Below are 112218 nucleotides of genomic sequence, written 5' to 3' on the forward strand. Positions count from 1 at the left end.
TGCTCGCCGTCGCCCACCTCGTCCCGGAGCACAGGCGCCTGGCGACCACCAGCGCCGCCGCAGCACTCCTGTTCGTCGTCGCCGACCTGCGGGCAACCACTCACGTCATGCCCAGGGTCCACGTCGTGGGAACGCCTCCGCGTCCGCGGGACCTGGCCCGATGGGCGGCCGCGACGAACCGCCAGCAACCGACCTGAGGAGAGATCGTGACAGACAACGTGACCCGTCGACACCGAAGCCACCTGGTGCGGCCCCGCTGGGTCTGGGGCGGTCTCGTCATCGCCCTCCTCGGCGTCTGCCTGCTCGGATGGGGCATCGCCATCTTGTCGGGGGCGCAGTCCATTGCCGGCGCTGTGCTGCTGCTGGTGGGCGCGGCCGCCAGCGTCGGCGGCGGCATCAGGTTCGACGGCCGCACCCACCTCGCCGTCGGAGAGGAGATGCGCGAGGTTCGCGAGGGCGACGTCCACGAGGGCATCGGGCCCGGCGACACGTTGAGCTGAGCCGGCTGTCTCAGCCCACGCGGTAGGCGGCCACGTCACTGCTACGCAGGGTCAGCCCGTTCCCCGGGGCGTCGGGGTCCGGTCGGATCGAGCCGCCAGTGGGGTCGAGGGTGCCGTCGAAGAACATCGACTCGATGCGGACGTGGTCGTGGAACCATTCCAGGTGCCGCAGGTTGGGAACGGCTGCGGCGGCGTGGACGTGAAGGTGCGGCGCGCAGTGGCCGGAGACCTCCAGCCCGAACGACGCCGCGACCGCGGCGACCCGGAGCCACTCGCTGACGCCGCCGCAGCGGGACGCGTCGGCCTGGAGGCAGTCCACCGCACCAGATGCGCACATGCGACGGAAGTAGTACAGGTCCTGTCCGTACTCACCTGCGGTGACGTCGGGTGAGACGGCGTCGCGGATCTCCCGGAGCCCGGCCAGGTCGTCGGAGGAGACCGGTTCCTCGAACCACGCGACTCCGTGTTCGGCGGCGGCTGCCATCACGCGGATCGCCTGTTTGCGGCCGTAGCCGCCGTTGGCGTCGACGAACAACTCGGCCGTCTCGCCGATGACTCCGCGGGCTTGACCGATCCTGTCGAGGTCCCGGGCGGTGTCGGCCCCCCACGACTCGCCGATCTTGATCTTGACCCGCGGAATCTGCTGCTCCACCGCCCAGTGGGTCAACTGGTCTCTCAGCTGTGCCTCGTCGTAGCTGGTGAAGCCACCACTGCCGTAGACGGGGACCTGGTCGCGCACGGCTCCCAGGAGCCGGTGCAGGGGCTGTTCGAGCAGGCGGGCCTTGAGGTCCCACAGCGCCACGTCGACCGCGGAGATGGCATAGCCGACCACACCGACGCGACCGGCGTTGCGCACGGCCTTCACCATGGCGTCGAGGCAGCCGCCGACGTCCATGGCCTCGCGACCGACCACGAGGGGTGCCAGCTGGTCGCTCACCACGGTCGCACAGGCCCGGGGGCCGTAGGTCCAGCCGATGCCGGTCGTCTCTCCGGACCTCACGGTCACCAGAACCATCGTGGTGGCATCCCAGCCGAGGGTCCCGTCGGCCTCTGGTGCGTCGGTGGGCACCTCGTAGGCCGAGACGTCGAGCGAGGTGATCGGTGCGTCGGTCACGGTCAGTCGCTCGAGTGCGGGAGGAACTCTTGGGCCTTGGTCTTCAGGCCCTCCTTGATGATCCCCCAGCGGTTCTCGTCGCCCTTGAGCATGGCCTCGGCGGCATCCTTCATCTGCTCGAAGGTGGCGTGGGGTGGGATCGGGGGCACGTCGGGGTCGGTGTGGAAGTCGATGACCGTCGGCCGGTCGGCGGCCAGGGCCCGCTCCCACGCCGGCGCGACGTCGTCGGGGCTGGTGACCGTGATCGCCTGGAGGCCCAGGCTGGAAGCGAAAGCCGCGAAGTCGACGTCCGGCAGGATCTGGGACTCGGCGAACTTCGGGGAGCCCTCCATCGCCCGCATCTCCCAGGTGACCTGGTTGAGGTCGTTGTTGTGCAGGACCGCGATCACCAGTCGTGGGTCCTCCCATTGATGCCAGTAGTGCTTGACCGTGATCAGCTCGGCCATGCCGTTCATCTGCATCGCGCCGTCCCCTGCGAACACGATCACCGGCCGCTCGGGGCAGCCGAACTTGGCCCCGATGCCGTAGGGGACGCCCGGGCCCATGGTGGCGAGGTTTCCCGACAGCGATCCGCGCATGTCGCCGCGGAACTTCAGCTGTCGGGCGTACCAGTTGGCCGACGACCCGGAGTCCGCGGTGACGATGGCATTGTCGGGCAGCCGCGAGGAGAGCTCGTAGAACAACCGCATGGGGTTGACCGGATCGGCCGTGACCATGGCCTCGGCATCCATCACCTCCCACCAGCGCCTCACCTTGGACTCGATGACCTCGCGCCAGGATCGGTCGTCCTTGCGGGTCAGGTGCGGGATCAGGGCGCGGAGCGTCGCTGCGGCGTCGCCGACGAGGTTGATCTCGTAGGGGTACCGCATCCCGATGTACTTGGCATCGACGTCGATCTGGACCGCCCGCGCCTGGTCGAGCTCCGGCATGAACTGGGTATAGGGGAAGCTGGAACCGACGGTGAGCAGGGTGTCGCAGCCCATCATCATCTCGTAGCTCGGCCGGGTCCCCAGCAGGCCGATCGAGCCGGTCACGTAGGGGAGATCGTCGGCGAGCACGTCCTTGCCGAGCAGGGCCTTCGCGACGCCGGCGCCGAGGAGCTCGGCGACCTCGGCGAGCTCCGCCCGGGCGCCTCGGGCTCCGGAACCGGCGAGGATGGCGACCTTGCTGCCGGCGTTGAGCAGGTCCGCGGCCCGGACGATGGCGGCGTCGTCCGGAAGCGGGGTGGGCCATTCGACACCCATGCTGGAGGGCACCATCTTGAACGCGTGGCCGGGGGCTGAGTACTCCAGCTCCTGCACGTCGGAAGGGATGATGATGGCGGTGGGGGCCCGCTCGGCCACCGCGATCCGGATGGCGCGGTCCAGCACGTTGGGCAGCTGTTCGGGCACGGTGACCATCTGCACGTACTCACTGGCCACGTCCTTGAACAGCGAGAGCAGGTCGACCTCCTGCTGGTAGGACCCGCCCATCGCCGACCGGCTGGTCTGCCCGACGATCGCGACGACCGGGACGTGGTCCAGCTTGGCGTCGTAGAGGCCGTTGAGCAGGTGGATGGCTCCGGGACCGGAGGTGGCCATGCACACGCCGACGCGGCCGGTGAACTTCGCGTACCCGACCGCCTCGAACGCGCTCATCTCCTCGTGGCGGGACTGGACGAACATCGGGTCGTCGCCGGCGCGGGCCCACGCGGCCAGGATGCCGTTGATGCCGTCGCCGGGGAAGGCGAACACCTTGTCCACGCCCCAGTCGCGCAGACGCTCGAGCAGGTAGTCCGCCACGTTCTTCGAGGACATGGGTCTTCTCCTTGGGGTTGTCCGAGCACCGGTCGGGTGGCCGCTGCGGGTCTGTTGGGAGCGCTGAGGCGGCTAGTCCGGATGGGAACGGCGCGAGGCGAGTCGTTCGGCGGCACGCGCCGCGACGGCCATGATCGTGAGGGCGGGGTTGGCGCTGCCCTGGGTGGGCAGGACGCTGCCGTCGGTGATGAGCAGGTTGGGGACCGCGAAGGTCCGGCAGTCGGAGTCGACCACACCGTGCTGCTCGTCGGCGGCCATCCGGGCGCCGCCGACGAGGTGGGCGAACCGGTCGATGGTGATGACCTCGTCGGCCCCGGCCGCGTGCAGGAGGTCCTCCATCGCCGCCTGGGCGGCCCGCATCAGGGCGGCGTCGTTGTCGCACTGGGTGTAGGAGAACCGCGCCACCGGGAGGCCGTGCCGGTCCTTCTCCTCGGCCAGGGTCACCCGGTTGTCCGGCTGGGGAAGGAACTCGCACAGCGCTCCCAGGCAGGACCAGTGCACGTAGTCGCTCATGTACTCACGCAGCGACCGGCCCCAGTGGCCCTGGGCGGCGACGTGCTCGGCCCAGGTGTTCGGGAGCGGTGAGACGGTCTGGATCGAGAAGCCGCGCTGGTAGGGCTTGCTCGGGTCCGTCTCGTAGAACTCCTCGCTGCTGACCTCGGGCGGAGGGGACTTGTACATGCGCACCTCGGCGTCGAACCGGCCCGCGGTCTGGGGGGCGCCCTGGACCATCAGGTAGCGCCCGACCTGGTCGAAGTCGTTGCACAGCCCGTCCGGGAACCGGGCCGAGGCGGAGTTCAGCAGCAGCCGTGGTGTCTCGATGGAGTAGCCGGCGATGGCCACCATCGCGGCCCTCTGGAAGTGGGCGACCCCGCCGCGGACGTAGTGCACCCCGGTGGCGCGGCCGGTCCGTTGGTCGACCTCGACACGCGTCACCATCGCGTCGGCACGGACCTCGGCACCGTGGGCGAGCGCGTCGGGGATGTGGGTGATCAGGGGTGAGGCCTTGGCGTTGACCTTGCAGCCCTGCAGGCAGAAGCCGCGGTAGATGCAGTGCGGCCGGTTGCCGAAGCGACCATTGGTGATGGCCACGGGCCCCACCTTGGCCGTGATCCCCATCGCGAGAGCGCCGCGCAGGAAGATCTCGCCGTTGCCGCCGACCGGGTGCGGCCGGTGCGGGTAGGAATGGGGGTCGCCCCAGGGCCACTTCTCCCCGGCGACGGGGAGCTCCTCCTCGATCGCCCGGTAGTAGCCCTTCAGGTCGGTGTAGTCCAGGGGCCAGTCGGCGCCGACGCCGTCACGGGTGAACGTCTCGAAGTCACTGGGGTGGAAGCGTGGGGTGTACCCGGCGTAGTGGACCATCGACCCGCCGACCCCGCGTCCGGAGTTGTTCGACCCGAGCGGGACGGGGTTCGCCCCGGCAATCACCCGCGGCTCGGTCCAGTACAGGTGATGAGAGCCTGCCTCGTCGCTGACCCAGTCGCTGTCCGGGTCCCAGAACGGCCCGGCGTCGAGGACGACGACCCGCCATCCGGAACGGGCCAACCGTTGGGTCATGACCGAGCCACCGGCGCCGCAACCGACCACCACGAGGTCGACCTCCTCGGTGTCGGCGAACCGCCGCATGTCCTCGCGGAGCCGGTGGTTGGTCCGCGTGCCGTCGGTGGGAAGCAACCAGGCCGACTCGTTGCGAGCCCTGACGTTGGTCATCGGCTGCTCCGGACCGGGTCGTCGTCGGGGAACGCGTCGGGGACCTCGAACGGCTCGCGCGAGTCGACGCCGGGGTTCTTGTAGCCGCGAGGGTAGGCCGGCCCCGGGAAGCCGATCTCGTTCCAGGCCGAGGGGTGGGAGTAGAACGCGGTGCAGGCGTAGCGGCTCCACAGGCTCCACACGTGCTGGGCCACGAGCCCGTGCCAGTCCGCGGAGCCGAGATCCTGGACGGCCTGGATCACCATCGCCTGCTGGGCACGGGACCCAGCCGCGAATCCGACGCCGAAACGATTGGTGGCTTCGCGGTCGAGTGCCGCCAGCGTGTCTCGCCAGGCCTGGGCATCCTCGGGCATGTCCTGGTAGCGCCAGCCGTCGGTCTGCTGCTCGGCCAGCCTGGAGTCGATGAGGTTCACCACGGGAACTCGCGTCGGGTCCTCGGGGTCCCCGTGCTGATCGAGCAGCTGGTCGCACAATGCCGCGGCGACAGCCTGCTCGTCGGGGGTGAAGAACCGGATGTCGGGGGGCATCTCGATCCGGGAGAGCACCACCCCGGTCGTGACCGAGTCCCAGTGCCGGGACTGGTCGAGGACGTCGAACCCGGGGAACCGGTCCGGTCGCGGGCCGGGCGCGGTGTCGCTCACTTCTCGCGCCGCAGCACCGCAGCGAGCAGGCCCATCCCGCCGACCAGAGTGACCAGCAACGGCGCGAGCAGCGGCGGTCCCATCTCCATGTTGTAACGGGCGTTGCGCCAACCGCCCGGCTTCTGTGCGATCCCCCGCGCGTGCAGGTAGGTCCCCTGGAACCCGTTGGCGACGATGGCAGCCGAGGCCACCGGCAGCGCTGTCTTGGCCATCCGTTGGCTGAAGAAGCCCGCCACTCCTGCGGCGGCGCCGACCGGGCCCAGCACGACCGGCAGCCACATCAGCTTGTTGCCGAAGCTGGCCGAGTCGTGCTCGAAGTAGATCTCGACCGCAGTCACCAGGGCACCAGCTGCGGTCAACGCGGACAGGCTGCGCTCGAATCGTCCGGTCTCGACGTTGCGGACCATCCGGTCGATGCCGTGCCTGGCGGGCTCGACGAGCGAGGGGGCTTGAGCGAGAGCTGCCATTGCTCGGGTCCTTTCCGTTCCTGCTCACTGACGAGCAGGAAATGATCCGGGATTTTCATTGCGTATGCGCAACTATAAACGCAATGATTGCGGCCTGGCAACTATCCGGTCACACTTCGGCCATGACGCCGAGAGATCAAAAGGGTGGGCGCGTGACGGACAACGAGGAGGAGATCGACGCGATCATGCTCGCGGTCCAGGCACTGGTGGGGGTGGCGGCCCAGTCGGTCACGGAGGTCGAGGACCGGGTGACCGTGCCGCAGCTTCGAGCGCTCGTGCTGATAGCGAGCCGCGGCCCCATGAACCTCAGCGCGTTAGCAGAGACGATGAGCGTCCACCCCTCCAACGCCAGCCGGGCCTGTGACCGGTTGGTGGCGGGGGGTCTGTTGCGCCGCAGGGAGTCGTCTTTGGACCGGCGCAACCTCGTGCTGGACCTGACAGACGACGGACGACAGCTGATCGAGGTCCTCGTCGAGCATCGTCGTGCGGCCATTGCGCAGGTGCTCGAACGGGTGCCTGCGGGTCGCCGGCGCGCGGTGGCCCGTGCGCTGGGCACCTTCGGGTCGGCGGCCGGGGAAGAATCCGCCAGCCAGGCATGGAAACTCGGCTGGCACAGCTGAGCCGAGCGAGACGCGGACCCGACCCTTGCCGTGCGGTGTGCTCGGGTGGGCCCCAGACGGGGTGAGGTGGGCTAGATCCCCGCCGCCCTGGCGTAGTACTGCTGGTCCTCGCGCCAGCCGCCCATTCCCATCCCGATGTCCTCCACCCCGGCGACGAACTCGATCGCGGCGATCCACTTCACCATCTTGAAGCCGAGCTGGGTCTCGACCCGCAGTCGGACAGGGGCGCCGTGCTCGATCGGCAAGGGTGCTCCGTTCATGTCCAGGGCCAAGATGGTCTGCGGGGCGGTTGCCAGGTGGATCGGGATGGTCTCGTAGAAGAAGCCGTAGCGTCCCTCGCCCTCGGTCAGACCCTTGTCGTCCAGGGCGTAGAACACGAGATACCGCGCCGCCTCCTGCGGGCCGGCCTCCGCGACCAGCCGCGCCAGCGGGACTCCTGCCCACTCGGCGACCGCCGTCCATCCCTGGATGCAGTTGTGCTTGGTGACCTGGTGCTGGTCGCCGAGGGCCCGTAGGTCCTGCAGCGACAGGCTCAGCGGGCGACCCACCAAGCCGCCCACCATGAGCCGGTAGTCACGGAAGTCGTCGACGGCCATGGCCGCGTACTCCTGGCCGGGCGGCGGGTATCCGTTGACACGGTGGTACGGCGAGATGTCCTGCTGGCGGTAGGCCTGGTGCGAGGAGGCAGTGCGCGAGAGGACCTTCTCCATGGGATCGACCATCCGGCCCAGCAGCCGTTGGGTACGTCGTCGGTAGCGCAACGAGAACCAGGTGATTACCACGTGGAAGACCACGATGGCCAGCAACCCCGACAGACCGACGCCGAGCGCCAGGCGACGGTCGGCGCCCGCGTCGCCCAGCACGATCGCGGCCAGCTCCTCGGGGAGCCCGTGCACCACCACCAGGAACACGTGCACCACGATGAACGAGGCGAACGCGCACATGCCCAGGAAGTGCAGGCTGCGCGCCCCCTGCTTGCCGCCGAAGAGCGTTCCGTACCAGGGGAGTCGCGCCAGCAGCGACGGGGACATCGCGGCTCCGGTCGCGATCTGGAACGGGGCGAGCAGGAAGATCACGACGAAGTACGCCAGCTTCTGGGCCGGCTCGAACGGCTGCCCGGGAATCTTGGGTGGGATCTCGAACCGCAGGTAGGTGCCGATGGAGTTGATCGAGTCCGGAACCAGCCCCCATCGGGTCGGGACCAGGTAGTGCCAGTAGCCGGTCGCGACGACGAGCCCGACGTACACGGCCCCGGTGAGGATCCAGAACTGGACGGTCATGAAGTGCCAGTGCCGCCCCAGACCGAGGTTCTTCCTGCCCGGCAGAGCCACGACCGGCGACCATGACTCCTCCTCGTCCAGGGAGGTCCATGGCCGGCGCGAGTCGGCGCCGTACATCTTCTTCGAGAGCCGGAGCCACTCCCGGCCCGGCGGGCAGTCGTCGTGCCAGTACAGCTTCGGGAATGCCGACAACACCTCCAGGCCGGACCGGAACAGCAAGAACATCAAGAAGATGTTGAGGAAGTGGAGGACGACCACCCAGTACGGGAAGAACGCAGGCACGGACCCGACTCCTCTGGATGTGGGCGCCGCCACAACGGCTGCGCGGCGGCACGACGTGACAACGCCGCTCATGGGAGCGTAATCGCAATGATTGCGCATGCGCAATCAGATGTGCCACGCTTGCGTTTCCTCCCCGGCAGGAACGGAGAACGATGACCCTCGGACCCCAGGCTCGGATCGCCGAGCTGCGCGAGCGCTTGCTGGCGGGGCGGGGCCCGGGGGCGTCCGAGAAGGAGATCGCCGACAACACGCGCAACCGGCCGCTGCTCACCGCGCGGCCGGCCTCGCCCGAGGAGGCCCGGAGGCGTGCTGCGGGCGGGCACGGCTGGGCCAGCGCGCTCTTCGGTGCAGCCGTCGCGCTGCTCACCCACGCGGTGGTGGGGCGAGCCCTCGGCAGCCGGAACCCCGTCCGGGACCCGTCCGCCGGCCGACGCCACCCATGACCACCCAGAACCACCCAGAACCGACCAGAGAGGCCGAGCAGTGTTCGCACCATCGGGACGTCAGTTCCAGATCACCCGCGGTGACCAGCGCGCGACGATCGTCGAGGTCGGCGGTGGTGTTCGCGAGTACCGCGTCGGCGAGCGTGACGTCCTCCAGCCGTACGGCCTGGACCGGATGCGCGACGGCGCTCACGGTGCGCCCCTGATTCCCTGGCCGAACCGCCTCGCCGACGGGCGCTACTCCTTCGACGGGACCGAGCACCAGGTCGCGCTCACCGAGCCTGACAAGCACAACGCCATCCACGGGTTCCTGCTGTGGCGCCAGTGGGAGCCCACGGACGAGCACGTGGACGGCATCACGATGAAGGCCACCTTGCTCCCCCTCCAGGGGTTCCCGTTCGCCCTCCAGGTCGAGGTCGCCTACCAGCTCGGCAGCGACGGTCTCAGCGTCACCACGACGGCAACCAACATCGGCGACGTCCCCGCCCCCTTCGGCAGCGGACACCATCCCTACCTCTCCCCCGGTGCCGGGCTGATCGACGACTGTGAGCTCCACCTCGAAGCGGAGACGCGCATCGTGACCGACTCGAAGCGCCAGCTGCCCGTGGGGCGCGAACCCGTCACGGGCACGGACTACGACTTCCGCAAGGGCAAGGCCGTGGGGGACCTCCTCATCGACTACCCCTTCACCGACCTGCACCGCGATGCCGAGGACCGAGCACGGGTGCGTCTGACCGGCACCGACGGTCGCACCGTCCACCTCTGGGTCGACACCTCGTACCCGATCGTCGAGGTCTACACCGGAGACACATTGTCCCCTGGGCGGCGACGCCGAGGGCTCGGGACCGAACCCATGACCTGCCCCCCGAACGCGTTCCACACAGGTGAGGACCTCATCCGACTCGACCCGGGAGCCGTGACGAGCTCTCGCTGGGGAGTTTCGCTGGCACCGTGAATCCCGGCGTCCACGGCTGGTTCCTCGCGTGCTCGAGACCCTGCTCCCCCCGGCGAGCCCGCGTCGCCGGCGTCAGCAAACTTCGCCGTCGTCTACCTCAAACGACCCGCTTGGAGAAGGCGGAGGGTCCCCACACCAATGCTCGTGCCCACCGAGGGGGAGGTGGACACCGCCCCAAGTGCGCACCTCTTGGCGGTATCGGGCCCGGGCATGCCGCTGAGCCCCTGCACGCGAAGGCCTCTAAGGCAGCGAACGAGGTCACGGCGCCGGTGAGTCGACCACAGCGCTCCGCCAGTGCTGGCCCATGCGCCTGGGTGCTTCAGGCTGGCTGTCCACAAACGCCAGCATGTAGCCATATAGGCAGGGTTCCACGTTGGATGCGACGCGGCCCATGGATCCCAGCAGGCCGGCGTCGCGGAGTCGGTGTCCGAAGACCCAGCTGGTGTACTGCGATCCGCGGTCCGCGTGCACGACCGTGCCGACTGGCCGCCGGCGCCAGGTAGCCATCTGTAGGGCGTCGATGCCGAGGTCTGAGCGCCTGTGGTCGGCGATCGACCAGCCCACCACGCGTCGGCTGAAGACGTCCTCGACGGCGCAGCGCCTTCCCGGCTGGCTGGTTTGGTGTGCCCGCTGATGCAGTAGGGACACTGCGTGACGTGGGCAACCGCAACGGCGATGAGCTGCTTGGTCTTGCGATCGAGCGCGCGTCTGCGAATACCGCGCGACCAAACTCCTCAAACGCCCTCTGTGTCGCCGGCGCGAGTTCCCTGCGGCGCGCCGCCAGGGCGGGTGTGTTTCGTGATGCACGGTCTCAGTCATTGAGGCCCTCCGGCGGGCACGCGCCGCGTGGCCGCTGGGGTCGAGTCCACGGTCGTGGTGGATGAAAGGGCCACCGCGTGATCCGGTGGTTGCACTCTAGGCAGTGAGTGCGGCCGGTGTCAGGTCCTCCTTCTCGTCGGTGTCCCGGTCGGTGTTGATCAGGGCCATGCGGGAACGGGCTAGGACGTCGAGTCCGAGGTATCGGCGGCCTTCGGCCCAGTCGTCGTGTTGCTCGGCCAGGACGGCGCCGATGAGTCGAATCGCTGAGTTTCGGTCGGGGAAGATCCCGACCACGTCGGTGCGGCGACGGATCTCGCGGTTGAGGCGTTCGTTGGGGTTGTTGGACCAGATCTGTCGCCAGATCTCCTTGGGGAACGCGGTGAAGGCGAGGATGTCGGGGCGGGCTTCCTCAAGGTGCTCGGCCACCGCGGGCAGCTTCTCGGCCAAGGTGTCGATAACACGGTCGAACTGGGCGTGCACCGACTTGGCGTCGGGCTGGTCATAGATCGAGTGCAGCATCGCCTTGACCCACCCCCACGACGACTTCGGCGTCGCCGACATCAGGTTCGCCGCGTAGTGAGTCCTGCATCGTTGCCAGCTGGCGCCGTCCAGGGTTGCCGCCACGGCCGCGACCAGGCCACTGTGCGCATCGGCGGTGACCAGCTTGACCCCGGACAGGCCGCGAGCGTTCAGGCCGCGGAACAGGGTCAACCAGCCGGCCTCGGACTCGGCCGAGCAGATATCGATGCCGAGGATCTCGCGGTGTCCATCGGCGTTGACGCCGGTGGCGACCAGGACGTGGGTGTTGACCACACGGCCGCCCTCGCGGACCTTCATCGTCAGGGCGTCCGCGGCCAGGAACGTGTACGGGCCGGCGTCCAGGGGCCGGGTACGGAAGTCCTCGACGTGGGCGTCGAGCTCTTTGGCCATCACCGAGACCTGCGACTTGGACAGCCGGGTGATCCCGAGGGTGTCGACGAGCTTCTCCATCCGCCGGGTCGAGACCCCCAGCAGGTAGCAGGTCGCCACCACCGTGGTCAGCGCCCGCTCGGCCCGCCGACGCCGCTCCAACAGCCAGTCGGGAAAGTAGGAACCCTCGCGCAGCTTGGGAATCGCGACCTGCATCGTCCCGGTCCGGGTGTCGAAGTCCCGGGCCCGGTACCCGTTGCAAGAGTTGACCCGCTCCGCCGAGCGCTCCCCGTAGCCGGCGCCACAGATCGCGTCGGCCTCCGCCGACATCAACGCCTGCACGAACGTGGACAACATGCTCCGCAGCAGGTCGGGCTCGGCACGCTCCAAGTGCTCGGCCATGAAGGCAGGCAGGTCAATAGAGTTGGGGTCGACGGTCATCGTGGTGATCTCCTTCAGTCGTGCTTTCGCAGGTCTTCTGAAGGATCACGCGGTGGCCGTCGCTATCTCAGGACGCCACGCTCACGTCGGGCCCGCCGTACACCACGCCCGTGGACTCAACTGCCGCTGGTTCGAAAGCGGATTACGCATATCCGAACCTGCTCTTGACCGACGAAGGTGGCCCATTGGCGCTATTCGCGCTGTGGGCGGTGTTGGCCCCGGGCCGCCCCACCCCCCTGCGACCGCTGGAGGCTGCCAAAGCGACGCCCAGGTCTGGGTCCTTCACGGACGCTTTACGCTCGTGGCGGGCGAGAACTGACGCGCGGTCGCTGCGCTGCCTCCTTGTCACGCCGGTGCCGCGGGCGTGACCCAACGAGGGACTCATGCCTGCACCTGTTCGTCACGAAGGGATTCCGAAGTCACGGCTGTAGTGCCTCGCAATTGCCCGAGCCATCACCGGGTCGATGAGCCGTTGGCGCGCGAGGCGCTCGACTGCTCGCAGCGCGATGGACGGTGCGTCGACGCCGAAGTGGCGGCGGAGCGCGGCTCGCGTGTCGGAGAGGCCGAACCCATCGGTGCCCAATGAGGACCAGTCCCCCGGGACGAACGGCGCGATCTGGTCGGGGACCGCCCGCATCCAGTCCGAGACAGCGACCACCGGCCCGCGCTGTCCCAGGAGTCGGGCGGTGACGTAGGGGGTTCGTTGCGGTTCATCGGGATGCTGGTGGTTCCACTCGTCGGTGGCGAGAGCCTCGCGACGCAGCCGCGTCCAGGACGTGACCGACCAGACGTCGACGTTCACTCCCCAGTAGCGCAGCATCTCTTGTGCCTCGAGCGCCCAGGGCACAGCGATCCCAGAGGCGAGGATCTGCGCCCCAGGGTCCCGGTCGGTTGCCGCCGGGGAGTACAAGTGCATGCCGGCGAGGATCCCTTCGACATCAACGTCATCGGGCTGGGCGGGCTGGACGATAGGCTCGTTGTAGAGGGTGAGGTAGTAGAAGACGTTGGGGTCCTCCCCCTCTGCCGGTTGCCCGTACATCGTGCGTAGTGCGTCGCGGACGATGTGGCCGAGCTCGAAGCCGAACGCCGGGTCGTAGGCGATGCAGGCGGGGTTGGTCGAGGCCAGGAGCAGTGAATGGCCATCCTGGTGCTGCAGCCCCTCGCCGTTGAGCGTGGTGCGGCCTGCGGTGGCGCCGAGCAGAAATCCTCGGGTCAGCTGATCCGCGGCGGCCCACAGCTGGTCACCGGTGCGTTGGAACCCGAACATGGAGTAGAAGATGTAGATCGGGATCATCGGCTCGCCGTGGGTGGCGTATGAGGTACCGGCGGCGGTCCAGGACGCGGCGCAGCCGGCTTCGGTGATCCCTTCGTGCAGCAGCACTCCACGGATGTCTTCCTGGTAGCTGAGCATCAGGTCTCGGTCCACCGAGAGGTACTGCTGCCCGCGTGGTGAGTAGATCTTCTTGCTTGGGAAGAAGGCATCCAAACCGAACGTGCGTGCCTCGTCGGGGATGATGGGGACGAACCTGTGCCCGATCTCGGGGTCCTTCATCAGGCTCTTGAGCAGGCGGACGAAGGCCATGGTGGTGGCCACGGGTTGACGCCCGGTCCCGCGTGCAGTGACCTCGTACGAGGCTTCGCCGGGTAGTTTTGCCATCGTGCGCGCGGGCTGAACGGTCCTGCGGGGCAGGTAGCCGCCGAGGCGCCGGCGGCGCTCGTGCAGGTACTCCAGCTCGCGGGAGCCCGAGGGCAGCGGGAGGTAAGGGGGGAGGTCCGCGTCGAGGAACCTGTCGTCGAGTGGCAGCTCCAGACGGTCGCGGAAGGCCCGTAGGTCCTCCAGGGTGAGCTTCTTCATCTGGTGGGTGGAGTTGCGACTCTCGAAGTGGGAGCCGAGCGTCCACCCCTTGATGGTCTGGGCTAACACGACGGTCGGCTGGCCACGATGCCGAACGGCCGCGTCGTAGGCGGCGTACACCTTCCGACTGTCGTGGCCGCCGCGTTTGAGGCCCCAGATCTCCGCGTCGGTCATGGTCGCGACCATGGCCGCGGTGCGACGGTCCCGGGCGAAGAAGTGTTCGCGGACGAAGCCGCCGGACTCGGACTTGTAGGTCTGGAAGTCACCGTCGGGAGACGAGTTGAGCAGATCGACCAGGGCCCCGTCATGGTCGGCGGCCAGGAGAGGATCCCATTCACGTCCCCACACGACCTTGATGACGTTCCAGCCTGCACCGCGGAAGTAGGCTTCCAGCTCCTGGATGATCTTCCCGTTGCCACGGACCGGTCCGTCGAGCCGCTGCAGGTTGCAGTTGATGACGAAGGTCAGGTTGTCCAGCCCTTCGCGGGCGGCGACCCCGAGCGCTCCGAGTGCTTCGGGCTCGTCCATCTCGCCGTCGCCGACGAAGGCCCAGACGTGTTGGCGGCTGGTGTCCTTGATGCCGCGGTTGTGGAGGTATCGGTTGAACCGGGCCTGGTAGATGGCGCTGATCGGGCCGAGCCCCATCGAGACGGTGGTGAACTCCCAGAAGTCGGGCATCAGCCGGGGGTGGGGGTAGGACGGGAGTCCCCCGCCCCTGCCGGCGTGCGAGATCTCCTGACGGAAGCCGTCCAGGTGTCGTGCGGTCAGGCGTCCCTCGAGGAAGGCGCGGGAGTAGACGCCCGGTGATGCGTGACCCTGGAAGTAGACCTGGTCCGCTCCGCCGTCGGCGTCGTGGCCACGGAAGAAGTGGTTGAACCCGACCTCGTACAACGTGGCAGTGGAGGCGTAGGTCGAGATGTGTCCGCCGACCCCCAGGCCCGGCCGTTGTGCACGGTGCACCATCATGGCTGCGTTCCAGCGAACGTAGGAACGGATTCGGCGCTCGATCTCCTCATCGCCGGGGAACTCCGGCTCGACAGTGGTGGGGATGGTGTTCACGTAGTCGGTCACACCATGGCCGGCGGGGATCACGTGCCGTTGCTGAGCCCGCCGCAGGACGTTCAGCATCAGTTCACGGGCGCGGAGGCGGCCGGCGTGGTCGATGACCGCGTCCACCGAGTCCAGCCATTCCTGGGTCTCAGACGGATCCGGATCTCCCGAGATGGTGACAGGATCCGTGCTGTCGAAGAGGTCACGCTCCAGTTCAGTCGTCATGAGAGGCGCCCTCTTCTCGAGGATGTCGCGATGGGGTGTCCGCCGCAGTTCGGCGCTTCGGCGCGGCGGCCGCTGCGTTGGCCGCTGCACGCTGGCACCGTTCACAGTGGGATGTCATCGGCACCGCACGCAGCCGCTCCACGGACAACGCGTCGCCGCACGTGGGGCAGCGTCCGTAGTTGCCGCGCCGGATCCTCCGCAGCGCCGCGTCGATGTCGCGGAGAGCCGAGCGGGCGGCTGCTTGCAACGCCATGTGGATCTCGCTCCGTGCGGCGTCGGGCTCGGCTTCCGGGGGATCCTCGCCTAGTTGCTGCAGCTGTTGCGCCCGGAAGCTTCGCTGGGCCAACAGGGCCGCGGTCGCGGTAGCGAGGAGCTCCGCATTCGCGCTCTCCGGGCGCCGGCCTACTGCCCGCGGGTTCCTCCGACCCGGGTAGTCGGAGGAACCCGCGCCGGACCCTCCGCGACTGCGTAAGCGCGGAAGGGGCTCGGGGGGCCACATAGTGGCGGTCGGTGAGGCTGTCATGAGATCACTTCATCCGGTGGAAGAGGCTGCGGCGTCGGCGCTTCGTTCTCCACCCTGTCGCGGGCAATGAGCACGATCCAGGCGTGGGCTCGGTCAGGACCCGGATCCGCGGTTGCCGACGATCGGCAAACTGTCGTCCCAGTGCGACGGCTCTCTGCGGGGCCACGCGTCAGGTGTAGAGCCGAGCGGCGATAACGGCGCGCGGAAACGTTTCCGGACTGGGGTGGGCCACGACGATCCGGATGCCATCGGGGTCATGGGCGGTCAGGAAGGAAACTCCGCCACTCGTGGAGACATCAGGGTGTCCGCCACGATCGGTGAGGACTGCCGCCAGGTCTCGCAGCTCGGAGTCGCTGCCGACGGCCCAGATGAGGAACTGGTGTCCGATCCCGCCCGAGGGATGCTCAGCCCTCGTCCCCCGATCTACCAGGTACAGCTGGAAACCGTCCGTGGCAAGCAGCAGAACGGCCCCCGGCTCCCGAACGCTCACGGTGCAGGAGAAGACGTCCCGGTAGAACTCGATAGAACGGTCCAGACGCGATACCGACAGGACCGCCGAGGTCACTCCCGGCCCAACACGTCGTCCTATCTCATCTGTCATCGTCGGTCTTGCTTTCCTGGTTGAGGTCGGGGCCGTGACCTCGAAACAGGTCCTCGCGAATCTCCGAGTTGGATGCCTCGACGACCCGTCCCTTGCGGGTGGCCTGGTTGTGGGCCAGCTCGTTCGCGGCGACCTGCGGATGGTGAAGGTCGAACGCCGGGGACTCCGACCGAACCCGTGGAATGAAGACGAAGTTGTGCCGCGGCGGTGGGCTGCTGGTGGCCCACTCCAAGGACCGACCCCAGCCCCACGGGTCATCACGCTCGACCAGGGGGGCACGACGGCTGACCCAGACGTTGTAGAGGAACGGCAGAGTGGAGGCCGCAAGAACGAACGCCCCGATGGTGGACACCTGGTTCAGAAGGGTGAAGCCGTCGTCCGGCAAATAGTCCGCCACGCGACGCGGCATGCCCTCCACGCCCAGCCAGTGCTGGACGAGGAAGGTGGTGTGAAAGCCGACGAACAACAACCAGAAGTGCAGCTTGCCCAGCCGCTCGTCGAGCATCCGGCCGGTCATCTTGGGCCACCAGAAGTAGAAGCCGGCGAACATCGCGAACACCACGGTGCCGAACACGACGTAGTGGAAGTGCGCGACCACGAAGTAGGAGTCGGTGACATGGAAGTCCAGCGGGGGTGAGGCAAGGATCACCCCGGTGAGACCGCCGAAGAGGAACGTGGTCAAGAAGCCCATGGACCACAACATGGGGGTATCGAAGGTGATCGACCCGCCCCACATCGTGCCGGTCCAGTTGAAGAACTTGATCCCGGTGGGCACCGCGATCAGGAAGCTCATGCCGGAGAAGAACGCCAGGTCGACCGCGCCGGTGACGAACATGTGGTGAGCCCACACCGACACTGACAGGACCGCGATCGCGATCGTGGCTCCGACCAGCCCGACGTAGCCGAAGACCGGCTTGCGACTGAAAACGGGCAGGACCTCCGAGATGATCCCGAAGAAGGGCAATGCGATGATGTAGACCTCAGGGTGTCCGAAGAACCAGAACAGGTGTTGCCACAAGATCGCCCCGCCGTGCGCGGCGTCGAACACCTGCGCGCCGAGTTGGCGGTCGGCCTCCAACATGAGCAGTGCACCGCCAAGCACCGGGAACGCGATCAGCACCAGCAGTGAGGTGACGAAGGTGTTCCACACGAAGATCGGCATCCGGAACATGGTCATCCCCGGTGCGCGCATGCAGATGATCGTCGTGATGAAGTTGACCGCGGCCAGGATGGTGCCCAGCCCAGCCATCCACAGCCCCATGATCCACAGGTCCCCACCGACGCCCGGGCTTCGCACGGCATCATTCAACGGCGCGTAGGCGAACCAGCCGAAGTCGGCCGCACCTTGGGGGGTCAGGAACCCCGATGCGGCGATCAGGCCACCGAAAAGGAACAGCCAGTAGGACAGCATGTTCAGGCGAGGGAACGCCACGTCCGGTGCGCCGATCTGCAGCGGCATGATCATGTTGCCGAACCCGAAGAACAGCGGCGTCGCGAACAGCAGCAACATGATGGTGCCGTGCATCGTGAACAACTGGTTGTACAACTCGTCGTTGACGACCTGTTGGCCGGGATAGGCCAGCTCGGAGCGCATGACCATCGCCATCACGCCGCCGATCAGGAACCAGCCGAACGACGTGACCAGGTAGAGCTTGCCGATCACCTTGTGGTCGGTCGTCGTCATGACGCGAACAATGGAACGACCCAATGAGGAGGCTGGCGGCGCGGCGGCGGCCCGGCCGCGTGAGATAGCAGTCGTCACGCCACGCCCCCGGTTCCGGCGCGTGTTCGTGGTTCGCAGCGGTCCGCGAGAGTGGCAGCCATCACGGGGTCACCAGTTCGAGGGAGGATCGCTGGCCGGGAACGACTGCAGACCCCATTCGTCGACCATGTCCCAGGCCTCTCCCACAGCGGGGTCCGTCTCCGTCGACAACAACGTGCTTATGGGTAACGAGCTGATCGGCGACCAGTATGGTGAAGGCGCAACAAGTACTTCCGGGAAGCTGGGAATGTCCGAATCCGCGCCGGGGTCTGGGAGGTCAGCAGCCTCCGGAGACGCCGGTTCGGGGCGGTGCCGTGCGCGCGTGAGCGTCATTGAGGGGTCCTTCGTGTGGGGGCAGTCGCTCACGACGTCGACGAGGTCGCGGGACGGGTTCACTCCCACTGTGGGTGGACCGTCCTGAGCTGGGCTTCCATGCTGCCGTGAGACGCCGTGGCCCCGTGATGGCTGCGCCCGGCGAAGTCCGGTTACCGGCCGTTGCCCACGATCGGCAACATGAGCGGCCGGCGACTCGCTGCCGTACCGCGTCTGGCAACGCCATCCCGCACACGCCGGCAGGGTTGCGTGCTTGCCACCGTCACGAACTGGCCGCCGAGTCGGGGATACGTCGCTCTGGCCAGTCAAGCAGCTTCGCGCCGAGGACGGCGGTTTGCAGGGTGTAGCGATGCGCGGGGTCCAGCGGGTCGAAGCCGGTGAGCGACCTGACCCGGTCGAGCCGGTAGGTCACGGCCCGCACCGAGAGATGAAGCCGGGCCGCGGCTGCCGTCGCCACGCAACCACAGTCGAAGTAGGCAGCCAGGGTCTCCACCAGTGGACCCGCGCCGCCGCGCGCCTGGCGGAGAGGGTGAAGCACGGAGTAGACCAGGTCGTTCAGCGCGGGTTGGTCCCGGGCGAGCACCCGGTAGGTCAGCAGGTCCCGTGTCTCGACGATCGGGCTGTCCAGGTGCATCCGGGCCGCCATGGTCAGTCCTTCGCGGGCCTCCTCGTAGGACCGGGCGATCCCGTAGGCACCCGGGTGCGCACGACCGATCGCAACCCGCCAGGGGGACCCACGCCGCAGGCGGCTGAGCTCGCTGTGCACGGTCTTGCCGAGGCTGCCGGTCGTCGCCAGACCCATCGACGTGTCTGGCGCTCCGGTCGCCTCTGCGAGGGCAATCACCACGACCAACCCATCCTTGGTGGCCACCAGCACGTCCCGGTCGCCGAAGCGATCCAGGACGACTCGTTCGAGGGCGCTGGTGGCGGCCGCGATCGAGGGGAGTCGCTGCCCCGGTTGGGCGAGGGCGACCTGATGGGCACGGGTCAGGTCGAGGCCGAATGGCTCCGCTCGCTCCACCAGCTCGCTCAGGTGGGCGTCGCCGCGCAGCAGGTCGTCGACGAGATCTCGTCGAACAGACTCTTCCTTGCGGATGAGCTCGCGGCCCGCCTCGGCATGGCCGTCAGCGAAGGCCGCCACCGCCTCGTCCAAGACTTGCAGCACCGCCTCAGCAGCTGCCCGTACGGCGTTCCGGTCGCGCTGGCGGACGATCGCCGGAAGCTCAGCCCAGACGCGGCGCGCCGCCGAGAGGTAGAGGTCGACGCCCCGCCCCACGGGCACACCTGATTCCGCGGCCCTACGGCCTTGCAGTCGGACCGCGTCGATCTCTGCTCGCTTCGGAGCCCGGCCGATCGTTGCGGCGTCGACCAGCATCGGCAAGTAACCGGCGAGGAACTCGGGCGACACCCCACCGGAGTCCTTGCTGGCGCCTTCGGGGACCCCGGCCAGCCAGGCCTCGTCGATGGCCGAGGAGTCAGTGACTGAGGACTGACTCGTCGCAGCGGCGCGGTTCCTGCTGGATCCACCTGGGCTCACGTGCTCGTCCGTTCATCGACGCTGTTCCCCCATTAGACACCGAGGGCTCGCAGCAGAGCTCGAGGGGCACCGAAGCGCAGACGGCTCAGCCGCACTGCCCCGGCATGAAACCGCGCGAAGCTCGCGCTGGCCGCGGCAGAGCCTCCTCGGGCACACGCACCGCGTCCGCCACCGGAGGCGGCACCGCGGCGGGGCCACCCACGGGAGCGGTCGGTGGGTCGATGCTCAGTGACGGGAGGCTCTGTGTCGGCTGGGAGGTAGTGACTCTCTCCAGGAAGCGAAGCAGCTCGACCGGGAAGGGGAGAACGAGCGTGGAGTTCCTCTCGGCGGCAACCTCGACGACCGTCTGCAGCAGCCGCAGCTGCAGCGCCGCCGGATGCTCGGCCATCACCTCGGCGGCCTGAGCCAACTTCTGGGAGGCCTGCAACTCACCGTCGGCGGTGATGATGCGAGCGCGTCGCTCACGTTCGGCCTCGGCTTGGCGCGACATCGACCGCTTCATGGTCTCGGGGAGGGAGACGTCCTTGATCTCTACCCGGTCGATGTGGATGCCCCAGCCGGCGGCTGGGCTGTCGATCATCAGCTCCATGCCTTGGTTCAGCTTCTCGCGGTCACCTAGGAGGTCGTCGAGGTCGCTCTTGCCGATGATGGACCGCAGCGATGTCTGCGCGACCTGCCCAATGGCCGCGAAGTAGTCCTGCACGTCAACGGCCGCTCTGAGCGGGTCCATCACCTGGAAGTAGACGACCGCGTCGACCCGCACCGTGATGTTGTCATGGGTGATTCCGTCCTGGGCCGGGACCGGCAGGGTGATGATTTGCATGTTGACCTTCTGGAGCCGGTCCACGACCGGGATCAGCAGGGTCAGGCCGGCACGCAAGGGTTTCGGACGCACCCGACCGAATCGGTAGACGACCCCACGCTCATACTCCTTGACCACGCGGAAGCTCCCGGCTGCGATGGCGATCGCCAGTGCTCCGAGGAGTGCCAGAAGCCCAAGCAGGAAGGTCATGACTCTCTCCGTTCATTGACCGCTGATGTCGTGCGACCGCTGGAACCCCAGAAGAAGCACCTATCGCCTCGGACGAGGCTCGACGTCGCCGCGCGGGTCTGGTCGGCACGTTTCCGCGTGACGAGCGTCGGCGGATTGCTCGCGACCGGATCGGTTGCTCCCCTGCGCCTGCCGATCTCCGGCAAGCGACGACTCAGCGAGAGACGGCGCGCAGCAAGTCGGCAAGTACCGCTGCCTGGCTCAGTTCGAGGTGTTTCGTGGCGGTGAGCAGGGTCACCCGATCGTGGGAAGCCATCAGCCGAAGATGTCGCAGCGCGGAGGCCCGCTCGGGCTCGCGGAGCTCCGTGCGGTAACGAGAGCCGAACTCCTCGAACTTCTCGGGGTCGTGGCCGTACCACTTCCGCAGCGCGTCCGACGGGGCAACCTGGGTGCACCATTCGTCGAGCTCGGCACGCACCTTGCTCACTCCCCTTGGCCATCGTCTATCAACGAGGACGCGGATGCCGTCGTCATCGGCGGGGTCGTCGTAGACCCTTCGCAAGCGCACATCTGGCTTCTTTGTCACCGCTGACCTCCTTGACCGCCTTCTGATGTCTGTGCAGGGCACGCCAAGAGCGCCGTCGCTGCAGCAGCATGTCGCGCTATCGTCCGCGATTCACCAGTCGCCGCTGGACGACAACTGGTCTTCCCGCTGCCGAGCGCCAGCAACCCGCATCATGCCGCTCCAACCTGACGTGCATCCCGAGCCCGCGAGGCTGGACGTCAGGCCCGGTGCTTGATCGGAGTCGCGCCGCTCTGCTCTTGGCCCGCGATTGCCGATTACCGGCAAGTCACGCAGCGCGTTGTCGGCCGATGTCCGGCGGTGACGAGGCGTTGTCGCCGCGTCATGGTGGAACGACTCATCTCGATCGCTCTCACCCCGACACGTGGGAGGCGCCGCTCGGGTGATCGTGGGTATGTCGTCACTGAAGGAGGCGGATGCGATGGGGACCTATCGGATCCTGTGGCTGAGCATCTGCGTACCCCTGGGCGTGATCGGCACCCTGGTGGCTCTCGCGGACTCACCGGGTGCCGTGCTGCTCGTGTTCGTTGCCTTCGGAGCCGTGGGCAGCCTGCTGTCGATGTTGCTTGTGGGCGTGTTCTGGGAGCGCGGCACGGGGGGTCGAGCGCGGCTCATGGCCGGCGGGGCACTGTTGGCCGGGACCGGCATCAGTGCGCTCATCGGGTACGCGTCCCTCCTGGGCGGCGGCGTTCTCCTGCTCGCAGCCGTGGTCCTGGCCTCATCCCCGCACGCGGTGAGATTCTCCGCGCGCTGGCTCCGATCGGCCCGCACGCCGTCGACGGCCCAGCTGGACGCCGTGGCGCGTGCCTTTGCCTACGCCAGCCCCGAGTTCGCGCAATTCCGGGCGCCGGAGCTGCGCGACCTCACCGATGAGCAGCTCTGCAAACGGTGGCGGATCAGCTACCGGGCCGCCCAGCGACAGCAGTCGTTAGCGGTGAAGCTGATCGCGGCCGTCGCGGAGCGGCAGATGTACCTCGACGAGCTCGAACGCCGCAACAGCAGTGGGTTCGCCACCTGGCTCGCCGCAGGCCCCGAGGCCGCGGAGGACCCCCTGACGTACCTCAACGGGCACGCGGTCGAGGCCCCTGCCCTCGACTGGGACGAGCTGACTCGCGGACAGGGGTAGGCCGTGATCGACCGCCCGATCTCTAACGGACACATCCATTGACGAAGAGGCGCATCCGGTCTAACGTTCACAGTATCCTCTTTTAGAAAGGTCGAGATCCATGACCGTCACCCGCTACTTCTCGGCACCTGCCGCCCACGGCGAGGCAAGCCCGACCGGCGCCCGACAGGCGTACCTAATGCTGCGTACCGTCTTCACGATTGCGCCCATCGCGTTCGGGCTGGACAAGTTCTTCGACATCCTCACCAACTGGGAGAAGTACCTGGCTCCCTGGATCAACGACATCGTCCCCGGATCGGCGCACCAGGCCATGCTGGCCGTGGGCGTGGTCGAGATCCTGGCGGGCGTCCTGGTGGCGGTACGCCCCGCCATCGGTGCCTACGTCGTCGCGGCGTGGCTGCTCGGCATCATCGTCAACCTGGTGAGCATCGGGGACTACTACGACGTCGCGCTGCGCGACTTCGGCCTCCTGGTCGGCGCCCTCGCCCTGGCGCGTCTGGCCGCCCCTGGTCCCTCCACAGCCGGCCGTCCCGCGCCGGTCACCGACGGCGGCCAGCACATGGACGACCGGTGACCGAGCAGCGCACGCTGGACGCACCGGCACCGAGCGTCACGGCCACCGTGCTCCCGTGGCGCTCGCCGGTGACGCCGGCGGCCGCCCCCATCGACCTGGTCGCCGCCGAGAAGGCGGCCGCCGATCTGCTCCGGGCTCTCGGTCAGCCCATCGGGTCCGACGGCATGGCCGAGACGCCGCGCCGGATGGCCCACGCGTATGCCGAGATGCTGACGTCGGACAGCTTCGACTTCACCACCTTCCCGAACGCCGAGCGGTACGACGAGCTGGTCGTGGTGGAGGACATCCCGGTCCGATCGGTCTGCGAGCACCACATGCTGCCCTTCACGGGCGTGGCCCACCTGGGGTACCTGCCCGCGGACCGAATCCTCGGTCTGTCGAAGCTCGCCCGACTCGTCGAGCTCTACGCGCATCGCGCCCAGACCCAGGAACGGCTGACCCAGCAGATCGCCGAGCACCTGGACCGCCACCTCACTCCCCGTGGAGTCGGCGTGGTGATCGAGGCCGAGCACACCTGCATGAGCCTGCGGGGGGTCCGCGCAGCAGGTACGCGCACGGTCACCTCCGCCCTGCTCGGCACGCTGCGCACCGACCCGTCCTCCCGAGCAGAGTTCCTATCCCTGACCCGCGGGTCCGGCCGGGGGGGCCGACGATGACCGCCACGCAGGCCTTCGTCATCGTCGGCGCGGGGCTGGCTGCCGGCAAGGCCGTGCAGGAGCTGCGGGAGAGCGGCTTCGACGGGCACCTGGTGCTCTACGGCGCCGAATCCCATCTGCCCTACGAGCGGCCGCCGCTGTCCAAGGGGTACCTGACGGGCGACGACAGCTTCGAGTCCGCCCTCGTCCAGCCGCCCGACTGGTACGACGGGCACGACGTCGACCTGCGGCTGGGCACCCGGGTCACCGCCGTCGACCCCGTCGCCCGCACGGTGACCGCCGCCGGCGCCACCCAGCGCTACGACAAGCTGCTGCTCGCCCCCGGTGCCCGACCGCGCCACCTGGCGATGGCCGACGACAGCGGCGCACCCGTCGCCTACCTGCGCACCGTCGAGGACTCCGACCTGATCCGATCGCGGCTGCATGTCGGTCGGCGACTCGTGATCGTCGGGGGCGGATGGATCGGCCTGGAGGTAGCCGCTGCCGCCCGCCGCGCCGGCGCCCACGTCACCATCCTGGAGGCCCTGGACCTGCCCCTGGTCCGCGTCCTGGGACCGGAGGTGGCCCGCTTCTTCGCCGCCCTCCACCAGGCACACGGCGTCGACGTACGCGTGAACACCGAGGTCTCAGACATTGCTGCCAACGCCGGAGTCGCGAGCGTGACACTGACAGACGGTTCGTCGGTCGAAGCCGACCTGCTCGTCGTCGGGATCGGCGTGTCACCCGACACCACCCTCGCCGAGGCCGCCGGCCTACGCACCGAGAACGGCGTCCTCGTCGACGACCAGCTGCGCAGCTCCGAGCCCGACATCTACGCGGCCGGCGACATCGCTAACGCCTACCACCCGCTGCTCGGTCGCCACGTGCGGGTCGAGCACTGGGACAACGCCATCGGTCAGGGCGTCGTCGCCGCGCAGAACATGTTGGGCAAGGAGGTCTCCTACGACCGGCTGCCCTACTTCTTCTCCGACCAGTACGACCTCGGCATGGAGTACCTGGGCAACGTCGGACCGGACGGCTACGACCAGGTCGTCCTGCGCGGGACGCCCGACGAGGGCACGTTCACGGCGTTCTGGCTGCGCCAGGGACGGGTCCTGGCCGGCATGCACGCGAACGACTGGGACGCCATGGACTCCATCCGGCACATCGTCCGGGGACAACGGATGGTTCCGGACCTGGACGACGAGTCCGTGTCCCTGACACAGATCGCAGAAGGCCTCGACTGAGGCCAGCGGAGTCCGCTGGGCTGCGCCCGGCACCACGAGCACGTGAAGGAACAGGAGCACACACCCATGCCGCGTCTGGTCAGACTCTACGAGGAACAAGGTCAGAGCCCCTGGCTGGACAACCTCACCCGGTCCTCCCTGTGGGACGGCACGATGGCGGACCTTATCGCCCGCGGTGTGCGGGGGGTGACCGCCAACCCGACGATCGTCGCCAAGGCGATCGAGTCCTCGGACGCCTACGATCCGCAGTTCCACGCGCTCCTCGGCGCCGGACACAGCCTGGAGGACGCCTACTGGCACCTCGTCGTCGCCGACGTCTGCGACGCGCTGGGGATGCTGCGGCCGACCCACGACGCGGCCGAGGGCGCCGACGGGTTCGTCTCGATCGAGGTCGCACCCGGGTTGGCGCACGACACACGGGCGACGATGAAGGCCGCTCGCGAGCTGCACCAACGCATCGGGGAGCCCAACCTGCTGGTCAAGATCCCCGCCACGTCCGCGGGCGTTCCCGCCATCGAGGCCATGGTCGCCGAGGGCCGCAGCATCAACGTGACCCTGATCTTCTCCCTGCCCCGCTACCGCCAGGTCCTGGAGGCCTACCTGTCCGGCCTGGAGGCCCTGGCCGGTCACAGCTCCGACCTGTCCACGGTCCACGGCGTCGCCTCGTTCTTCGTCAGCCGGGTGGACACCGAGGTCGACCGCCGTCTGGAGGCGATCGGCACGGACGAGGCCCTCGGCCTGCGTGGCCGGGCCGCCGTCGCCCAGGCCAAGCTCGCCTACCGGCTCTTCCGCGAGATCCACACCGGAGCTCGGTGGGAACGGCTGGCCGACCGCGGCGCACGGGTGCAGCGTCCCCTCTGGGCATCCACGTCGACCAAGAACCCCCGCTACCCCGACACCTTGTACGTCGACAGCCTGATCGGGCCCGACACCGTCAACACCCTGCCGGAGAGCACCATGGCGGCGTTCGAGGACCACGGCACCCTGGCCCGCACGATCGACGTCGACCTCGCTGCGTCCGAGCACCACATGGGCGCGCTGGCAACCGCCGGGGTCGACATGGACGACGTCGGCCGCACCCTGGAGCGCGAGGGCATCGCCGCGTTCCGGGCGTCGTTCGCCCACGTTCTCGGCACGCTGAGCGAGAAGGCGAAGGCCGCGCCCCGGGCTCCCGTGCGCGCCTCCTCGCCCGGCTGAGGTGACGCCCCGGTGGACTGGGCGGGCTGGGCACTGTTCGGGCTGCTGGCCACTGCGGTGCTCACCGGGCTGATGATCGCCGCCCAGCTGGGCGGGCTGAGCCGGCTCGACCTGCCCCTCATCCTCGGCACCGTCGTCACCCCGGACCCCGACCGTGCGCGCGCGGCCGGCGGGGTCATGCACTTGGCCGTGGGCCAGGTCTTCGCTCTCGGCTACACCGCCGCCTTCGCGCTCCTGGGCCAGGCCACCTGGTGGCTCGGTGGGCTGCTGGGCCTCCTCCATGGCGCCGTCGCCCTGACGGTCCTGGTCCCCATGCTGGTGGGCGTCCATCCTCGGATGGCCTCGGAGCGTGCCGGCCCCGCATCGACCTCGGTGCTGGAACCTCCGGGCCTGCTCGCCCTCAACTACGGAACGCAGACACCCCTGGTGACCCTCGCCGCCCACCTGGCCTACGGCATGTCCCTGGGTCTCCTCCTCGGCGTGCGATGAGGCCGCCGCCACGATGAGACCCCCGATCGAGGACTACGGACTGCTCGGCGACACCCGCACCGCCGCGCTGGTCGACTCCGACGGCTCCGTCGACTGGCTGTGCATCCCACACTTCGACGGTCTGCCTGTCTTCGGCCGGCTGGTCGGCGGAGCGGCGGCCGGCAGCTTCAGACTTGGCCCACGACACCCCGCCGAGGTGGTGGCTCGCGGGTACCGCACCGACACCGCCACCCTCGAGACGACCTGGCGGACCGACACCGGCCGGTTGACCCTCACCGAGGGCATGGTGGCCGAGGTCGCCGGACAGCTGCTCCCAGCCACCATGCTGGTACGCCGGCTCACCGCCCCCGACGGCCCGGTCGAGGCCGTCATCGCCTTCGACCCCCGATTCGGAGAACGACGCCGAGCCCCGCGGACCGAGCACCGCAGCCAGCTCCTGGTCTGCGTCTGGGGGACCGTGGCCGTGGCACTGCGCACCACCCCCACCGCAGCCGTGCAGCCGGGACGACCCACGACGGTCACCGTCACCCCGGACCGGCCGTTCACCTGTGTGATGTCCGTGGCCCATCGCGAACCGCTGGTGTGCCTCGACACCGACACGGCGTGGGATGCCCTCCAGGGCGACGAGGCACGGTGGCAGGCCTGGTGTCGCGACATCGACGACGCGCTCCCCTACCGCCAGGCCGTCGTCCGCAGCCTGCTCACTCTCCGCTTGCTGACCTACTCGCCGTCCGGAGCACCGGTCGCCGCGCCGACGACCTCGCTGCCAGAGGTGCTCGGGGGCGTCCGCAACTGGGACTACCGCTTCGCCTGGCCCCGCGACGCGAGCATCGGCATCGACGCCTTCCTCGGCGCGGGGAAGCACGACGAGGCCCGCGCGTTCATGGCCTGGCTGGTCAGCGCCACCCGGCTCGACCGTCCCCGGATCCCCGTCCTGCTCACCTTGCACGGGAAGCACCCCCGACCCGAGCGTGAGCTCGCCGGGTGGCCCGGCTATGCCGACAGCACGCCGGTCCGGTCCGGCAACGCCGCGGCCGGCCAGCACCAGCTCGACGGCTACGGCTGGGTTCTCGACGCGGCCTGGCGGATGGGCGAAGCGGGCTACCCCCTGTACGCCGAGACGTGGCGCACCATGGCCGGCTTCGCCGACCGGGTGGCGGACCGGTGGCGCGAGCCCGATGCCGGCATCTGGGAGGTGCGCTCCGACACCGTGCACCACGTGCATTCCAAGCTGATGGCCTGGCTGGCCCTGGACCGCGCCCTGAGCATCGCCACCCACCACCGGACGTCCGCTCGGCGTACCAGCCGATGGCGCGCCGAACGGGCCGCGCTGCGCGAGGACATCGAGCGGCGCGGCTTCGACGAAGCGCGGGGCACCTACACGCGCAGCTACGGCTCGTCCGAGACCGACGCCGCCCTGTTGGTCCTGCCGCAGCTGGGGTTCCACCCGGCCGACTCCCCCCGCGTGCGCGGAACCATCGCGGCCGTCGTCAGCGAACTCGGGGCCGGATCCCCGTTGCTCTACCGCTATCCGTCGGGGCGCGACGGCCTTCCCGGTGTCGAGGGAGCCTTTCTCCCGTGCTCGTTCTGGCTCGTCCAGGCCCTGGCGCGCGGCGGACGCGCGGGCGAGGCGGACACGCTGTTCCGGGACCTCCTCGCGCTGGCCGGACCCCTCGGCCTGTACGCCGAGGAGATGGACCCGGCGACGCGGGAGTACCTGGGCAACTACCCCCAGGCTCTGACGCACGCCGCCCTCGTCCAGGCGGCCGTCGCCCTCCGTGCGGAGGGTGCCGGTCACGTCACCGACCCCCGTGGCGCGGTGCCCGTCGCGGAGGACGCACCGTGACCTCACCCTCGGGCGGGAGCCGTACCTCTCCGCGGTCGCCGGCCCTGGGCGCTCGAGGGCTCGTCCTGCATCCCCTCCGGGCGGTGGTGGTGGAGCGAGAGGAAGCGTTCCGGGGCGGGCAGGTCGATGTCGCCGGAGCTGATCCACTCGAGACTGGTCTGCCGAGCGCGAGCGATGAGTTCGGCGGCGTGCCGGAAGTCCGAGGCCGACACGGCCAGCGGACACAGCGGCGGCAGGACCTTGATCTCCGCAGCCCCTTGCAGGCCAGCGATCTCGTTGATCAGGCGTTGGGCGATCAGCAAGGTCAAGGAGTGCAGCGCCACACCCACGGCCGACTGCGGTGGCTCCGGCAGCGCGCAGGGCGCTCCCGTGGGCAGGACGTAGACGAGCGTCGCGCCCAGGTCGACCGCCTGGGAGACGCCCGCGTGGAGGGCCACCGACCCGTCGACGAGGTGACGTCCGGCGCTCGCGACCGGGGGCAGGATGCCCGGGATCGCCGCGCTGGCCAGGACGCCGTCGACCACGTCGCCGCTCGAGATCAGCACCTGCCGGCCGCTGAGCAGGTCGGCGGCCACCAGGTGGGTCGGCACTCGCGCCTGCGTCAGGTCGTCGATGGTGGCGTGCGCCCTGACGAGCCGTCGCAGTGCGGCATCCGAGGCCACGCCCGCGCTTCGGCCGACCAGCCCGCGCAGGACTTGGCGCGGATCGACCGGGAAGACGTCGCGACGACGCAGGCCGGTCCACACGTCGGCGAGCTCGGCCAGCGAGTCGGGGGACATGCCGTGCCCGGCGATCCATGCCACGTTCACGGCTCCGGCCGAGGTGCCGACCAACAGGTCGGGTCGGACATCGTGCGTGGCCAGTGCCTGGAGCATGCCCACCTGGACGGCCCCCAGGCTGCCCCCTCCGGACAAGACGAACGCCGTGGTCACCATGTCGTCTCCTCGATCACGCCGGTGCGCGGGGCAGGGTCTCCACGGGTGCTTGGGGACCCGGCCGACGCGCAGGGCATCCCCTCAGCGGGAGTGGAACCGCTGCGGGAAGGTGCGGATGATGCCGTCACTGAGGACGTCGGCCATCTCCAGGATGTGGTGGTGGATCTCGTCGTAGTCGGCGACGCTGGCGGCGTACTGGCCGTTCAGCTCGTGCGCGGCCTCGGCGAGCGTCTGGTCGAGATGTGCCGTCATGGCGGTCCGCATCACGTCCTGGGGCCAGTACTTCGGGTTGGCGGCGGCGAGGAAGTCGGCGATCTCGTCGGAGTTGGCGTACCACCTGACACGCGCCACCTCGAACGCCGCGCTGTCGCCGGCCTTGGCGGCCTGCAGCAGCTCGACGGCGATGCCGATGTGACCGTTCAGGAGGGTGGTGAGCTGATCGCCGGCGGCCTCGCCGTAGAACGGCTTGATCGCGTCACCGATGTCCACCTGGTTGGTCAGCAGGCGTGCGGCCGTCGCGTCGAACCCTCCGGACCCGTCGGCGAACGTGACGATCGCGAGCCGGGTCCAGGTGACGTGGTCCTCCCAGAGCTTGCGCATCTGGTCGTGGAACGCCGACCGGGCTGCGGTGCTAGCGGCCGTGGTCGACGTCGAGATTGCGTGGGCGCTCGTGTGGTGCCCGGTGGTCGCACCGTGGGTGTGGCCGGGCTCGGTCGCCGAAGCGTCGTGGTCGGGACCGACCGAGACGGTGGCCAGGGCGGCAGCCAGGGCAACCGTGCACAACAACGAGAGGAACCAGCCGCGCCGGGCGGCCAGGAGGTGGTGGGTCATGAACGACTCCGTCGGGTCGCGGGCCGCACCAGCGCCCAGGCGGCCATGAGCTCCACGCAGGAGACCACGGTGCCGAAAGCGTCGAGCGGCTCCGGATGAACAGTCAGACCGGGGATACCGGTGGTGCGCGAGAGCGCGTAGGCGACGGCGACCCCGACCAGGAGCAGGGCGATCATCGTCGTGACATTCGGGCCGGCGTCCAGCGCCAGCGCGACCGCGGACATCGCCATAGCGGCAGCCGAGGCTGCGAACGCGACAGCCAGGCCGACCGACTCGTGAGAGTGCGGCACCACGAGCACCGCGTGGACTCCGGCCGAGGCCGCGCAGACGGACGAGCCGACGACTGTGCCGGAGCCGGACCCGAGGGCGACAGTCTGGACCGGCGTTCCGGAGCTCGAGGGCGTGGAAAGGGTCACGGCGATGTTGGTGTCACGGTGCGACGCGTTCTTACCCAGTGCCCTCGAACCGGTAAGACCTCCTGCTCCGGTCGACACCAACAAGACGTGACTGTCCACCATCCCCCAGGGCTCGGGCGCCGCTGCGTCGATGACGGGCCGCCGCTCGACGTACAGACCTGGCGTCGGTGCCGTCTGCTCGAAGCCGGTTTCGCCGCTGAGACCGCGGCGAGACTGGCCGCGGATCGTCGGTACGACCTGCACGCCCTTCTCGAGCTCGTGGACCATGGCTGCCCACCGTCGCTCGCGGTCCGCATCGTCAGCCCTCTCGAGACAGACCCCGCCCCATGACCCTCGACACCCACGTGTTCGTTATTGCCACCCCGACCTACGAGAACGAGGAATGGGTGGCGGACCTTGCTGTCGAAGGACCGGCTCGGGAGGTGGCGCAGCGGCGACTCCACAGGCTCTTGGTGGGGGCGGCCCGCCGACAGGTCTGGCGACTGCGCGACCTCCTGCCCGGAGCCGGTCCCAGGGAGCTGGAGGACGTCGCCCAGCAGGCCGCGGACGAGGCCCTGGTCGCCGTGCTGCGCAAGCTGGGCGACTTCGAGGGACGCAGCCGCTTCACCACCTGGGCCTTCAAGTTCGGCGTCTACCAGGCCGGCGTCGAGGTCCGCCGCCAGGCGTGGCGCAGCCGCGAGGTCACGCTTCCCGATCACCTCGCCCCCCTCGCCCGAGGCCCTTCCCCGGCCGACGTGGCGGAGGCCTCCGACCTCGCCCGCGCGCTGGAAGACGCCATCGCCACCGCCCTCAGCCCGCACCAACGCAGGGTCGTGCTGGCACTACTGGTCGACGACGTGCCGATCGACGTGCTCGCCGAGAGGCTCGGCTCGACCCGCAACGCCCTGTACAAGACCCTGCACGACGCCCGCGCACGCTTGCGGCGGTCGTTGGTGACCCGGGGCTATCTCGACCCTCCCGACGAAGGGTTCACGTCGTCATGACCAGCAGCACGCGTCCGCTGACCGACGACGCGGTGGTCCGCCTCCTCCTCGACACCGACCCGTACCTGTCCTGCGACGACTGCTTCGCCCAGCTGGACCAGTACGTCGAACGACGGGTACGCGAGCCGGGGTACGACGAACCGCGGATGCGAACCCATCTCGAAGGATGCGGGGCCTGCGCCGAGGAAGCCGAGACCTTGCTCAGCCTGGTCCTCGAGCCACCGCGCTAGTCGGGCAGGTCGTCCTCACTGCCACTGCGCTCGTTCACGACCGCCAACAGCTGCTCGTCCGCCGAGGTGAAGCGGTCCATCTCCTCGCCCGCGTCACAGGTGAACAGCCCGATCGTCACCTGTTCCCCGTCACCGCCCAGCACTCGCCACACGCCTCCCTGCAGCTCCCACCGGAGCAGCATCGCGACCGACTCGGTGAGATGGGACGGGTCGGTCGTGCGTCGAGGCCTCACGTCTGCCATGAACACTGCTCCCTTCCCTCTAGCAGGGTACTCTGTCGACGTTAGAAAACACTGGGCAGCTGGGCGTCGAGCTCGAGGATGGAGCAGCGATGGAGGACCTGCAGGCACAGGTGGCCAGCATCGGCGCGCTCGCCGAGCCGAGTCGGCTGGCCCTCTATCGCTATGTCGCCGGCGCCGCCGAACCGGTGAGCCGCGAGCAGGCGGCGGCCGCGATGGACCTGCCGTTGCACTCGGTCAAGTTCCACCTGGACCGGCTCGTGGCGGAGGGCCTGCTCGAGGTCGAGTACCGCCGGCTCACCGGCCGCACCGGTCCAGGTGCGGGCCGCCCGTCGAAGCTCTACCGCCGCACGTCCCGCCACGTCTCGGTCTCGCTCCCCGATCGTCGCTACGACCTCGCGGGGGAGGTTCTCGCTGCAGCCGTCGAGCGCTCGACGCGCGAAGGGACACGGATCGACGAGGCTGTGCAGCAGGTGGCACACGCCACCGGTTCGCGACTCGGCAGCGAGCCTCCCGCTCCTCGCCGTCCACGCCGCGCAGAATCCACCGCCCGTCTCGTCGGAGTGCTCGGCAACCACGGTTACGAGCCCCGACTGGTCGACGACGACGTGTGCCTGACGAACTGTCCGTTCGACCGGCTGGCCGCCGAACACACCGACCTGGTCTGTGGCATGAACCTCGCCCTCGTGGGTGGTGTGATCGACGGTCTGAACATCGAAACGATGTCGGCGCGCCTCGAACCCCAACCCGGGTTCTGCTGCGTGAAGATCGCCACGAAGCCGGATCGGCTCGACCGACGCTGAAGCCGGCACCCGCTAGGCCCTGACGTCCTCAGGGGACCCCCGCTGAGCTTAGGTGCGCCAGGCACAGGTCGGGTTCGAAGAACGGCTCGAGGCGCTCGACCGCGACCGGGGGAGTGCCACGCCTCCATCGCGCCCTGCATCAGCCCTAGGTGGACCGGACAGATGATCTCGGACCGGGCTTCGGCGAGCACGAGGAACGGGCAGCGTCGCAGCGCGATCTGTCGCTGCCCCTCGTCCATCCGTGGTTCAGGGGCGAAGCCGATCTCGTCCAGCAGCTCCACCAGACGATCCACAGAGTCTCTCCGGTCATCGGCGTCACCCGCCTCGCCCGTGCGCGACGTGCCTTGCGCACGACCCCATGCCTGGCCGGCAGCGACCGCCTTGGCGCGCGAGTGTGTCCCGGTCGCCATGCTGCCCAGTTCGCCCTTGTTGTACTCGTTCCCGCGGCGAGCTGCCTGGCCGGAGCCGCGCTGCCCTGGCACGGTGCACACCCATGACGTGCAGACCACCCTGCACGCCCTGCTCGGACAGGCCGCCCGGTAGTGCGACGTGCGCCTGTCCAACCTCGAGGCCCGCAACGCGGCGCTGGAGTTGGTCTTCCTGGTCACCGCCTCGGGCGCCAACGATCTAGATCAATCCGCTGGCCCATGGAAAGGAGCAACCAGATGACGTTCGTCGACATCTCGCCGCAACGCATCGCAGGGCCTGGCCCGCGCCAACACCACCCTGTTGGCCCGTAAACGGCCGACGTTCATCTACGTCGTCGTCCTGCCCTTGATGCCACTCGGGCTCCTCCTGGCCGGCGACAAAGGACCATCGAGACCCAATGGGCCACCGACGAAGCCGCATTCGCCGCCCTCACTCCTCACGGCGAGGTTGTCGCCCGAGGCTCCGGGCACGAGGTCTACCTCGACGCTCAACCGGCGGCCGCGGCGGCCATCCTGCGAGTCACCACCGCCACAGCCGTTCGATAGCACCGGCGCCCCATGCAGCTGGCACAAGCCGTCCCGTCCGAGGACAACCCCCGGGCCGATCCCGTGTCACCGAATGTCCCCAAGTCTTCTGGGTCGATGACCCAGAGGTCAGGCCCAGGAGAGTGTCAACACGCGTCCAGAATCCGCCGTGGCAGTGCGGATTCATCCACAGCCGTCAACCCAGCTCGACGGGCCTCGCGGCGATTCGCGGTAACCAGCCGGTCACCGACGCAAAGAGGCGGCTCCCGGACTTGACCGGAAACCGCCTCTGACCTGCTGGAACTTTGTAGCGGGGGCAGGATTTGAACCTGCGACCTCTGGATGAGATCGGGTGCTACGGAACGGCTTGGAAAATCGCGGATCTCCTCGGGTTTACGCGGGAATACCTCGCGGTCAGGTTCGGAGTCTAACGGGCCATCACGGGATGGATGCCGACTGTAAGTGGCCAGTTTGTGGCTGCGGTTCGAAACCGCCAGCGCCGTGACTCCGCGTCCCACTGACCCGTCTCAACGTCGCCCGCCTACCAGTGCACTCTCATGAGCGAGTCGGCTTTCCTCTGCGATCGATAGTCTGCTGACCGTCGAGGGAAGACGGCGGTGAACGAGACGGCGGACATTCTGACTCTGGCGCGGCAGGCTCACAGAGCACACGACTGGACCACTGCCGCGGCGCACTTCGATGCCGTCGGGGCCGAGCGACTCACAGCCGAAGATCTTGCAGCCTACGCAGATGCCAAGTGGTGGCTCGGCCACGTCCTGGACAACCTGCGGCTCGAGGCCGCGGCATACGACGCCTTTCTGGCCGACTCCCAGCCGGCCGGGGCCGCGTGGGCGGCGATGCTGCTCGGGATCTTCCACCTGGGACGGGGCGATGTGCCGCAGGGGATGGGCTGGATCGGCCGCGCCGGTCGCCTGCTCGAGGGCACCCCGGAGTGCCCCGCGCACGGCCTGCTGATCCAGGTGACCGAAGTCGAGCCGAGTCTGCAGGCCGGAAAGCCGACGGCAGCGGTGGACGCCGCCCACAGGATCCGGGCCCTCGGCACACGGATCGACGAGCCCGGCGTGGTGCTCTTGGGCGTCAACTGCGAGGGGCGCGCACTGATCAGGGCCGGCCAGGTTGTCGACGGGCTGGCACTGCTCGACGAGGCGATGGTCGCTGCTCTGGACGGCCGTCTCGGACCGTTCATCTCGGGGAGCCTCTACTGCCACACCATCGCGTCCTGTCACGAGGTCGCCGACCTCCGCCGGATGACCCGCTGGACAGATCTCACCGAGGACTGGTTGTCCACCCTTTCCGGGGTCGGGGTGTTCGGCGGCCTGTGCGGAGTGCACCGGGCTCAGCTCCACGTCCTCCGTGGCGCATGGGAGGAGGCCGAGCGCTCGGCGCTGCAGGTGGTGACGGACCTCGACGCGATGCGCGTCGACTACGCGGCGGAGGCGTGGTACGTCGTCGGTGAGGCACGCCGGTTGCGCGGCGACCCGACCGCCGCTCAGGCCTACGACGAGGCGCGCGCCCGCGGACGCGACCCGCAGCCGGGACGAGCGCTGCTGCAGCTCCAAGGAGGCGACGCGGCCGGGGCCTCGACCTCGGTGCGCACCGCCGTCACGGCCGTGGGGGATGACCCCCTGCGGCGGGCGCCGGTGTGCGCTGCCGCGGTCGAGATCGCCGTCTCTGCGGGACGGCTGGAGGACGCGAGAGCCGCCGCGTCCGAACTCGCACAGACGGCGACGATGTATGCCACCTCGGGGCTGGAGGCGATGGCGGCCGCGGCACGTGGAGCGGTGCTGCTGGCCGAGGGCCGCGCCGAAGAGGCACTCCCGGTGCTCCGCGACGCCTGCCGACGCTGGCACGAGCTGGGCGCGGCGTACGACGCCGCCGGCACCGGCGCCCTCCTCGCCCAGGCCTACCGGACACTCGGCGACCAGGCCTCCGCGGCAGCGGAGGCAGCGCTAGCGGAGGCAACCTACGTCCGGCTGGGCGCACACCGGCCGGCCCGAGGCGATACGACACCGCCCGACGGACTGAGCCGGCGCGAGTGCGACGTGCTGGCCCTGGTGGCCGACGGCCGCTCCAACCGGGAGATCGGCGAGACGCTCTTCATCAGCGACCGCACGGTCGGCCGGCACCTGACGAACATCTTCCACAAGATCGGGGTGACCTCCCGGACCCAGGCCGCCCGCTACGCCATCGACCATGGGTTGAGCGTCACTCGGTGAGCCGACTGCGTAGAACCACGTAGCCGCCGCCGCAGGCTGGCCGATCACACCGATGCCAGCCACCCGCCGCGCGTCCGAGCATCCCCTGTAGATGCGTCGAGCACGGCGCCTCGATCAGGGAGCGATCACCATGAGTCACACGAGAATCCACCGAGCGGTATCCGCCGACGGCACCGAGATCGCCGGACGTGTCGTGGGAGACGGGCCAGCGCTGGTCCTGGTCCACGGCGGCATTGGTGACGGCGACACCGCCTGGGACGCCATGCTGCCCCACCTCACCGACCGGTTCACCTGCTATCTGCCAAGCACCCGCGGACGCGGACTGTCGGCGGATGACCCTGACCACTCGCCACCACGTCTGGAGGACGACGTGACGGCGTTTGTCGACAGCATCGGCGCGCCGGCCCAGGTTGTCGGCTGGTCGGGCAGTGGGGCGTGGGTCCTGGGTGCGGCCGCGCGAAGTGACGCTGTCGCTGCTGTGGCGGTGTACGAGCCGACGCTGATCCCGGTGATGGCAGAGGCCGACCTCGCCGAGACCCTGGGCACGATGCAGCGTGTCGGCGCGGCTGCCGCGGACGGTCGGCTCGTCGATGCGGTCCAAGTCTTCGCCTCGTGGATCTGCACCGAGGAGGAAACCGCCGCGCTGACGCGGACGAACTTCGACGACGTGTGGGCCGCGCGGGTGCCGGCAATGCTCCGGTTCGTGCAACAGGACGGGTCATACCAGGGGCCGCGGTCCACCGATCCCGAGGCCCTTGCTCGCATCACGGTGCCGGTGCTGGTTCTGATGGGCCAGCGGACCCGGCTGGGGTCGTTCTTCCGCGCCGCGGCGGAGTTCATCGCCCGGCACGTCGACGACTCCCAGGTCTGGGAGCTGCCAGGGGCCGGACACTTCGCGCCAGTGCTTGCCCCGGAGTCGGTCGCTGATGAGCTGATCACGTTCTTCGAGTCCGCCCGGCAACCGGCCTGACCTCGGCTGCGGCGCCGCCAGGCGCTGGCATAGTCAGCCGCGATCCGAGCGCAAGCCCGACTGGGAAAGATCTGCTCAGCGCTCGAGCATTGCCTTCAACCTGGCGAGGTCCTTGGTCATCGCGCGCCGTATCGCCCGTTCCATCAGCGGTGCCGTGAGCCGACCGAAGCCGCTCGGGTCGCCTCGGTTCCGCAGGCGCATCCGGGTGCCTCCCTCGACCGGTTCCCAGGTGTAAGTGGTTTCCATCGGAAAGGGCCCGTCGGCGGTACGCATCACGAGCCGCTCACCGGGCACCAGCTCGGCAACCTCGTAGGTATAGGCAATCCGGCGACCCACGAACCGAGCCACGAAGTCCATCCGCGAACCCACCGCGACAGGTGGCGCCGTCTCCCACCGCACCGACTTGATGTTCACGTACCACTCCGGTGCGTTCGTCGGATCACCGGCGTACGCCGCGACCTCCGCCGGCGGCCGCGCGATCGTCGTCTCGACCTGGACGTCGACCGTCACGAAGGGTCGACGCCTTCGCCTTCGCGCAACTCGATCCAGGACCGCACCAGCCCCTGCAGCGCAGGCGTCTTGGCCGTCAGGTCGTCGCTGTCCAAGATCTTCAGCGACCGCGACGTAGATCCCTGACCTTCGAGGATGCCGCTGGGATCGGGCAGCGCGGCACCAGTGTGGAACATCAGCGACACATGCTTCTTGGACCTAGGGAAGAACGACGCGATGTTGCCCTGGTAGGTGAAGGTCGGCGCTTGCCACTTGATGCACTCACCGACGCGCGGGTCAGCCTCGAGCACCACGTCGCGCACCGCCAGCACCAGGTCCTTCTGAGGGTTGTCGTAGCGGTCGAACCAGGCGTCGACCTCGGGGTCATGCCGCACCACCCAGCAATCGTCATGCGGGTCTGCGGTTCACACAAGCGCCCGCGCGCGGCGCCGTCAGCGCGTCAGGTCAGCCCATGATGTACCGCGAAAGCAGCGGCGGCCGTTCGGGAGCGGACGCCGAGCTTGGTCAGGATGTTGCTCACGTGCCGGTGGATGGTTCGCTCGCTCAGAGCGAGCAGCGCGGCGATCTCGGCGTTCGTGCTTCCTGTGACAATCAGCCGGAGCACCTCCATCTCCCGCGGGCTCAGCACGGCGAAGTGCGCGTTCTGATCTGACATCAGGCCGCGGGTCAGGGATGCATCCGGGCTTGCGCCGAGCCGCTCGAACGTCGCCAGCGCCGCCCGGAGCTCCATCCGCGCGCCTTCGTCGTCACCGAGTGCCCGGCACCCCATCGCGATGCGGACGCCGACCTGGGCGGTCTCGTACACGGCGCCGAGCTCCCGCCACCGATCCGAGGCGGCCCGCAGTCCTGCCAGTGCGGCGGCGGGCCGATCCTCACTCAGGGCAAGGGCCCCACGGGCGGCATCCAGGATGGCCCGCATAGCGGTTGTCGGATAGGTCCGGGCCGTCTTCGCCATCTCGATGATGACGTCGTTGGCCTCGTCGATACGACCAGAGGCGAGGCAGACCTCCATGACAGCCGGGAGCAGCAGGAGCCGTTCGTCCGCCTGCTGGCGCTCGGCCAGGACCCGGCGCAGACCCGCGTCCGCCGCCTGCGTGTTGCCTTGGCTGAGCCGGTAGAGGGCGAGTCCTGGTTGGGCGCTGTGCCCGAAGGCCGTCGCCCGCTCGAAGGCCTCCTCGACGCCTGGGCGTCCTTGCAGCCGCCGCAACTCGCCTAGTTCGTACCAGGCATGGCCGGCGACCAGTTGCCCGTCCACCGCGAGGTCACGGCAGGCCTGCTCGAGCTCCTCCTGTGCCCGAGACCAGTCCCCACGCAGGCGCATCAGGATCGCGCGATAGATCCGACAGTTCCCGAAGTAGGCGCCGCCCAGCTGCGGGAGCGTGCCGAGCCATTGGTCGAGTGCGACCGACCACTCCGCCGCACGCGCGATCTCCTGCACCTCGTAACACGATCCGATCGCGGCGCAGTACATGACGCTCGTCGTGCGCGGCGAGGTTGCCCGGGTCAGGATGCGGACCATCGCCGCATCGAGGAGCGCCAACCCGTCCTCCAGCGATCCGAGCTTGAGAGTGGCCCGGCCTCGCATCGTGGTGGCGACCGTGATCAGGTCGATGTCGCCGCGGCCGAGCCCCAGCTCGGTCGCCCGATGCAGCAAATCTTCGGCGGTCGCGAAGTCACCCTTCCCGATGTAGACGTAGGCCCGCGGGATCAACAGCCACCCGTATTCATCCGACCCCCTCTCAGCCGCCAACGTCTGGGCGCGGCCGACCCAGCCAGCCGCGATGGCGAACTCGCCCCGCGTGAAGACATGCGCGCTCCACAGCCAGTACGCCGTACGCGTCGCCTCGTGGACCTCGCCCGCTTCTGCCCACAGCTCGAAGGACCGGGTCAGTACGGCGATCGCCTCATCTATCCGCCCGATTACCTGGGCTGCCTCGGCCCAGCACTCCAAGTCCTCGACACTCAAGGGCGTCGTCTCCGAGTCACCGGCTGCGTACTCCTCGCAGGCTCGCGCCCACCGCGACGCGCCGTGGTGCTCGCGGGCGGTCTCGAGATGGCCGGGTTCGCTGCTCATCGCACTCCCTCGACACCGATCCTGCCAGCCGTGGGCGCTGGGTAGGAATGCCCACGACGCGCAGCCGAGGTCGGCCCGCAATGCCGAAGCGTCGCGACCGCGGCGGAGCGGATCGTGGGCATCGAGACCCCGGACTCGTAGGGGCACCGATCCAGGAGGACCCATGACCACTCCGTTCATCTTCATCGGCACACACAAGATCAAGCCCGGCAAGCGGGAGGAGTTCCAGAAGTACTTCGCGCAGTTCAGCGCCGACGTCGTCGAGCCGAAGGAGCCGCGACTGCACTCCTTCTACGGCTACGCGGCGCCGGACTCCGACTACGTCACCATCGTTCAGGTCCATCCCGACGCCGACTCCATGGCCACGCACATGCAGGTAGGGATGGACCACTTCGCCACCGCATACGTCGAGTACCTCGAACCGGAAAGCAGCCTGCAGATCTACGGCGACCTCACCGAGGACCTCATCCAGACGATCTCCGGCGCCGCACAGAGCGACGATGACGCCTCCAGCGTGACGATCCGAGAGCCATTCGCGGGATTCGACCGGCTGCCCACGTTGTGAGTCAACGCTGGTGGAGGGTCCGTGGGCTCCACGGCGCCTCTCGTCTCGAACGGTCTGCCCCCAGGGCGGTAACGGGTCGATACTGACGCCGTGGTGGTGCTCGATCCGAGTGGACTGGTCTCCCGGCTGCCGGTCGGGGTCGTCACGGTCGACACGGCCGGCAGGGTGACGTTCGCCAATCCTCGGTTGACCGAGCTGGTCGGCGTCGACTCGGCGGTCGGTTATCACCTAGACGTCCTGCTCGGGCTCCCCGGGGCGTTCGCGGCCATCGCGGAGAAGGCCGCCGAGGCGTCGACGACCCCGATCGAGCTGTCCTGCCGGCTGGCCTTCGGGCGTGAGGTCATGATGTCGGCCACCGGCCGGGTTCAGGACGACGGGTCGGTGCTGGCAGTCCTGGCCGATGACACCGCTCATCACTCGTCCCGTCGGTTGCACGACGAGCAGACCCAGGCACTTCGGCTGCTGGCGGAGTTCCCGGAGAAGAACCCGGGCCCGGTGGGACGCGTGAGCCGCGACGGCACCGTGGTGATGGCCAACGCAGCGGCGCGCACGTTCCTGGGCGAGCAGGAGATCCGCGGCCGGTCGTGGGTCGACCTCTGCCCGGGTATGACCTGGGACCTGTGGGAGCGCATCCTCGACAGTGGAGAGCGGATCACCCACGAGGCCGACCGGGGCGGCGTGTGCATCCTGTTCAGCCATGTCGTGGCCGACGCCGGTGACCTGGTCTTCGTGTACGGCGCCGACGTCACGGCTCGCCGTGAGGACGAGCGGCTGCTCGCCCAGCAGGCCGCCCAGCTCGCGGAGGTGGCCCGTTTCCCAGAGATGAACCCCGGACCTGTGCTGCGGATGGGACCGGATGCCCGGGTATTGATGGCCAACGCCGCGGCCCGCAGGGTCTTCGGCGAGCACCTGATCGGAAAGAGCTGGCTCGACCTGTGCCCGGGCGCGGATACGGCCCTGTGGCAGGAGGTGGAGGCGGCCGAGGACGTCCGGTTCCACGAGGCGCGCATCGGAGAGCGGTCGTTCGTGTTGGCCCACCGGTGGGACCCCCGCACTCAGCTGATGTTCGTGTTCGGCGCGGACGTGACGGCCCAGAAGGTGGCCGAGCGGGCCCTGCGCCAGAGCGAGCGCATGGCCACGCTCGGCACGCTCGCCGCCGGTATCGCCCACGAGCTCAACAACCCGGCCGCCGCCACCGGGCGAGCCGCCGATCAGCTCGCCACGGCGTTCGCCACGCTCGAGGAGGCCCACCTGCTCCTCGACCAGGCCGGTCTCTCCCCCGACGCCAGGGCCCTCCTGCACGACCTGCAACAGCGCGCCCAGGACCAGGCCGGTCGCCCGTCCGAGCTGTCCACCATGGAGAGGTCGGACCGAGAGGCGGACTTCGAGGACTGGCTCGATGACCACGACGTGGCGGACGCCTGGTCGCTGGCCCCCGGACTGGTCGCCCAGGACCTGACCGTGGCGGACCTCGACACCTTGGAGAAGACGCTCGGACCGGGTCATCTCGCCGCGGCCCTGACCTGGTCGACGGCCGCGCACCGGGTGCACACCCTGGCGAACGAGATCGGCCAGGGATCGGGACGCATCTCCGAGATCGTCCAGGCGATGAAGAGCTACTCCTACCTCGGGCAGGCGCCCGTGCAGGCTGTCGACGTGCACGAAGCACTCGACAGCACCCTGGTCATCCTGCGCAACAAGCTCAAGACGGGGGTCGACGTCCGCCGGGAGTACGAGCCGAACCTGCCGGCCATCGCGGCGTACGGCTCGGAGCTCAACCAGGTCTGGACCAACCTGCTCGACAACGCGGCCGACGCGATGGGTGGCCACGGCACGATCGTCATCCGGACGCGCGGCGACGGCGACCACGTCGTCGTGGAGATCGAGGACGACGGCCCGGGCGTGCCCGAGGAGATCCAGCACCAGGTGTTCGACCCGTTCTTCACCACGAAGGAGCCCGGTAAGGGCACCGGCCTGGGGCTGTCGACGTCGTACTCGATCGTCACGGAGAAGCACCACGGTTCGATGACCCTGAACTCGCGGCCAGGGTTCACCACCTTCTCGGTCCGGCTCCCGATCGACGCACCAAGCCAGGAGGTGACAGACGCATGAAGAAGCCGGTGATCCTCAGCGTCGACGACGACCCCGAGGTGCTCGCCGCCGTGGAGCGCGACCTGCGCGACCACTTCCGCGGTGACTACCGCATCCTCACGGCGGCTTCGGGCGCGCAGGGACTCGAGGCCGCGCGCGAGCTCAAGCAACGCGGCACCGCGGTAGCGCTGTTCCTCGTCGACGAGCGGATGCCTCAGATGAGTGGGACCGAGCTGCTCGCCGAGGTCGGCCCACTGCACCCCGACGCCCGCAAGGTTCTGCTCACGGCGTACGCCGACACAGAAGCCGCGATCCGCGGTATCAACGACGTCGGCCTGGACCACTACTTGATGAAACCGTGGGACCCGCCCGAGGTGCGGCTGTGGCCGGTGCTCGATGACCTGCTGTCCGACTGGACCGCGACCGTGCGGCTGCCCTACGACGGGATCCGCGTCGCGGGCGCGACATGGTCGCCGCAGAGCTTTGCCACCAAGCAGTGGCTGGCCCGCAACGGCGTGCCCTACCAGTGGGTGGACATCGACTCCGACAGCTCCATGCGCGAACTGGTCGGTGACGACCCCGCACTGCCCGTCGTGCTGCTCCCGGACGGCACGTCGCTGTCCGCGCCGACGACCGCCGAGCTGGCCGAGCGCATCGGCCTCAGCACCCGGGCCACCAGGCCCTTCTACGACGTGGTCATCATCGGCGGCGGGCCGGCCGGCCTGGCCGCAGCCGTGTACGGCGCCTCCGAGGGCCTGAGCACCCTCATCGTCGAGCAGGACGCCCCGGGAGGCCAGGCCGGCACCAGCTCACGGATCGAGAACTACCTCGGCTTTCCCGCGGGGGTCTCCGGCGGCGACCTGGCCCGCCGGGCGACCACTCAGGCGCGCCGCTTCGGTGCCGAGCTATTGACCGCGCAGACCGCCATCGGAATGCGCCGCGAGGATCCCTTCCGCGTGGTCTGCTTGTCCGACGGTTCCGAGGTATCGAGCCATGCGGTCGTCCTGGCTCAGGGTGTTGCGGTGCGCAGGCTCGAGGCGCCGGGCCTGGAGGAGCTGAGCGGCCGGGGCGTGTTCTACGGAGCGGCCATGACGGAGGCGGCGACCTACCGCGACCGATCGGTCGTGGTCGTCGGCGGTGCCAACTCCGCCGGGCAGGGGGCCCTATTCTTCTCCCGCTACGCCAGCTCCGTCACGATCTTGCTCAGGGCCGACTCCCTCGCCAAGGGGATGTCGCGCTACCTCGTGGACCGGATCGAGGCGGCTCCCAATATCGAGGTGGTCACCGGCGCTGAGATCGCGGCCGTGAGCGGGGAGACGCACCTTGAGGAGCTTCTCGTGCGAGACCTAGCCACCCAGGCGACCCGCCGGCTCGACACCTCAGCCGTCTTCATCTTCGTCGGCAGCGCGCCCCACACCGATGCCGTCTCCGACCTCGTCGAGCTCGACGAGGAGGGCTACATCCTCACCGGGGCGGACCTGCCGAGCGGCTCTCATGGGCGGCCCCGGTCCTGGCCACTGGACCGTGACCCGTTCCCGTTCGAGACAAATGTGCCGGGCATCTTCGCCGTCGGCGACGTCCGGGCAGGCTCGGGCAAACGTGTCGCGGCGGCCGTCGGCGAGGGCTCGGGCTGCGTCGGTGTGATCCACCGCTACCTCGCGACGGTCTGAGAGGCCCCTAGCAGGGCGGCCCTGCCGGAACATCGCCGGTGAGCTCGGCGCAACGGCGCTTGAGGAAGGAGATGTCAGTGTCGGTGCGTGCCAGAGCGGCTGCGCGGTGGTAGGCATCGGCTGCCTCGCGCGGCCGGCCAAGCCTTTCGAGGAGTGATCCACGCGCGGCATGGAGCAGGTGGAACCCGTCCAGCTCCTCGGCGACACCTTCGAGAAGCGCTAGGCCGGTCTCCGGCCCTTGGGTCTCGGCGACAGCGACTGCCCTGTTCAGCGCCACGACCGGTGTCGGCATGACTGCGATCAGCCGGTCGTAGAACCGAACGATCGCGGTCCAGTCCGTGTCCTCGTACCGGAGAGCGGCGCAGTGGAGCGCCTGGATCGCCGCCTGCAGCTGGAACGGCCCGAGCCGCTGTCGTCGCATGCAGGCGAGCACGAGCGCCTGTCCCTCGGAGATCAGGGCGGAATCCCAGAGCGACCGGTCCTGGTCTTTCAGAAGCACGACGTGGGCTCCGTCGCCGCGGGCCGGCATCCGTGCGTCGCTGAGGATGAAGAGGGCCAGGAGGCCCAACGATTCGGGCTCGTCGGGCATGAGCGACACGAGCACCCGGGTCAGCCTGACTGCCTCGGCTCTGAGGTGGCCGCGCCCGACGTCGTCGGCGCCGGCGTTGTAGATCAGGTACAGCACCGAGAGCACCGCACGGAGCCGATCCGGCAGCTCGGATTGGTCGGGCACTTGGTAGGGGATGTGGGCCGCCTTGATCTTGTACTTGGCGCGTACCAGGCGCTTGGCCATGGTGTCCTCGCTGACCAGGAACGCTGAGGCCACCTCGGCAGGGGTGAGTCCCCCGATCAGGCGCAACGTGAGCGCCACTTGGTGTTCGACGCGGATGGCGGGGTGGCAACAGGTGAAGATGAGTCGCAGCTGGTCGTCGTGCATGGGCTCTGGATCCTCCGGGCCGGCGCTGGTCTCGGCGCGTAGCCGATCGGCGGCGATCTGCTCGGTCAGCTCGCGTCCTCGCCGGCTGCGCCGGACGGCGTCGATTGCCCGGTTCCGTGCGGTGGTGACGATCCAGCCGACTGGGTTGTCCGGGACGCCGTCCTGGGGCCACCGATGTACGGCGGCAGTGAAGGCGTCCTGAACGGCGTCCTCGGCGAGCGTGATGTCACCGAACAGCCGGATCAGCGTCGCCACAGCGGGGCCGTGCGCCTCGCGGAACGCACGCTCGACGTCGTCCATCGACCACTGCCTCAGCGGCCGGGCGCATCCTGGAGGCGCCCGGTGGCGCGGAAGGGCCGCACCTCGATGTCGTGGTTGATCGCCTCGACGACCTTCCCCGCCCACGCCAGCGCCTCGTCGAGGTTGTCGGCGTTGATGATGTAGAAACCGCCGATGTGCTCCTTGGCCTCCACGAAGGGCCCGTCGGTGGTCACCTTGTCGAGGCCGGTTCCACCTCGGACCACGGTGGCCGCGTCCGGACCGTGCAGCGCGCCCCCGAACTCGAACGCCCCGGCGCGGTCCATCTCCTCCTCCAGGGCGATCACCCGGCCCATGAAGGCTTGCATCTCCTCGGGGGTGGCCGGCGCCCCGGCCCCGTCACCCTCGACGTCGTAGACCGACAGCAGGTACTGATTCATCCGGACTCCTCGTTTACGCGGGGCCATCCCGCTCCTTACCTATTGACGAACGCCACTGGCTGATCAGGACAGTCTGGGAAGGGGCCTCAGTATTGTCCCCGCCCGCGTCTACGCTCCGAGCATGAACCGCATCGACCGCCTCTACGCCCTGGTCGAGGAACTCCGGGCGGCAGGACCCAGGGGCCGGACGGCGCGCCAGCTGGCCGAGCACTTCGAGCTGAGCGTCAGGACCATCGAGCGCGACCTGAGCGCATTGGGGCAGGCCGGCGTACCCTTCGCGACGAAACAGGGGCGCACCGGGGGCTACACGCTCGACCGCTCGATGAGCCTGCCGCCGCTCAACTTCACGCCGCGCGAGGCGGCGGCCGTCGCCGTGGCGCTGAGCCGCAGCGAGCACGTGCTGTTCACGCGGGACGCCCGCAGCGCCCTGCAGAAGATCGTGGCCGCGATGCCCGAACGAGCGCTCGAGGAGGCGCGCGCGACGGCCGAGAAGGTCAGGCTTCTCGTCCAACCCACGCCCGACCCCGATGCCGAGATCGCCGAGACAATCTGGCGAGCCGTGCGCGACAACCAGGTGCTGCGGATCAGCTACATCGACGTCGGCGGCCTCGAGACCGAGCGCGAGGTCGAGCCGCAGCACGTCGTGGTCGGACCCAACGGCTCCTACCTCACCGCCTGGTGCCACCTAAGAGAAGACGACCGAGTGTTCCGCCTGGATCGCATCACCCGAGCCGAGCGGACGCCGTCGCTGCCGCGCCCCCATCGCGTCGCCCCGGAGCCGATCGTCGACGGCCACCAGACGAAGCTGCCGGAGTCGGCGCTGCGCGCCGAAAATCTCCCGACGAACTCCGACATAGGGCTGTCGCGAGACCCCGAGACGGTTGGTGCGTCCCGCCGCCCCGGCGGGTGATCGACCAGCAGAAAGGAGACACCGATGACCAACCCCGCTCCCGGCACCCTGGCCTGGTTCGAGGTCGCTACCAGCGATCCCGACGGTGCCGAGAAGTTCTACGGCAGCCTCTTCGACTGGACCTTCGACGCCGACGGCCCAGCCGCCTCCGGCGGCATGGACTACCGCAACATCAAGTCCTCCGGCGCCGACCAACCGATGGGCGGCATCTTCGGCACCGGCGGGCAGGTGCCCGACCACGCCGTGTTCTACATCCTCGTCGCCGACGTGGAGGCGACCTGCGCCGACGCCGAGCAGCTCGGCGGCTCGGTGGTCAGCAAGCACCTCGACCCCGGCCCGGGCGCCCCGACCTTCGCCTACCTGCGCGACCCGTCGGGCAACCAGTTCGGCGTCTTCACCCCGCCGGCCGCCTGATGGCGCCTGACGCGAAGGGCTCGTCCTCGTCGGAGCCGTCCGACGGGGACCGCTCCGACGGGGCCCGCGGCCTCTACGACGAGCTCACCGAGGACCTGCTCTACGACCCGGCCATCGGCCGGGCCACGATGATGGGCTACCCCTGCGTGCGGCTGGCCGGGAAATTCCTGGCCTCCTACGACGACAAGGTCGGCCGCCTGGTCGTGAAGTTGCCCCGCGAGCGGGTCACCGAGCTCATCGAGGACGGTCACGGCGACCCGTTCGCCCCCGCCGGCAGGACCTTCCGCGAGTGGGTGTCTATCCCCACCACCGACCGAGCTCTGTGGCAGACCCTGCTCGCCGAGGCCGTCGACTTCGCACGGCAGGCGCTGCCCAGGTAGCGCCGGGTCGCTTTCAGCCACCTCCCCCGACCCCCCGGGTCACTCTGGCGTCAGGCCTCGCTCACCTGCAGTGATCCACCGCGTCCCACGAAGGGGTGGTTACGCACGAGCTCGGCTGCGGCCCCGAGGTCGTCGGCCTGGAGGATCGAGTAGCCCCCGGCCGTGCCGGTCTCCGTCCCGTCCACGACACCGGCGACACGAGGGCGAACAGCCGCCGGCTGATGTCAGGTAGAGGGCTGATCCAGCTCGAGGATTGCCTTGAGGTTTGCCAGGTCCTTGCGGTTCGCACGCCGCATCGCCGCCGACATGATTGGCGCGGCAACAGTGGAGAACCCGGCGGGTTCGCCGGCGTTGCGCAGCGTCATCCGGGTCGCGGTCGGCGACTGGGCGGCCCAGGTGTACGTGGTCTCCATCGGGAAGGGCCCTTCCTGGGTGCGCATCACCAGCCGCTTGGCGGGATTGAACTCGACGATCTCGTAGGTATACGCGAGCCGCCTGCCGAGGAACTGGGCGACGAACGCGACCAGGCTCCCCTGCTGGACCGGCGGCGAGGTCTTCCACTCGACCGACTTGATGTTGGCGTACCACCTGGGCGCGTTGTCGGGGTCGGCCGCGTAGGCCGACACCTCGCTGACGGGCCGGTCGATGACGATCTCGGTGGTCACGTCGACCTTCACGATGCTGCTCCTTCCTCGGTGACCGTCAGCCGAGGGCCGGGCCCGGGGTTCCGCCCTCGGCGTGGGACTTGATGGTCTGCTGGATCAGCGCCCAGGTCTGGCTGGTGAAGGCCAGGTCGGTCTCGGGGTAGCCGTCCTCGAAGTCGCGGTGGCGGAAGAGCAGGTTGGTGCCGCTCTCGGCGCGGAGCGCGGGACCGAGCTCCCACTCGAAGACCGAGCCGTTCCAGAACGGGAAGCCGGACTCGACGGTGTAGCGGACGCTCTTGCCGTCGACGACCTCCACGGTGCAGTCCAGGTCAACCGGGGCCATGGCGAACCCGAACCGCGCCTTGCCGTCGGCGACGTCGCAGTTCGACGTCCAGACCGAGCGCATGCCCTCGGTCGTGCTCAGGATCTCGACGAGCTTGTCAGCCTCAGCGTCGATGTCCAGCGCCAGGATCGTGGTGTCCATGGGTGTCTCTTCTTTCTCTTATGCGACCCGCTGTCGCAGGTCGTTGTTTAAGTGGTGACTTAAATATAAACTGGGGGACGACGAAACCCACCGACAAGGCAGCAATGGACCCGCTCAAGGTGATCGCCGTGGAACGGCGCCGCCAGATCCTCGAACTGGTCTGGCGCGACGAGCTCTCCGCAGGTGACATCGCGGCCCGCTTCGAGGTGTCCTGGCCGGCGATCTCTCAGCACCTGGGTGTACTCAAGGCGGCCGGGTTCGTGACCGAACGCCGCGAGGGACGATCGCGTCTGTACCGTGCCAACCCCGAGGCGATGGGCCACCTGCGTGCCGTCATCGAAGCCACGTGGCAGAGCCGGCTCGACGACCTGAAAGCCGTCGTCGAGGCAGATCCGCGCAACCAGGAGGATCAGTGAACACAGCCCCGCTCGAGGTCACCACGCACATCGCCGCGCCACCAGAGAAGGTGTGGCCATACTTCACCGACCCGGCCCGGTACGCGCTGTGGATGGGCACCGAGGTCACCCTCTCCCCCGCTGCGGGCGGCGTCTACAGGGTGCACATGCGCGAGGGCATCGAGGCACACGGCGAGTTCGTCGAACTCGACCCGCCCCGGCGCCTGGTCTTCACCTGGGGATGGCAGGACCACCCGGTCGTCCCGCCGGGCTCGACCACCGTCGAGGTCACCCTCGAGGCCACCGAGGATGGCACCCTCGTGCGGCTCACCCACCGCGGGCTCCCCGACCCCGAGTTCGTGGCCCACCACCGCGAGGGCTGGGAGAGCTACCTTCATCGGCTCGCGATCGTCGCGACAGGAGGCGACCCCGGCCCCGACCCGAACGCCAACATGACTCTCTAGTCGCGATCGCGAGTGGCACCCAGGCGTCGGCGATGAAAGGGCCCGACGGTCCGCTTCCCCTTGCTCGACGGCGTCCGGGTCGCACGTGATGACCGTGAGGTCGACGTGAGGCGGAAAGCTCGTCGACGCGAGTAGCCGGCAGTTTGATGACGATTTGCACCCTCACGACCATCGCGATTGTCCTCGGCCGCACACCTGGTACCGGTCTGAGGCGACCATGCGGTCGGTTCACCGGACCCGCCTGTCGAGTGCCTGCACCGTGGTCGTCGGGCAGTTCGGCGGTCATCAGCCGGCCGTGGGGGCGAAGGGGTCGGGGCCCGGGTCGTCGCCTGCGGCAGCGAGCGCGAGGCGCGCCAGGAAGTGTTCCCACCCGGTGCCGTGCTGGTCGAGTTGGGTTGTCGGCAGCCCGGAGTGGACGACCTCGAGCAGGGTTCCACCGTCGTCGCTCTCACGCAGCCGGATCTCAACGGTGCTCGAGCCCGGGGGCAACTCGACGGAGTCGCGGTGCCCCCAGGCGATCACGAGCCGTTTGGGCGGACGGCACTCGATGATGTGGCCGCGCACGAGCACTCCGTTGATGTCGAGCTCGTAGGCGCCACCGTCGACGGCCTCCACCCGCCCCCGATCTCCCATCCATCTGACGAGCTGGGACGGCTCGACCAGATAGGGGAACACCGCGGCCGGCGGCGCCGGGATGCTGACCACGTGCCGGAGTTCAGTCGGCATCGGCCGATCCTTGCTCGTCCAGATCGGCGATCACGAGATCGCGGAGAGCCTCCAGGCGCGTCGGCCACAGGACCCGCAGGAAGTCCTCGACCGGCTGGAGGCCCTCGGTGCGCACGCTGTAAAGACGGCGGGTCCCAACGGGGCGGACGTCGACGAGGCCGGCCGCTCGCATCTGTGCGAGGTGTCTGGACACCACCGGCTGCGGCAGCCCGACGAGTTCGTGCAGGTCGGTTACCGACCGCTCCGTGGTGCTGACCGCTCGAAGGATCCGTCGCCTGACCGGTTGTGCCAGCACGTTGAAGACATCGTCGAGGCCATCGTCTGGTTCGTCGGCGATGCCTTGGGCTGCGCTCGTCATCGGTCGATCGTCCGCGCGAGATTCTCGAAGGCGGCACCGAATCCGTCGCGCAGCATCGGCACCATCATCGCGGCAGCCTGGTCGTCGACGAACTCGATCTCGGCCGACCAGCGCACCGTGCTGCCACCCTCAGGCCGCTCCGCCACCGTCATCGACCCGCCGTTGGTCGCCATCGGGCTCCCGGCCACATCGACCGAGTAGGCGAACTCGCGGGCGGTGTCGGCCGCGATCGAGAACTCCTCGCGCTGCACCCGGCCGCCGGCGAATCGGCAGATCCGAGTGAAGCCGTCGACATCGACGCCCTCGACTCCTGGCACCCAGCTCGCGATGCCGGCCGGGTCACCGACCACCGCCCAGGCCCGATCGGGTGAGGTCGGGGTGATCAGCGTGTAGTCGAACGTGGTGTGCATGGGAACTCCCGTTGGACAGTGGGGTGAATATGACTGTCCACGCAATATAGCGGAATTCGTCATATTATCAACACTTCCGCTCCGTTGCTCCGTGGGGGGTTTGCCGGATGTGGTGCATCTGAGTCAGCGGCAGGCTGCGGACGTTCCTTCACCGACGATCCACGAATGGAGACCCGAGATGAGCACCGAGACCAACAAGCAGATCGCCCGGTCCTTCCTGCAGAGTGTCGACGATCTCGACTTCGAGGCCTGGCGCGCGACCGCCGCGCCCGACCTCGTCGCGAGCGCGAACGGCGGAGAGGTCATGAACCGTGAGGAGTTCGAAGGCATGGTGCGGGGGATCACGGGCGCCTTCTCCAACGGCCGGCACATCATCGAGAGCCAGGTGGCCGAGGGCGATCGCGTCGCGACCCGCCTGACCTGGACCGCGCTGCACACCGGTGAGTTCAACGGCGTCCCTGCCAGCAACCGCCCGGTCCGGGTCTGCGGTGACTCGTTCGACCGGATCGAGAACGGCAAGGTCATGGAACACCACGCGCAGTTCGACGCCATGGGCATGATGGTGCAGATCGGTGCGGTCCCGGTACCCGGCTGACCGGGCCCTTGACGGCTGGTCAGCGGGGTGTGTGGACTGACCGTCCCGACCCGAACGGATGCGCGATGGACGCTTCGCCGGTGCGCCTGGCGCATGTGCTGGACTCGCTGGCCCTGGCCATCGAGCTCGGTCTGGGCGTGCCCGCCCAGACGGTCCAGAGAACGGCCGTGATCGCGGCGCGTCTCGCACGCGCGGCAGATCACGACGACGAGGACGTTGTCGCGGCCTACTACACCGCGATCTTGTGTTACGTGGGCTGCACCACGACCTCGCATGACGTCTCACAGGCGGTGGACGAGCTGGGGCTGGGGGACCTTCTGGTCGTCACCGACGATGAGTTCCTGCCCGAGATGGAGCGGATGCTTGCCGCGACCATGCCGCCAGCCGATGCTGGGGCTGCGGCTCGGACGATGGCCGCGTGGTTCTCCAGGCCAGAGATGGGACAGCACCACCGCAACCATTGCGAGGCGGCGGAGCTGATGGCCAAGCGTCTCGAGCTCGGGCCACGCGTCGTCGGCGGTCTGACCCATGCCTACGAGCGCTGGGACGGCATGAGCACCCAGCAGCTCGCGGCGGGCGAGGGGATCAGCCTGCCGATGCGGGTCGTGCACGTCGCTTGGCAGGTCGGTCAGGAGAGCATCACCCGCGGCCCGGCCGAGATCGCGCAACGACTCCGGCTCCGGGCGGGCAGGTCGCTCGACCCCACGCTGGCGAGACTCGTCGCCGACGACATCGGCCACTTCCTTGCGGGCCTGGACGAGGGGGATCTCGGTCAGCAGCTGCTGGATGCCGAGCCGGGCGATCCCATCCTGCTGTCCGGGGGCGAGGTCGACCGCGCGCTGACCTGTATCGCCGACTTCGGTGACCTCAAGTCCCCGCACATGATCGGCCACTCTCGTCGCGTTGCCGATGTGGCTCAGAGGGCGGCTCGAGCCGCGAGCATGTCGCCGGCCGACGTCGACCTCGTGTGCCGTGCTGCGCTGGTCCATGACGTCGGACGTGTGGGGGTGCAATCAAGCCTGCTCGCGAAGCCGGGCCCCCTGTCGCGGGCTGAGCACGAGCGGATCAGGTTGCACAGCTACTTCACTGAACGCATCTTCGCGGCGAGCCCCGTCCTAGCCCCGGTCGGTGCGCTCGGCGCCGCCCACCACGAGCGGCTCGACGGGTCGGGGTACCACCGCGGGCTCCAGTCGTCCGGCCTGTCGGCGGCCGCACGGCTCCTGGCGGCCGCGAACACGTGGTGCTCGCTGACCGAGACACGTCCCCACCGTCAGGCGATGACCGAGTCCGAAGCCTGCAACGCGCTCGGGGCGCAGGTACGGGAGGGGCTGCTGGACCGCAACGCCGCGGACGCGGTGACCACCTCCGTCGGGCAACGTGGGACATGGACGCGTCGCGCGGCCGCCATCACGTTGACCGAGCGCGAGATCGACGTGCTCCGCCTGGTGGCCCGCGAGCACACCAACCCCTCGATCGCTGAGGCGCTCGGGATCTCCCCCAAGACGGTCGAGCGACACGTCACGCACATCTACCAGAAGATCGGTGTCTCGTCCCGGGCCGGGGCGGCCATCCACGCGCTGGAAAGCGGCCTCATGTGATCGCGCGAAGCGTCCGGACGCGCCTCCGACGGGGACTAGAACGGCGCGTGAGCCGCCTTGTGGCGGCAGCTACGACGGGCGGCTGCAGCAACCGATCAGCGCCAGTGGAGTCGGCGGCGCTCAGACCTCGAGCAGGGCGACGTCGCAGATCGAGGCTCGCAGGGGCGAGCTGCCGCTGATCGGGTCGCTCGGTGTCTGGCTCAGCACAAGGTTGAGGTTGGCGCTTTTCGGTCCGTACGGCGGGTAGCCGGGCAGGCCGAGCTCGTCGCAGGCCTCCCACCAGCCGTGCTGGCCGAACACCACCCCTGGGTCGAGGCTGGCGTTGAACTTCGCCCGCGCCCGCACGTTGCCGTACGGGGTGATCAGCGAAACCCAGTCCCCCGCGGTGATCCCCCGGGACGCGGCCGTGGACGGGTGGATCTCGAGCTGCGGTTCAGGCGCGCTCTTGCGCAGGGCAGCGACCTGGCGGTGTTGGGTCTCGCAGAAGAACAGGGACTTCGCACAGCTGAGCACCAGCGGGTACCGGTCGGCGAGGTCCGGCCGGGAGCGAGGGCTCGTCAGTGGTTCCTCGAAGGTCGGGATCGGCGCGTAGCCATGGGCGGCCAGGGTGGCCGAGTACAGCTCCACCTTGCGCGACGGCGTGTTGAACCCGGTGTCGGCGTACTTGCGGTACCGCGTGGTCAACGGCACCCGGACCCCGGCCGGGTTGGCCCGCAGGTCTTCCAGGGTGATCCCGCTCGGCGCAAGCTGGTGGCGGAACGCCGCCTCGATGTCCCCGTCCCAGAAGTGCCCGCCCAGGCCCAGCCGCGTGGCGAGGTCGAACACGATCTGGAGGTCCGAGCGGGCCTCGCCGCGCGGCGGGACGAGCGGCTGTCGCAGCTGGACGAGCGACTGCGCCTCCTGGCTGTACTCGAAGCCGATCTTCAGAGCCTCCGACTCGAACGGTGTCGTCACGGGCAGCACGATGTCGGCGAGCTCGGCGGTCGGGGTCATGAACAGGTCGGCCTGAACGAAGAAGTCCAAGGTTTGAAGCGCAGCGCGGCCGCGCGCGCTGTCCCCGTGGGCCATCACCATGTTGCCGCCGAAGCTCACCAGCGCCTTGATCCGTCGGTCGAGGGCCGCGGTGTAGAAGTCTTCACCGGTGACGAACTCGAACCGGGCCGGCCCGAGCGGCCGCTCCTCAACCCCAACCGCGGGCGGGCGTGTGTCTGACAGGAACTCCGCCCCGTCGATCGGGTTCGATGGCACCTCCTCGAACAGCACGTTCCCGCCCGGGACGTCCAGGCTGCCCGTCAGGGCGTAGAGGACGTTGATCGCGCGCATGGTCTGGGTCGTGCCGCTGTGCTGCTCGAGCCCACTCCAGGTGTAGAACGCGACCGGCCGGGCCTCCCAGATCGTCCGCGCCGCGGCGACGATGTCTGCCGCCGGCACTCCGGTGATTCCCTGGGCCACGTCCGGTGGGAACTCGGCACAGCGCGACGCAAGCAGATCCCAGACGGTCCGGCCGCCGACCACATCAGCCGCGTTGGTCCAGTCACGGACGAAGTCGACGTCGTACCACCCGTTCTCGATCATCACGTGCGTGAGGGACAGAGCCAGTGCCGCGTCGGTACCTGGCCGGACCCGCAGCCAATGGTCGGCCTTGGCGGCAAGGCCGGCCTTGCGCGGGTCGACGACGATCAGCTTCGCGCCGCGCGCGACAGCGGCGACGGTGCTCGTCGCGTGCGCGAGGCGGGCGACCGACGGGTTGTACCCCCAGAACAGGATGCAGCCGGCGTTCTCCAGATCCGGCAGATACTCACCGGGCACGCAGGCGCCGAACGTGTAGAGCGGGGCGAGGTAGCGGCCCCACCCGCACAGCTCCATGTAGTTGCAGTAGTTCGGGCTGCCGAAGGCACGGATCAGCCGCTGCACCCAGTCGACGGCGTCACTGATCGCAGAGGTGGACGGCGAGCTCGAGCTGAAGCCGACCGACTCGGGCCCGTACGAGGCCGCGAGACTCATCAGCCGTTCGCCAACCGCGTCCAGCGCTTCGTCCCAGCTGATCTGCTCCCACCCCGGATCCGCGAAGTCCCTGGGGTGAGTGCGCCGCAGCGGGTGGCGGAGCCGCGAGGGGTGGTAGAGGATTTCCGGGGCAGCCTTACCCTTCACGCAGATAGCCTTGCCGGTCGGGTGCGACGGGTCTGGGTGCAGCGCCACGAACGTCCCGTCCTCGACCTCGGCGCGCGCCCCACAGCGCGACACGCAAAGTGGACAGAATGTCGGGACCGTGTCCCCGCCCATCACCCGATTGTCGCGCGCAGCCCACGTCCCGGCAACGACCTCGTCGCGGTGCTGTTCAAGTCAGCGGAAGCGGCTGAATAGAACAGCAGCCGACCGAGCAGAAGCCTGGTGGGGAGCGATGTCAGCTCTCGTCACCGACGAGCCGGCGTTCCACGACAGCACATCGGTCGACCTCGATACTCCTGAGGCGCTTGAGTTGTGCCCCCGGTCTTCGATCTCGAGACGAGCACGTGGCGACCGCCCGACGATCGGCCGCCAAGTCAGCCGCCCGAGAGGGGAATGAACGACCCCGGCTGTACCGGGCTGCCGCTGGTCACGCCTCAGGCATTCGCCTGCGGGCGAACCGGCGCAGGAGGTGGCCGTCGACGCTGTCGGCTGCAAGTAAGCCTCAGCCGGTGGCTTCCATGTTCTTCGTGACTACGGCGAGGGTCTGCTGCAGCTGCTCGGTCGGGCTGAACTCGACGACCTCGGTGCCGGCGTAGAGCGTCGGGGTGTGCCCTGGGGGGACGTAGTAGGCGTCGCCGGTCTCGAATGTCTCCTCACCGGAGGAGGTCTTGAAGGTCACCTTGCCGGCGAGAACGTAGCCCCAGTGGGGTGCCTGGCACTGGTCGTCCGGTAGGCCCTTGAAGAACTGGGAGAGGTCGGCGTCGGCGGTGTACTTCTCGAAGGCGACCGTGTAGCCCCCTTCGAAGTTCTCCAGGTGACCTTCATAGCCCTCTACCTCAACGGTTTCGGTAGCGCTTGTCTTCGATGCCTTGGGCATGGTTCCTCTTCCTTTCAGCGGGATATGAGATTGCACGTTCTCGGGACATTCACTTCCGACAGGTTGCCTCGCAACAGCACATGTGGTGCGAGGGCGCCCGCGTGGTGGGTGTCTAGAGTTCTGGCGGGCAGTTGTTGGGGTCCTGGATGGCGGCGTACGAGGCGAGCGCGCCGAATGACGAGAACCCGAACTGCAGGAGCACGTCTCGATGGCTGGCGAGGTAGCCGGGGAGCTCGTGGCCCCAGGCCGCCCCGTAGACCTGGTGCTCGGCGAGTGTCGACTGCGCGACGCAGCTACTCGTCGCGGCCGCGGGAGAGGCCCCGGAGAGCATGGTGACGACCAGGGCAGCGCTGGCAGCCAGGGTGAGGCGACGTGTGGAAAGGCTCATCACGCACCTGCCCGTCACGCGGGCGCTGCGGTGGGCAGCGCGCCGATCTGGGACATGATCGTGAAGAGGTCGCAGTACTGGGTGATCTCGACGATCTTGCCGTCACGGATCCGGAACAGGTCCCACTCGGCGAACTTCACGCGCCGGCCGCTGGCTGGGACACCTGCGAAGTCGGCTTCGTGGGTGGCCGTGAAGCTGACCCAGGAGCTGATCAGGTCGTCCTCCTGCACCAGGTATCGGACGTCGGCGGTCAGGTCGGGGAACGGCTCCAGGAAGCTGCCGATGGAGGCCTTGAGCTCGGCGAGGTTGGACCCGGCGCCGGCGTGGCCGACGAGCCCGGGTGAGCAGATCTCGTCGAGGTCCTCCGGGCGGCCGCTGCCGACGATGTCGTAGAAGCGTCGGACGACGGACTTCTCGGTGGTTTCCATGAGTTCCTCCTCGGGACTTCCGGTTGGTGAGTCGAGGGTGCCCTCCCGAGTGGTGGGTCAGCATGGGCCATGTTGCCTATTTGAGCTCCGGTCCCCGTGCGGCCCGCGCCCTCATTTGTGGGCCAGGGTCTGGGCGGTGGGTAGGTTGAGCAGCGCGTAGGCGGCTGCCTCGGTGCGGCTGCGTACGCAGAGCTTGGTCAGGATGTTGCTCACGTGGTGGCCCGCGGTCCGGGTGCTGATGAACAGCCGTTCGGCGATCTCGGTGTTGGAGAGGCCTTCGCACACCAGGCCGAGTACCTCCTGCTCGCGGCGGCTGAGCAGGCTGCCGTCACGTGGGCCGGTGCGGCCCTTAACGCCGAGTCCGCGCAGGAACGCGGCGGCTCGGTCGGCCTCGGCGGTGGCGCCCATCCGGTCGAGGGACTGGAGCGCACTGCGCGCCTCGGTGATGGCCAGGCCGCGGTCCTTTCCGACCAGCGACCGGGCGAGGTCCATCCGGGCCCGGCACGCCGCCAGGGGCGCACCGGACTGGGCGAAGCCCAGCGCCGCCGAGCGGAGCAGCCCGGCGGCCTCGCCGTCTGCTCGGGCGAGCGCGACCTTGCCGGCGGCGTGGTCGCGGTGCGCGCGGTGGAGCGGCGTGTCTGTCGCGGCGGCGAGGTCTGCGATGCGCTGTGCGGCGTCCTGTGCGAGCCCGGCGTCGCCGGCGGCCAGGGCAGCGTCGACTAGTTGCGACCGCGCCGGAAGTGTCAGTACCGGGGTTTCCGCCAGGGCGTCGAGCGCGGCCACGAGACGGTCCACGGCGCGGGCCGGTCGGCCGAGGGCCAGGTCGACGGCAGCGGCGGATGGCGCGCAGTCGGAGTCGCCCTCGAAGCCGGTGATCAGCGTCTCGGCCTCTTCCAGGCGGCCCTGGAGGACGCGCAGGGCAACCAGGTCGGCCACTGGGTGCAGGCAGCGCGGTCGCAGGCCCGTCTTGGACATCTGGGAGACCGCGCGAACGAGCTGCTCCTCGGCCGCGTCGAGCCTTCCCGTCACCAGATACACCCCTCCGCAGCATCCGGTGCAGAACGCGGAGATGAGATCGGTCGCCGACTGGGTCTCGAAGGGCAGCAGCGGCCCGAACGCGTACGACGACCGGAAGCTGACCAGGAACTTCGCCCAGGGCTCGACCATGCCCGGGTCACCGATGAGCCCGGCGACCTCCATCAGCGTGCATAGCGCCTCGCCGACGTACTGCACGTCATGGCCCTCGCCTGAGGTCGCGGCGGTCATCGCCTCGTGCAGGTCCGAAAGCCCCTCGGCAATGCCGCCAGCACTGACGGTGCAGGCGCCCCGACGGGTCAGCGCCACGATCTCCAGGTCCCGATCACCGTGCTCGCGCGCGATCCTCAGCGCCCGGTCGGCGGCGTTGGCGGCGCGTGGATGCGGGCGTCCCATCTCCGACTCCGCCAGGACCAGCCACCCCCGCAGGCTGCCATCCTCGGGCAGGGTCTCCAACAGCGACCGCGCCCGAGACAGCCACCCGTTGGCCATCTCCCCACGCCGATAAAGGCCCCAATATTGGCGTGCCAGCCAGATCGCGACAGCTGTCGCTTCGGTGTCGCGGCCGTCGTGACGCAGCCGCGCGAAGACGCGGGCCCGCAGCTCCAGAGCGGTACCCGGATCGTTGAGCCACCACACCGCCAGCGCCAGCCCGTCCAACGCGTCCGCCGACTCCTCGACCGACAAGGCCGACTCGAAGCAGTCGCGGGCCGCGCCCCACTCCCCCGCGGCCAAGGCGGACGAGCCGGCCACGAACTGCTCGTGGGCGTCCACGTCTTCGATGATCGCACCAATCTGCGTAACGCGGAGCCGCTGCTTCAAGGCCCCAGCCCCCGAGCCATCGCGACGACTGCGTTGTGCTCGTCGAGTCACGCAACCATCGACACCGCGGCGTCATGCGATTCGAACGCGCGGGACCGGCGACACACGCGTCATAGTCTGAGGCCGCGGCTGGTCGAAATCGCCAGCGCGTCGCACGGTGGCATGGCGGGCGGACATTTCTGTCGGATGGGTCGTGCCCATTGCTAACCAGCCGTCACCGGTGCTCGGCGAGGACGTACGCGTGAGGGTCACCCTCGGCGGTGTGACCGACGGTTGTCCGAGAACACGTGAGGGAATTTGAACCTGTGCCCACGCGTCTCAGTGAGACGGCGCCAAGAGTGCACCCGACACGGGATGTGACGGAGTACCACGGAGTCGCAGCGCGAGTTTGTGGCAGGTTTCTCGCCGGTGGGTTCAAATCCAAGCCGGCCCCCGACCGCGTTTTCGCAGGTCAGGGGCCGGATTTCGTAGCGGGGGCAGGATTTGAACCTGCGACCTCTGGATGAGATCGGCCGCTACGGAACAGCTCGGATGATCGCGGATCTCCTCGGGTTTACGCGGAGAGACCTCGCGGTCAGGTTCGGAGTCTAACGGGCCGTCACGGGATGGATGCCGACTGTAAGTGGCCAGTTTCTGGCTGCGGATCGAATCCCTCCGCGCCGTGACTCGTGCCGTCGCGTCCAACGGACTCGCCTTACCTTCGCGGCCGGCCAGCGCACTCTGATGTGGATGATCGTGCGCTGCTAGGCGGGCAGCCCGCCCGCGGTCGGGTCGCAGCATGCGGGGTCGGATGCCCCACGGGCACTGTGCGCGTCGACGTCGATGTCAGTGCTCATGGGGTGAACCGTCCGATCCAGCGCAGTACCGGGCCGATGACCGGGAGGCGTTGCCACCCGTGGTCGATCACCGCGCGGCGCGCCGCCCGCAGCACATCCCTGGCCCGGCCCGGCAGTGAAGGGCGCAACTGATCGCGTCGTTCGTTCGCTCGCAGCGCGAGGTAGTCCGCGCAGGACAGGCATACAGCGACCTTGGGATGCTTGTTCAGGTGTAACAGCCTCGACGGAGGGTTCGGGGTACCGCAGCACCAACAGTCGGTCTGCGGTTCGGCCTCGTCGACCTGGACGGGACTAGATGTCGCGGACATCGCGGCGTTCCCTTCCTCAGTTTCTACCGCCATCCTCCCCCAGAGCCCCAGGACGCAATCTGCCTGCAGGATCGTGCGCCTGCCCGATGGCACCGGAGGCCTAGCCTGGACGCGGGGTAGCGACCGTGGAGGCGACCATGGACACCGATCAGATCTGCGGAGAGCTGGATCGTGTTCGCAAGGACTACCGACATCTGCTCGACACCGCCACGGTTGCTGAGCTTCGCAGGCCAACCAAGGGCACGAAGTGGAACAACGAGCAGCTGCTCTTCCACATGCTCTTCGGGTATCTGCTGGTGCGGAACCTACGTCTGCTCGTCTGGGGGTTTTCGCGGCTTCCCGACGGCGCGTCGAAAGGGTTCGCCGCGCTTCTGAACGCTGGCACGCGCCCATTCCACGTCGTCAACTACCTGGGCTCCTTGTTCGGCGCGCGCACCTTGGGCCATCCGCGGATGCAGCGACTCATGGACCACGTGCTCAGTGGCCTTCAGGCGTCACTACGAGCACAGCCGGACTCGGCGCTCGACCGCGGTATGCATTTCCCGGTCGGTTGGGACCCCTACTTCAAGGACTACATGACCCTGCGGGACCTCTACCACTACCCCACCCAGCACTACGACCACCACCGTCAGCAGCTGACCCTTGCCGGGGTGCGGGACTAGTGGGGAGCGAAGAGCTCGGAAACGCGATCGCCGAGGCCTCAGGCTCGCGCCCTGGACTCGCGTGGCCCCGGCGGCGGTTCGCGGATGGGTCATCCGCCACGGCCGGCACAACGCCCCTCATATGTCGATGCTGCACGGGGTGGACGAAGGCTGCCGCAGCGCAGGCCCCAGAGCTCGCTGTCTGCGGTTGGCCGTCTGCGGGTCGTTTCGGTGCCCTCGGACCTTCCGGTTTATCTCCGCGCAGTGGTCAATACAGCATTGCCGTCGAATCGGAGCGCATCGCCATCGAGGTAGGTGTGCCAGGCGGTCGTGACGTCCCGCTCGAGTGCCGCACGCTCGTCGTCGCCGATCTCCCCGATCGGCCCGGCCAGCGGTGTGCTGTGCACGTACTGCCACAGGAACTCGCGCGGCGGCGGAAGCATGACGCGCAGCGGCTTGAACTCCACCGAGACCGATCGCAGATCAGCGCCCTCCGCCAGGTCACGCAGTTCCTGATGCTCGTGCAGCGAGAAGACGTGTCGCACGAATGCGGCCACCTCGGGCTTCACGTGACGGGCGAGGGCCTGAGCCAAGATCTCGAAGACAGGAGGGGTCGGACCGACAGTCGCGATCACGACACGTCCGCCGGGGGCGAGCACGCGGTGGATCTCGCGCATGGCCGCAGATCGGTCCGGCACGAACTGCAGGCCCAGCGAGCACGTCACGACATCGAACGAAGCGTCCTGGCACGGGATGGACTCCGCGCTGGACTCGTGCCACTCGATCGAGGTCGGGGACACGGATCGGGCGACCGCGAGCATGGCCGGGTTGACGTCCAACCCCGCCACGAGGCCTTCCGGGCCGACGAGCTCCGAGGCACGCCGCGTCACAATGCCCGTGCCGCACGCGACGTCCAGTACACGCTCACCGCTGCTCAGCCCAGCCACCTCGAGTAGGGCGGTAGCCCAGGCCGTGCCGATGGTGGGGACGAAGTACCGTTCGTAGTTCTCGGCAGGCTTGCCGCCGTAGTGGCTGAAGCTGACCTCTGGCGTCGAGTCGGTTTTCATCGTTCGCTCCTTCCGTGCGTTGCGAGATGGCGCCATTCTGGAAGCGCACGCACCCGGTCAGGAATGACCGCGAGACCCAGATGGATGACCGAAATGGCAGGGGGTCGACCCCGTGACCGAAGTCGCCGGGCCCCCGGAGGCGCTCGATCAGGCCCTTGAGCGGCTCCGGCTCGAAGGCGCCCTCTTCATGCGCTGCGAGTTCTCGGAGAGCTGGACCTTCGAGGGAGGGGGCGGGCCGGGCTTCGCCGCGATGATGCACCCGGGGGCGGAGCGTCTCGTACTGTTCCACGTCATCGCCTCGGGGCGGTGCTGGGTGGCGCTCCCGGGCGGCGAGCGCTACTGGGCGAGCGCCGGCGAGGTGATCGTCCTGCCGTACGGCGACGAGTTCACGATGGGCGGCGTCGAGGCGACGACACCGGTCCAGATCGCCAGCATCGTCCCACCGCCGCCGTGGACCGGAATGCCAGTGGTCCGCTATGGCGGTGGCGGGGATCGTACGGACGTCGTGTGTGGATGCCTCTATTCAGAGGACGCCCTGTTCGATCCGGGTCGGGCCGCTTTCCCCCCGGCGTTCGTGGTTCGGCCGGCGGACGGGCCCGCAAGGAGCTGGTTCGACGCGAGCATCGCCTACGCACTGGAAGAGTCGTCGGGCAAGGTGCCGGCTCGCACATCGACAAGGCTCCCCGAGCTACTCGTCACCGAGGCACTCCGGATGCATCTCGCGACGGCCCCCGCGGCGGAGCGCGGCTGGATCGTCGGGCTACGCGATCCCCTGCTGGGACCTGCGATGGCAGCGATCCACGCAGCTCCGGAACGAAGGTGGACAGTTGACGAGCTGGCTGTCCAGGCCGGGGTGTCACGCTCGCGCCTCGACGCTCGCTTCCGCGAGGTTCTCGGGCGTTCGCCGATCCGCTATCTCAACGAATGGCGCATGCACATGGCGCAGGACCTGCTAGCCACCACGGACATCACGGTCGCGGCGATCGCCCGCAGGGTGGGATACGACGCGGAAGAGGCGTTCAGTCGAGCGTTCAAACGCGCGCACGGGCGGTCCCCAGCCTTGTGGCGCACGGCCCGGGCGGGCAGGTCGGCAAGGTAGTGATGTGCCGGACCCTTCGTCTGCCGTGTACATGCTGACGAGCCGGTCGCTGGTGGGTGTGCCGTGAGGTCGACATCTTGTGGTGATCAGTCCAACCTCCGCGCTCGACATCAGTGAAATTGCTGAGGTGTCCCTGCGGGAAGATCGTCAATCCACCCGATGTGGCAGCTGGCTCCGGCTTCCTACCGTCGCTTCAAGAGCACAACCCAGCGATGGAGGACATCATGAGCACCCACCCGAATGTTGCGGTCATCGACCGGATGACCCAGGCGATCGTGGAGAACGACCGAGAGACGCTGAGCCGTATCTTCACCGACGACATGGTCTTTCACGGCCGTGGTCCGATTCCGTTCGCAGGCGACCACGATGGAGTCGACGGCTTGCTGGCGGCTCTTGGCACCGTCTTCGCTCTGACCGACGGGGATGTGAAGCTCGAGCAGCTGTCCTGCCTGGCTGACGACGAATGGGGGGCGGAGTGGGAGCACGCCGTCTTTGGCCGCAACGGGCGGACGTTGGAGATGAACGACTCCTTCGTCTACCGGTTCGACGACGGTCGAATCCGCGAGATGTGGTTCATCGCGGCCGGACCAGCCGAGGCTGCGTCGTTCTGGGCATAGACGTCGTACTCGCGCGAGACTGAAGCCGTGGGCGACGGAATCGGACGCGCACGCGACGCGTTCGACAAGCAGGCCTGGCGGCGGGCATACGACGAGTTGTCCGCGGCCGCGGTCGTCGAGCCGCTCGAGGTCGAGGATCTCGAGCGACTCGCGTCCGCGGCGTACCTCGCCGGACTCAGCGACGAGAGCCGGTCCGCGTGGATCAGCGCGCACGAGAAGTGTGCCCACGTCGGCGACGTTGCACGTGCGGTCCGGTGCGCCTTCTGGCTGGCTTTCGGGCTGTTGAACGCCGGCGACCTGGCGCGCGGCGGCGGTTGGGTCGACCGCGCCCAGCGGCTCCTGGACGACCGCAAGATCGACTCCGTCGAACGCGGTTACCTGCGCTACGCGGCCGCGCTGCGTGCGGCGTTCTCCGGCGACGTGAGAGCCGGGCACGAGGGGTTTCACGCGGCGGCGGAGATCGGCGTCCTCTTCCACGACCCCGAACTGGCTGCGCTGGCACGGATCGGCGAAGGCAGGTGCCTGATCTGGCTCGACCGAGTGGACGAGGGGGTCGCCCTGCTCGACGAGGGGATGGTCGCCATCGAGGCCAACGACGTCTCGGCGATCGCGATCGGCGATGCCTACTGCACCGCGATCGAGGGCTGCACCGAACTGTTCGATGTCCGCCGCGCCCACACGTGGACTGCCGCGCTGAGCCGCTGGGTCGACGGCCAGCCAGAGCTCATGCTGTACCGAGGTCAGTGCCTGATCCATCGCGCGGAGATGCTGCACCTTCGCGGCGACTGGGACGCCGCCGCCGACCAGATCGAGGAGGCTTACCGCCGCCTGGCCGACCCGGTGGGGCAACGGTCGCGGGGCGCCGCAGCCTACCTGAAGGGTGACCTGCACCGGCTCCGTGGCCAGGATCGCGCCGCGGAGGCCCAGTTCCAACTGGCCAGCGAGCTCGGCCGCGACCCGCAGCCGGGGCTGGCGCTGCTGCGCTTGGCCACGGGAAAGGTCGACGCGGCCGCCGCCTCCATCCGGAGGGCCTATCAGGAGGCTGGTGACCCCATGTCACGCGCGCGACTGGCTGCCGGCTACGTCGAGATCACCCTCGCCAGCGGTGATGTCGCCGCCGCGCGATCTGCCGCTGACGAGCTCGGCACGGTGGCCAGCATGCTCGGACGGCCTCTGCCGACCGTGCTGCACTTGCAGCTCCTGGGTGCCGTGCTGCTGGCGGAGGATCAGCCCGAACCCGCACTGTCCGCGCTACGGCGAGCGCTGGCCGGCTGGCGCGACCTGGACGCGGTCTACGAGGCGGCCCGCACGCGGATGCTGATCGCTGCCGCCTGCCGAGCGATGGGCGACGACGACAGTGCCGAGATGGAGCTCGCCGGTGCGATCCCGGTCTTTGATCGCCTCAACGCGGTCCGCGACGCAGCCGCTGCCCGGGCCGGGCTGCACCTCGCAGCCCCGCCGTCCAGCGGTCTGACCAGCCGCGAGGAAGAGGTCCTCGCCCAGATCGCCAAGGGGCTCACCAACCGTCAGATCGCCGAGCGTCTCGTCGTCAGCGAGAAGACCGTGGCCACCCACGTCGGCCACATCCTCACCAAGCTGGGACTGCCCAGCCGCGCCGCAGCCACCGCCTACGCGTACGAACACGATCTGCACTGAACCGGGTCCAGATCGTCGCCGGCTCAGCGGACTTTCGGCATCGTGGTCGCAGTGCGATGACATGTACGGCGCGCACACCGGTGGTCGGCCCGCCCGCGACCACCGGACCTGAGCCGGTCAGGCGAACGCCACCGTCTTCGCGCCGGCCACCACTTCCTCGACGACCTTGGCGGCCCCGACGATGGTGGAGCCCTTCACCAGTTGATCCTCGGCGATCCCGCGGGGCTTGGCGCAGGCGCCGCACAGCCAGACCTGACCGCCGTTGTCGATGAACTCGGCGTACAGGTCGGCCAGGGCGGGCAGACCGGGCTGGGCGATGCCGTCAGTCCCGCCGTGCGTCCCGAGCCACACCGCCTCGATGGTGCACAGCACGATCGCCTCTTGTCCCGCGGCTGCCGCGATGTTGGCGGCGACGAACGGGAGCGTGGCCCGCTCGGGGTGTTCCTTGCCGTAGGTGCAGTTGAAGATCAGCTTGTCGCTCATCTCAACGTCTCCTTTCCACACTCACCAGGAGGCGCCCGTCGGGGGTCGCCTCGATCGAACGAACGGCGTGACCCATCAGGCGAGCCAGGGAGGGTAGGTCCTCCTTCGCGGCCGGGTCACTGGTGCTCACCACGAGCACGTGGCCGACCGGGATGCTGCCGATGTTGTCGCGGAAGGCTCCCGCAAGTCCGTCGGCGCATCCGAGGTCACCTGCGTCGTACTCGTGCGCCTGCCCTGACTCCTCCGAGGCGATCCTCCGGAAGCCCGAGCAGAGCAGATCGATGGACGTGATCCGACCGTCATCAGCGAGGTCGAGCATCACGTGCTGTTCGATCAGATGCCCGCCACCAGGTCGGTGGACCCGGAGACGGTAGGTCACCGCGACCCGGCCGCCGACCTCGGCACTGGTCGAAGCCAGCACCTCGATCTCGTCGGCATCCGCGAACCAGCTGGTGATCCGGTCGACGGCGGCGCCGGCCCCAGAGTCGGCCGTCGGACCGCTCGGCAGCAGCATCCGGAACCGCAGCTCGTCGGCCAGCAGCGAACGCAGGGAGTCGATGTCCCTTGTGGTCACCGCTGTGACGAACGCGGCACCGACGTCGCGGGACGGCGTCGAGGACGCCGGAGCAGGGTCGGGGGCACGGAGCGTGAGCATGGCCGTCACCCCTGGACGACCGGATAGATCTCGTCGGCGACCAGCCCGTGCGCCTCACGGTGGACCGCATGCGCGGCATCCGCGGTCGGGGCCGAGACCAGGCAGAACACCTTTCCGGCGTCGGCGTCGACCCAGTAGTGCAGGTACTGCACGTCGTACCGCTGCTGGACCTCGAGGTCGGCTGCGTGTGCTCCCACCAGGTCCGCCGCGGTGGTGCCCTCGGGGAGAGTGTTGTGCACGTCCATGTACAGCGACATCCCTGACTCCCTTCGTCTCGAGCTCTTCTCCTGCGGGTCGAGCTCGTTGTTGCCCTCACGCTAGGAAGTGGGGCGTTCCGCAACCGTTCCGCGAAGCGGGCTGTTCTGAGTCACGGCAGGCCGTACGATTTCGAGCAATGAAGGTGGCCTCGGTTCAGCTCCTCGGCCGGTTCGCGGTCACCGTCGACGGTGCCTCGATCTCCGGCGACGCCTGGCGGAGCCGGCGGGCGGCCGACGTGGTGAAGCTGCTCGCGCTGACGCCGGACCACCGGATGCACCGCGGCCAGGTCATCGATGCGCTGTGGCCCGAGAGCGACTCCCAGGCCGGAGGTACCAACCTCCGCAAGGCGCTGCACTTCGCACGGCTCGCACTCGGCGACAACGACGCCATCGTCACCCAGGGGGAGGTGCTCGTCCTGGGGCCCGGCGCGACCGTGGACACCGACGTCGAGGGGTTTGAGTCTGCGGCACGAAGCGCTCTGGCAGCCCACGATGCCGCCGCCTGCCGCGCGGCATCGCACCTGTGGGTGGGCGAGCTCCTCCCTGACGACCGCTACGAGTCGTGGCTGGCCGAGCCACGGGCACGCCTGCATCGACGGTACGTCGACCTGCTTCAGGAAGGCGGACTGTGGGAGCAGCTGGCCGAGGAGGACCCCACCCACGAGCAGGCGGCTCGCGCGCTGATGCGTGCCCACCTCGATTCCGGGGAACGACGGGAGGCGATCCGCCGGTTCGAACGGCTCCGCGAGGCGCTCCACGAGCAGCTCGGCGTCGGCCCCGATCGATCCACGATCGCGCTCTACGAGGACGTGCTGGCCGCCGAGGGAGCCCCGAAGCCCTCCGAGGCCGAGCGGGCGCACGCCTTGCTCGCCTGGGCCTTGGTGCACATGAACCGCAACGAGATCGCCGAGGCCGAGCGGGCCGCTGAGGAGGCCCGCACGATCGCGCTCGACGGCGGCCTGGGTCGCGAGCTCGGAGAGGCAGCGGTCATCCTGGCCAAGGTCGCCATGGCCCAGGGTCGTTGGCGCGAGCGGTTCGCCGAAGAGCTCGTCGAGTCGATGCGGCTGCGCGCCAACATGGAACCGATCGTCTACGACGCACACTTGTGTCTCGCCGAGTACTACCTCGCCGGGCCCGAGGGCTACGACATCGCCGCGGACTTCGCGCGCCAGATGATGCAGATCGCCGACGAGGTCGGCTCGCCGACCGGTGCGGCGTTGGCCACCCTCATGCTGGGAGAGGCCGAGTTGCTCGCCGGCAACCTGCCCGAGGCCGAGGACCACCTCAAGGCGGCCGCGGAGGCCAACGACCTCCAGGGGTGCATCTCGGGCTCGGCGCTGGCCCGCCAAAGGCTCGCCGAAGCCGCGGTCATCCATGGCCGGAAGTTCGACGCCAACCGGCTCTTGGACAGGGCGCGGTCCCTCGCGCACCGTTCGGACCTGGCGCCTCATCTGCTGGTGCGCATCTTCGGCACGAAGATCCAGGCGGCCGACGCCCACACGACAATGACGGTCCTGAGGACGGCCGAGCAGGAACTGAGCCAGATGCGCTCCTGCGAGCCCTGCTCGATGGGCTACCTGACCAGTGCCGCCACCGCCAGCTCCCGGGCGGGCCAGCTGGTCCAGGCCCGGAGATTCCTCGCTGAGGCCGAACGTATCGCCGGGATGTGGCAAGGAGGACTGTGGACCGGTGCGGTCTGGGAAGCACGCGGCGCTCTCCGCCAAGCAGAGGGCGAGACCGAGCAAGCCCGGGCCATGTTCCGCGAAGCGGCTGCCGCATTCGCCCGCGCCGGCAACCAAGCCGACGCGGCCCGGTGCCAGGACGCCGCTGGCGCCCTCCTCGACGGGGGCCGGGGTTCCGAGGGGCGCGCGAGAGCGGCGCCGGAGGCGAGCGCCGACGGCGCGCCTCTGTCGGGGTGAGCCGTCGCCAAGCCCACCCCCAACCGCTCGAGCCACGAAGGGCGATTCACCCGTGGCCGCCGGGCCTCACGACTGGATCGAGCGCCAGGCCTGGAATCCCCCGACCAGGTCCGTGGCCGAACGCAGTCCGAGCTCTTGAAGGGTCGCGGCGGCAAGACTCGAGCTGTAGCCCTCGTTGCAGACGATGATGAACCGGGTGTTGGCATCGGTCGCGATGGGCAACCGGTGCGGGGAGGTCGGGTCCAGCCGCCATTCGAGGACGTTGCGGTCGACCACGATGGCGCCAGGCAACTCACCGTCGCGCCGCCGTTGCTCGATCGGGCGGGTGTCGATGAGGATCGCGCCGGCGGCCAGCTCCTCGGCGAGGCCTTCGGGCCGCACTCGGTCCAGCCCGCTGCGGGCCCTGGCCAGCAGCACGTCGATCGCCGGCAGATCTGACACGGAGCGTGCCTCCTCGTTTGGATCCTAGGAGGTTCGACCGTTGATGCGAATGTTGTTCGTTGTGGGTACGCGCCCCTAGCCGCGGGCGACCGGGAGACGGGCCGCGGCCCACTCGGGGAAGCCGTCCTCGAGCCGCGCCGCGGTCACGCCCTTCCGCTGGAGCATCCGGACGGCCTCGTCGGCGTAGACGCAGTACGGCCCGCGGCAGTACGCCACCACGTCGGCACCGTCGGGGATGTGGCCGAGCCGGGACTTCAGGTCGGCGATCGGGATGGACACCGCGCCGCGGATGTGGCCGGCGGCGTACTCGGCCTCGGGGCGGACGTCCAGCACGACCACGTCGCCGTCCCGCAGCCGCGCCCGGAGGTCGTCGCGGGTGATGGTGCGCAGCCTGCTGCGGTCTCCGAGGTAGTCGGCAGCCAGCTGTTCGAGACCCGAGACGTGCTCCTGTGCCGCTTGTCGCATGGTCCGCCACAGGTCACCAACGACGGGGCTGGAGAGCGAGTAGTAGATCCGGGTGCCCTCCCGACGCGCCTCGACCAGTCCGGAGCGCAGCAGGCGCTGTAGGTGCTGGGACGTGTTGGCGAAGCTCTGGTCGATCTCTTCCGCCAGCTCCTCCACCGAGCGCTCGCCCTGGGCGAGCACGTCGACCAGCTCTGCCCGGCGCCCGTTGGCCAGCGCCTTGGCCGACTCGGCCAGCGCGTCGTACAGCGCGGCCTTGGCTGCATGGTCCGACATCGCGTCACCTCCTCCCAACAGTATTCAAGATTTCTCTTGACAAAGCGAGTCTCTCAGGAGTCTTATTCAAGCGAACTATTGAATTTCATCCCGAGAGGTGCCCTGCCATGACGATCCTGGTGAACACCGAGGAGCTCGAGGCCAAGGTCAAGGACATGTACCGGCACGTGGCCCAGCAGCCACAGGACCGGTTCCACTTCGAGCTCGGCGCACCGGTCGCGCTCCGCGCCGGGTACGACGCCGACCGACTCGCCGACGTACCCGCCGGAGCGGTGGAGTCCTTCGCAGGGGTGGGCCACTTCTTCGACCTGGCCGACCTGCAGGCCGGCGAGACCGTGGTCGACCTCGGCAGCGGCTCCGGGATGGACGCCTTCTACGCGGCCGGCCTTGTCGGTCCCACCGGCCACGTGTACGGAGTCGACTTCACCCAGGAGCAGCTCGACAAGGCCCGTCGGCTCGCCACCGAGGCGGGTCTTGAACAAGTCGAGTTCCGCGAGGCCCGCATCGAGACGCTGCCACTGCCAGATGCAGTCGTCGACTGTGTGATCTCCAACGGCGTGATCAACCTGTGCCCGGACAAGAACGCGGTGTTCGCCGAAGCAGCACGCGTCCTCAAGCCCGGCGGACGCCTGGCGATCGCCGACATCATCAGCGAGCAGCCGCTCACGGACGCCATCGTCTGCAACGCCGACCTGTGGGCCTCCTGCATCGGCGGGGCCGCCCAGCAGGAGCTCTACCTCCAGGCCATCGAGTCCGCCGGCTTCACCATCGCCGCACACCGCCTCAACCCGTACGAGTTCATCTCCGACCAGGCGCGCAACGCCAGCGCGAAGTACGGCGTCAAGAGCATCTCCCTGCTGGCCATCAAGACCGAACGCTAGGAATCACTGGAGAAAGAGAGGGCAGCACCATGTCAGAGAAGCTGAACATCGAGACCCCGCACGAACGGCGGCCCTTCAAGGCCCACGGTCACATGGACGTGGTCACCCTCGGTGACTTCACCCTCGGCCGCGGCGTCTTCGAGCCAGGCTGGCGCTGGTCCAACGATGTCAAGCCGATCGCCGGCACCGACTCCTGCCAGACCCACCACACCGGGATCTGCACCTCCGGCCAGATGACGATCGCGTTCGAGGACGGCAACGAGATCACCGTCGGCCCCGGCGACGTCGTGGACCTGGAGCCCGGCCACGACGCCTGGACCGTCGGCGACGAACCCTGCGTCATCCTCGACACGGGCATCAAGGCCTACGCCAAACCCGCCTGACCGCGACGTCGTTCACCGTTCGAAGCCGACGACGCACCAGCCCAACCCGCGCCATCGATAGGCATCGCGCAGCCCAGATCCGACCGCGACGTTCAGCATCGCCGCCGGCGGATGTACGAAGGCCCGGAAGGTGTCGCCCTTGATCCTGCGGAGACTGTTGTCCACCCAGAACACCGCACGGGTGACGAGGTTGTCGGGTGGGTGGCTGAACACCAGCAGACGGCCCGTCTTGCTGGCCGCAGCGGTGAGCAGACGCTCATAGTCCGGGTAGCAGCAGACGACCCGGTGGAGCACGACCACGTCGGCGCGCTCGACCTCGGCGGGGTCCTGGGCGATGTCCAGGAACCGGCGCTCCACGCGCGCCGCCATACCGGTGCGTTCGAGCAGCTCCGCCGCCTCGGTCTCGTAGCTGTTGGAGATCTCCAGGTTGGTCGCCGTGGCTGCTCCCTGACGAAGCAGCTCGACGTGGAGCTCACCGACCCCTCCCCCGATCTCGAGGACACGCGCGCCCTCGAGACCGCGATCGGTGAGGAACGAGACGATGGCTTGGGCGGACCGGCTCAGCCCCCGGCGTCGATAACGACGCGCCATCCTGCGAGCGAAGTGCTTGCTGAACGTCTCGTCGTACCCGCCCGGTTCGCAGCAGTCGCCCACGCCCCGAGTATGCGACCTGGCGCCACGCATATTCAAGAGATTGCTTGACAAGCAATGCTGGAGGCGGACAGTATTCAAGGGTTCTCTTGAACTTAGCGGAGGTGGCCACGATGGCGACGTTGACCAGCGAACAGGTGCGAGGGCTGGATCCCTACGCATTCCTGGCAGTCCTGGGCAAGCGAGTCATCCATCCCGGAGGCCGGGCATCGACCGACCGATTGCTCGAGCTCGCCGCCGTAAGGCCGGGCGAGCGGGTGCTGGACATCGGCTGCGGGGTCGGCACCACGGCGATCCGGCTCGCGCGGGAGTACGGGGCGCAAGTGGTTGCTGCAGACATCGCGCCGCTGATGCGTGAGCGTGCGACCGCGAACGTCTCGGCCGCCGGGGCGGCGGATCGCGTGAGTGTCGAGGACGCCGACATCAGGTCGCTGCCCTATCCCGACGCCCACTTCGACGCGGTGATCGCCGAGGCGGTCACCATGTTCGTCGGCCGCCGCCGGGCGGCCGCCGAGCTCGCTCGGGTCACCCGCCCGGGAGGACGGGTGCTGGCCACTGAGTTCTGCTGGCGCGAACCACCCACGAAGGAGGCGAAGGAGGTCTTCCTGGGCCAGGTCTGCCCCGGGATGCGGTTCGACACCATCGAGGAGTGGACCGGGATCTACGGCGGAGCAGGACTGGTCGACATCGAGACCGAGTCCGGCCCGTTCGAGATGATGACCGCCCGCGGCTTCCTGGCCGACGAACGTGGTCACGCACCGGCGGTGATGGCCCGCGCGATCAGCCGGCCGGCGTACGTTCGCAAGATGGCCTGGCTGATGCCGCGGATGTCGCGGGCGATCCCCTTCCTCGGGTACGTGCTCGTCAGCGCCCGCAAGCCCGCCGCTGCGGGCGTGGAGGGCCCGTGAGCTTTCCCGAGCCCGTCACGCTCGTGGACAAGGGCCTGGGCAACACCTCCTATCTGGTCGACCTCGGCGACGGCCGCGCGCTGGCGGTGGACCCCTGCCGTGACCTGCGCGCGATGCGCGATGCGCTCTCAGCCCGCGGGCTGCGGGTGGCGTTCGGCGCCGACACGCATCTCCATGCCGACTTCCTCTCCGGAGCCCGCCAGCTCGCGTCGACGGACTCTGCGTCGGTGCTTGCTTCCGCCGCCGGGGACCGCAAGTTCGACCACACCGGACTGCGCGACGGTGACGAGATCGATCTCGGCGGACTGCGGCTGCGCGCCCTGGGCACGCCGGGGCACACCGACGAGCACCTGTCCTATCTCCTGCTCGACGGCGACCGGCCGGTCGGGGTCTTCACCGGAGGGTCCCTCTTGGTCGGCGCCGTCGCTCGCACCGACCTGGTCGACCCGGCCCGCACCGAGGAGCTGGCGCGCGCCCAGTACCGGTCGGTACGACGGCTGCTGGAGCTGCCCGACGAGGTCGCCGTCTGGCCGACGCACGGCGCGGGCTCGTTCTGCTCTGCCCCGGCCGGGGCTGAGCGGACCAGCACCATCGGCGCCGAGCGCGCGGGTAACCCCGTGATGCGGGCTCGCGACGAGGACGCCTTCGTCACCGAGCTGATCGACAGCCTGGGGACCTACCCCCCGTACTTCCACCGATTGGGCGAGGCCAACCGGCGCGGACCCGCCCTACTCCCCCGCAAGCTCCATATCCCGGCGATGACACCGCCCGCGGTCGCGGCCGTGCAGGCTGCCGGTGCGACCATCCTCGATGTCAGGCCCGTCCCCTCGTTCGCCGCCGCGCACCCCACCGGGGCGCTGTCGATTCCGCTGCGGCCGGCCTTCGTCAGCTGGCTGGGCTGGCTGGCCGCCCACGATCGCCCGATCGTCGTCGTGCGCGAACCGGACCAAGACCTCGACGAGGTGCTGTGGCAGGCCGCCAAGATCGGCTACGAGAACATCGTCGGAGAGCTCGCCGGCGGCATCGACGCCTGGACCGCGGCCTCGCTGCCCAGCATCTCTATGGCCCTGACCGAGGCCAGTCCCAATCCTGGGATCCGCGTGCTCGACATCAGGCAACGGGCCGAGTATCAGGCCGGGCATGTCCCAGGCGCGGTGCACATCGAGCTCGGCGACATCGCGGAGGCCGCCGACCGGCTCGCTGACGCGCCCACAGTGGTGATGTGCGGCCACGGGGAGCGCGCCATGGGCGCCGCAAGCATCCTCGCCGGACACGGGCTGACGCAGGTCAGCGTCCTGGACGGCGGCCCCGAAGAGTGGGCCGAGGCCAACGGCCAGCGGCTGGAATCCGGCCCGTGAAGCCGACCGAGAGAGTCACCGCCCCGGTCCTGGGGCTGCGCGCGAACGCCGCCCAGTTCACGCTCCTGGTCGCGGTCAACGCGTTGGTGGGCGGGATGCTCGGCCAGGAACGTACTGTCCTGCCGCTGCTGGCCACCGACGTGTTCGGCTTGGACTCCTACACCGCGGCGCTGACCTACATCCTCGCCTTCGGCCTGGCCAAGGCGTTCACCAACTACCTGGCCGGTACCTGGTCGGAGCGTTACGGCCGCAAGCCGGTCCTGGTCGCGGGCTGGTTGGTCGCGGTGCCCGTCCCGATGCTGCTCATCTGGGCACCCGACTGGTGGATCGTGGTTGGTGCCAACGTCCTGCTCGGGATCAGCCAGGGGCTGACCTGGTCCACCACGGTCATCATGAAGATCGACCTCGTCGGCCCCAGCCGCCGGGGCCTTGCCATGGGTCTCAACGAGTCCGCAGGCTATCTCGCCCTCGCTGTCACCGCATTGATCACCGGCGAGATCGCCGCCAACGCCGGCCTGCGCCCCGAACCCTTCCTGGTCGGGATCGCCTACGCCGCCCTCGGCCTGGGTCTCTCCACGCTCGCCGTCCGCGAGACGCGCGGACATGCCGACCACGAAGCCTCCACGCAGGCCCAAACGGGTGATCAGCCGAGTGACCTGACCGACCGGCAGGTGTTCACGCAGACCAGCTTTCGCGAGCCGGCACTCTCCTCAGCGAGCCAGGCCGGGCTGGTCAACAACCTCAACGACGGCCTGGCCTGGGGGCTCTTCCCTGTCCTGTTCATCTCCGCCGGCCTCAGCCTCGGCCCGACTGGCCTCCTCGTCGCGCTCTACCCCGCCGTCTGGGGTCTCGGGCAGCTCGCCAGCGGCGCCCTGTCCGACCGGTGGGGGCGCAAGCACCTGATCACTGCCGGGATGCTTGTCCAGGCCGCCGCGCTTGCCGCCATTGCCGCCACCGACACCCTCACCGCCTGGGCTCTCGCCTCGATCGCCCTCGGCGCAGGCACCGCCATGGTCTACCCCACCCTGCTCGCCTCCATCGGCGACGTCGCCCATCCCTCCTGGCGCGCAAGAGCCGTCGGCGTCTACCGACTCTGGCGTGACCTCGGGTTCGCCGTCGGCGCCCTCCTCACCGGAGTCCTCGCAGATGCCTTCGGGATTCGTGAAGCCATCTGGGCCATCGCTGGGCTCACCGCTGGCTCCGGGCTACTGGTCGCGGTGCGCATGTATGAAACCCACCCGCGCCAAGGCAGGCAGTAATACGAGCGATCAGGCAGCGACGGCGTCGACGTACCGCTGCAGGTAGAGGGGCCAGCCGCCCTGCTCAGCCACGCCTTCGCGAACGGACTCCCAGCCCTCGCCATGGCGTTCGAGGTGGCGGTGCTCCAGCTCGACGCGCGTGCGGTTCGGCCCCTCGGGGATGAAGGTGACCTCAACTTCGCTCGCCTGGGAGGGGTCGGTCTCGAGCTGCCAGGTCGGTGAGATGTCCCAGCTGATCACGAAGCGCCGCGGTGGATCGAAGGCCAGCACCCGCGCCCAGCGGCATATGGAGCCGTTCTCGCCGCGGTCGTAGACATGTCCGCCGACCTGCGTCTCGAACACGGTCTCCGCGATCGGTTCGGGAGCGAGCAGGTTGTGCTCGCGGGGCTTGATCTGGTCGAAGTGCTCCGTGAACACCCGGAAGGCGCGCTCGGCGGACACCTCGACGGTGACGTCGAATCGGACGGCTTCGCTCTGCGTCGTGCCTGTCATGGTCTCACTCCGTTTTCCTGTGGCTCGGCCTCGACGAGCCTCTTGAAGTTGATCAGCGCCGCGCTCCAGAACATCTCAAGCTCGGCGCGCATCGCACGCAGACCGTCGGGATCCACGGCATAGATGCGGCGAGTGCCCTCGGGCCGGACCCGCACCAGGTCGGCGTTCTTGAGCACCCGCAGGTGCTGCGAGACGGCCGGCCGACTGACTGGCAGCTCGCTGGCCAGGTCCGTGACCGAACGCGGTCGCACCGCCAGTCGGGCGAAGATCTCCCGCCTGGTCGGGTCAGCCAGCGCCGTCCAGGCGTCGACTGCGTAAGTGGTCACGCACGGTAAGCTACTGCTTACGGAAGCCGGAGTCAAGGCCTCGCGGCGAGCACTTCGCCATCACGAAGGAGACCTGGGGGGAAACGCCATCGGGGTGATGGCACCGAGCGTCGAAGCCGGCGCTGGCCAGCCACGCCATGCATTGGTCGGTGGTGACGTCCCGGTAGACGGCCGGGTCGAGCCGCTTGGGTAGCTGGTGTTCGCGACCACGGAACACCAGGAGGAGTCGGCCACCAGGTCGCAGGACTCGAGCGATCTCGGAGATGGTGGCCTCAGGCTTGCGCCAGAAGTAGAGGTTGTGGACCGAGAGCACGGCGTCCAGGGAGCTGTCATCGACGGGGAGCGTGATCCCGTTCCCTCGGTGAAGCGTCAGGGTCCCGGTCCGGACGAGTTCGGCGTTGCGGCGCCTGGCGAGGCGGACCATTTCCTCGGAGACGTCCACGCCCGAGACCCGGGCGCCGTGCTCGGCGAGGAGACCGAGCGTACGCCCGGGGCCGAAGCCGATCTCGAGGATGTCCTCGCCTGGGCCGGGCGCCAAGAGGTCGAGGGCCGCGTCGTTGGTCTTCGCAGTCTCCTTCACCCACAGCCGCCCGATCAGAGGACCGCCGAGTCCGTGCGGGTGGGCTGCCTGCTCAGAGAGGTACCGAGTCAGTCGTCGGGTAGCGAGGGAGAGTGCTCGTTGTGGCCAGGGTCTGCGGTCGAGTGAGCATTGGAGTGGGAGGACAGTCATCAGGCAACTCCATCTGGGTTCATCGAGCGGGTGATCATTGCGGCGAGGGTGGTTGCCACGGTTGCGTCGTCGTACGGCAACGGCGAGGCGGCTGGGTCGGGGTCGAAGCGGCAGTGCACGCCCCAGAGCACGCATAGTTCGACCGTGGTGCGCGCGACCAGGTCGACCGGGCCGGGCAGTGCGAGCAGGCCCGCCCGCTGGCGACTGTCGAGGTAGGCCTGAATGGCGGACATCTGGTCGCCGCGGCCGGTTTCGAACCAGACCTTGCCCAGTTCCGGCAACTCCGGGGCACAGCGGTCGACGAGCTTGATGGCCACGCGATTGCGGGATAGCCGCTCATAGAGGTCCACGACGATGCCGGAAAGCTCGGCAGCAGCCTCGCCAGGAGTGCTCGGCAGCCGATCACCCGCGAGCGCCTGGGTGAGAGCCAGGTCGGGGATCTCGGCCGCCAGCCGTCCCGCAACCAATTCGGCGAGCTCGCCGTCAGCGGGCGCGGGCATCGGCAGGGCGCTGTTGTCGGGCAGCGGCTCGAGTCTGTCGCCGTAGCGAACGGCGCCGGCGAACAGTGCTTCCTTGGTCGCGGCGTAACCGTAGAGGGTGCCCTTGGCCAGGCCGAGGACGTCGGCAATGTCCTGCACTTGGGTGCGCCGATAGCCGTGGGTCACGAAGACACCCACCGCGGCTTCGATGACGGCGGGGAGTCTGTCCGGAGGAATGAGACGTGCCACCCGCACACAATAACTGACCGACTCAGTCAGTCAAGGTCATGAAGCCTCCGACTTTGCTGAGAACGACTCAAACCTGAGGTTGCAGGTTTGCACCGCGACCCCGTGCGAGCGGCCCACTCAGGCAGGTGAATTGTGCTCGGCAACGTGACGTTCGCGCTGGGCGATTCGGTTCGGTCGGACGCAACGGCAATGTCGCACCGTCGTCTCCGCACGGTACGGGCGGGCGTTGGGCACGGGCCATCATGATCAATCGAGGACGTCGAGGCCCGTCCTCCTCGAGAGTCCCAGCCAGAGCGCGTTGGTCATCTTCGGGCGCGCGGTGGTCGCGCCCGAACTTGTCTCCAAGCTCAGCGACCCTCAACATTCGCCCGCGGGCGGCCACGCATAGGCCGGCTGCTAGTTTGCGTCCGTGACTGAAGGGACTGCTGAGGCGCAACCTGCACCTCCCGAGATTGGGAGTGTCCAAGACCTCCTCGTGTCCCTGCAAGCCATCACCGCCGACGGCCGCGAGTACTGGTATCGCGGCCACCGTGACAGCGGATGGTTGCTACAACCTTCTGTGTTTCGCACCCCGGGTCATCGCGATAGCGAGCAATCTATGCTTGATCGCTTTCGCCAAGAGGCAGCCACGGCCGGCCAGCCGTACTCGTTCGACAACTGGGGTTGGATCACGTTCGCGCAGCACCACCAGCTCCCCACTCGCCTACTCGATTGGTCCCAGAGCCCTCTAGTCGGGCTCTACTTCGCCTGCGAGCGCGGTCGGGAGGCCAAGCCCGACGAGGCAGAGGCGGAGGGTGAGCTGCTGATGATCGATCCCCGCGATCTCAATGAGGAAGCGGGAGACGCAGGCGGAGGACACCCCGTGCTGCTGAAGGACGGGCACTCGGCGCTCGACCACTACCGGCCAGGCCATGACGCCTCCCAGCGAATGAAGCCACGGGCAGTCATCGCTCCGATGTCCTTTGATCGAATCCGTTTTCAGACGGGCACCTTCACCGTGAGCCAACGGCCGGCAGATGGTGATGCAGTTCCCCAGCTGGCGAATGCGAGATCCCTTCGGCGCTTTCTGATCCCTTCGGGAAAGAAGCAAACCCTACGAGAGCAACTTGAAACCTTGGGTCTCACAGAGGTGACTATCTACCGTGACCTCGATCGAATCGCCGGACGAATCAAGGCGACACACAAGGGTTCGCTGTGAAGATCCGCACGGAGCCTCTGAGCGAGATTACGATCGCACGCTACGCCCACATGCGACTTGCCCTCGACTTTGAACCGGCCTACCAGCGGGAAGGCGGCGTGTGGAACCGCGAAACCCGGAGCCGGTTGATCGACTCGATCGTGAATGGGTTTGATGTCCCAAAACTATACTTTGAGCGCGCGACAAGTCGCCGGACCACCGAAGACGGACGCATAATCCAGTATGCGGTGCTGGATGGAAAGCAACGTCTCGAAGCTGTCGGAGAGTTTCTTGAGAATGAGTTGAGACTCCCGATCGACTTCGAGTACTTCGAGGACGAGAGCGTTTCGGCCGCCGGTTTCACTTTTGCGGAACTGCAGTCTGCCTACCCGAGGTTGGCGCAGCGGATCCTCGACTTCGAGCTGCCTATCGTCGGCGTCAGCTCGGACAGCATTGACCTAATCGAAGAACTGTTTCAGCGGCTTAACGCTGCCACCGCTCTGAATCACGCCGAACGACGCAACTCCGTGTCGGGCGCGACCCGGGATGCCGCCAACGCCCTGGCTGGGCACGCCTTGCTCTCTGCTCGGTCGCCGATCAAGGCCTCCCGATACAAGCACCGGGAACTGGCAGCGAAGTTCTTGGCAATCGAGCATCAGATCGATACCAGAAGCGGCCGTATCTCTGATACCAAGGCCGCCACGCTGATGGATTTGTTCCTCGCAAGCCGCGGGAACCCGCCACGGATTAGCGCAGTCGATATGGCCAGGTACCAAGCGGCCGCCACCGCCGTGCTGGATCGTATGGCCGGGCTCTTCGTAGATGACGACCCCCTTCTCCGCTCGGTCGGTACGCTCGTCGTCTATTACATCGTCTTCCGGGACCCGCAACTCATCGCGAGCGCTTCGAGGGAGCGGCTGCAACGCTTCGAAGAACTGCGTCGACTCGCCTCGCGGATGGACGAGGACGACCCTGCGTTCTCGCGGCCGGCAAACAACCGACTCCGCGAGTACAACATCTTCGTGCAGTCCTCAAACGACGGTGGCGCGCTTAGCCGCCGAGCAGAGATCCTGGAGGCTTACCTCAAGGGTTATCAGAATCCGGACGAGCTCGCTGCCCTAGATGCTGTTGGGGACAACGAGAGCCCAGGGCAAGATGATCTCGAAGACGAGAACTAATCCGTCACTGGGCCGACTGTCTGGTTCCGTGGTCGAGTCTGCGACCTTTCTGGAAGCGGTCGCCGAGCGTCCTTCTGCTGACGTCATCACGGAGCCGATGCCTGCCACCGGAGCGCCGATTGACCTCCTGATCAGCGTATTGGCAATCGTCCGGCGTCATGGGGCGAAGGCGAAGCCCGTCCCCGCAGACCTGTCGTAGAGGTTGCCTCGGGCTCCATCGCCAGCGCGCTAGGAGCCAGTTGAGGCCCACGCACGCCCGTTCTTCAGCCAAGTCAACCGGTTCCGTCGGACGCGGCAGTTAGGGTCGTACGGTCGCACCAAGACGGAGCCGACGAGGGGTCGAGGGAAGGATCAACTGTGGTCGACGAGGAGGTCTCCATCGGCGAGGAGAGCATCGATGTCACGCCGCATCCGCGGCTGTTGGCGGTGCTCGGCGACATCGAGTTCGCGCCGTGGCAGTGCCTAGCCGAGTTGATCGACAACGCCTTCGATGACTTCCTGTCGGATCCTCCGGAGGACGATGCGCCGACGGTCACCATCAGCCTGCCCAGCCGCACATCTGACCACCGGGACGCGCAGGTCTGGATCAGCGACAACGGCCGGGGTATGAGCCTCGAGCACCTCAACATGGCACTGTCCGCCGGATGGTCGAGCAACGCCCGCTACGGCAAGCTCGGACTGTTCGGCATGGGCTTCAACATCGCGACGGCTCGACTCGGCAACACAACCCAGGTCCGCACGACCCGTACTGGGGACTCCGAGTGGGTGAGTGTCACACTGGACCTCCGAAAGATGGCCAACCAGGACAACTTCGTCGTGCCGGTCATCCGCGAGCCTAAGGATGATCCGGCTGAGCACGGGACCCAGGTCATCGTCAGCGACCTGAAGCAGGAGCAGCACGACCTGCTGTCGCGTCAGCAGACCAAGATCCGGGACCTGCTCGGCGACGTGTACTCGTATCTCCTGCGCGACCGTGACTTCTCCCTCCGAGTGGACGGCAAGGCCGTGCAGCCGCTGCTGCCCTGCATCTGGAACAAGGACCGTTCAGTGGTGCAGCGGGGCGTCAAGTACCCGGCATACATCGAGATCGATAAGGAGTTGCCGTCGCTGAACGCCTGCCACGACTGTGGCCGTTGGCAGGATCTTACGGTCCGCGAGTGCGAGGAGTGCGGCAGCACCGAGCTGGAGGAGCGCGAGCGCCGGATCACGGGTTGGCTGGGCATCCAGCGCTACTCCCACAAGTCCGACTTCGGCGTCGATTTCCTCCGCAACGGTCGCAAGATTCTCGTTCGTGACGTGGGGATCTTCGCTTGGGAGGACCCGAATGAACTCGGTGCTCGCCCCGACAGCGAGTACCCGATTGAGGTGCCCAACGAGGGCCGGATCGTGGGCGAGATCCACATCGATCACGTACGGGTCAACTATCAGAAGAACGCATTTGAGTACAACACGATCGAGTGGAAGCAGGTTGTTCGCACGCTGCGCGGGGACGGTCCTCTCCGTCCGAATATCGCGCGCGACGCCGGTTACCCGCCCAACGAATCCCCGATCGGTCGTCTCTTCACCGGCTACCGACGAATGGATCCCGGCCTCAAGTATCTGGTCCCCGGCGATGGCGACCACGCGATCCACGAGAAGGCCCGTGAGTGGGCGAAGTTGTTCCGCAAAGGTGACCCTGAGTACCAGGACGACCACATCTGGTACGAGCAGGCGAAGCAGCACGACGAGCCGAAGGTCATCGTGCCTCCTGAGTCGACCGACCCGGGAGACGGCGGCGACGACGACGCTCGATCCCGGCTGGACATTCCAGAGCCCACTGACTCGCAGCCGCAGCCCGGGGATCCGACGCCGCCACGTGAGACCGAGGACCAGAAGCAGGAGCGGTACCGCCAGCACGGCGAGGTCCTCCACGACATCTCCGGTGAGTACGCGTTGCCTGGCTTCGGCAATGCCCTGAAGGTGACCGTCTACGGCCTGAACGGCACCGAGGTCGCGGACACGAACGGCCAGCGGGTTCCCGTCTTCGTTCAGCAGCAGCGCGGAACCGACGTTCACGTGTTCGTGGACTTCGGCCACAGTCTCTTCACTGACTTTGGCGCGGACCCGCGGGAGTACGCCGTCCTTGGGATCGCCGAGCACATCCGAGATCGTCGAGGCAGTAATCAGGCGCTCAGCTCGATCATCGCTGACCTGATGGATCGTTGCCTTCCCGACCAGAAGGTGACCCCGACGGCGCTCGGCGGGGCCGCGCACACTTTGCTTGACCGCGTCCGGCGCACGATGCGGCCGGTGATCTCGGGCAACTCGGAGGGTTTCTGGGGCTACGTGATGGAGCCTGAGCAGGCTGCCGCCGAGCAGCGGTTCGCTCAGGAGGGCATGGATGCCGATTGGCAGGAGGCTCGAGAGAGCGGCACCTGGATTCTGTACACGTCCTCTGCTGCCCTCTCCCGGCTCATCCAGCAGCGTCCTGGCGAGTTCCTCGATGGCCGAGTGTTCCGGGCGCCTTACCAGACATTCACGGACAGCCACGCCCGTGCGCTCACGGTCAACCGTCTGATCGGATACCTCAACGACGCCGGCCAATTGGCGGAGCACCAGACACGGCGGCGGCCCGATGAGCTCAACCGCGGTCGGCTGAGTTGCCGCCTCCTGGAAGCGGAGCTGGTCGACGCGCCCGAGGACTCGTCTTGAGCGACTCCTTCGTTGATCCCAGGCACCTCATCCTCGGAGGTGAGCGTCGGTTCACCACGCAGGTTGAGCGGCTCCTTGGCCTACTGCGGTATAGCGACATCTCGAACATCGACGGCTCCGGCGACGAAGGCGGCGATCTGCTCGGCACGATCGCCGGCCAGACTTGGGTGTTCCAGGCCAAGTGGCAGAAGCAGGGCAGCGTTCCAAAGAGTGCGGTCGATGAGGTCTCCAACGCAATGGACCACTACCGCGCGGACCGCGGCGTTGTCGTTACCAACGTTCGCCCCAGCCGTGACGCTGTGGCGCGCGCTCAAGTCCTGGCTCGCACCGGCCAGCGCATCGACTTCTGGACCGGCGCCGACCTGCTGCAGCTGTGGGAGCAAGCTGCGGACCAGCCGGTGCGCATCCGGCTGCGGGACTACCAGAGCGAAGCCGTTGCCTCGTTGATCGAGGACCTCGACACCGAGGGCCGTGCGCTCCTTGTGCTCGCCACCGGCCTGGGGAAGACCGTCGTCGGCGGAGAGGTGATCGCTCACCACCTCTCATTGGACCCGAAAGCCGACATCCTGGTGGCTGCTCACACCAAGGACCTCGTCGCGCAACTTGAGCGCGCTCTGTGGAGGCACCTGCCGAAGACGGTGAAGACCCAGGTGCTTACCGGCGACGAGAAGCCCAAGGACCTGCGCGGGGTCACCTTCGCGACCGTTGCGAGTGCCCTCAACGTGGCGCTCGCGGGTTACCGACCCTCCCTGGTCATGGTCGATGAGACCCACCATGTGGGAAAGGACGGTCAGTACGGACAACTGCTGGCCGAGTTGAGCGACTCCAGTCAGTTCGGGGTCACCGCGACTCCGTGGCGTGGTGACAAGTACGACATCGAGACCCATTTCGGGCCTGCCTCCTACAAGTTGGGCATCGGCGAGGGAATGCGCCTCGGCTACCTCGCCCAGGTCGACTATCGGCTGTTCCTTGACAACATCGACTGGGATGTCGTCAAGGACGTGTCACGGCGCTCCTATTCGATGAAGGAACTCAACTCCAAGTTGTTCCTGCCGCAGCGAGACGAGGCGATCCTTGACGAGCTGAGCGCAGCCTGGCGGTCGACGCTCGACCCGCGGGCCATCGTGTTCTGCCAGACGAAGGAGCACGCTGAACGCATGGCGGAGCTGATCCGCCGCACGCCAGAGTGGTCCAACACCCAGGCAATCCACGAGGGCTTGAAGGTTCGCGATCGACAGCTTCGCCTTCTGGACTTCCGATCCGGCCGGGTCCCGATCTTGACTGCCGTCGACATCCTGAACGAGGGCGTCGACGTGCCCGATGTGAACATCATCTGCTTCGTCCGCGTCACCCACAGTCGTCGGATCTTTGTCCAGCAGTTAGGGCGGGGACTGCGGCTACGCGAGGGCAAGCACAAGGTGATCGCGCTCGACTTCGTCAGTGACCTGCGTCGCGTCGCGGCCCTGCTCAACTTGCGCAGGCAGAACAATGCGGACGAGATCGAGGTCGTCCCCGACGTGCCTCAGCCCGAGATCAGCTTCAGCGACGCTCGGGCCGAGTCTCTCCTCGAACAGTGGATTCTTGACGCCGCTGACCTTGAGACGGCGAACGATGACGCACGTCTCCAGTTCCTCGACCCCGACCTCCCCGCATCATGAGTGCCGCAGAGTCCCGCCGCGTGCCGAAGGATCAGATCGACGGTGTGGTCAAGGCTCTATATGCCGCCGCGGATCGGCTCGACTGGGAGCACCTGCCGCCCAACAATCGGACCGCGCAGTACGACGATTGGGTGACCGATCCCGAGATCGGCGGCGTCCTCACCAAGTACATGAGCAGTGAGAACGCCCGCTCTTGGATCAAAGACGGCCCTATGAAGGAGTACGGACGGGCTCGCCTCGGAGCCGGGAGGTACGCGAGGTTCGGCACATCCATCGGGCCCACCGCTGAGCAACTCGTCCAGCACGCTCTCGGCTCGGAAGCCGCGGTGGTCGACAACAGCCAGGGGGTCAAACCCTTCCACTGTCTCGCCAAGGTGGATGGCTCGGCGACCTACGTGGTGTGGGACGCGGCGAAGAACTTCCGCCACTTGGTCTGGGCAACGATCAACTACCTCGCGAGCAACCCGAGCCATAAGGGCTGCATCGTGATCTTGGAGACGTTGGATCACCCAGTCACGCGTGGAGAGAGGGCGCACCACGGGCGGATCGCTGAGCGCTGTTCCATCGCCATCAAGTACTACCGCGTGGCGTCTCGCCAGTCGAAAGGCGGCGAGCAGGCGTGACACGCGATCCCCAAACGACCTCCCGAATCATGTCGGCGGTCAGGCATACCGGGACCCGACCAGAGATGGCCCTGCGCCGTGAGCTGCACAAGAGAGGACTCCGTTTCCGAGTGTCTACGAATCTCGTGGGCAAGCCCGACATCGTGTTCGGGCCGGCCCGGGTCGCTTGTTTTGTGGATGGCGACCGTTGGCACGGCAACGGATGGCGGACACGTGGCTACAAGTCCTTCAAGGACGAGTTCCGCCACGCGAACTCAGACTTTTGGATGAAGAAGATCAGCCGCAACATGCAACGAGACGCTCAGGTCACCGAGGCGCTGACCAACGACGGCTGGGAGGTGATACGCGTCTGGGCGTCCGACGTCGAGCGTGATGTCGTCCGGGTGGCGGATCGGGTCGAACTTGCCGTTCGCAGTCGGCGGGAGGGCACCGGCCGATGAGCAACTCGTTGACCTCGGTGGAGCTGTTCGCGGGCGGCGGCGGCATGGCCCTCGGGACTCGCAATGCCGAGTTCGAACACCTTGCGCTGGTCGAGTGGTACAAGCCCGCCGCGACGATCCTTCGATACAACGCGGAGCTTCACCCGAACCTGTGGAACAAGGACGATGTGCACGAGAAGGACGTCCGCATCTGGCTCAATCAGACCGACCTCAAGGAAGGGCAGGTCGACCTAGTAGCGGGCGGACCCCCGTGCCAGCCGTTCTCGCTCGCAGGTGTGCATGCTGGCGATGAGGACGATCGGAACATGTTTCCGGCGGCATTGGAAGTCGTGCGGAAGCTGCGTCCGAAGTTCGTGATCTTTGAGAACGTCCCGGGGCTCACGAGGCCGTCCTTCTCGCCATACTTCTCCTACATCCGGCATCAGCTCGAGAAGCCGACTGTGACCCCCAATGAGGATGAACTCTGGACAGAGCACGATGCTCGGATCAAGAAGGCTCAGCCACGTTCCTTGCGGTACCACGTCACCCAGCATCTGGTCGACGCCGCTGACTTCGGCCTCCCGCAGAACCGGCGCCGCGTCTTTCTGGTCGGGATCCGAACGGACCTTCCGAACGCCGATACCTGGCCAGACAAGATCGACGGCGAGTTCAGCCGCGACGCTCTGCTCTACGACCAGTGGGTCACGGGCGACTACTGGACCTCACATGGCATGGCGATGCCCGTACTTCCTGACGGCATGGAGGAGCGCAAGCGAGAGCTTAAGGAGCTAGGCCGTCCGGAGACGGAACGCTGGCAGACCATCCGCGACGCTGTCGTGGGGCTACCCGAGCCCGTTGATGGCGTCGATGCCGATGGCTTCATTAACCATCGAGGGATACCAGGTGCTCGTGCCTATCCCAAGCATTCGGGAAGCCCCTACGACTGGCCGGCCAAGACCATCAAGGCCGGAGTCCACGGAGTCAGTGGTGGCGAGGCGATGATTCGGTTCGATGACAACTCGCTGCGCTACTTGACCGTGCGCGAGTCGGCTCGCATCCAGGGGTTCCCCGATGACTACGAGTTTCCGGGTGCCCGTTCCCGCAGCATGGGGGCAATCGGAAACGCAGTCGCCGTGCCGATCGCGGAGTTGCTTGCGCGACGGCTCAGGAACCACATGGGGCTCTGAACGCCGCGCACACCGCTACCCTTCGGGACCCTCCACCCAAGTCCACCCGGTGAAGTCGTAGACGGCGCGTCCGTCAGGGAGCGTGTCCACCTTCGGGAACTCGTCCGCAGGATCGTCGTCGTCAGACCGGCTGCACACCAGGGTGTCCCCCACCTCGGTGGCCCAGCCCCAGATCCCGTTCGGATCATTGCGTCTCCACGCATCGAGGAAGTTGCCGAAGGCGTCTGCGGTGGCCAAGGGCCGGAGCCATCCATTCCAACGATCATCCAGGACCGAGACGACCCTCAACCCCAGCTCGGGGACGAGGTTCTCAGGGGCGCTGTCGAGGTAGACGATGGCCACCCGACGATTGTCGACTGCGTCAGGCACACGTGCCACCGTTCTGAGAAGGGCGCCTGCTTGACGCGGCGGCGACTGCGAGTTCTCGCGCGCAGCCGAAGGCCACTAGACACGATGCAAGCCCGAACTTGATCGCGTCCCACGCAAGGACCAGGACCACGAGATTCAGCCAGCTCGGCGCTCCAGCGGCGACCCACACATCGACGACTCGCATCGCGAGGAGAAGGATGATCGCGATGGCCCCGAGGAGCAGCACCAAGCGCCATCTCGGCGGTGCCAGCCGCGCTCGAGAGATCACCAGATTCGTGGGCGCGTACGCATGCAGCCAGCGGTGACCAGCCGCCACGAGGAGCAAAACGGGCAATGCGATCAAGAACAACATGGGCGGCCTCCCTTGGACTCGGACGGGACACCTTGGTCGTACGGCACAACGGAACATCCGCCACGACTGCGTCACCAACCTGTGGACGGCCACGACTTGTGACGTCTATGGAGTCGATACGGCACGAACTTGAGCGACCGGCGCACGCAGCACCGGCGCGCGGATGGACGAGACGCGCACCGCCTCGCGGGCGGCAGCGAGGGCGCGCAGGCGGTCGGCCCGTTGAGCGTCGCTAGTGGCCCCTCCGCCAGTCGGCAGATCAGACTCGATCTTGTAGCGATCACGGTACGCGGCGACTGTCGCTGCCGCGTGTAGCCAGGATTCGTTGGCCACCGGCTCGGTCGGCGCTGTCCCCAATCGGCCCACCCAAGGCGCACCGGCGTCGACAGCTGCGGCAGCCAGCGCATAGGCCCGTGTCTCGATGAGATCCGCGCGCTCGTCGATTGACCGCCGGTCCTCAGCGGACATCTCCCCCAATGGCTCCGGGATGAGACCGGCGATCAGGCGCGGACGCATTCGGCAGCCGCGAGGCGTGGACACCGCTGCCTGCTCGACCCGGTACTGAAGCACCGCTGCGATGTCTTCAGCGTCGTCGAGTTCGTGCTGCTTCACAATCCGAGGGGCGAGGCGATCGAGATCGTGGTGGTGGGCCTCCGCTCGGCGGAGGGACGCCGCGAGCGGTCCGAAGGCGCTCGACTGGACTACCGCTTCGTGCTGTTCAGGCGTGAGACCGGACCGTCGGAGGAGGTCCACGAACCGATCGCTTTGGGCGTCCGCCGCGATCGTCTCGAGTTCGGCGGCGAGGCGATCGATGCCGCCGTGGATGGCGTACTCGGCCTCCATCGTCTGGTGCGCGGACATGCTTGCTCCGCTGTGTTGAAGCACCCCGTAGAGCACAGTGCGAGCCGTGACGTCGTCTGGCTCGGGAGTCGAGTGGCTGTCGTCTGGCTTGTCGAGAGCTACATAGGCGATGTTCGACTCCCGGCCGCGGCTCATGGACACGTAGAGGTTCTCCCGGGTCGTCGTCGGTGTGACGACGACGTGGGAGGTGTCGACAGTGATGCCCTGAGCCCGATGGGCGGTGACGGCGTAGCCGAGGTCGACATACTCGCCGACATACTCCGGTGGCAGCACGGTCTTGCCTCGACGTCGTGGATCGAGCCGGTCGACCAGCATCGAGCCGTCGCGGCGGATGTCGACCACCCGCCAGCGGTCGCCGTTCTTGACCCAGCCGCCGCCGGAGGTGCGAACAGTGCGCTCGTTGCGCCGGGTGATGACCACATCCCCGACCGAGGCGCTGTTGCCGGCGGCCAGCGGGATCTCACGACCATCAACAGCGCCGTCGAGCAGCAGCCGTTCGGCGCGGGCCCGCTCGTTCAGATTCCGCACGGCGTGGGATGACTCGGTCACGAGGATGCTTGCCTTGCCGGCCCTGCAGTCCGCGCGCCACGCCTCGTAGGCCCGGTCGAGTATCTCGTCGGTCTGTCCTTCGCGGACTCGCTTCTGGCGGATGTACGTCGAGATGACCTCGACCTCACCTCGACGAAGTGCGAGGGAGGCGTGCCTCTCCCACTCGTTCACGAAGCGATGAATGTCGGTCAGTTCAGGGGAGTCGGTGCGGCGGTCGACGAGGAGCGCGAAGGCGCCCCCGGCTTCGACGGACTGAAGCTGATACGGGTCACCGACGAGCAGGACCTTGGCTCCCGCGGCCTCCGCGATGCCACTGATCCGGTCGAGGGTGGTCGTTCCCGCGAGCGTGGCCTCATCGATGATCACCAGTTGCCCTGCGCGCAGATCCGTGCGTCCCTGGTCGTACTCATGCAGCCACTTCGCCGTGTTGTCACAGGCGATCCCCAGGTCGTCGGCCAGCGCCTGGGCAGCTGTCGCCGATGGCGCCAGCCCAATGACACTCTTCTGTCCATGCTCGACCAACCACGCGGCGCGAAGCGCCCGCATGGTTGTCGTCTTGCCAGCACCCGCCGGTCCAACCAGCAGGTCCAAGTGCCGACCAGACGCGGTGATGCTCTCGAGGGCGGTCCGCTGCTGCGGGCTCAGTCCGGCCTTCGAGTGCGTCACCACCCGTGCCAGCGCGCTGGGACGCACGGTCGGTGCGGTAGTGCCTTCCGACCGGTTCAGGAGTCGTGCTTCTGCCTCGATGATCGCGGTCGATGAGTACTTGGCCGAGTGCCGCGGTCGGAAGAGGCTCGTGCCGTCTTCGCGTTGGAAGCGAACCGGACTGATCGCCAACTCCGGCGGAGTCAGCGACACCGAGTGACCCTGAGCTGCGTCGACCACCATGGACACCACCGCCTCGCGGTCCGAGGTGGTTGCGAACCGGAGGTCCATCGTCTGCTTCGACGCCTCGGCCATGAGGTTCCAGTGGGTCCACACTGATCTCTTCACCTCGACCGCGGCCACGACGTCAGTTCCGATGGCCTCGATCGCTATCAGGGGAACGTCATCGGCGGTGAGCGGAGCGCCAGCCGCGCCACAGAGCGAGGCGGCCCATGCTGTCGCGTCGGCCCCCAGTCGCTCGGATGCGCGGCGTCGCCACTCGGCGGTCAGGTCAGCGAGAGACCGCAGCTCCTTGGGTGGGCGGGTGGCCAAGGTCGCCTGGGCACGGAGCTCGACGATGACCTTGGGCGACGGCATCCGACCGTGCCTCGCGACGTACTCCCCGATGAGCTCGTCCTTCTTAAGCGCGATCTCGCGGGTGCGACTCGAGAACTCGGCTATGAGCTCATCGATGACGCCGACGACCTCCCACTGCGGGTTGCGGTCGGCGCCGCGTTCGCGACGTTCCCATTCGACGCCGATGCCCTGGCTGAGTCGGTCGGCCAGCAGCGCGTTGTAGTGCGCTGAAAGTCCTGTCACGGATGAGAACACCGGGCGGCCATCGAGGCTGCGCCACCGACCGTCCATCACAGTCAGAACCTTGTTGGACACCACCACGTGGGTGTGGAGCTGTGGATCACTGGCTCGGGAGTCGAAGTGGTCGTAGGCGACGGCGGCGACCCCGGCGACGCTGACCTGAGCCACGGCGCCGTCGCTGTCTGAGATGCCCGCCCGGGTCGCGGCCACCTCGCGCTCGAAGAAGTCCATGACGTCAGCGACTGCCGAATGATGCGCGTCCGCGATCCGCTCCTGGGTGGCCGCGTCGGCGACTGCCCACAACACCGACACGGACTTCGGGACGCTAAAGGTGAGATCGAAGCCAGCAACGGCGTGGCGCATGCCGGCGGCCGTTTCCTCGGTCTCGATCCTGCTCGTCTCGGCCGCGCAGTCATCCTGGGTCATCTCCGGATCGAGGGCCGCCACTCGCTCGTTGATGCGGTCCGCCAGGCGCTTGTACGTCGGATACGCACGTCCGAGCTGCTCCCCAGTGATCGGGTCTCGCCCCATGCCGATCAGCAGCGCGAGCTGCTCCTCGGTCACCTGCATTCGCGCGGCCAGCTGACCGCTCCCCAAGGCCCGGACTCCAGAGCCAAGCCAGCGGCCGGGCGGCGTACCGATCTCGGAGTAGTACCGGGTGAGTGGCGTCGACAGGGCTCTGCTGCCGTCGCCCGCGGCGACGCTGCGCAGCAGGTATTGGTAGCCGCTGCCCGCGGACATTCGCCGCAGCGAGACAGTCACCGCCTTTTCCGTTCCACAGCCCTCAGGTGCGCTTCTCCATCCACAGACCCCTCGATCTGCAATCCGTGTGAAGGCGAAGAGGGGCTGGGTGCACGAGAGGGGCGGACGGGGCGGAGTGCGGGACGAGCGAAGCGGCGAGAGGTGGAGGGCGTGGCAGGGAGGAGGTAGAGGAAGGACGTGGGGCGAGAAAAGGGGAGGAGGGTAGGCCCGGAGAGTTGGAAGTCAGAGAGCACCTGAGCAGCGGGCCCGGAAGGCATAGAAGAGCCGGGTGCGAAACCGACAAACGGCCTTTACGATGAGGCCCAGACGATGCCCGCACGCCACGCGGCTTCGTTTGCGCCTCACGCCGAACGGCGAGAGGAGCAGGACACACACCCATGAAGATTCGACTCGGGCTGATCTCCTGGGCGACCGGCGTAACCATGTTGGTCGCGGTCTCCGCATGTGGCGAGAGCGACACCGATCCCCCGGCGACCGCCGAGCCGTCGTCGACGTCGACGAGCTCACCGACGCCGAGCGCGTCGCCGAGCTCTCCGTCCGACGCAGCGAGCGCCGATGCCACCGAGTCGGTACGGAGTTACTTCACGGTGGTCGACCAGCTCCGTAGCGATCCTGCGGCCGACCTCAAGAAACTGAAGTCCGTCGCGACGAGCGCGCAGCTGAACGCCGTGGAGACCCTCATCGGCCGGCAGCGCGACGAGGGCCAGCGTCAGACCGGCACCACAATGATCAACGAACTGCAGGTGCAGTCGGTCAATCTCGACAACTCCGACCCGAAGGCTGGCAAGGTGCCGACGGTCGTCATCGACGTCTGCTGGGACGTGAGCAAGGTCGACGTGATCGACAAGAGCGGCAAGTCGATCGTCTCCCCCAACCGCCCGGACACCGGGTGGACCCGCTACTCCGTCGCGAACTACGACTACGCCGCCGATCCGAGCGGCGGCTGGCGCGTGGCGACGGGCCAGGACCTCAAGCAGACGCCATGCACGGCATCCTGACTCGCCTCCTCCTGACTGCGGTATTTGCCGCCGGCTTCTCCGTCCTCGTCCACGCCCCGTCATACGCGGACACCGTGTGCTCGCAGACCGACCCGGCGACGGGCGAGTGCCTCATCTGGATCGAGGTGCCGGGCACCCCCGGTACGCCAGGTGAGCCAGGCGACGACGGGCCCCAGGACACCGGAAGCGGAGCGGCCTGCTACTGGGATGGCACCAGCCAAGGCATCACGAAGCCTCCACCCGGGCCTGTGCCCTGCTCATCGCCCGCGGGCTACTGGTCGAACAGCTACAACTGCTACATCAGTCCGGTCGAGCCCCAGCCGCCAGCGGGCGACCCGAGCTGGCAGGGCCACGAGCCCGGCGACGGGGCGGTCTACAACTGCTACCAGCCGCAGACAGGTCTGCTCATCACCATCTGGTCGCAGGACCCGCCACCGAACTCCGGCACGGGACCAACACCGCGTGAAGTGGCACAGATCGCGATCGAGCAGATGCATCTATCTGCCATCAACATTGGCATCGCGCCCGAGCCGGGTCCGGACAGCATCGGCCTGGTCGGCATGCCGGTCTGGATGTGGGCCAAGGACCCGAACGCCCACACCGTCGGCCCCATTACTGAGAGCGCCTCTGCCGGCGGCATCACGATCACGGCCACCGCGAAGGTCCTCCACATCACCTGGGACATGGGCGACGGCACCGAAGTTGTCTGCGAAACGGCCGGCACGCCGTACAAGCCGTCGTACGGGCGGGAGGACTCACCCGACTGCGGCCACACCTACACGAAGTCGAGCGCGCACGAGACCGATGACGCGTACACCGTCACCGCCACGTCGAGCTGGGTCATCACCTGGTCGGGCGCCGGCCAGACGGGGACGATCCGGCTCGACGGCCTCAACCGCTCAACACAGATCCGGATCGGCGAGGCGCAGGTGCTCGTGAACTGACGAGCTGCGCGGGAGGTACGACGAAGTGTCCACAACTACCCGAGAGGACCGGAGGACCGGCCCGCGCCCCACCGCGCCGGACACCGCCACCAGCATCACTCCTCCGCCCAAGCTCCGGAGACGCCCCGCGCTCGTCGTCGCCGCGGTCATCGTGACTGCGCTCGGCTGCCTGCTCGGCGCGTGGGCCTGGAGCGCGACGACGAACACCCAGGAGGTGCTCGCGGCGCGAGACACGATCCACCGCGGCGAGGTGATCGAGGCCGAGGACATCCAGCGAATCCGGATCAGCGGCGACCCAGCGCTGTCGCCGCTGCCCGCGTCGGCGTACGAAGACATCATCGGTCAGCGGGCAGCACTCGACATCTCGGCTGGCGGCCTGCTCACGAACGAGTCGACGGCGGACGAGCCGCTACCTCCGCAAGGCCAGTCGATCGTCGGGATCTCTCTGACACCCGCGCAGGTCCCCGGAATGCCGCTGTACGGCGGCGACAAGGTCCGCATCATCGTCACGCCAGGCGACAACGGCGAGGCGCCGGCCAACGCCCCGCCCTTCACCGTCGCCGAGGTCGTCGGCACGTACGTGGACGAGACAACAGGCAACACGGTCGTCAACGTCCTGGTGCCTTATCCCGACGCGGGCGTCCTCGCCGCACGAGCCGCCACCGGGAACGTCGCGTTGGTGCTGGACTCGGGAGCCGAGTGATGGCTGTCATCTGCCTGACTTCCGCGTCCGGATCGCCCGGTGTGACGACGACGTCCGTGGGCCTCGCGTTCTGCTGGCCGCGCCCTGTGCTTCTCGTCGAGGCCGACCCGACCGGCGGCTCGGGGGTTCTCGCCGGATTCATGAAGGGCACGACGCCGTACGACGCCGGGCTGGTCGAGCTGGCGCTCTCGCCGCTTAGCACGGCGGATGCGCTACGGGACGTCGTCATGCCCCTGAGCCCGAACGTCTCCATCGTCGCGGGAACGCGGACGCACGCCCAGGCAGCTGCACTCCGCGACATGTGGGAACCCCTCGACGCGGCCTTGCGCGAACTGGAAGCGAGCGGGCAGGACGTCATCGTCGATGCGGGCAGGCTCGGACTGACGGGATCGCCGCAGCAACTCCTGGACTCGGCTGACGCAACCCTGCTGGTCACTCGCGCCGACCTGCCCTCGATCTCCGCCGCACGCTCGTGGGCCGAGACCGTTCGCCAGCCCGGGAGCGGATGGAGACACCCGGGCCTGCTCCTGATCGGCGAAGGTCAGCCATACCGCGACACCGAGGTCTCCAAAGTGCTCGGGATGCCCGTGGTCGCCGACCTCCCCGACGATCCGGCGGCCGGAGCTGTCTACCACCGCGGCGCTAACCCGCCCCGTCACTTCGAGACAGGTCCGTACGTCCGGGGTCTTCAGGCAGCAGCTCAGTCGGTCCAGGCGCATGTCTCGCGGGGTCGGTTCGCCCTCGTCGAGGAGGCCAGGCGATGACTGAGGCCTCCCGCTACCTGAGTGAGTACGGCGACCTCTCGCGCTTACCGCTGTTCAGCCAGCATACGAACGGCTCGACGCCTGCAGTGCCCAAGCTCGGCGCTCCCGTAACAGTTCCCCCTACAACCGGCCCTGACGTCGACTGGTCGATCGTCGCGGAGCTGCGCGCTCGGGCGTCCGAGCAATTGAGCCAAGCCGTCGCCTCAGACCGGAACCGACTCGACAAGGCAGCGCAGCAGGAGCTCGGCCGCTCGATCGTGCTGGACCTCATCGAGTCCGCGATGGCCGACGACGTTGACGCCGGCCGCGGGGCCTGGAGCCCGGGGCGCCAGCAAGCAACGGCGCAGGCTGTCTTCGACTCGCTCTTCCGCTTGGGTCGTCTGCAGCCGCTGGTCGACAACGACGACATCGAGAACATCGTCATCGTCGGCCACGACAATGTCCTTCTCGAACTGGTCGACGGCACCCTGATCGATGGCCCACCGGTCGCTGATTCCGACCCGGAACTCATCGACTTCCTGGTCTTCCTTGCTTCGCGCAGCGAGGTCAACGCTCGCTCCTTCTCCGAGGCCCAGCCGCGGCTCCACCTGCGTTTGGACGGCGGCTCCCGCCTGGCCGCCGCCGCATGGGTCACGCCCCGTCCTTCAGTAGTCATCCGACGACACCGACTGATGCAGGTCACCCTCGACGACCTCGTCGCTAGAGAGATGATGACGCCGACTGCGGCATCGTTCCTGCGCGCCGCAGTCCGGGCACGACGCTCGATCGTCGTCGCAGGCGCCCAGGGAGCGGGCAAGACAACCCTGGTCCGCGCGCTCTGTGCCGAGATCGACGCCATGGAGGCGATCGGCACTTTCGAGACCGAGTACGAGCTGCACCTCCACGAACTCGGCCGCCACAAGGTCGTCCACGCCTGGGAGGCACGCCCGGGATCCGGAGAGCGTGGGCCTGATGGTCGGCAGGCTGGCGAGTTCACTCTCGACGAGGCGCTCGTCGACTCCTTCCGGTTCAACCTCTCCCGCCAGATCGTCGGCGAGGTACGAGGCAAGGAAATCTGGGCAATGATCAAGGCGATGGAGTCCGGGACGGGCTCCATCTCGACGACCCACGCGGCTGACGCCGTGGCGGCCGTCCGCAAGCTCGTCACGTGCGCGATGGAGGCCGGTCCTCACGTCACCCAGGGGCTCGCGACAAGCAAGCTCGCGGCCACGGTGGACCTGATCGTCCAGCTGAGCATGGAGACCGGGGCGGTTCCCGGCGGCGCGCAGCGGACGAGAAGGGTCGCCGAGATCATCGCCCTCGCCCCTGGCGAGAGGGAGGTCGGATACGCGACCACGCACGTCTTCCGCGCCGATGCGTCAGGGGTCGCCGTACCGGACGTGCTTCCCGACGAGTATCGGGCGCTGGCCCACTACGGCTTCGACCTCGCGGCATACCTCTCGACCCAGGCGTACGGAGTGCAGCCGTGACTCCCTTGCTTCCCGCCCTCGCAGGCGGACTGATCGCCATCGGCATCCTCGGCATCGTCGTCGGCCTACGACCGACAGCCGTACCACCTCGCGAGGAGCGCACGTCCCGAGGCGGCCGCGTCACCCTGACCTCGCGCACCCGGATGCTGCTTCTGCTCGGCGTCGGCCTTGGCCTCCTCGGATGGGCGATCACCGGGTGGGTACTCGCGCTGGTCATCGCACCGGTCGCGGTCATCGGACTACCGGCTCTGCTGTCCGCTCCGCCGGCTGCCACTCAGATCAACCGGCTCGAAGCGATGGAGGAATGGACGCGCTCGCTCGCCGGCGTCCTGACCGTCGGGATCGGCCTCGAGCAGGCGCTCGTCGCGACGCTGCGCTCCACGCCCGCGTCGATCAACGCGGAGGTCAGTCGGCTGGTGGCTCGCCTTCGTGCCCGATGGGACACAGAGACGGCACTCAGAGTCTTCGCCGACGAACTCGACGACGCCACCGGCGACCTGATCGCCGCGAACCTCATCCTCGGAGCACGCCGCCGCGGCGCCGGGCTTGCGAGTGTTCTCGAAGGCCTCGCCGAGTCGGTCGCCGGCGACGTACGGGCCCGTCGGCAGGTCGAGGCGGATCGAGCCAAGCCGCGTGCGACCGCTCGATGGGTGACCCTCATCAGCGCCAGCGTCCTGGTTGTCCTCGCCTTGTCAGGCAAGTACGTCGAGCCGTACGCGACCGCTATCGGCCAGGTGATCCTCGTCCTGCTTCTGTCGGCGTACGTCGGGACCCTGATCTGGATGCGGCGCATGGCGACCGGCAAGCCGCTTCCGCGCTTCCTCGAAACCCGCCCCGACGCGGCGGCTACGCCATGATCACCGGTCTGCAGTTGGCAATCGTGTCCGGCGGTCTCGTCGGACTCGGCCTCACCCTGGTCGTCGCGCGACTGCTGCCCGCCGAGCCGGACCTGGCCGACGCCTTGGAGCGTGTCTCCTCCACGCGTAGCCGCACGACTGCCAATGCCGCTGCCGCACAGACGGGTAAGGAACGCCTGGGGCTTTGGGGAATGCGTGTGCTCCCACCCGGCGTCTGGATCCGGACGCCGACGCGCGAGCTCGCCCTGCTCCGGATCTCCGTCGCGCAGTTCTACGGCGAGAAGCTCACCTTCGCCGGACTCGGTCTCCTCATACCGCCCGGGCTCACCCTCTTGTTCAACTCCCTCGGCCTTGGCCTCCCTCTCCAGATCCCGGCCCTGGCCTCGATCGGGCTCGCGGCAGTCATGTTCTTCATCCCGAACTACAACGCGCTCGACGAAGCCAGGAAGGCCCGCGTCGAGTTCGCCCGGGCCCTCGGCGCATACATCGACCTGGTCGCCCTCGAACGCCACAACGGCATCGGCGTCCGACAGGCGATGGAAGCGGCGGCGGAGATCGGCGACTCCTGGGTCTTCACCCGGCTCTCGGAGGAGCTGACCCGATCACGCTGGTCCGGTCTGCCGCCTTGGGACGCGCTGCACACCTTGGCCGAGGAGCTCGGACTCCCCGAGCTCGACGACTTCGCCGACATCATGCGCCTTTCCGGCGAGGAGGGAGCAAGCGTGTACGCCACCCTGCGCGCCCGATCCGCCGCCATGCGCACGGCGATGCTCAACGACGAGATCGCCCAGGCGAACGCCGTCGGCGAACGAATGACGATCCCCGGCTCCCTGCTCGGCGTCATCTTCATGGCCCTGCTCGTGGCCCCCTCATTGCTTCGCATGTTCACGGCCTCGTGAATCGGAAGGAAACACCCAAGGAGGAACTCCCATGTTGAAAGTCCTGATCCTGCTTCAAGTGGCGGTGCTGACCACATACGACGGCCTGCGAACGGCCCGCCGAAGCGAGCGTGGCTCGGTGACCACGGAGCACGTGCTGTGGGCAGTTGCCGTCATCGCCATCGTCGGGATCGTGGTCGCGGCCGTGACGACCTATGTCAAAAGTCAGGCCGGCAACATCAAGTAGCCGCCGTCGGCGGCGCGACGACCGGGGCTCGGTATCGATCGAGCTCGTGATCCTCCTGCCCGCAATGTTCGCAGTCATGTTCCTGGGGATGCAGGCCGCGCTCTTCTATCACGCCCGAACGGTCGCGATCGCTGCCGCGCAGGAGGGGGCCCGAGCGGCCGGGGCCGAGCAGGGCCACGAGGCAGATGGCGTCGGTGCGGCCAACGACTTCCTCGCCGAAGCCGGGGGCGACGATGTACTCACCGGGACCTCGACGATCGCCAAACGCACGACGACGACGGCCACAGTGACGGTCACTGGCTTCAGCCTCAGCGTGATCCCCGGGTGGAAGGTGCGGATCTCGCAGAGTGCGACCGTCCCCATCGAGCGACTCACAGCTCCCAGCGCAGCGGGAACACCATGACGGGACGAGACGAATGTGGCTCGGCGGCGATCGAGGCGGCGATCGGCGTACCGGCTTTCGCGCTGTTCGTCGGCCTTATCATCTTCGGCGGGCGTACGGCGAGCACCCACGAGGCCCTCCAGTCCGCTGCCGCCGACGGCGCCCGGTCCGCCTCGATCGCGCGTGACGCGGAGACCGCACGTAACGACGCTCGCGAGGCCGCCGAAGCGAGCATCGCCAACCAGAAGATCGGCTGCTCGGACGTCGAGGTGACCGTCGACACCAATGACTTCAACAAGCAACCAGGCGTGCCCGGCACGGTCAACGTGACCGTCGCGTGCCGCCTGGACCTCTCCGACCTCGCAGTCCCTGGCGTCCCCGGCTCGCGCGTCATGCGCGCCACCATGTCCAGCCCGATCGACACCTGGCGGGAACAATGAGGCGCCAGGACGACGAGCGCGGCTCGATCACGGTCTGGCTGGCCCTGTCGAGCTTCGTGATGGTGTTCCTCGTCGGTCTGGCCGTAGACCTTGGCGGCCAGGTGCACGCTCACGAACGAGCGCACGACCTCGCTGCCCAAGCGGCTCGCGCCGGCGGCGAAGAGGTCGAGGGCGGTGCGGCCATCCAGGGACGCGAGCTGACCATCAGCCCCGCTGCGGCCATAGCCGCCGCTGAGCAATACCTCGACGCCGCCGGCGTCAGCGGGACGGTCGAGATCAGCAACGGCGACACCATCACGGTCACCGTCCACGACTCGTACGACCCACAGTTCCTGGGCTTGATCGGCATCCAACGTCTTGACGTGTCGGGCACCGCGACGGCTCGTCTGATCCGCACCCTCGGAGGTAGCGAGCGATGAGCACCCTCAACTCCCGACTGCGAGGCCTGGCGGCCACGCTCGCCCTGGTCGCCTTCGTGGTCGGCGTGCCAGCTGTCCTGCTCGCGATCGACGCGGTCCCGGATCTGACTGCGTTTTCGTGGTCGCAGCTCACTGCCCCGGACGACGGCACGCTCGTGGTCGAGGTCCTCGCTGCGGTCTGCTGGATCGCTTGGGCCGTGTTCACCTGCCAGCTCGTCGCATCGATCCTGTCGCGGGCCAGTGGCATCCGCACACCGCGACTGCCTGGCCTGTCCATGCCCCAGGTCGCGGCTGATCGCCTCATCGCCGCAGCTGCCCTGCTGTTCGTCGCGGTGCCGTCGGCGACTGCGTTCCTCCCCCAGCCGAAGGCCCAGGCCGCCTTGATGGCGACTCCCCTGCCCGCCGACCCTCGAGTCACCGTCGAACCCGCCGCTGCCCCCACTCCGGCGCCGACGGTCGCGCAGCAAAAGGAGCCGAAGGTTGAGCGCTACACCGTCAAGCGTGGCGACAGCCTCTGGAGAATCGCCGAGGACCGCCTCGGAGACGGGGCTCGGTACGTCGAACTCGTCGAGCTCAACAAGGCCGTCCTCGACGGTCGGCCCGACTTCCTCCTACCGGGCACTATCCTGAGAGTGCCCGTTGCGGAGACCGCACCGGCGGGGACTTACGTCGTTCAGCCCGGCGACACGCTGTCCGAGATCGCAGAGGACGAGCTCGGCGACGCGGAGGAGTATCCCTCGATCTTCGACGCATCTCGCGGCACCCTCCAAGCCGACGGCGCTCGCCTCACCGATCCCGCCCTGATCCTCCCCGGCTGGAAGCTGACCATCCCCGGGCAGGAGCCACCCGCGGAGGCACGGGGACCCAAGCACGAGAAGCCGCAGGAGGAGGTCCCCGACTCTACGTCGCCTCCGACGGAGACGGCTCCCTCCGAGCCCGCCAACGAGCCGAACGCGGAGACCGACGAGGCGGGTCGGAGTGCCGACGACCGCGTGATCCCGTCGTGGCTCGTCCCCGGCCTGGCCGGGGCGGGATCGATACTCGGTGGCGCGCTCTGGATCGCACTGCGCGCGCAGCGACGGACCCAACTGCGCCATCGACGTCCCGGCACGGTCATCCCTCCGCCGCCGGCCGAACTCATTTCCGCTGAGAAGACGGCCCGTGCCACGGCATCCGTGACGGCGCCCAGGATCGACGCCCTCGACGCCGCGCTGCGCGCGCTCCCGCCAGTGCTTCCACTCGCCAAGGTCGCGCTTGGGGAGGACGAGATCTTCCTGACCCTCCAGGAAGCCGCCGACCTGCCGGCGCCGTGGAGAGGATCCGATTCCGAATGGCGGATCGCTGTGGCCGACGTTCCCGATCGCCCGGAGGACTCGTTCCCGCCGTTCCCGCTTCTCGTGAGCGTCGGCCAGGCCGCCGACGGGTCGTTCCTGTTCCTCAACCTCGAAGAACTCCGCACCGTCACGGTCACGGGCAACGCTGACCGGAAGGCCGCCTTCGCACGCCACCTCGCCGCCGAGCTGGCCGTCAACCCGTGGTCGATCGTCGCGACGGTCGATCTCTTGGGCCTTGGCTCCGACCTGGCATCGTTCAACCTTGGCCGCGTCCGCACCCACCCCGCAGGGGACACAGACTTCATCGCAGAACTCGCGCGCAACCTGGCCTCCATCACCAAGCCGTCTGACCCCGACGACTTCCACGCCGTGATCATCGCGACCGCGAACCGTCCGACCGCCGACCTCGACCAACTCGCAGAGGTGATCGCAGGGATCCCCGGTCGTTCGTCGGCGGCGCTGGTCGACCTCGCGGGCGAGCCTCGATCCTCCAGCACCGACCTGCAGCTGACCACTGACGGTCGTCTCCAGGCACCAAGCCTCGGAGTCGACGTGGCGGCGGCAGGGCTGAGCGGCGAGGAGGCAAGGGCATGCGCGCTGCTTCTTGACCTCACACTCGACGAGACCGTCGTTCCCGTGCCGGAACAGGACCAGGGAACGGCGGTCTCTGACCTCGGCGGTGCGCTGGTTGAGCGGCTGACCCGACCACGTCCCGAGGGTCCAGCCGGAGCCGAGTCTCTGCTGCCACTAGATGCAGTGGTCTACACCGACGCTGCGGCGACGACCGTGGAGGACGTCGAGGTGCTAGCGCCTCGGGCTGCGCCGGAGGCCCGCGCAGCCGTCGAGGCCGTGGACCCGGGGTTGGACGAGGACCTCGCGCGCTGGGAGTCGCCGACCCTGTCGTCTGCCAAGGTGACCCTCCTCGGGCCAGTCAGCGCCCGGACCACCGGCGATACGAAGGCGACGGCACATCGGCGTCCGTTCTATGTCGAGCTGTTGGCTTACCTCGCGCTCCATCCCAACGGAGTTTCCGGAGCGGACGTTGCCGTTGCGTTCGCGATTCGTCCGGAGCGTGTCCGGGTCGACATGAGCCAACTGCGTCGGTGGCTCGGCACCGATCCCGGCACCGGTGAGCCCTACCTGCCCAAGGCGGAGCCTGGCCGCGACCCAGGCTCGCCCGCCCTCTACAAGCTCGAGCGCGTCCAGTGCGACGTGGACCTGTTCCGTCGTCTCCGGGCTCGAGGGCAGAGCCGCGGCGCCGACGGCATCGACGACCTGATCGCGGCACTGCGACTGGTCAGCGGTGAGCCGTTCTCCGACCTCCGCAAGGATCACTGGAACTGGCTCCTGGAGGGTGACCGCTGGGACCACATCATGACCAGCGCCGTCGTCGATGTCGGGCACATCGTCACGACCCACGCGCTCGCCACCGGCGACCGCGACCTCGCTCTCTGGGCAGCCCAGGTCGCCTACACCGCTTCGCCGTACGACGAGGTCGCCCAGCTCGACATGATCCAGGCGGAGAAGGCCACCGGTGACAGCGAGCAGGCTGACCAAGACCTCACCGACAGGGTCTTCAATCGGCGCGACGACGAACTGCCGCCGATCGATCTTCCCGATCGCACCGCTCAGGTCGCCCACGACAAGAACTGGGGAGGGCACGGGCCGCGCCCGCGACGGACTGGTTGAGCACGCGATCTGATCGTCTGCTCCGTACAGCCGTGAGTGGATCAGCAAGTCCACGGTTGTGTGTCGACCTCGTCGGTCGCTGCCGAACCCCAGCCGGCAGTGCCGCCAGCCCCGCTGTTGTGTCCAGGCGACTTTCTTAGGCGGGGTCGCGCACGATCCCATCTTGACCGAGGATAGAACATATGTTCGACTCGCCCAGTGGGGATTACGCAAGGGAGCAGCAGTACATGGCTGGCTACAACGCCGGACGGGCCGTCGCGCTACAGACCGGTTCCGCGGCGTCCGGCCGCCGCTGGCTCGCCGAGCACCGCGACGCTGACAGCGCCTTCACCGCCGGCTACGAGTGGGCACTCTGGGACTACGAGGACGCCAACGGGCTCGCGCATGAGTCACGTCCACGGCATGCCGCTGGCTGACAGACCAAGCGGTGTCGGCCGCCGCGCGCGCTGACCACCCGCCCAGGCACGAATCCCGGCGCCCCTAATGGACGCAGCCAACAATTGGCGTGACTTCTTAGGGAACGCCGCTGACCTGCGCAAACGCAACGTTCCCCTTTCCGCTCCCCCTGGTTGTTACCGGAAAGCGGTAACGCCGGCGGGCCAGTCTCGGGGGCATGTTCGACCCGTCAAACCCAATCCCCGACTGGACCGTCTCGACGATGCAACGTGTCGCCACCGAGCCCACCCTGGCCGACGCCGCGATTCGCTTCGCCAACCTCGGGATCCCTGTCTTCCCCTGCGTTCCCGGAGGCAAGCAGCCGCTCACGTCGAACGGCTTCCACGACGCGACATCGTCGGCTCGTACGGTCCATGCCTGGTGGCAGCGCACACCTGACGCGAACATCGGCCTGCCCACAGGCGCCAAAACCGGCATCCTCGTCGTCGACATCGACGTCCACCCTGGGGGCAGTGGATTCGCTGCCTTCGAGCATGCGCGCTCCGAGGGCCTCGCCGACAACTGGGCCTGGATGGTCCGCACGCCCTCGGGCGGGATCCACGCCTACTACCCCGCCGGGACTGACCGCGAGCAGCGCTCCTGGCAAGTGCCGTCCGCGCACATCGACTTCCGGGGCGACGGCGGCTACGTCATCGCCCCTCCGTCGCGCATCGAGGTCGGCGGCGTGCTCAAGACGTACGACGTCATCGCGGTCACGACCCTGCCGGCGAAGCCGCTCGACGCGATCCAACTGCGCCAGTTCCTCGAGCCGCCCCGGCCGCGACCGGTAGCTCCACCTCAGGGGCTTCCTCCGAAGGGATGCCGACCCGAGGCTCTGGCCAGAGTGGTCGCGCTGACTCCCGAAGGCGGTCGCAACCGAGCCCTCTTCTGGGCGTCGTGCCGCATGGCCGAGGACGGCCAGAGCCGTGCGAACGCAGTCACCTACCTGATGCCCGCCGCACAGTACGCCGGCCTCCCCGATCGGGAGATCGACTCGACCATCGACTCCGCCTTCCGGATCGCGTCCCGGCTGGGCCCCGTGAGCCGCCTGGGCCCTACCCAGAGGAGTGAGGCGATCCAGCTGTGAACAGCCACGCCGAGTACCGCCGACACATCTACCGGTCGACCGAGCCTTCGCTGCCCGTGCCGAGTCCCGACGCAGCGGTCAGCGAGCTCGCTCGCCATCGCGATCCGTCTCTATCCGCGGCGGGAGGGCAGGCGCCAGCGAAGGCAGCGAAGGGCATCGCATGGGTCCGGCCGACCGAGCTCGCGACGTACGTTGCGCCGATGGTTGGGCGCGGCGTCGACCTTCAGGCCGAACTGGTCCGGCGCGCCCGCCGTACTCCGGCCACGACGACGCGCGCCCTCCACCGAAGCATCCCCAACTCGCCGTCCCCGAGGTCGTCGGCGAACCGCACGGAGGGACTCTCGCTGTGAACACTTCATTCGAAACCGCCAACGGGCTGCGCCGACTCCTCGTGCGCCTCCGGGTGTCCGGACCGCACGCCTGGGAGCAGGATCCCGAGGCCCGCGAGCTGATGCTCTATGCCGCGCAGAAGTACGAGGCGCTGGCGGTCAAGCACCGCTGCGACCCGACCGCCGGAGCCGCGGCAGCCTTCGAGGCCATGCGGACCTACGCCGTACGCACGGCCGATGACCCGTGGGCCGTCGTCACCATCGCGGTCAAGGTCACGCTCATCGCCGAGGAGCGCGCCGACGGGCTCCTGTGCTCCGTCGACCAGGCCCGGCGCCCGGAGATCTCCCGACACCACGATGTACGGCGGTTCTGCGACACCGAGGCCGACCTGCCCAACTTCCTGCCCGGGCTCGCCGTCGAGCCATTCAATCCCGACGAGGCTCCGCCGACCGGCGCGTACGAAGCGGTCGACGCGACGATCGACCTCTTCACCGCGCTCGGGTGGCCACGGGACACGGCGACCTGCACGCTCGACTACATCTCGGCCCGACTCGTTGAGTCCGGATCTCGCCCGAAGGCTCACGCGGCTCTGCGGCGCGACCACACGGCGCGGGCTGTTCTCGACATCGACCAGGAAGCGTGGGCGACGGTGCTGCGCATCGTGCTGGGCAATCCGAACCCCGACGAGGCCTGTACGTCGGACGGGCACGGGGTGCTTCTGCGACTGCTCATCGGGCACCCGGTCGCCGAACTCCTTGACGACGACCTGCTGGTCTTCGAGATCAGCGAGACCGCTCCGCGACCAAAGGCTCGGATCCATGCCTGACGCGCGCGGCCACATCGAACTCGACCGAGCGCTCGACTCGATCAGTGTCGGAGTCCGTCACCGCAAGGACCCCGGCGACCTCGTACCACTCATGGAGTCGATCGAGCGGCTCGGCCTGCTCCAGCCGGTCACCATCACTCCTGAAGGCGTCCTGGTGTGCGGGTGGCGACGCCTGGAGGCTGTTCGCCGGCTCGGCTGGCGCACGATGAAGGTCTGGGTCCGCTCAGGCATCTCGGACAAGCTCGAGGCCTTGCTTGCCCAGCAGGACGAGAACCAGCTCCACAAGCCGCTGAACGAACTCGAGAAGGCGTCGCTCTACCGGGAGCTCAAAGCACTGCGTGCGGAGGAGGCTGAGTGCCGCATGCAGGCGACCCAGTTCGGGGCGTCCGCCGACACGGGAGACTCCGGCTGTGCGTCGGGCGCACAGCCGGGCGAGCCAGGACGAGCTCGTCGCCAGGCAGCGATGGCGATCACCGGCAAGGCGTCTTATAGCACCCACGAACGGGTCTGCGCGCTCATGGACTGGGCCTCCCGAAAGGCCACGCCTCCGGAGATCCGAGCCATGGCGAACGACGCTCTCCACAAGATCGAGCAGGGAGAGCCGGTGAAGCCGCTCTATCTCAAGGTCAAGGAAGCCTTCGACAAGTCGCAAGAGCCGCAGCCGGAGGAAGAGACGGATCTCGCTCGGCTGGCGCGTGAAGCGCGAGAGCGTGCCGAGCGCGAAGTGCGAGACAAGGGCCGCAAGAACCTCAAGCGCAACCACGGACCGAGCAGCCACTTCCGGAGCGTCCGCTCGTTCAACCTGACCTGGACAGAGCTGGACGGCTGGACCGAGCTGTACGACGTCGACGCCCTCGCCGCTCAGCTCAACCGCAGTGACTGGGAACGGTTCGACCGGGTGGTCACCGCTACGATCGCCTTCCGCGACCAGCTCGTAGCCGCCCGACGTCACGCAAAGACATCGGCGTAGGCATCGCACCTATCGGACGTCCCTGAACCCGTCGCTCGGAGTTCCGATGTCCAACCTGACCGGCCGCCAGATCATGCTTCTCCTCGGATGCGCGCTCGCCCTCATCACTGCCGCCGTCGGCATGTACGGCCTGGTGCGAGGACCGGGCGGTACGAACTCCGACTCAACCGCCACCAACCCCACGGAGGTCGCGGTCGTCGTCGATTCGGCAGACCCTGACGTCACCCTGCGGGACCGCTCCCTCCCGCACACGACCGATCCTGTTGCTTACGCACGCGCGGTCGCCGTCTCGCTGTTCGATTGGGACACGAGCGCCGGGTTCCTGCCCACTGACTACACAGCGGCCGTATTGGCCGACGCGGACCCGTCCGGTGAGGAGACACCCGGGCTGCTCGACGACGTCGCAACGTACCTGCCGACGGTCGAGCAGTGGCTCGACCTCGGGGTTATGGAGGTCGTGCAGACCATCGACATCGGCGACGCCTACGTGCCGGACTCGTGGGCGGCCGCGGTCGATCAGTCGCACGGGCATCTGCGGCCGGGAACCACGGCAGTGACGATCACAGGGACCCGCCAGCGCAGCGGAGTCTGGAACGGCGAGGTGGCCGAGTCGTCGTACCCGGTCTCCTTCACGGTCTTCGTCGCCTGCCAGCCCTCCTTCGAGCGCTGCCACGTCCTGCGCCTCTCTGAGGTCGACAACCCGCTGAGGTGAGCCGCCGATGGGCATGAAGGTTCTTGCCGCCGGCGCCGCGGCCGCAGTTCTGCTTGCGCCTGGAGCCGCGGTCCTCGGCGTGGCGACGCTCGTGAGCCCGGCAGCCGCAGGATCAGGCAGCTGTATGTGGGACGGCCAAGCGACCTCAAGCCTCGGCGTTGCTGGCCCCGTCCCTGAGGGGCTCTCCGCGACCAACACCCACGGCGAGACCGTCACGCTCAACAAGCAGCAGCTCACGAGGGCCGCGACCATCATCGCCGTCGGTAACGGCGAGGGGATCCCGGCGCGGGGCCAAATGATCGCGATCATGACCGCTCTGACGGAATCTTCCCTGCGAGTTCTGTCGAACACGAGCGCATACCCCCATTCCGCGGACATCCCCAACGACGGCGACGGCAGCGACCACGACTCCGTTGGCCTCTTCCAACAGCGACCCGCTGCAGGCTGGGGCACGGTCGAGAACCTGATGGACCCGGTCTGGTCGTCCCGGGCCTTCTACGGCGGTGCGAACGGACCGAACCACGGATCTCCCCGCGGGCTGCTGGACATCGACGGCTGGCAGACGATCGAGCCTGGCCCCGCCGCACAAGCTGTCCAGGTCTCCGCCTACCCCGACAGGTACGCCGTCAACCAGCCGGTCGCCGAGAAGGTTCTCAGCGCGGTTAGCGGCGTATCGCTAACCAGCGAACTGGAGTGCGCGCAACCCGCCGGCGACCTACCCGCCAACCTTCCGCCCGGCTTCCCCGGAGCTCTCATCACGGCGGCCGCTTCGCAACTCGGCAAGCCGTACGTCTGGGGCGGCGGTGACTTCAGCGGACCGACCGGAGGTGGATTCGACTGCTCCGGTCTTGTTCTCTACGCCGCGTACCAAGCCTCCGGGGGCCGGATCCGGCTCCCTCACTACTCGGGCGACCAGATCCACGCTGGCCAGGGCATCTCCTGGAATGACCAGCAACCTGGCGACCTGATCTTCTTCAGTTACCCCGGCGCCGGCGGACCGCACCACGTGGCAATCTACGTGGGCGGTAACCGGATCCTGCATGCACCTCGAACCGGCGATGTCGTCCGCTACGGGACCATCGACGAGTTCGCCGGCGAGATCATGACCGTCCGGCGGCTGGGCTGAAGCCGAAGGACAAAGATCCAAGTCCTTGAATCTTCGGCGCCGAGGTGGTGCAGCTGCGTCGCCAGGAACTGTCGGTCGTCACGCGTACCGTTTGAACATGGGCTACTGCCGGTGCTGTGGACTCGACAATGCGATCTTTTCGCCGCGCAAGGCGTTCAACGACCTGCCGCAGGCTGCCATCGTCTGTGACCTCTGTGCCCGCCATCAGGGATCGGATGCCCACGACCTGAGGAAGGCACTGACAATTCACAGGGACATGGCCGCCGAGCACGAGCGCGAGCGAGTCGAAGCGCTCGAGGACCGGCATGCCTCTTCCTTGGCCCAGAAGGACTCACTGCTGGCAGGGAAGGACGCGGAGATCGCGAGCCTTCGGGAAGAACTGGACCAGCGCCCCGTTCAGGTGGTGGAGAAGTGGGTGGATGGCGACGAACTGCGAGCCGCGCATGTGGGTGCCGCCGCGGCCTATCACTCCCGGGACCACGCCTTCCGCCAGATGTGCCTCATCCACATGAAGCACCACGAGGTGAGCGGCGAGCGTTGCAGCTGTGGGCGCTCCATCGCTGACTGCGATGTTGTGGCCATCCTCGAGGGTTACCGCGCCCTCATGCGCTGGGAACGCCGACAGGAGGAGCGTCGCGGCAAGGGCCTGTCGCACGAACTCCCGTGGGAGTACGTGCAGAACCTGGGTGGCCGTGAGCCGGGCGACGACCCCCACGAATTCGACCCCTATCCGTACGCCACCGGGTCCTAGCCACCACATCCCCGACAGGGTGGCCCGCCCGAGCTGCATCGTCGCGCTCGAGTCGAGAGTCATCCGCAGCACGTGCACCTTAGGACATGGGTGAACTTCGCCTGGTCGCGAATGAGGTTGGGCCGGACTTCGGAGCTGTCGGCGGCGCCGGCGATCTGCGTGCCATCGTCGGCGCTCTGCTGACGTACGGCCTGATCGTCGCCGTTCTCATGCTCGTAGTCTCGGCGGCCACCTGGGCGATCGCGTCGAACTCCGGCAGCTGGCACACCGCCCAGAAGGCGAAGCTCGGGTGCTTCGTCGCCATCGGCGGCGCCACGCTGACCGGTGCCGCGTTGGCTTGGGCGAACTGGCTGCTGGACATCGGCGCACACCTCTAAGACGTCCGCCCGTTCGAACGTCAGGAGTCCTCCGATGGACCTTCTTACAGCAGCTCTCCTGCTCCCTCTCGACATCGAGATCGATCCCAACTCCAACGGCCTACCTGGGATCGGCCAACTCAAGAAAATCGTTGGCGCCTCGATGACGGTCGGGCTGGTCCTCGCCGTGCTCGCGCTGATCATCTCGGCCATCGTGTGGGCGCTTGGAGCCAACTCCTCGAACCCGCACCTCGCGGGTCGCGGCAAACTCGGGGTCCTGGTTGCCGTCGGCGCAGCGATCGTCTGCGGCGCCTCAGTCACTCTGGTGAACTTTTTCTGGAACGTCGGCCAGCAGGTCTGAGAGACCGTCATGGGTGTCTGCGATGTGCCGGTGATTCACGAGGTCTGCAATGCCGCCGGAGACGCGGCGGGCGCGGTCGTGACGGCGCCATTCGACTGGCTCGCTCAGGGCATGGGCGGTGCGGCCGAGTGGATGTTCACGTCCGTCTGGAAGGTCATCGACACCACGACCTTCGTCGACGTGACCAGCGGTGAGTACACGAAGGTCTACAACATCATGTTCGGCATCGGCGTCTTCGTCATGCTCGGCTTCTTCTTGCTCCAGGTCATGGGCGGCATGATCCGCCGCGAGCCAGCCGCGCTTTCCAGAGCCGCGCTCGGGCTCGCGAAATCGATCCTCGGATCGTTTGTCGCCCTCGCACTCCTCGGCACCGCGCTCGAGATCACCGATCAGCTCTGCATCGGCATCGTCAACGCTGCTGGGACGAACATGAACGAGATGGGCGACAAGGTCGCCGTACTCGCCGCCGGCCTCGGTGCCATCAACCTCAGCGCTCCCGGCGCGGGTGCGATCCTGACGATCTTCCTCTCGAGCCTGGCCATCGTGGGTGCGATGGTGGTCTGGATCAGCCTCCTGATCCGCAAAGCACTGCTGCTCATCGCGATCGTGTTCGCGCCCATCGCGCTCGCCGGATCGAGTTGGGACCACACCCGGACGTGGCTGAGCCGCTGGGCGACGTTCGTGATCGCGATGATCCTGTCCAAAGTCGTCCTCGTCGTGATCTTTCTCCTCGCAACGGCTCAGGTGTCGGCACCGATCGACGCGGACCTTGAGTCCGTCAGCCAGCCGCTGGCCGGAGTCGTGCTGATGCTGATGGCCGGCTTCGCGCCGTACCTGACCTACAAGGCGATCGCCTTCATGGGCTTCGACCAGTACCACGCGATGTCCGCCGAACAGGAGGCCAAGTCGTCGCTCAACCGGCCGATGCCGATTCCCCTCTCGCGCCGCACCGGCAGTGAGCCCGTCAAGATCCTCGGAGACAGCGGCGGTGGTACGACGGCGGGTGGGTCGCCTGCGGTCACGCCCGCCGCGAGTGGTGGTGGCGGACCGGCCGGAACCGCTTCGGGCGGCGGGACCGCTGGTGGCGGTTTCGGAGGCGCGGCGGCCGCGGGCGGCTCGGGTGGCGCAGCCGCTGCAGGCGGGGCGGTCGCCGCGGGCGCGGTCGCGGGAAAGGAAGCTGCGGCGGCCGGGCCGCGCCTCGGAGGCTTTGTCGCCACCCAAGCGACCGGCCAAGCCGAGGCCCACGAGTCTGCGGCCCCATCCGCGGTCCCGCCGCCGGTCGCGGACTCGACACTTGTCGAGCCCGCAGGACGGAAGTGATCCGCGGTGAGTTCGTCAAGCAGCGCCGAACCGTCGCTCACACCGATCAAGTTCTCCCGCCTCACGAAGCGTGGCGTCCTCCTCGGACTGTCTGGCCCGCAGCTCGTGATGGCGAGCCTCGCCGCGGGCACCCTGATCCTCGGCCTCTACCTGGGCGCGGTGATCATGACGTTCCCGATCATCCTCGTCTTCGTGGTGCTCGGGTTCGTCGGCGCAGGCGGCCGGAAGATCGTTGAGTGGGGCCCCATCGGAGCTCGGTGGCTGTGGCGCTCCTCAGGGGGCCAACTCCTATACCGCCGCCGCGTCGTCAAGCCGCGCCCGGCGGGAACGCTAGCGCTCCCGGGCGACGCCGCACGGCTCAGGCAGTGGGTCGATCCGGAGACCGGGGCAGTCATGGTCCATGACCCCCACGCGGCGACCGTTACCGCAATCGTGGGTGTCTCCCACCCCGCCTTCGTGCTGCTCGACCCTGCTGAGCAGGAACGTCGGGTTGTCAGCTGGGGACGCGTGCTCGCGACCGCCTGCCGATCCGGACGCCTGGCCTCGGTCCAGGTCATGGAGCGCACGCTCCCCGACTCCGGCAAGGGACTGGCGGACTGGTGGGAGCAGCATGGAAACCGCGCCGAGACGTGGGCATCGACGACGTACGGCGAGCTCGTCGACCGCGCCGGCCCGGCCGGCGAGCGCCATGCCAGCACCATCTCGATGTCGCTCGACATCAAGACCGCTGGCCGCGCAATCCGGGCCGCAGGTGGCGGGAACCGCGGCGCTGCCGCCGTACTCCGCCAGGAAATGGCAACGATGCTCGCTGCCCTTCGGTCCGCTGACCTCTCTCCCTCGGACTGGCTCACCCCTGGCGACCTCGCCCTAATCCTTCGATCGGCCTACGACCCAGCTGTGGCGGGCGCCCTCGAGCGGCACGGGGCCGTCGGCCGCGACCTGGCAACCGCCGGCCCGGTCGCCGTCACCGAGTCCTGGGGCAGCCTCCGCAGCGACTCAGCGCACCACTGCGTCCTCTGGATCAGCGAATGGCCGCGCTCACTGGTCTTCCCCGGCTTCCTCGCACCAATCCTTCTCTCATCCGGGATCCGGCGGACGTGCTCCCTTCTCTATACGCCGATGCGCACCGACAGAGCGGCTCGGGACATCCGCAAGAAGAAGACGGAGTACATCTCCGACGCCGCCCAGCGGCAGAGGATCGGGCAGATCGAGGACGCGCAGCAGACGGCCGAGTACCAGGACGTCCTCCAGCAGGAGGCGGACCTCACCGCCGGTCACGGCGTGCTGCGGGCAACCGGCTTCGTCGCCGTGAGCGCGAGTGACCCCGCCGAACTCGAGCGCGCTGTCGCAGCGATTGAGCAGGCGGCAATCCAGGCGTCGTGCGAGACCCGTCGGCTCTGGGGACAGCAGGCTCAGGGCTTCGCCGTAGCCGCGCTGCCGCTCGCACGAGGCGTCTAAGGACGCCGGAACCACCTGGAAATCTCGATTCCAGGGACAACGGCCGACGGCATACTCCAGGATTCTGCCCAGACCCCGCAGGTGACCCGAGACGCCTGCGGGTCTTCCGTTCCCCGGAAGGTGTCGGACGTCCGGCGTAGCCTTCCTCCATGGCCGCGATCCCGCACCAACCCCGCCCTCCGTGGCGGGTGTTGTTCACGGATCGGAGTCGTCACCATGGCGCACTCGCCTCACCGGCAGCACAAGGGCTGCCAGCTCTGTAAGCCCCACAAGAACCGCCGCAACGGTCGTGCTGTGCGCGAGCCTTGGCCGGTGCTTCGCAAGACCGGCAAGCGCCGCCGTGTCCGCCGCCGGGATGTCGGCGATGCCGCGGACGAGTAGACCGGCTCAGCTACAGGGGGCGCCCTCACAGCACCGCCGGATGTACCCGCCGTCGTCGCAACGCTCGTGGGAGGTCTCCCAGCGCATCAGGGTGTAGCAGTTCGGGCAAGGATCCGTCAGATCGGCCACGGCCACGGCCACGGCCACGGCCACGGCCACGGCCACACGGTAGGTCGGCCAGCGACCGCCGCCATGGCGACAGGGCGGACCACCACGCGCACCTCATCGATGAAAACCCATCGACCGAGGAGCCCACAGATGCCTACCTTCAACGACCCTGTCGCCGACGCTGACGAACTGCGAGAAGCAGTCCGCGGCCTCGCCCACGCGACGCGCTCGATCGAGGATCCGACCTCGCTCTATGCCGTACTCGGGTCCATCAGCTCCGCGCTCGCGTCGCTGAGCCAGTCGCTGCACCAGCTCGGCCAGTTCCACGATGGGCCGACTCGCAAGCAGGCATGGATGAACGGC

The 112218-nt window shown here is 68.3% G+C and carries 114 protein-coding genes and 2 pseudogenes (2 of these 116 only partly in view); 68 read left to right on the forward strand and 48 right to left on the reverse strand.

Annotation, left to right across the window (positions count from 1 at the left end):
- Nucleotides 1–197, forward strand: the 3' end of a protein-coding gene (locus ISU07_RS05990; RefSeq protein ID WP_194705876.1) for a hypothetical protein. 250 nt of this gene lie to the left of the window's left edge; the window shows 197 of its 447 coding nt (coding positions 251–447); its start codon lies off the left edge, out of view; the stop codon is at nt 195–197.
- Between the two features lie 9 nt (nt 198–206).
- Nucleotides 207–500, forward strand: a complete 294-nt coding sequence (locus ISU07_RS05995; protein WP_194705877.1) for a hypothetical protein — start codon at nt 207–209, stop codon at nt 498–500.
- Nucleotides 501–510: 10 nt separating this feature from the next.
- On the opposite strand, the gene ISU07_RS06000 is transcribed toward ISU07_RS05995, so the two are convergent.
- The 5 genes from ISU07_RS06000 to ISU07_RS06020 all read right to left on the reverse strand — a co-directional run bounded on the left by ISU07_RS06000 (nt 511) and on the right by ISU07_RS06020 (nt 6228).
- Entirely contained in the window at nt 511–1614 is a 1104-nt protein-coding gene (locus ISU07_RS06000; RefSeq protein ID WP_323742454.1) for an enolase C-terminal domain-like protein, read from the reverse strand.
- Between the two features lie 2 nt (nt 1615–1616).
- On the reverse strand, nt 1617–3410 hold the full coding sequence (locus ISU07_RS06005; protein ID WP_194705878.1) for a thiamine pyrophosphate-requiring protein: 1794 nt from the start codon (nt 3408–3410) through the stop codon (nt 1617–1619).
- A 72-nt stretch (nt 3411–3482) separates the two neighbouring features.
- A complete protein-coding gene (locus ISU07_RS06010) occupies nt 3483–5120 on the reverse strand; it encodes a GMC family oxidoreductase (protein ID WP_194705879.1) in 1638 nt (545 codons plus the stop codon).
- Nucleotides 5117–5761: a gluconate 2-dehydrogenase subunit 3 family protein gene (locus ISU07_RS06015; protein WP_323742455.1), complete on the reverse strand. Its 645-nt coding sequence runs from the start codon at nt 5759–5761 to the stop codon at nt 5117–5119. Before ISU07_RS06015 ends, ISU07_RS06010 begins: the two co-directional genes overlap by 4 nt.
- Nucleotides 5758–6228, reverse strand: a complete 471-nt coding sequence (locus tag ISU07_RS06020; protein ID WP_228521383.1) for a hypothetical protein — start codon at nt 6226–6228, stop codon at nt 5758–5760. The genes ISU07_RS06015 and ISU07_RS06020 overlap by 4 nt, the downstream gene beginning before the upstream one ends.
- 152 nt (nt 6229–6380) lie before the next feature.
- On the opposite strand from ISU07_RS06020, the gene ISU07_RS06025 reads away from it, so the two are divergent.
- Nucleotides 6381–6848, forward strand: a complete 468-nt coding sequence (locus tag ISU07_RS06025; protein WP_323742456.1) for a MarR family transcriptional regulator — start codon at nt 6381–6383, stop codon at nt 6846–6848.
- Nucleotides 6849–6919: 71 nt separating this feature from the next.
- On the opposite strand, the gene ISU07_RS06030 is transcribed toward ISU07_RS06025, so the two are convergent.
- Nucleotides 6920–8410, reverse strand: coding sequence for a molybdopterin-dependent oxidoreductase (locus ISU07_RS06030; RefSeq protein WP_194705881.1), 1491 nt, complete (start codon nt 8408–8410; stop codon nt 6920–6922).
- Nucleotides 8411–8562: 152 nt separating this feature from the next.
- Between ISU07_RS06030 and ISU07_RS06035 the strand changes: the two genes are divergently transcribed.
- Both ISU07_RS06035 and ISU07_RS06040 read left to right on the forward strand, forming a co-directional pair.
- Nucleotides 8563–8853, forward strand: coding sequence for a hypothetical protein (locus ISU07_RS06035; protein ID WP_194705882.1), 291 nt, complete (start codon nt 8563–8565; stop codon nt 8851–8853).
- 40 nt (nt 8854–8893) lie between these two features.
- Nucleotides 8894–9808 (forward strand): aldose 1-epimerase family protein, encoded by a 915-nt coding sequence (locus ISU07_RS06040; RefSeq protein WP_323742457.1) that lies wholly within the window; start codon nt 8894–8896, stop codon nt 9806–9808.
- Nucleotides 9809–10066: 258 nt separating this feature from the next.
- Here ISU07_RS06040 and ISU07_RS25035 read toward each other — a convergent pair whose 3' ends face one another.
- The 10 genes and pseudogenes from ISU07_RS25035 to ISU07_RS06085 all read right to left on the reverse strand — a co-directional run bounded on the left by ISU07_RS25035 (nt 10067) and on the right by ISU07_RS06085 (nt 21440).
- Nucleotides 10067–10456: a DDE-type integrase/transposase/recombinase gene (locus tag ISU07_RS25035; protein WP_407671372.1), complete on the reverse strand. Its 390-nt coding sequence runs from the start codon at nt 10454–10456 to the stop codon at nt 10067–10069.
- A pseudogene (locus ISU07_RS25040) lies at nt 10432–10524 on the reverse strand (carboxymuconolactone decarboxylase family protein); the annotation flags it as partial. The gene ISU07_RS25035 and the pseudogene ISU07_RS25040, both read right to left, overlap by 25 nt.
- A gap of 199 nt (nt 10525–10723) precedes the next feature.
- Entirely contained in the window at nt 10724–11977 is a 1254-nt protein-coding gene (locus ISU07_RS06050) for an IS256 family transposase (RefSeq protein ID WP_194705883.1), read from the reverse strand.
- Nucleotides 11978–12377: 400 nt separating this feature from the next.
- The gene (gene aceE / locus ISU07_RS06055; protein WP_194705884.1) at nt 12378–15107 is read right to left on the reverse strand and encodes a pyruvate dehydrogenase (acetyl-transferring), homodimeric type; all 2730 of its coding nucleotides are present in this window, start codon (nt 15105–15107) and stop codon (nt 12378–12380) included.
- The gene (locus ISU07_RS24695; protein WP_323742458.1) at nt 15097–15630 is read right to left on the reverse strand and encodes a TraR/DksA family transcriptional regulator; all 534 of its coding nucleotides are present in this window, start codon (nt 15628–15630) and stop codon (nt 15097–15099) included. The genes aceE and ISU07_RS24695 overlap by 11 nt, the downstream gene beginning before the upstream one ends.
- 169 nt (nt 15631–15799) lie before the next feature.
- The gene (locus ISU07_RS06065) at nt 15800–16195 is read right to left on the reverse strand and encodes a VOC family protein (protein ID WP_194705886.1); all 396 of its coding nucleotides are present in this window, start codon (nt 16193–16195) and stop codon (nt 15800–15802) included.
- Between the two features lie 25 nt (nt 16196–16220).
- Nucleotides 16221–17915, reverse strand: a complete 1695-nt coding sequence (gene ctaD, locus ISU07_RS06070; RefSeq protein ID WP_194705887.1) for an aa3-type cytochrome oxidase subunit I — start codon at nt 17913–17915, stop codon at nt 16221–16223.
- A gap of 673 nt (nt 17916–18588) precedes the next feature.
- Nucleotides 18589–19734: a PucR family transcriptional regulator gene (locus ISU07_RS06075; RefSeq protein ID WP_323742459.1), complete on the reverse strand. Its 1146-nt coding sequence runs from the start codon at nt 19732–19734 to the stop codon at nt 18589–18591.
- 214 nt (nt 19735–19948) lie between these two features.
- On the reverse strand, nt 19949–20875 hold the full coding sequence (locus tag ISU07_RS06080; protein ID WP_194705888.1) for a slipin family protein: 927 nt from the start codon (nt 20873–20875) through the stop codon (nt 19949–19951).
- Nucleotides 20876–21068: 193 nt separating this feature from the next.
- On the reverse strand, nt 21069–21440 hold the full coding sequence (locus tag ISU07_RS06085; protein ID WP_194705889.1) for a DUF488 domain-containing protein: 372 nt from the start codon (nt 21438–21440) through the stop codon (nt 21069–21071).
- A gap of 418 nt (nt 21441–21858) precedes the next feature.
- Between ISU07_RS06085 and ISU07_RS06090 the strand changes: the two genes are divergently transcribed.
- From ISU07_RS06090 to ISU07_RS06120, 7 genes are all read left to right on the forward strand, one after another.
- Nucleotides 21859–22563 (forward strand): hypothetical protein, encoded by a 705-nt coding sequence (locus ISU07_RS06090; protein ID WP_194705890.1) that lies wholly within the window; start codon nt 21859–21861, stop codon nt 22561–22563.
- Between the two features lie 100 nt (nt 22564–22663).
- Nucleotides 22664–23137: a hypothetical protein gene (locus ISU07_RS06095; RefSeq protein WP_194705891.1), complete on the forward strand. Its 474-nt coding sequence runs from the start codon at nt 22664–22666 to the stop codon at nt 23135–23137.
- The gene (folE, locus tag ISU07_RS06100; RefSeq protein ID WP_456093961.1) at nt 23134–23793 is read left to right on the forward strand and encodes a GTP cyclohydrolase I FolE; all 660 of its coding nucleotides are present in this window, start codon (nt 23134–23136) and stop codon (nt 23791–23793) included. The genes ISU07_RS06095 and folE overlap by 4 nt, the downstream gene beginning before the upstream one ends.
- On the forward strand, nt 23790–25019 hold the full coding sequence (locus ISU07_RS06105; RefSeq protein WP_194705892.1) for an NAD(P)/FAD-dependent oxidoreductase: 1230 nt from the start codon (nt 23790–23792) through the stop codon (nt 25017–25019). The genes folE and ISU07_RS06105 overlap by 4 nt, the downstream gene beginning before the upstream one ends.
- 66 nt (nt 25020–25085) lie before the next feature.
- The gene (gene tal, locus ISU07_RS06110) at nt 25086–26216 is read left to right on the forward strand and encodes a transaldolase (protein ID WP_194705893.1); all 1131 of its coding nucleotides are present in this window, start codon (nt 25086–25088) and stop codon (nt 26214–26216) included.
- A gap of 12 nt (nt 26217–26228) precedes the next feature.
- Nucleotides 26229–26705 carry a hypothetical protein gene (locus ISU07_RS06115; protein WP_194705894.1) on the forward strand — a complete coding sequence of 159 codons (477 nt, stop codon included), beginning with the start codon at nt 26229–26231 and terminating at the stop codon, nt 26703–26705.
- A gap of 13 nt (nt 26706–26718) precedes the next feature.
- Nucleotides 26719–28551 carry a glycoside hydrolase family 15 protein gene (locus ISU07_RS06120; RefSeq protein ID WP_194705895.1) on the forward strand — a complete coding sequence of 611 codons (1833 nt, stop codon included), beginning with the start codon at nt 26719–26721 and terminating at the stop codon, nt 28549–28551.
- A gap of 2 nt (nt 28552–28553) precedes the next feature.
- Here ISU07_RS06120 and ISU07_RS06125 read toward each other — a convergent pair whose 3' ends face one another.
- The 3 genes from ISU07_RS06125 to ISU07_RS06135 all read right to left on the reverse strand — a co-directional run bounded on the left by ISU07_RS06125 (nt 28554) and on the right by ISU07_RS06135 (nt 31000).
- Nucleotides 28554–29486: a patatin-like phospholipase family protein gene (locus ISU07_RS06125; protein WP_228521386.1), complete on the reverse strand. Its 933-nt coding sequence runs from the start codon at nt 29484–29486 to the stop codon at nt 28554–28556.
- Between the two features lie 81 nt (nt 29487–29567).
- Complete coding sequence (locus ISU07_RS06130) at nt 29568–30317, reverse strand: hypothetical protein (protein ID WP_194705896.1); 750 nt, start codon at nt 30315–30317, stop codon at nt 29568–29570.
- Nucleotides 30314–31000 (reverse strand): hypothetical protein, encoded by a 687-nt coding sequence (locus ISU07_RS06135; RefSeq protein WP_194705897.1) that lies wholly within the window; start codon nt 30998–31000, stop codon nt 30314–30316. Before ISU07_RS06135 ends, ISU07_RS06130 begins: the two co-directional genes overlap by 4 nt.
- Nucleotides 31001–31059: 59 nt before the next feature.
- Between ISU07_RS06135 and ISU07_RS06140 the strand changes: the two genes are divergently transcribed.
- Both ISU07_RS06140 and ISU07_RS06145 read left to right on the forward strand, forming a co-directional pair.
- The gene (locus ISU07_RS06140; protein WP_194705898.1) at nt 31060–31716 is read left to right on the forward strand and encodes an RNA polymerase sigma factor; all 657 of its coding nucleotides are present in this window, start codon (nt 31060–31062) and stop codon (nt 31714–31716) included.
- Entirely contained in the window at nt 31713–31946 is a 234-nt protein-coding gene (locus tag ISU07_RS06145) for a hypothetical protein (protein ID WP_194705899.1), read from the forward strand. Before ISU07_RS06140 ends, ISU07_RS06145 begins: the two co-directional genes overlap by 4 nt.
- Here the strand turns inward: ISU07_RS06145 and ISU07_RS06150 are convergent.
- Complete coding sequence (locus tag ISU07_RS06150) at nt 31943–32188, reverse strand: hypothetical protein (protein ID WP_228521387.1); 246 nt, start codon at nt 32186–32188, stop codon at nt 31943–31945. The two genes, ISU07_RS06145 and ISU07_RS06150, sit on opposite strands and share 4 nt — an antisense overlap.
- An 89-nt stretch (nt 32189–32277) precedes the next feature.
- Here ISU07_RS06150 and ISU07_RS06155 point away from each other — a divergent pair, with 89 nt between their 5' ends.
- The 3 genes from ISU07_RS06155 to ISU07_RS06165 all read left to right on the forward strand — a co-directional run bounded on the left by ISU07_RS06155 (nt 32278) and on the right by ISU07_RS06165 (nt 37148).
- Nucleotides 32278–32988 carry a helix-turn-helix transcriptional regulator gene (locus ISU07_RS06155; protein ID WP_194705900.1) on the forward strand — a complete coding sequence of 237 codons (711 nt, stop codon included), beginning with the start codon at nt 32278–32280 and terminating at the stop codon, nt 32986–32988.
- A gap of 1570 nt (nt 32989–34558) precedes the next feature.
- Complete coding sequence (locus ISU07_RS24700; RefSeq protein ID WP_194705901.1) at nt 34559–36178, forward strand: LuxR C-terminal-related transcriptional regulator; 1620 nt, start codon at nt 34559–34561, stop codon at nt 36176–36178.
- Nucleotides 36179–36269: 91 nt separating this feature from the next.
- Nucleotides 36270–37148, forward strand: coding sequence for an alpha/beta fold hydrolase (locus tag ISU07_RS06165; protein ID WP_194705902.1), 879 nt, complete (start codon nt 36270–36272; stop codon nt 37146–37148).
- A 75-nt stretch (nt 37149–37223) separates the two neighbouring features.
- Here ISU07_RS06165 and ISU07_RS06170 read toward each other — a convergent pair whose 3' ends face one another.
- The 3 genes from ISU07_RS06170 to ISU07_RS06180 form a co-directional block, all read right to left on the reverse strand.
- Complete coding sequence (locus tag ISU07_RS06170; RefSeq protein ID WP_194696809.1) at nt 37224–37658, reverse strand: SRPBCC family protein; 435 nt, start codon at nt 37656–37658, stop codon at nt 37224–37226.
- Nucleotides 37655–38035 carry a DUF1801 domain-containing protein gene (locus ISU07_RS06175; RefSeq protein ID WP_194696808.1) on the reverse strand — a complete coding sequence of 127 codons (381 nt, stop codon included), beginning with the start codon at nt 38033–38035 and terminating at the stop codon, nt 37655–37657. Before ISU07_RS06175 ends, ISU07_RS06170 begins: the two co-directional genes overlap by 4 nt.
- 62 nt (nt 38036–38097) lie before the next feature.
- Nucleotides 38098–39732, reverse strand: coding sequence for a helix-turn-helix transcriptional regulator (locus tag ISU07_RS06180; protein ID WP_194705903.1), 1635 nt, complete (start codon nt 39730–39732; stop codon nt 38098–38100).
- 163 nt (nt 39733–39895) lie between these two features.
- On the opposite strand from ISU07_RS06180, the gene ISU07_RS06185 reads away from it, so the two are divergent.
- The 3 genes from ISU07_RS06185 to ISU07_RS06195 all read left to right on the forward strand — a co-directional run bounded on the left by ISU07_RS06185 (nt 39896) and on the right by ISU07_RS06195 (nt 44058).
- Nucleotides 39896–40297 (forward strand): putative quinol monooxygenase, encoded by a 402-nt coding sequence (locus ISU07_RS06185; RefSeq protein WP_194696806.1) that lies wholly within the window; start codon nt 39896–39898, stop codon nt 40295–40297.
- 90 nt (nt 40298–40387) lie between these two features.
- On the forward strand, nt 40388–42409 hold the full coding sequence (locus ISU07_RS06190) for an ATP-binding protein (RefSeq protein WP_194696805.1): 2022 nt from the start codon (nt 40388–40390) through the stop codon (nt 42407–42409).
- Complete coding sequence (locus tag ISU07_RS06195) at nt 42406–44058, forward strand: FAD-dependent oxidoreductase (protein WP_194705904.1); 1653 nt, start codon at nt 42406–42408, stop codon at nt 44056–44058. The genes ISU07_RS06190 and ISU07_RS06195 overlap by 4 nt, the downstream gene beginning before the upstream one ends.
- Nucleotides 44059–44065: 7 nt before the next feature.
- Here ISU07_RS06195 and ISU07_RS06200 read toward each other — a convergent pair whose 3' ends face one another.
- Together ISU07_RS06200 and ISU07_RS06205 are read right to left on the reverse strand one after the other, a co-directional pair.
- The gene (locus ISU07_RS06200) at nt 44066–45295 is read right to left on the reverse strand and encodes an RNA polymerase sigma factor (protein WP_194696803.1); all 1230 of its coding nucleotides are present in this window, start codon (nt 45293–45295) and stop codon (nt 44066–44068) included.
- An 11-nt stretch (nt 45296–45306) separates the two neighbouring features.
- On the reverse strand, nt 45307–45693 hold the full coding sequence (locus tag ISU07_RS06205) for a YciI family protein (protein ID WP_194696802.1): 387 nt from the start codon (nt 45691–45693) through the stop codon (nt 45307–45309).
- 121 nt (nt 45694–45814) lie between these two features.
- On the opposite strand from ISU07_RS06205, the gene ISU07_RS06210 reads away from it, so the two are divergent.
- From ISU07_RS06210 to ISU07_RS06220, 3 genes are read left to right on the forward strand one after another with little or no spacing between them, the layout of a single operon-like run.
- Complete coding sequence (locus ISU07_RS06210) at nt 45815–46603, forward strand: helix-turn-helix transcriptional regulator (RefSeq protein WP_194696801.1); 789 nt, start codon at nt 45815–45817, stop codon at nt 46601–46603.
- 24 nt (nt 46604–46627) lie between these two features.
- Nucleotides 46628–47017 (forward strand): VOC family protein, encoded by a 390-nt coding sequence (locus tag ISU07_RS06215; protein ID WP_194696800.1) that lies wholly within the window; start codon nt 46628–46630, stop codon nt 47015–47017.
- A complete protein-coding gene (locus ISU07_RS06220; protein ID WP_194696799.1) occupies nt 47017–47397 on the forward strand; it encodes a hypothetical protein in 381 nt (126 codons plus the stop codon). The genes ISU07_RS06215 and ISU07_RS06220 overlap by 1 nt, the downstream gene beginning before the upstream one ends.
- A 224-nt stretch (nt 47398–47621) precedes the next feature.
- Here ISU07_RS06220 and ISU07_RS06230 read toward each other — a convergent pair whose 3' ends face one another.
- Together ISU07_RS06230 and ISU07_RS06235 are read right to left on the reverse strand one after the other, a co-directional pair.
- The gene (locus tag ISU07_RS06230; protein ID WP_194705905.1) at nt 47622–48074 is read right to left on the reverse strand and encodes an SRPBCC family protein; all 453 of its coding nucleotides are present in this window, start codon (nt 48072–48074) and stop codon (nt 47622–47624) included.
- Nucleotides 48075–48099: 25 nt separating this feature from the next.
- Entirely contained in the window at nt 48100–48525 is a 426-nt protein-coding gene (locus tag ISU07_RS06235; protein ID WP_194696796.1) for a hypothetical protein, read from the reverse strand.
- 104 nt (nt 48526–48629) lie between these two features.
- On the opposite strand from ISU07_RS06235, the gene ISU07_RS06240 reads away from it, so the two are divergent.
- The gene (locus ISU07_RS06240; RefSeq protein WP_194696795.1) at nt 48630–48941 is read left to right on the forward strand and encodes an ArsR/SmtB family transcription factor; all 312 of its coding nucleotides are present in this window, start codon (nt 48630–48632) and stop codon (nt 48939–48941) included.
- Complete coding sequence (locus ISU07_RS06245) at nt 48938–49384, forward strand: SRPBCC family protein (protein ID WP_194705906.1); 447 nt, start codon at nt 48938–48940, stop codon at nt 49382–49384. The genes ISU07_RS06240 and ISU07_RS06245 overlap by 4 nt, the downstream gene beginning before the upstream one ends.
- Before the next feature lie 285 nt (nt 49385–49669).
- On the opposite strand, the gene ISU07_RS06250 is transcribed toward ISU07_RS06245, so the two are convergent.
- From ISU07_RS06250 to ISU07_RS06260, 3 genes are read right to left on the reverse strand one after another with little or no spacing between them, the layout of a single operon-like run.
- Nucleotides 49670–50110: an SRPBCC family protein gene (locus tag ISU07_RS06250; RefSeq protein WP_194705907.1), complete on the reverse strand. Its 441-nt coding sequence runs from the start codon at nt 50108–50110 to the stop codon at nt 49670–49672.
- Nucleotides 50100–50468, reverse strand: coding sequence for an ArsR/SmtB family transcription factor (locus ISU07_RS06255; protein WP_194705908.1), 369 nt, complete (start codon nt 50466–50468; stop codon nt 50100–50102). The genes ISU07_RS06250 and ISU07_RS06255 overlap by 11 nt, the downstream gene beginning before the upstream one ends.
- On the reverse strand, nt 50465–50878 hold the full coding sequence (locus ISU07_RS06260) for an SRPBCC family protein (protein ID WP_194705909.1): 414 nt from the start codon (nt 50876–50878) through the stop codon (nt 50465–50467). Before ISU07_RS06260 ends, ISU07_RS06255 begins: the two co-directional genes overlap by 4 nt.
- A gap of 91 nt (nt 50879–50969) precedes the next feature.
- Between ISU07_RS06260 and ISU07_RS06265 the strand changes: the two genes are divergently transcribed.
- Nucleotides 50970–51473 carry an ester cyclase gene (locus ISU07_RS06265; RefSeq protein ID WP_194705910.1) on the forward strand — a complete coding sequence of 168 codons (504 nt, stop codon included), beginning with the start codon at nt 50970–50972 and terminating at the stop codon, nt 51471–51473.
- A gap of 80 nt (nt 51474–51553) precedes the next feature.
- The gene (locus ISU07_RS06270) at nt 51554–53071 is read left to right on the forward strand and encodes an HD domain-containing phosphohydrolase (RefSeq protein WP_194705911.1); all 1518 of its coding nucleotides are present in this window, start codon (nt 51554–51556) and stop codon (nt 53069–53071) included.
- Nucleotides 53072–53191: 120 nt separating this feature from the next.
- On the opposite strand, the gene ISU07_RS06275 is transcribed toward ISU07_RS06270, so the two are convergent.
- The 5 genes from ISU07_RS06275 to ISU07_RS06295 all read right to left on the reverse strand — a co-directional run bounded on the left by ISU07_RS06275 (nt 53192) and on the right by ISU07_RS06295 (nt 58742).
- Nucleotides 53192–55354 (reverse strand): molybdopterin-containing oxidoreductase family protein, encoded by a 2163-nt coding sequence (locus ISU07_RS06275; RefSeq protein ID WP_194705912.1) that lies wholly within the window; start codon nt 55352–55354, stop codon nt 53192–53194.
- Nucleotides 55355–55742: 388 nt separating this feature from the next.
- Nucleotides 55743–56117, reverse strand: a complete 375-nt coding sequence (locus tag ISU07_RS06280; RefSeq protein WP_194696787.1) for a cupin domain-containing protein — start codon at nt 56115–56117, stop codon at nt 55743–55745.
- A gap of 112 nt (nt 56118–56229) precedes the next feature.
- Nucleotides 56230–56505, reverse strand: coding sequence for a hypothetical protein (locus tag ISU07_RS06285; RefSeq protein ID WP_194696786.1), 276 nt, complete (start codon nt 56503–56505; stop codon nt 56230–56232).
- A gap of 14 nt (nt 56506–56519) precedes the next feature.
- Nucleotides 56520–56933: an ester cyclase gene (locus tag ISU07_RS06290; protein ID WP_194696785.1), complete on the reverse strand. Its 414-nt coding sequence runs from the start codon at nt 56931–56933 to the stop codon at nt 56520–56522.
- Between the two features lie 111 nt (nt 56934–57044).
- Entirely contained in the window at nt 57045–58742 is a 1698-nt protein-coding gene (locus ISU07_RS06295; RefSeq protein WP_194705913.1) for a LuxR C-terminal-related transcriptional regulator, read from the reverse strand.
- Nucleotides 58743–60071: 1329 nt separating this feature from the next.
- Here ISU07_RS06295 and ISU07_RS06300 point away from each other — a divergent pair.
- Nucleotides 60072–60596: a DinB family protein gene (locus tag ISU07_RS06300; protein ID WP_194705914.1), complete on the forward strand. Its 525-nt coding sequence runs from the start codon at nt 60072–60074 to the stop codon at nt 60594–60596.
- A gap of 230 nt (nt 60597–60826) precedes the next feature.
- Here ISU07_RS06300 and ISU07_RS06305 read toward each other — a convergent pair whose 3' ends face one another.
- Nucleotides 60827–61642: a class I SAM-dependent methyltransferase gene (locus ISU07_RS06305; protein ID WP_194705915.1), complete on the reverse strand. Its 816-nt coding sequence runs from the start codon at nt 61640–61642 to the stop codon at nt 60827–60829.
- 112 nt (nt 61643–61754) lie between these two features.
- Here ISU07_RS06305 and ISU07_RS24705 point away from each other — a divergent pair, with 112 nt between their 5' ends.
- The 3 genes from ISU07_RS24705 (at nt 61755) to ISU07_RS24710 (ending at nt 65014) form a co-directional block, all read left to right on the forward strand.
- On the forward strand, nt 61755–62741 hold the full coding sequence (locus ISU07_RS24705; protein ID WP_323742460.1) for an AraC family transcriptional regulator: 987 nt from the start codon (nt 61755–61757) through the stop codon (nt 62739–62741).
- A gap of 212 nt (nt 62742–62953) precedes the next feature.
- Complete coding sequence (locus ISU07_RS06315) at nt 62954–63358, forward strand: nuclear transport factor 2 family protein (protein ID WP_194705916.1); 405 nt, start codon at nt 62954–62956, stop codon at nt 63356–63358.
- A gap of 27 nt (nt 63359–63385) precedes the next feature.
- The gene (locus ISU07_RS24710; RefSeq protein WP_194705917.1) at nt 63386–65014 is read left to right on the forward strand and encodes a LuxR C-terminal-related transcriptional regulator; all 1629 of its coding nucleotides are present in this window, start codon (nt 63386–63388) and stop codon (nt 65012–65014) included.
- Nucleotides 65015–65131: 117 nt separating this feature from the next.
- Here the strand turns inward: ISU07_RS24710 and ISU07_RS06325 are convergent, their stop codons facing one another.
- The 3 genes from ISU07_RS06325 to ISU07_RS06335 are packed head-to-tail and all read right to left on the reverse strand — an operon-like array spanning nt 65132 to nt 66409.
- Nucleotides 65132–65497 (reverse strand): DsrE family protein, encoded by a 366-nt coding sequence (locus ISU07_RS06325; protein ID WP_194705918.1) that lies wholly within the window; start codon nt 65495–65497, stop codon nt 65132–65134.
- Nucleotide 65498: 1 nt separating this feature from the next.
- The gene (locus ISU07_RS06330) at nt 65499–66152 is read right to left on the reverse strand and encodes a nuclear transport factor 2 family protein (RefSeq protein ID WP_194705919.1); all 654 of its coding nucleotides are present in this window, start codon (nt 66150–66152) and stop codon (nt 65499–65501) included.
- Between the two features lie 5 nt (nt 66153–66157).
- Complete coding sequence (locus ISU07_RS06335; RefSeq protein WP_194705920.1) at nt 66158–66409, reverse strand: DUF4242 domain-containing protein; 252 nt, start codon at nt 66407–66409, stop codon at nt 66158–66160.
- Between the two features lie 137 nt (nt 66410–66546).
- Here ISU07_RS06335 and ISU07_RS06340 point away from each other — a divergent pair, with 137 nt between their 5' ends.
- Nucleotides 66547–68328, forward strand: a complete 1782-nt coding sequence (locus tag ISU07_RS06340) for a BTAD domain-containing putative transcriptional regulator (protein WP_194705921.1) — start codon at nt 66547–66549, stop codon at nt 68326–68328.
- A 66-nt stretch (nt 68329–68394) separates the two neighbouring features.
- Here ISU07_RS06340 and ISU07_RS06345 read toward each other — a convergent pair whose 3' ends face one another.
- Both ISU07_RS06345 and ISU07_RS06350 read right to left on the reverse strand, forming a co-directional pair.
- Nucleotides 68395–68769 (reverse strand): rhodanese-like domain-containing protein, encoded by a 375-nt coding sequence (locus ISU07_RS06345; RefSeq protein WP_323742461.1) that lies wholly within the window; start codon nt 68767–68769, stop codon nt 68395–68397.
- A gap of 75 nt (nt 68770–68844) precedes the next feature.
- Nucleotides 68845–69507: an ArsR/SmtB family transcription factor gene (locus tag ISU07_RS06350; protein WP_194705922.1), complete on the reverse strand. Its 663-nt coding sequence runs from the start codon at nt 69505–69507 to the stop codon at nt 68845–68847.
- Between the two features lie 107 nt (nt 69508–69614).
- Here ISU07_RS06350 and ISU07_RS06355 point away from each other — a divergent pair, with 107 nt between their 5' ends.
- Both ISU07_RS06355 and ISU07_RS06360 read left to right on the forward strand, forming a co-directional pair.
- Complete coding sequence (locus tag ISU07_RS06355; protein WP_194705923.1) at nt 69615–70388, forward strand: methyltransferase domain-containing protein; 774 nt, start codon at nt 69615–69617, stop codon at nt 70386–70388.
- 29 nt (nt 70389–70417) lie between these two features.
- Nucleotides 70418–70771, forward strand: a complete 354-nt coding sequence (locus tag ISU07_RS06360; RefSeq protein ID WP_194705924.1) for a cupin domain-containing protein — start codon at nt 70418–70420, stop codon at nt 70769–70771.
- A gap of 12 nt (nt 70772–70783) precedes the next feature.
- Here ISU07_RS06360 and ISU07_RS06365 read toward each other — a convergent pair whose 3' ends face one another.
- Nucleotides 70784–71425 (reverse strand): class I SAM-dependent methyltransferase, encoded by a 642-nt coding sequence (locus tag ISU07_RS06365; protein WP_323742462.1) that lies wholly within the window; start codon nt 71423–71425, stop codon nt 70784–70786.
- A gap of 110 nt (nt 71426–71535) precedes the next feature.
- On the opposite strand from ISU07_RS06365, the gene ISU07_RS06370 reads away from it, so the two are divergent.
- Genes ISU07_RS06370 through ISU07_RS06380 form a run of 3 tightly spaced genes read left to right on the forward strand, consistent with a single transcriptional unit; the run spans nt 71536 to nt 74947 of the window.
- Complete coding sequence (locus ISU07_RS06370; protein WP_194705926.1) at nt 71536–72330, forward strand: SAM-dependent methyltransferase; 795 nt, start codon at nt 71536–71538, stop codon at nt 72328–72330.
- On the forward strand, nt 72327–73688 hold the full coding sequence (locus ISU07_RS06375) for an MBL fold metallo-hydrolase (protein WP_194705927.1): 1362 nt from the start codon (nt 72327–72329) through the stop codon (nt 73686–73688). The genes ISU07_RS06370 and ISU07_RS06375 overlap by 4 nt, the downstream gene beginning before the upstream one ends.
- Nucleotides 73685–74947 (forward strand): MFS transporter, encoded by a 1263-nt coding sequence (locus ISU07_RS06380; protein WP_323742463.1) that lies wholly within the window; start codon nt 73685–73687, stop codon nt 74945–74947. Before ISU07_RS06375 ends, ISU07_RS06380 begins: the two co-directional genes overlap by 4 nt.
- Nucleotides 74948–74956: 9 nt before the next feature.
- On the opposite strand, the gene ISU07_RS06385 is transcribed toward ISU07_RS06380, so the two are convergent.
- From ISU07_RS06385 to ISU07_RS06400, 4 genes are all read right to left on the reverse strand, one after another.
- The gene (locus ISU07_RS06385) at nt 74957–75388 is read right to left on the reverse strand and encodes an SRPBCC family protein (protein WP_323742464.1); all 432 of its coding nucleotides are present in this window, start codon (nt 75386–75388) and stop codon (nt 74957–74959) included.
- A 47-nt stretch (nt 75389–75435) separates the two neighbouring features.
- Entirely contained in the window at nt 75436–75765 is a 330-nt protein-coding gene (locus ISU07_RS06390) for an ArsR/SmtB family transcription factor (protein WP_194705929.1), read from the reverse strand.
- A 10-nt stretch (nt 75766–75775) separates the two neighbouring features.
- A complete protein-coding gene (locus ISU07_RS06395; RefSeq protein ID WP_194705930.1) occupies nt 75776–76345 on the reverse strand; it encodes a class I SAM-dependent methyltransferase in 570 nt (189 codons plus the stop codon).
- Between the two features lie 149 nt (nt 76346–76494).
- Nucleotides 76495–77223: a TetR/AcrR family transcriptional regulator gene (locus tag ISU07_RS06400; protein ID WP_194705931.1), complete on the reverse strand. Its 729-nt coding sequence runs from the start codon at nt 77221–77223 to the stop codon at nt 76495–76497.
- Between the two features lie 409 nt (nt 77224–77632).
- Between ISU07_RS06400 and ISU07_RS06405 the strand changes: the two genes are divergently transcribed.
- The 7 genes from ISU07_RS06405 (at nt 77633) to ISU07_RS06435 (ending at nt 86156) form a co-directional block, all read left to right on the forward strand.
- Nucleotides 77633–78421 carry an FRG domain-containing protein gene (locus ISU07_RS06405; protein ID WP_194705932.1) on the forward strand — a complete coding sequence of 263 codons (789 nt, stop codon included), beginning with the start codon at nt 77633–77635 and terminating at the stop codon, nt 78419–78421.
- Nucleotides 78418–79578 (forward strand): DUF262 domain-containing protein, encoded by a 1161-nt coding sequence (locus ISU07_RS06410; protein WP_194705933.1) that lies wholly within the window; start codon nt 78418–78420, stop codon nt 79576–79578. The genes ISU07_RS06405 and ISU07_RS06410 overlap by 4 nt, the downstream gene beginning before the upstream one ends.
- 357 nt (nt 79579–79935) lie before the next feature.
- Entirely contained in the window at nt 79936–82269 is a 2334-nt protein-coding gene (locus ISU07_RS06415; RefSeq protein WP_194705934.1) for an ATP-binding protein, read from the forward strand.
- On the forward strand, nt 82266–83927 hold the full coding sequence (locus ISU07_RS06420) for a DEAD/DEAH box helicase family protein (protein WP_194705935.1): 1662 nt from the start codon (nt 82266–82268) through the stop codon (nt 83925–83927). The genes ISU07_RS06415 and ISU07_RS06420 overlap by 4 nt, the downstream gene beginning before the upstream one ends.
- Nucleotides 83928–83947: 20 nt before the next feature.
- A complete protein-coding gene (locus ISU07_RS06425) occupies nt 83948–84550 on the forward strand; it encodes a hypothetical protein (RefSeq protein ID WP_194705936.1) in 603 nt (200 codons plus the stop codon).
- On the forward strand, nt 84547–84990 hold the full coding sequence (locus tag ISU07_RS06430) for a very short patch repair endonuclease (protein ID WP_194705937.1): 444 nt from the start codon (nt 84547–84549) through the stop codon (nt 84988–84990). Before ISU07_RS06425 ends, ISU07_RS06430 begins: the two co-directional genes overlap by 4 nt.
- The gene (locus tag ISU07_RS06435) at nt 84987–86156 is read left to right on the forward strand and encodes a DNA cytosine methyltransferase (RefSeq protein WP_194705938.1); all 1170 of its coding nucleotides are present in this window, start codon (nt 84987–84989) and stop codon (nt 86154–86156) included. Before ISU07_RS06430 ends, ISU07_RS06435 begins: the two co-directional genes overlap by 4 nt.
- 15 nt (nt 86157–86171) lie before the next feature.
- On the opposite strand, the gene ISU07_RS06440 is transcribed toward ISU07_RS06435, so the two are convergent.
- Both ISU07_RS06440 and mobF read right to left on the reverse strand, forming a co-directional pair.
- Complete coding sequence (locus ISU07_RS06440) at nt 86172–86498, reverse strand: hypothetical protein (protein ID WP_194705939.1); 327 nt, start codon at nt 86496–86498, stop codon at nt 86172–86174.
- 484 nt (nt 86499–86982) lie between these two features.
- Nucleotides 86983–90510, reverse strand: a complete 3528-nt coding sequence (gene mobF / locus ISU07_RS06445) for a MobF family relaxase (protein ID WP_323742465.1) — start codon at nt 90508–90510, stop codon at nt 86983–86985.
- Nucleotides 90511–91097: 587 nt separating this feature from the next.
- On the opposite strand from mobF, the gene ISU07_RS06450 reads away from it, so the two are divergent.
- The 24 genes and pseudogenes from ISU07_RS06450 to ISU07_RS06565 all read left to right on the forward strand — a co-directional run.
- Nucleotides 91098–91508, forward strand: coding sequence for a hypothetical protein (locus tag ISU07_RS06450; RefSeq protein ID WP_194705940.1), 411 nt, complete (start codon nt 91098–91100; stop codon nt 91506–91508).
- Nucleotides 91493–92452 carry a hypothetical protein gene (locus ISU07_RS06455; RefSeq protein ID WP_194705941.1) on the forward strand — a complete coding sequence of 320 codons (960 nt, stop codon included), beginning with the start codon at nt 91493–91495 and terminating at the stop codon, nt 92450–92452. The genes ISU07_RS06450 and ISU07_RS06455 overlap by 16 nt, the downstream gene beginning before the upstream one ends.
- Before the next feature lie 25 nt (nt 92453–92477).
- Nucleotides 92478–93155, forward strand: coding sequence for an SAF domain-containing protein (locus ISU07_RS06460; RefSeq protein WP_323742466.1), 678 nt, complete (start codon nt 92478–92480; stop codon nt 93153–93155).
- Between the two features lie 570 nt (nt 93156–93725).
- Nucleotides 93726–93923: pseudogene (locus ISU07_RS25045) on the forward strand (hypothetical protein); the annotation flags it as partial.
- Nucleotides 93916–95388 (forward strand): CpaF family protein, encoded by a 1473-nt coding sequence (locus tag ISU07_RS06470; protein WP_194705943.1) that lies wholly within the window; start codon nt 93916–93918, stop codon nt 95386–95388. The pseudogene ISU07_RS25045 and the gene ISU07_RS06470, both read left to right, overlap by 8 nt.
- Before the next feature lie 143 nt (nt 95389–95531).
- Nucleotides 95532–96245 carry a type II secretion system F family protein gene (locus tag ISU07_RS06475; protein ID WP_228500733.1) on the forward strand — a complete coding sequence of 238 codons (714 nt, stop codon included), beginning with the start codon at nt 95532–95534 and terminating at the stop codon, nt 96243–96245.
- Nucleotides 96242–97144: a type II secretion system F family protein gene (locus tag ISU07_RS06480; RefSeq protein ID WP_194705945.1), complete on the forward strand. Its 903-nt coding sequence runs from the start codon at nt 96242–96244 to the stop codon at nt 97142–97144. Before ISU07_RS06475 ends, ISU07_RS06480 begins: the two co-directional genes overlap by 4 nt.
- A 31-nt stretch (nt 97145–97175) precedes the next feature.
- Entirely contained in the window at nt 97176–97370 is a 195-nt protein-coding gene (locus tag ISU07_RS06485; protein ID WP_194696773.1) for a hypothetical protein, read from the forward strand.
- Complete coding sequence (locus ISU07_RS06490; RefSeq protein WP_194705946.1) at nt 97339–97773, forward strand: TadE family protein; 435 nt, start codon at nt 97339–97341, stop codon at nt 97771–97773. The genes ISU07_RS06485 and ISU07_RS06490 overlap by 32 nt, the downstream gene beginning before the upstream one ends.
- The gene (locus ISU07_RS06495; protein ID WP_194696771.1) at nt 97770–98192 is read left to right on the forward strand and encodes a TadE/TadG family type IV pilus assembly protein; all 423 of its coding nucleotides are present in this window, start codon (nt 97770–97772) and stop codon (nt 98190–98192) included. Before ISU07_RS06490 ends, ISU07_RS06495 begins: the two co-directional genes overlap by 4 nt.
- Nucleotides 98189–98611: a TadE/TadG family type IV pilus assembly protein gene (locus ISU07_RS06500; RefSeq protein WP_194705947.1), complete on the forward strand. Its 423-nt coding sequence runs from the start codon at nt 98189–98191 to the stop codon at nt 98609–98611. The genes ISU07_RS06495 and ISU07_RS06500 overlap by 4 nt, the downstream gene beginning before the upstream one ends.
- A complete protein-coding gene (locus ISU07_RS06505) occupies nt 98608–101634 on the forward strand; it encodes a LysM peptidoglycan-binding domain-containing protein (RefSeq protein WP_194705948.1) in 3027 nt (1008 codons plus the stop codon). The genes ISU07_RS06500 and ISU07_RS06505 overlap by 4 nt, the downstream gene beginning before the upstream one ends.
- Before the next feature lie 227 nt (nt 101635–101861).
- A complete protein-coding gene (locus tag ISU07_RS06510; protein ID WP_194705949.1) occupies nt 101862–102050 on the forward strand; it encodes a hypothetical protein in 189 nt (62 codons plus the stop codon).
- Between the two features lie 197 nt (nt 102051–102247).
- A complete protein-coding gene (locus tag ISU07_RS06515; RefSeq protein WP_194705950.1) occupies nt 102248–103156 on the forward strand; it encodes a bifunctional DNA primase/polymerase in 909 nt (302 codons plus the stop codon).
- A 346-nt stretch (nt 103157–103502) separates the two neighbouring features.
- Nucleotides 103503–104312, forward strand: coding sequence for a serine/arginine repetitive matrix protein 2 (locus ISU07_RS06520; protein ID WP_194705951.1), 810 nt, complete (start codon nt 103503–103505; stop codon nt 104310–104312).
- Nucleotides 104305–105282, forward strand: a complete 978-nt coding sequence (locus tag ISU07_RS06525; RefSeq protein WP_194705952.1) for a ParB N-terminal domain-containing protein — start codon at nt 104305–104307, stop codon at nt 105280–105282. The genes ISU07_RS06520 and ISU07_RS06525 overlap by 8 nt, the downstream gene beginning before the upstream one ends.
- A gap of 46 nt (nt 105283–105328) precedes the next feature.
- Entirely contained in the window at nt 105329–105994 is a 666-nt protein-coding gene (locus ISU07_RS06530; RefSeq protein ID WP_194705953.1) for a hypothetical protein, read from the forward strand.
- A 7-nt stretch (nt 105995–106001) separates the two neighbouring features.
- A complete protein-coding gene (locus ISU07_RS06535; protein ID WP_194705954.1) occupies nt 106002–107120 on the forward strand; it encodes a C40 family peptidase in 1119 nt (372 codons plus the stop codon).
- A gap of 97 nt (nt 107121–107217) precedes the next feature.
- Nucleotides 107218–107871 (forward strand): hypothetical protein, encoded by a 654-nt coding sequence (locus tag ISU07_RS06540; protein ID WP_194705955.1) that lies wholly within the window; start codon nt 107218–107220, stop codon nt 107869–107871.
- A gap of 86 nt (nt 107872–107957) precedes the next feature.
- On the forward strand, nt 107958–108248 hold the full coding sequence (locus tag ISU07_RS06545) for a DUF6112 family protein (protein WP_194705956.1): 291 nt from the start codon (nt 107958–107960) through the stop codon (nt 108246–108248).
- A gap of 34 nt (nt 108249–108282) precedes the next feature.
- Complete coding sequence (locus ISU07_RS06550; protein ID WP_194705957.1) at nt 108283–108588, forward strand: DUF6112 family protein; 306 nt, start codon at nt 108283–108285, stop codon at nt 108586–108588.
- Between the two features lie 9 nt (nt 108589–108597).
- On the forward strand, nt 108598–109908 hold the full coding sequence (locus tag ISU07_RS06555; RefSeq protein WP_194705958.1) for a conjugal transfer protein TrbL: 1311 nt from the start codon (nt 108598–108600) through the stop codon (nt 109906–109908).
- A gap of 6 nt (nt 109909–109914) precedes the next feature.
- Nucleotides 109915–111366, forward strand: coding sequence for an SCO6880 family protein (locus tag ISU07_RS06560; protein ID WP_194705959.1), 1452 nt, complete (start codon nt 109915–109917; stop codon nt 111364–111366).
- Nucleotides 111367–112005: 639 nt separating this feature from the next.
- Nucleotides 112006–112218 carry the 5' portion of a hypothetical protein gene (locus ISU07_RS06565; RefSeq protein WP_194705960.1) on the forward strand. 195 nt of this gene lie beyond the right edge of the window, so only the first 213 of its 408 coding nucleotides appear in the window; it begins with the start codon at nt 112006–112008; its stop codon lies beyond the right edge, outside the window.

The organism is Nocardioides islandensis, from assembly GCF_015352455.1.
Lineage (GTDB): Bacteria > Actinomycetota > Actinomycetes > Propionibacteriales > Nocardioidaceae > Nocardioides > Nocardioides islandensis.

What these genes read in the sequence shown, in the direction of transcription:
- ISU07_RS06005 (WP_194705878.1), bottom strand. Translation starts at nt 3,410, where the DNA reads ATGTCCTCGAAGAACGTGGCGGACTACCTGCTCGAGCGTCTGCGCGAC.
- ISU07_RS06010 (WP_194705879.1), bottom strand. Translation starts at nt 5,120, where the DNA reads ATGACCAACGTCAGGGCTCGCAACGAGTCGGCCTGGTTGCTTCCCACC.
- ISU07_RS06020 (WP_228521383.1), bottom strand. Translation starts at nt 6,228, where the DNA reads ATGGCAGCTCTCGCTCAAGCCCCCTCGCTCGTCGAGCCCGCCAGGCAC.
- ISU07_RS06035 (WP_194705882.1), top strand. Translation starts at nt 8,563, where the DNA reads ATGACCCTCGGACCCCAGGCTCGGATCGCCGAGCTGCGCGAGCGCTTG.
- ISU07_RS06050 (WP_194705883.1), bottom strand. Translation starts at nt 11,977, where the DNA reads ATGACCGTCGACCCCAACTCTATTGACCTGCCTGCCTTCATGGCCGAG.
- aceE (WP_194705884.1), bottom strand. Translation starts at nt 15,107, where the DNA reads ATGACGACTGAACTGGAGCGTGACCTCTTCGACAGCACGGATCCTGTC.
- ISU07_RS24695 (WP_323742458.1), bottom strand. Translation starts at nt 15,630, where the DNA reads ATGACAGCCTCACCGACCGCCACTATGTGGCCCCCCGAGCCCCTTCCG.
- ctaD (WP_194705887.1), bottom strand. Translation starts at nt 17,915, where the DNA reads ATGACGACGACCGACCACAAGGTGATCGGCAAGCTCTACCTGGTCACG.
- ISU07_RS06080 (WP_194705888.1), bottom strand. Translation starts at nt 20,875, where the DNA reads ATGACCTTCCTGCTTGGGCTTCTGGCACTCCTCGGAGCACTGGCGATC.
- ISU07_RS06090 (WP_194705890.1), top strand. Translation starts at nt 21,859, where the DNA reads ATGGGGACCTATCGGATCCTGTGGCTGAGCATCTGCGTACCCCTGGGC.
- ISU07_RS06095 (WP_194705891.1), top strand. Translation starts at nt 22,664, where the DNA reads ATGACCGTCACCCGCTACTTCTCGGCACCTGCCGCCCACGGCGAGGCA.
- ISU07_RS06105 (WP_194705892.1), top strand. Translation starts at nt 23,790, where the DNA reads ATGACCGCCACGCAGGCCTTCGTCATCGTCGGCGCGGGGCTGGCTGCC.
- tal (WP_194705893.1), top strand. Translation starts at nt 25,086, where the DNA reads ATGCCGCGTCTGGTCAGACTCTACGAGGAACAAGGTCAGAGCCCCTGG.
- ISU07_RS06120 (WP_194705895.1), top strand. Translation starts at nt 26,719, where the DNA reads ATGAGACCCCCGATCGAGGACTACGGACTGCTCGGCGACACCCGCACC.
- ISU07_RS06125 (WP_228521386.1), bottom strand. Translation starts at nt 29,486, where the DNA reads ATGGTGACCACGGCGTTCGTCTTGTCCGGAGGGGGCAGCCTGGGGGCC.
- ISU07_RS06130 (WP_194705896.1), bottom strand. Translation starts at nt 30,317, where the DNA reads ATGACCCACCACCTCCTGGCCGCCCGGCGCGGCTGGTTCCTCTCGTTG.
- ISU07_RS06135 (WP_194705897.1), bottom strand. Translation starts at nt 31,000, where the DNA reads ATGGTCCACGAGCTCGAGAAGGGCGTGCAGGTCGTACCGACGATCCGC.
- ISU07_RS06140 (WP_194705898.1), top strand. Translation starts at nt 31,060, where the DNA reads ATGACCCTCGACACCCACGTGTTCGTTATTGCCACCCCGACCTACGAG.
- ISU07_RS06145 (WP_194705899.1), top strand. Translation starts at nt 31,713, where the DNA reads ATGACCAGCAGCACGCGTCCGCTGACCGACGACGCGGTGGTCCGCCTC.
- ISU07_RS06150 (WP_228521387.1), bottom strand. Translation starts at nt 32,188, where the DNA reads ATGGCAGACGTGAGGCCTCGACGCACGACCGACCCGTCCCATCTCACC.
- ISU07_RS06155 (WP_194705900.1), top strand. Translation starts at nt 32,278, where the DNA reads ATGGAGGACCTGCAGGCACAGGTGGCCAGCATCGGCGCGCTCGCCGAG.
- ISU07_RS06165 (WP_194705902.1), top strand. Translation starts at nt 36,270, where the DNA reads ATGCGTCGAGCACGGCGCCTCGATCAGGGAGCGATCACCATGAGTCAC.
- ISU07_RS06180 (WP_194705903.1), bottom strand. Translation starts at nt 39,732, where the DNA reads ATGAGCAGCGAACCCGGCCATCTCGAGACCGCCCGCGAGCACCACGGC.
- ISU07_RS06185 (WP_194696806.1), top strand. Translation starts at nt 39,896, where the DNA reads ATGACCACTCCGTTCATCTTCATCGGCACACACAAGATCAAGCCCGGC.
- ISU07_RS06195 (WP_194705904.1), top strand. Translation starts at nt 42,406, where the DNA reads ATGAAGAAGCCGGTGATCCTCAGCGTCGACGACGACCCCGAGGTGCTC.
- ISU07_RS06200 (WP_194696803.1), bottom strand. Translation starts at nt 45,295, where the DNA reads ATGGACGACGTCGAGCGTGCGTTCCGCGAGGCGCACGGCCCCGCTGTG.
- ISU07_RS06205 (WP_194696802.1), bottom strand. Translation starts at nt 45,693, where the DNA reads ATGAATCAGTACCTGCTGTCGGTCTACGACGTCGAGGGTGACGGGGCC.
- ISU07_RS06210 (WP_194696801.1), top strand. Translation starts at nt 45,815, where the DNA reads ATGAACCGCATCGACCGCCTCTACGCCCTGGTCGAGGAACTCCGGGCG.
- ISU07_RS06215 (WP_194696800.1), top strand. Translation starts at nt 46,628, where the DNA reads ATGACCAACCCCGCTCCCGGCACCCTGGCCTGGTTCGAGGTCGCTACC.
- ISU07_RS06220 (WP_194696799.1), top strand. Translation starts at nt 47,017, where the DNA reads ATGGCGCCTGACGCGAAGGGCTCGTCCTCGTCGGAGCCGTCCGACGGG.
- ISU07_RS06235 (WP_194696796.1), bottom strand. Translation starts at nt 48,525, where the DNA reads ATGGACACCACGATCCTGGCGCTGGACATCGACGCTGAGGCTGACAAG.
- ISU07_RS06240 (WP_194696795.1), top strand. Translation starts at nt 48,630, where the DNA reads ATGGACCCGCTCAAGGTGATCGCCGTGGAACGGCGCCGCCAGATCCTC.
- ISU07_RS06250 (WP_194705907.1), bottom strand. Translation starts at nt 50,110, where the DNA reads ATGCCGACTGAACTCCGGCACGTGGTCAGCATCCCGGCGCCGCCGGCC.
- ISU07_RS06255 (WP_194705908.1), bottom strand. Translation starts at nt 50,468, where the DNA reads ATGACGAGCGCAGCCCAAGGCATCGCCGACGAACCAGACGATGGCCTC.
- ISU07_RS06260 (WP_194705909.1), bottom strand. Translation starts at nt 50,878, where the DNA reads ATGCACACCACGTTCGACTACACGCTGATCACCCCGACCTCACCCGAT.
- ISU07_RS06275 (WP_194705912.1), bottom strand. Translation starts at nt 55,354, where the DNA reads ATGGGCGGGGACACGGTCCCGACATTCTGTCCACTTTGCGTGTCGCGC.
- ISU07_RS06280 (WP_194696787.1), bottom strand. Translation starts at nt 56,117, where the DNA reads ATGCCCAAGGCATCGAAGACAAGCGCTACCGAAACCGTTGAGGTAGAG.
- ISU07_RS06285 (WP_194696786.1), bottom strand. Translation starts at nt 56,505, where the DNA reads ATGAGCCTTTCCACACGTCGCCTCACCCTGGCTGCCAGCGCTGCCCTG.
- ISU07_RS06290 (WP_194696785.1), bottom strand. Translation starts at nt 56,933, where the DNA reads ATGGAAACCACCGAGAAGTCCGTCGTCCGACGCTTCTACGACATCGTC.
- ISU07_RS06300 (WP_194705914.1), top strand. Translation starts at nt 60,072, where the DNA reads ATGGACACCGATCAGATCTGCGGAGAGCTGGATCGTGTTCGCAAGGAC.
- ISU07_RS06305 (WP_194705915.1), bottom strand. Translation starts at nt 61,642, where the DNA reads ATGAAAACCGACTCGACGCCAGAGGTCAGCTTCAGCCACTACGGCGGC.
- ISU07_RS06315 (WP_194705916.1), top strand. Translation starts at nt 62,954, where the DNA reads ATGGAGGACATCATGAGCACCCACCCGAATGTTGCGGTCATCGACCGG.
- ISU07_RS06325 (WP_194705918.1), bottom strand. Translation starts at nt 65,497, where the DNA reads ATGAGCGACAAGCTGATCTTCAACTGCACCTACGGCAAGGAACACCCC.
- ISU07_RS06330 (WP_194705919.1), bottom strand. Translation starts at nt 66,152, where the DNA reads ATGCTCACGCTCCGTGCCCCCGACCCTGCTCCGGCGTCCTCGACGCCG.
- ISU07_RS06335 (WP_194705920.1), bottom strand. Translation starts at nt 66,409, where the DNA reads ATGTCGCTGTACATGGACGTGCACAACACTCTCCCCGAGGGCACCACC.
- ISU07_RS06340 (WP_194705921.1), top strand. Translation starts at nt 66,547, where the DNA reads ATGAAGGTGGCCTCGGTTCAGCTCCTCGGCCGGTTCGCGGTCACCGTC.
- ISU07_RS06350 (WP_194705922.1), bottom strand. Translation starts at nt 69,507, where the DNA reads ATGTCGGACCATGCAGCCAAGGCCGCGCTGTACGACGCGCTGGCCGAG.
- ISU07_RS06355 (WP_194705923.1), top strand. Translation starts at nt 69,615, where the DNA reads ATGACGATCCTGGTGAACACCGAGGAGCTCGAGGCCAAGGTCAAGGAC.
- ISU07_RS06360 (WP_194705924.1), top strand. Translation starts at nt 70,418, where the DNA reads ATGTCAGAGAAGCTGAACATCGAGACCCCGCACGAACGGCGGCCCTTC.
- ISU07_RS06370 (WP_194705926.1), top strand. Translation starts at nt 71,536, where the DNA reads ATGGCGACGTTGACCAGCGAACAGGTGCGAGGGCTGGATCCCTACGCA.
- ISU07_RS06435 (WP_194705938.1), top strand. Translation starts at nt 84,987, where the DNA reads ATGAGCAACTCGTTGACCTCGGTGGAGCTGTTCGCGGGCGGCGGCGGC.
- ISU07_RS06455 (WP_194705941.1), top strand. Translation starts at nt 91,493, where the DNA reads ATGCACGGCATCCTGACTCGCCTCCTCCTGACTGCGGTATTTGCCGCC.
- ISU07_RS06470 (WP_194705943.1), top strand. Translation starts at nt 93,916, where the DNA reads ATGACTGAGGCCTCCCGCTACCTGAGTGAGTACGGCGACCTCTCGCGC.
- ISU07_RS06475 (WP_228500733.1), top strand. Translation starts at nt 95,532, where the DNA reads ATGCTGCTTCTGCTCGGCGTCGGCCTTGGCCTCCTCGGATGGGCGATC.
- ISU07_RS06480 (WP_194705945.1), top strand. Translation starts at nt 96,242, where the DNA reads ATGATCACCGGTCTGCAGTTGGCAATCGTGTCCGGCGGTCTCGTCGGA.
- ISU07_RS06485 (WP_194696773.1), top strand. Translation starts at nt 97,176, where the DNA reads ATGTTGAAAGTCCTGATCCTGCTTCAAGTGGCGGTGCTGACCACATAC.
- ISU07_RS06490 (WP_194705946.1), top strand. Translation starts at nt 97,339, where the DNA reads ATGTCAAAAGTCAGGCCGGCAACATCAAGTAGCCGCCGTCGGCGGCGC.
- ISU07_RS06495 (WP_194696771.1), top strand. Translation starts at nt 97,770, where the DNA reads ATGACGGGACGAGACGAATGTGGCTCGGCGGCGATCGAGGCGGCGATC.
- ISU07_RS06500 (WP_194705947.1), top strand. Translation starts at nt 98,189, where the DNA reads ATGAGGCGCCAGGACGACGAGCGCGGCTCGATCACGGTCTGGCTGGCC.
- ISU07_RS06505 (WP_194705948.1), top strand. Translation starts at nt 98,608, where the DNA reads ATGAGCACCCTCAACTCCCGACTGCGAGGCCTGGCGGCCACGCTCGCC.
- ISU07_RS06510 (WP_194705949.1), top strand. Translation starts at nt 101,862, where the DNA reads ATGGCTGGCTACAACGCCGGACGGGCCGTCGCGCTACAGACCGGTTCC.
- ISU07_RS06515 (WP_194705950.1), top strand. Translation starts at nt 102,248, where the DNA reads ATGTTCGACCCGTCAAACCCAATCCCCGACTGGACCGTCTCGACGATG.
- ISU07_RS06525 (WP_194705952.1), top strand. Translation starts at nt 104,305, where the DNA reads ATGCCTGACGCGCGCGGCCACATCGAACTCGACCGAGCGCTCGACTCG.
- ISU07_RS06530 (WP_194705953.1), top strand. Translation starts at nt 105,329, where the DNA reads ATGTCCAACCTGACCGGCCGCCAGATCATGCTTCTCCTCGGATGCGCG.
- ISU07_RS06535 (WP_194705954.1), top strand. Translation starts at nt 106,002, where the DNA reads ATGGGCATGAAGGTTCTTGCCGCCGGCGCCGCGGCCGCAGTTCTGCTT.
- ISU07_RS06540 (WP_194705955.1), top strand. Translation starts at nt 107,218, where the DNA reads ATGGGCTACTGCCGGTGCTGTGGACTCGACAATGCGATCTTTTCGCCG.
- ISU07_RS06545 (WP_194705956.1), top strand. Translation starts at nt 107,958, where the DNA reads ATGGGTGAACTTCGCCTGGTCGCGAATGAGGTTGGGCCGGACTTCGGA.
- ISU07_RS06550 (WP_194705957.1), top strand. Translation starts at nt 108,283, where the DNA reads ATGGACCTTCTTACAGCAGCTCTCCTGCTCCCTCTCGACATCGAGATC.
- ISU07_RS06555 (WP_194705958.1), top strand. Translation starts at nt 108,598, where the DNA reads ATGGGTGTCTGCGATGTGCCGGTGATTCACGAGGTCTGCAATGCCGCC.